Consider the following 111922-nt stretch of genomic DNA (forward strand, 5'->3'; position numbering starts at 1 on the left):
ATCAAGTCACGCACGGCGGTCACGAGGTGCGAGATGGGGTTGACCTCGACCCAGGCCTGAAGCCAGCCCGGCATCGTCGAGGGGTCCACGAAGATGTTGGAGCCGAACAGCAGCGGCATGAGCACGAAGCTCGCGACGCCCATGATGGACCCGGGCGTGCGCAGGATCATCGACAGGAACGTCCAGATCCACCCCAGCGAGAACGCGAAGATCAGCACCAGCCCGATGCCTGCCACGACGCCGACGAAGCCCCCGGCCGGGCGCCACCCGATCGCGAGGCACACGAGCGCAGTCACGGTCGATCCGACGGCGAACCGCACGCCGTCGCCCAGCAGCATGCCCACGAGCGCGGACGGACGCCAGATGGGCAGCGAGCGGAAGCGGTCGAAGACGCCACGGTCGATGTCTGTGCGCAGCGTGGTGCCGGTGTACATCGTGATGAACAGCACCGACTGCACGAGCACGCCGGGCGCGAGGAACGCGATGTAGTCCTGCACCGAGCCCGCGAGCGCACCACCGAACAGGTAGGTGAACAGCAGCGTCATCATCACGGGGAACACCGTGACGTCGAACAGCTGCTCAGGCACGTGCTTAATCTTGAGCAGGGCACGCCACCCGAACGTGAGCGACGTCGACATAGGCGACGGCCGTGCAGGCCGCTCTCCCGTAGTGAGGGCCTCGGCGATGGCCTTCGCCTGGGGCGCACTCTCCTTGACGCCCGACGCGGGTGCCGGCTCGGGAGCGGCAGCCTCGGTACGTGTCTCGGTGCTCATGCCGCGACCTCCTCATCGGTCGGCTGACCATCCGGGCTGTCGCCGCCGTCGGCCGTGTGCCCGGTGAGGGCGAGGAAGACCTCGTCGAGCGTGGGCTGCCCGAGCGCGAACTGCGCGAGCTCGAGCTTGGCCGCCTCGAGCGAGGACAGCGCGCGGGTCACGCCCGAGCGGTCCTCGAGCGCAGCGACGAGGCCGTGCGGGTCCGTGGTCGTCTCGACTTCGACGCCCAGCTCCCGCACCAGAATCTCGCGCACCGCGGCCAGGTCTGCGCGGTGCATCACGCGCACGTGCAGCGAACCGGAGCCGACGGAGGCCTTGAGCTCGCTCGAAGCACCCTCGGCGATGATGCGACCCTGGTCGATCACGGAGATGCGCCCCGCGAGCTGATCCGCCTCATCCAGGTACTGCGTGGTCAGCATCACGGTGGTGCCGTGGGCGACGAGCGCGCGCACGATGTCCCACACCTCGATGCGGCTGCGCGGGTCCAGGCCTGTGGTGGGCTCGTCGAGGAACAGCAGCTCGGGGGTGACGACGAGCGAGGCTGCGATGTCGATGCGGCGACGCATGCCGCCCGAGTACTTCTTCACCTGACGGTCTGCGGCGCCCTCGAGCCCGAAGGCGCCCAGTAGCTCGTCCGCCCGCCGCGTCGCGCCTGCTCCACGGAACCCGTACAGCTTCGCGAGCAGTCGCAGGTTCTCGCGCCCGCTCAGGTCCTCGTCGACCGAGGCGAACTGGCCCGTGAGCGCCACGCGCGAGCGCACCTCGTCGGACGCATGCACGATGTCGTGCCCGAGTACGCGAGCCGAGCCCGCGTCGGGCCTGATGAGGGTCGCGAGCATGCGGATGGTGGTCGTCTTACCCGCACCGTTGGGGCCGAGGAAGCCGTGCACGCCGCCGCGAGGGATCGCGAGGTCGATGCCGTCCACTGCGCGCGTGTCGCCGTAGATCTTGGTGAGACCCGAGGTCTCGATGGCGAGGTCGGTCACAGTACAGCCCCCTGTTCCACGCGCTCCGGGTGCGCGCGATGGGACCAGGGTAGGCGCGGCCACCGACATCCCGCGAGGGATGGGTCTGCGGCTCTACGCAGCGGACGCCGAGGGGCCGCCGCCGTCCTTGCGCGAGTAGATCGACTCGATCACGTCGGAGAAGTGCTCCATCACCTGGGCGCGACGCACCTTGAGCGATGCGGTCAGCTCCTCACGCGCCTCGGAGAACTCGCGCGGCAGGATGCGGAACTCGCGGATCGCCTCGGCGCGCGACACGTGCTCGTTCGCGGCGGCGATCGCGCGGCCGACGAGCTCGCGCACCCGCTCGTGGACCGACGCCTCCTCGAGCGTCATGTCGGGCAGCTCATGCGACTTGAGCCACGCGGGCAGCAGCACCGGGTCCAACGCGACGACCGCCGACACGAAGTGGCGCCCGTCGCCGACGACGACGGAATCCTGGATAGCAGGGTGCGAGCGGATCGAGTCCTCGAGCACCGCGGGCTGGATGTTCTTGCCCGAGGACAGCACCAAGATCTCCTTCTTGCGGCCCGTGATCGTGAGGCTCCCGTCGACGATCTCGCCGAGGTCACCGGTCGCGAACCAGCCGTCACGCATGACGGCAGCTGTCGCCTCAGGCGCGTTCCAGTAACCCGCGAAGAGGTTCACGCCCCGTGTCAGGATCTCGCCGTCCTCCGCCAGCGCCACCTCGCCACCCGCGATGGGGTGACCGACCGTGCCCATGTTCTGACCCTTGCTGGGAGTGCCCATGTGCGCTGCGGTGGTCTCGGTGAGGCCGTAGCCCTGCATCACCGTGACCCCCAGGCCGCGGAAGAAGTGGCCGATCTGCGGCGTGAGCTTGGCGCCGCCGGCGAGCACGTAGCCCAACTGCCCGCCGAGCAGGTGGCGGATCTTCTTGAGCACGAGCGCGTTCGCGATGGCGTACTGGAGCTTCAGGACGATGCCATGGCCGCCTGTCTCCTCGGCCTGCGACACCTTGCGCGCGACCCAGGCGGACCAGCGGAAGATCTTCTTCTTGATACCGGTCTGCGCAGCATCGGCGCGGTTGTAGATCGTCTCGAGCACGCGCGGCACGAGCGGAATCCAGGTGGGCCGGAACGAAGCGAGGTCCGCCGCGAGGGTCTTGTGGTTCGGGGTATAGCCGATGACCGCGCCCGACGACAGAGCGAGGACCATCGCGAGCCGCGCGAACACGTGCGCCAGCGGCAGGAACAGCAGCACGCGGGTCTCACCCTGCACGAATGCGCCGAAGCCGGGGTCGCGCTCGATGTTCGCGCAGTGGACGACGAGGTTGCCGTGGGTCAGCATCGCGCCCTTGGGACGGCCGGTGGTGCCGGAGGTGTAGATGATGCTGGCGAGGTCGTCGAGCACGACGTCGGCAGTGCGCGCGTCAAGGTCCTCGTCCGTGACGCCGGAGCCGGCCGCAGCCACCTCGTCGAGCCCCTCCGGAGTCAACGCGATGACAGCGAGCGAGGCCTCGAGGCCCGCGAGCATCGCACGCTGCTCCTCGGTCTGCGCGGCGATGATCGCGAGGCCGGCATCCTCGACGATCCATGAGCACTGCTTGGGCGAAGACGACGGGTAGATAGGCACCGAGACTCCGCCTGCGGCGAGCACGGCGAAGTCCATCACGGACCACTCGAGGCTGGTGTCTCCCATGATGCCGACGCGGTCGCCAGCGGCGACGCCCTGAGCGATCAGTCCCTTGGCGACGGCGCGCACGCGGGACTCGAACCCGCCGAGACTGACGGGACTCCACGCGCCCGCCTCGTCCTTGATCTCGGCGAAGGGAGCGGACGGGTTCGCGGCGGCGCGGTCGCGCAGCAGCGCCGTGAGGTTCAGCGAGTCGTCGACGGTGACGAGGCTGGGGGAGGACATCTGTGCTTCCATGGACCGATCTTAACTTACGCACGCGTAGGTTACGGAGCCGTAGGTCCTACGCGTGTCACGAAGTACCCGGCGCAACGCCTACCGCGAGTAGATCGCCACGATCCGCGCCTGCTCCACAACCGCTTCGGCATAATCCCGCAAGAACTCGTCCCTCGTCGGCTCCCCCACCACCCGACGGCCCAACGCGTAGACCCAGAAGAAATAGTGATGATCGCCATGCCCATACGGCGGGAACGGCCCCACGTAGCCGAAGCCATCGTCATCGTTCAGACCCGCGCGGCCCACCTCCGGCAGGATCTCCCCGTCGATCGCCGGCAGCCCGTACAGCGCCCAGTGCGTGAAGCCATGCGGCAGAGGCGCATCAGGGTCATGGCAGATGAGCGCGAGCTCGACCGCGTCGTCTGGCACACCTGCCACGATCAGCCTCGGCGTCTCAGCACCCACGTGACCTGCGAAGCGATCATCGATGCGCTCGCCCGCGAGGATGTCGGGACTGGTCAACGTGAGACTCTTCAGCGGCATGGCTCCTCCGATCGCGGCACCACTTCCATCCGGCGCCCGCGACCGGCACTGTGCACGCCGAATCCCGTACCTCACAGTGCTATGTATAGTGCTCCTAGGCAAGACCCGCACCTGGGAGGCAACCGTGAAAGTCAGCAAGGACCTGATGGCCGCCAGCTCCGCGCCACTCGTGCTCGCAATCCTCGCCGAAGGCGAGAGCTACGGCTACGCGATCGTGCGCCGCGTCCGCGAGCTCTCCGACGGCGAGATCGAATGGACCGACGGCCTGCTCTACCCGCTCCTGCACCGGCTCGAGGACGCGGGCCACGTCGAGTCACGCTGGGGGCAGTCCGATACCGGCCGACGCCGCCGCTACTACCGCCTCACCGCAGCCGGAACCGCCGAGATCACCGAGCAACGCCGCCAGTGGGCCGCCGTCGCCGCAGCGCTCGAGTCTGCGTGGGACGGGGTCCGCCAGGCCATCACACCACTCGCCCCGGGAGCGGCACCGTGAGCCCCCGCCACACACCCCACACGCCCGACGCCGGAGCCGCTCCCGCTGCCACGTCCAGCACCTCCGTGGAGGCCGAGATCGCACGGTGGCGCTCCTACGTCGTCGCCCGCAGCTCCGTCACGGCGGCCGACGCCGACGAGCTCGAGGACCACCTGCGCGGCCAGATCGACGACCTCACGGCAGCCGGACTCGCCCAGGACGAGGCCTTCCTGGTCGCCATCAAGCGCATGGGCAGCCAGGCCGACGTGGCACGGGAGTTCGCGCGCACCCACTCGCGACGCCTTTGGCGTCAGCTGGTGCTCGACGGCGGCGAGTCTCGGCCTCGCGGCACCGCCGGTCCGATGCTGGGGTTCGCCGTGGCGGCAGGGCTTGCCGTGAAGCTTCCGTGGCTCGCGATCGACCCTGAGCGCGCACCATTCGACTACCTTCTGACCGCCATGCCGCTGCTGCTGACCGTGCTCGCGGCGTTCCTGTGGTGGCGGCGCAGCGACTCGGCAGCCACGCTCGCGACCGTGGGCTCGGTGGCGGCGGGACTTATCGCGCTCGGCGTCGCGTACCCCTTCGACGACTCCTCCGACACGGCCACGCTCGCCCTGCTGCACGGCGCGATCGTGATGTGGCTCGGCGTCGGCATCGCCTACGCTGCGGGCGACTGGCGCTCGCGCAACGCCCGCATGGACTTCATCCGCTTCACCGGCGAGTGGCTCATCTACATGTTCCTCATCGCCACCGGCGGCGGAGTGCTGATGGGAGTCTCGCTCGCCGTGTTCGAGGGGCTCGGCCTTGACCCGATCGTCGCGATCACCGAGTGGGTGCTGCCCCTCGGCGTCGGCGGCGCGACTGTCGTCGCGGCCTGGCTCGTCGAGTCCAAGCAGGAGGTGCTGGAGTCGATCGCCCCGGCACTGACCCGCATCTTCGCTCCGGTCGCGACGCTCGCCCTGGTGGCGATGCTGGGCGGCGCGGCCGTCAGCGGCGGATTCCAGGACAGCCGCGACGTACTCATCGCCGTGGATCTGGTGCTCGTGGTGGTGCTGGGCCTCGTGCTGTATTCGATCTCGGCGATCGAACCGTCCTCGCCCGCGGGTTGGACCGACCGGCTGCAGCTCGCTCTCGTGGTCGCCGCGCTGGCTCTGGACGTGGTGGCGCTCGTCGCGATGGCCGACCGCACGTTCGACGGCGGTCTCACTCCGAATCGCGTGGCGACGCTCGGCATGAACCTCGTGCTGCTCGTGAACCTCACGGGGACGGCGTGGCTCTACCTGCAACGGCTGCTGCGCGGTACGGCGCTCACGGCCCTGCTGCGCTGGCAGACGGGCTACCTGCCGGTGTTCGGCGCTTGGGCGGCCGTTGTTGTCGTGGCCCTGCCACCCCTGTTCGCCTTCGCCTGAGCGCCATTGGCGCCGACAACCTCGTGGGCGCCAGCGGCGTCGCTGCCATGGTGACCGCCGTGGCCGGCCCCTCCCATGTGACCGCGCATCATGAAGAACATCATCAGCGGGCACGCGAGGAGCAGCGCGTATGGCACCGCAGTCCGCAGGTCCACGCCGGCGACGATCAGCACGACGAGCACCGCTCCGCCCGCGATGAGCATTCCTCTGACATGACTCTTCATGATTCTCCTTGGTGAGGTTCGGGGTCGGCGGCGCGGTTGTGCGAGCCGGGATGCCCGGTACGTGGGGAGCGCGGCCGACCCCGGCGCGGTGGCCGGCGACCCACGGGAAAGATGCGGCACACCACCCATGCGGATGCGCCGATCACCCCGGCCCACGCCACGAGGACCCACCACAGGTCGCCCGCCGCCACGGCGCCGTCCACGACACCCATCGCCACTCCTGTCACCGCAGGGACGCCCGCTGCGTCCGCTGCCCCTCAGGGTGGCGGGAGCCGATCAAGGTCCGGATGCCGCGCGATCAAGGTTCGCTCAAGATCGGGCGCCACCTACGGGCCTTGATCGGACCTTGATCGGACCTACACCGCCCCCATGGGACAGCACCGGCAGGATCGGCACGACCCACTCGGCTGAAAGGATCCCCGTGCTTCCCGTCCTCTTCTCGATCGGCGGCCTCGACGTGCAGTCGTACGGCGTGAGCAAGGCTCTCGCCGCGCTCGTCGCGGCGTACCTGCTCGGCCGCGCGTTCCGCACACGAGGCCTTGAGCCCGACGACGCTCACGCCATGGTGATGTGGGCGACCATCTGGGGCTTCGTGGGCGGCAAGATCTACTTTCTGCTCGAGCACGCCGACCAGCTCTCGTGGCATCACCTGGGAGGAGCAGGCTTCACCTGGTACGGCGGGCTGATCGGTGGCGTCGCAACGTTCCTCATCATGATCCGCCGCAGGCACCTGCCCGCCGCCACCGTGATCGATGCCGCCGCGATCCCCCTCGCTCTCGCCTACGGCATCGGCCGGCTCGGCTGCTGGCTCTCGGGCGATGGCACCTACGGCAAGCCCACTGACCTGCCCTGGGGCGAGACGTACCCCCAGGGAATGGTGCCCACCGAGGTCCCGGTGCACCCGACGCCGCTGTACGAGTCGCTCGCTGCGCTCGTCATCGTCGCCATCCTGTGGACCGTGCGCCGGCTCCCGCTGCGCCCCCTCCAGCTCTTCGGCGCCTACCTGATCCTCTCGGGGATCTCGCGCTTCCTCGTGGAGTTCCTGCGCATCAACGAGCCCGCGCTGCTGGGCCTCACGCAGCCCCAACTGTGGTCACTCGCGAGCGTCATCGGCGGCGCGGCGATCATCGTCGCAGCACAGCGGCGCGCGCCCGGCCCGGTGGACGCCCTGCCCGTCACGGAGCAGGCGGCAGCGTCACAGTGAAGGTGGCCCCGTGCCCGACGCCGGGGCTGGCTGCCTCGACAGCGCCGCCGTGGGCCTCGACGAGGGCCTTCACGATCGCGAGCCCGACGCCGGAGCCGCCGCGCGCCCTGTCCCTCGCCTCGTCGACGCGATAGAAGCGCTCGAATACGAACGGCAGGTGCGCGGCGTCGATGCCCACACCCGTATCGGCGACGGCGATCGCAATGCCCCGGCCCGAGCGTCGGGCATGGACCGTGACCCTGCCGCCCGCGGGCGTGTGCCGCAGCGCATTGTCGAGCAGGTTCCCCAGCACCTGCGCCAGACGCTCACCGTCGACGTCCACGCGCGGAAGTCCGGCCTCGGCGGACCCCTCCAACGCGACCTCCGCCTCCGCAAAGCGCTGCCGGGCGCGCGCGATCGCGTCCTCGACCAGGCCCGACGCCGTGCGCGCCTCGCGCGCAAGGCTCACCGCACCGCTCTCGGCCCGGGTGACCGCGGCAAGATCGTCGCTCAGCCGAGCGAGGCGAGCACCCTCGCCGCGCAGCATCGCCACCACATCAGGCGACAGCTCCTCGACCCCGTCCTCGAGGCTCTCCAGGTACGCGTTCATCGTGGCCACCGGCGTGCGGAGCTCATGCGCCACATCCGAGAGCAACCGCTGACGCAACTGCTCGCTCGCCTCGAGCCGCACCGCCATCTGATTGAAGGCGGCGGCGAGCTCCTCGAACTCGCCTCCCATCCGCGGGTCCGGCACGCGAGCCTCGAGAGAGCCCCCCGCGATGTCGTGCGCCGCGCGGGCCAGGTGCGCCAGCGAGGCGCCCAGCCGGCGCGCGATCAGGAAGCTCACCGCGAGCGCGGCGACCGCCCCCATGAGCATGCCGACCGCGAGCGCGCGGCCGCTGGCCTCCTCGAAGGCAAGCTCGGCGTGCGCGACTGCCTCCTCACCCGTGCGCGTGCCGCCATCCACGAGGTGATCGTGGAAGGCGCCGGGGCCGACGAGCCCTGCGACCAGCCACGTGGTGACGCCTGCAGCGACGAGCACCACAGCGATCGCGACGATCAGCCGCAGGCTGAGACCGGCTCTGCGCATGGCGCTCACTCCCCCGTGCCCATGCGATAGCCCACGCCGCGGACGGTCCTGATGTACTGCTGGCGCTCGGCCGTGTCCCCCAGCTTCTGGCGCACGTGAAGCACGTGCACGTCCACGAGGTGGTCATCGCCCACCCAGGACCCACCCCACAGATCGTCGAGCAGCTCGGCGCGCGTCATGACCCGCGAGGGTCGCTGGGCGAGCGCGGCAAGCACATCGAACTCCGTGCGCGTGAGGTGCACCGCCTCACCGGCGAGCGAGACTTCACGCGACTCGAGGTCGATCTCCAGAGATCCGAACTCCAGCACGCCGTCACGCGCGGCTCGCGCGACTGCGGACGGCCTGCGGGGCCGCCGCAGCATCGCACGCACCCGCGCCACCAGCTCGCGGGGGCTGAAGGGCTTGGTCATGTAGTCGTCGGCGCCCACCGACAGGCCCACGAGCTTGTCCACCTCATCGGCGCGCGCCGTGAGCATCACCACATAGCAGTCGGAGAACGTCCGGAGCTGGCGGCAGACCTCGACGCCGTCGACGCCGGGCAGGCCGAGGTCCAGCACCACCACGTCAGGATCGAGCTCGCGCGCGGTGCGCAGTGCGGCCTCACCGTCCGGCACCGACTCCGCCTCGAAGCCGTCGCGGACCAGGTAGTTGACCACGACGCGCGCAAGCGAGGCCTCGTCCTCGACGACGAGGGCGCGCAGCGGAGCGGGGGGCGGGATCGTCATGCGCCCATTGTCCACGCGCATGTCCCGCCGGGTCACGACCGTGCGGCCCTGTGCGTACGCGATCTTGATCGAACCTTGATGCAACCGCAGTCGATCGTGAATGCGCCGCTCCAAGACTGGAGCCACCGATCGATCACGGGCCCCGGCCCTGAGGAGGACGCGTTGACCCCGTCACGACCGCGGGCCCAGGTCACCCTGGTCACGAGCCCCGCCTGCCACTTCTGCGAGGACGCGAGCGCCGCACTGCGCGATCTCGCGCAGACCTATCCGCTCGAGATCACCACGGTGCCTCTCGGCTCGGGCGTCGGAGCCGCGCTGGTGGCCGAGCACCGTCCGGCGATGAACCCCTTGGTGCTGCTCGACGGCGAATTCTTCAGCTCAGGGCGGCTGCCGCGCAAGAAGCTGATCAAAGCGTTGGAGCGGCGCGACGCCGCAATCGTTGCGGGGGGTCGCTGACATGGGCTCCGAGCTTCTCGCCACGGGCAGCATCCTCGCCGCGTTCTTCGCAGGCGGCGTGGCCCTGTTCGCGCCGTGCTGCATCGTGTTCCTCGCACCCAGCTATCTCGCCGGCGCCGTCAAGAACAGCCGGTGGCGCCTGCTGCCGCTGACGTTCGTCTTCGCCGCCGGCCTGGCGGTAGTGCTCGTGCCGATCACGCTGGGCGTCAGCATGCTCGCCGGCGCGATCGCTCAGTACCACTTCGAGATCTACGTCGCCGGCGGCGTACTCATGTTCGTGCTCGCAGGCCTCGCGCTCTCGGGCCGCATGTGGGCGCTGCCCTCGTTCCTGCGCGCTCCCGACACACGCGGGGGCGACTCAGCGAGCTTCTTCGCGCTGGGCGTGTTCTCTGGCATCGCCTCCAGCTGCTGCGCTCCCGTGCTCGCGGGCGTGATGACGCTGTCCGTGCTCTCGGGCTCCGCCATCGGCGGCCTGACCCTTGGACTCGCATACGTCTTCGGCATGGTGTTCCCGCTGTTCGTCATGGCCCTGCTGTGGGACCGCGCGAAGCTGGGCGAGAAGCGCTGGCTGCAGGCGCGCCCCGTGCGCCTGTCCGTGATGGGTCGGTCATGGGTGACCAACACCCTCAACATCGCCGTCGCGATCGCCTTCGCCGCAATGGGCGTGGGCGTCATCGCGCTCGCAGGCTCGGCGGACATGACCGGCGGCACCGCCGCACAGGCGTGGGCGTCCGACCTCCTTACCGACATCTTCGCGCAGATCCAGCACTTCCTCAGCCCCGTGCCGGAGCCGATCCAGGCGATCGGCCTGCTCGCGGTGGCCGGCCTGTTCGTGTGGGCGACGCTCGTGGGCGCTCGCCGCTCGCGTCAGCCTGCTTCGGGCCACGGTGCACCGGTCGTCTCCCCCGACGCTTCGACGGGCTCCGACCCCACCGCTCCCGCAGACGCTCACACATGCTGCTCCACGCCGGGCGAGGACTCGCCGAGCGAACACGACAGCGACCACACCGCCATCAGGACCGTCCCGACCCAGACCGCGCCCCTCGAGAAGGAATGACCATGCCCTCAGGATCTGCCACCAGGCTCAAGCGGGAAGCCGAGCGCGCGCTCGACGCCGCCCAGCACGAGGTACGCGCCAAGCAGCGGCGCCGCTCGCTCATCGTCAACGCGATCTGGATCGTCGCGCTCGCAGGACTTGCGGTGCTCGTGACGGCCGCGCTGCTGTCCTCGCGTCCCGAGACCGGCTCAGGGATGTCACCCGCACGCGACTTCACCCTGCCCCTGAGCGACGGTTCCGAGGTCTCCCTCACCGACTATGCGGGCCAGCCGGTCCTCCTGTACTTCAACGAGGGCGCCGGCTGCGACTCGTGCCTCATGCAGATGGCCGCGATCGAGCAGACGCCCGGCTTCGACGAGGCTGGCATCGCCGTCCTGCCGATCGTCATGAACAGTGCCGAGCACATCAACGCCGAGCGCGACCGCCTCGGCGTCACGACCCCCTTCGCGCTCGATGACGGCACGGTGTCCGAGGCGTACGGCACCCTCGGAGCGGGCATGCACGAGGGCCTGCCCGGCCACGGCTTCGTACTGATCGACGCCTCGGGGAATCAGCTCTGGTACGGCAACTACCCGTCGATGTGGCTGGACCCCACGGAGCTGCTGGAGATCGTGAACTCGCAGCTCTGACCGCGGTCGCCCCCTGCCCCCCAGCGCGCGACCGCCGACGAGGGTGCCGACGCCATCTGCGCGTCGGCACCCTCTTCGCGCGCGAGGCGTCACCCGACCCGCGCGAGGCCCCGCGAGAGCCGGCGTTCGAGCATCGCCTGGCCGGCACCGAGCACGAGGCACACACCCCAGTAGACGAACGCCGCCTCGACGTACAGCACGAGGAACTCCTGGCTGAAAGCGGCGATCTGCTGAGCCTCGCGGAACAGTTCGGTGACGAGGATCAGGGAGGCGAGCGAGGTGTCCTTGACGAGCGAGATGAACGTGTTCGCCAGCGGAGGCACGGCGATGCGCGCGGACTGCGGCAGCACGACCTGCGTGAGCGCCTGCGTCCGCGTCAGGCCCACTGACGACGCTGCCTCCCATTGGCCGGTGGGGACGGCAAGGATCGCCGAGCGCACCACCTCGGCGCCGTAGCCTCCCACGTTGAGCGAGAACGCGATGATCGCCGACGGCCACGGATCGATCGTGAGACCGAGCGACGGCAGCCCGTAGAACACCACGAACAGCTGCACCAGCAGGGGTGTACCGCGGATCACCGAGACGTACACGGCCGCAATCGCGGACACGACGCGCCGCCGCGAGATGCGCATAAGCGCCACACCCACCGCGATGGCAAGACCGATGGCGAACGACGCAAGGGCGAGCGGGATCGTGCCTCGGATCGCCCCGCCCACGAGAGGGCCGAGCGATCCGAGGACGAGATCCCAGTCGATCTGCGTCACGCCGTGCCCGCAGTGGAGACGTCCGCGCCGAAGTAGCGCTCAGAGATCTCCGCGAGCGTGCCGTCCTCTTCGAGCACGGCCAGTGCGTCGCTGACCGCCTCCGCCAGCTCCTCGCTGCCGTCTGCGAAGGCGAATGCGCTGCGCGAGACGTCATCGGTCTCAGCGGCGATGCGCAGGTCGTCGGCACCCGTCTGCTGGACGTAGTCGAGGTAGGTGAGGCGATCGTTGATCGTCGCATCCACACGGCCCTGACGCACCAGAGACACGGCCTGCGCCCATCCCTCGATGGGCTCGATCTGCGCACCTACCGACTCGGCGAGCGTGTACCAGTTCGACGTGAGCGACTGTGCGGCCCGCAGACCGGCGAGATCGTCGAAAGAGGCAACCTCGGAGTCGAGCGAGGTCACGACCACGCCGGTCGAGTAGGTGTACGGGCTCGAGAACACGTACGCCTCCTCACGCTCAGGCGTGATTGAGACCTGGTTCGCGATCACATCGAACCGCCCCGCGTCGAGGCCAGCGAAGATGGCGTCCCACTGGGTCTCCTCGAAGGTCACGTCGACCCCGAGTTCAGCAGCCACCGCGCGGATCACGTCCACGTCGTAGCCCACGAGGTCGCCGGAACCGTCCTCGTGGTAGCTGAAGGGCCGGTACGTGCCCTCGGTTCCGACCACCAGCACGCCCGCCTCCTGAACGGCGGCGAGCGACTCGTCGGACTGCGGAGTGGCCGAGGCGTCGGCCTGGCTCTCCGCCGTGGAGCATGCCGCGAGAGTCAAAGCGGCCACGGCGATCAGGGGCAGTGCGAGACGGATTCTCATGGGGTGTTCCTTTCGTGAGCGCGCGACAGCACGGTGCTGACGCGCGGAGGTGCGCTGGGGCGCCTGTCAAGGTGCGCGCAGCGTCGGCGGCGCGCGGAAGCCGCCCTCACGGGGCGGTCGTCATGGGGGCGCGCAGTGCGCGCTGGCGGCCCTCAGCGAGCCGCTGCTGTCACGCGAGGCGACAGCTGCACGTGCACATTCGACAGCTCACGGACGCGGCGCGAGTGGCGGGCGTCGACGTGGCGAAAGCGGCGTGCATGGCGAAGACGCTAACACTTGGGAACCGAGCGCCGTGACCACGTCGCGTGGCCTCGTGCGTGAGACCGCGCGTTCTTGATCGAACGTTGATCCGGCCGCGGACGCCCTGGGAGGCGCTGCGTGCGCGGAACGGGCGGCAGAGCACTGGCTGACTCGCAGGACACGTCGCTCAGGCTGCGGGCGGAGTCACAGCGCGGGAAGAGTGACAGTGAACGTCGCCCCATGCCCGACGCCCGAGCTGGCGACCTCCACCGTCCCACCGTGCGCCTGCACCAGTGCGCGCACGATCGCCAGCCCGACGCCGGACCCGCCGCTCGCTCGATCCCGCGCCTCATCAGCCCGGTAGAAACGCTCGAACACGTACGGAAGGTGCTCCGCCGCGATCCCCGACCCCGTGTCCGCGACGCTCAACGCGACGCCCTCGCCCGAGCGTCGGGCGCTGAGAGCGACGGCGCCGCCCGCGGGCGTATGCCTCAACGCGTTGTCCACGAGGTTGCCCAGCACCTGCGCCATCCGCTCCAGATCGACTCGCACGCGCGGCAGGTCCCCCGGGGCGTCGAGCTCGAGCGCCACCTCCGCCGCTGCGGCACGTTCAACGCTCGCAGCGCGTGCGGTGGCCAGCAGCTCGGCGGGATCGTGCTCCACGAGGTCCAGCCGCACCTGTCCGGCCTCCGCACGCGACACGGCGGAGAGGTCCTCGCTGAGCCGGGTGAGCCGCGCCGCCTGTGCGCGGAGCATCGCCACGGTCTCAGGCGTCAGCTCGGCCACGCCGTCCTCGAGCCCCTCCAAGTAGCCGGCGATCGTCGCGACAGGAGTGCGCAGTTCGTGCGCCACGTCCCCGATCGCGCGCTGCCGCAACCGCTCGCTGTGCTCCAAACGCTCGGTCATGACGTTGATCGAGTCCGCGAGCTCATCGAACTCGCGACCCATGCCGGGCGACGGGACGCGCGCCCCGTATTCACCGTCGGCGACGCGATGCACCGCGCCACCCAGCGCACCCAGAGAGGCCCCCACGCGCCTCGCCACCAGCACGCTCACGAGTGCCGCTGCCGCCACCGCGACCACGAGCGCGATGGCGAGCGCCATCGCGCTCGACGACGCCGCAGCCCGCTGGGTCTCGAGCAGGTCGCTCATCATCCCGTGGCGCATCATGCCGCGCAGCCGCTGCTCAAGCACTCGCGGCGCGATCGCGCGATCCACGAACCACACCACGACGACGGTCACGACCACCACGGCACCGAACGCCATCACCAGCCGGGTCGCAAGCCCCCGCTCCTTGAGCCAGCCGTTCACGTGTCGGCTCCAGTCCCGATGCGATAGCCCACACCGCGCACCGTCCGCACGTACCGCTGCCGCTCCGCCGAGTCGCCGAGCTTCTGCCGCACGTGCCGCACGTGCACATCAACCAAATGCTCGTCGCCCACCCAGTCGCCACCCCACACTTCAACGAGGAGGTTCGCCCGCGTCAGGACGCGCGCGGGGTGCTCGGCGAGCACGGCGAGAATGTCGAACTCGGTGCGCGTCAGCGGCACCAGCTCTCCACCCAGACGTGCCTCACGCGCCGGCGCATCGATCTCGAGGTCGCCGACGGTGAGCGTCGGAGCTTCGGCCGATGCAGCGTCGGACGCATCCAAACGGGGCCTGCGCATCATCGCCCTGAGCCGGGCGACGAGCTCTCGCGGACTGAACGGCTTGGTCATGTAGTCGTCGGCGCCCACCGAGAGACCCACGAGAGTGTCGACCTCCTCGGCTCGCGCCGTCAGCATCACGACGTAGCAGTCGGAGAACGTCCTGAGACGCCTGCACACCTCGATGCCGTCGATGCCCGGCAGGCCGATGTCCAGCACCACCACGTCCGGGTCCAGCGTTCGCGCTCGCTCCACCGCGTCCTCGCCGTCGTGCGCAACCTCCACCTCGTAGCCGTCCTTCACGAGGTACCCCGCCACGAGGTCCGCCAGCGCAGACTCGTCCTCCACCACGAGAGCGCGAAGCGGGACAGCGGCCATACGTCCATTCTGGTGCGGCGCTGCCGCCGCAGCGACGCCACCATGCCCCGGGAGGACCGTCATGACGCCTCCACGACGCCCATCATGCCCAGGTCTTCGTGGTCCAGGATGTGGCAGTGATAGACCGTGGGGCCGGCAAAGCGGTCGAACGCGACGCGCACCCGCACCCGCTGACCCGCGGGCACATCGACCACGTCGCGTACCTCCACCTCGTCAGAGTCGATCAGCTGCATCGGCCAGACGTGAAGGTGGAACGGGTGGTCCATGCCCGTCGCGTTCACCAGCGTCCAGTCCTCGACGGCGCCCAACCGCACCGACTGATCCACCCGCTCGGGATCGAACTCGCGTCCGTCGATGAGGAACGACATCCCACCCATGCCGCCCATCCCCATGGTGAACGTGATCTCGCGCTCTCGCGCCACGGTGGCATCGCGCAGGTCGACGGGTGCCGAGGCGTCTCCGGGAGTCGCGGGGGACGCGGCCGACGCGTCGGGCACCAGGGTCAGGATCGTCGCGTCCGTACCCGAATCGGGGGCGCCCATCATGCCCATGCCGGCGCCTCGTGCGTAGGCGCGGGCGACGAGCGCGGTCGAGGACGCGGGCGCATCGACCTGCAGGTCGGCGCGGCCTCCGGGGGGCACCACGAGCGAGTCCGTGGACACCGGCCGCGCGAGGCCGCCGATGTCGACGCTCCTGACCGTCAGTGACGGTCCGCCGAGGCTCAGGTAGCGGCTGGTGCAGGCATTGACGAGCAGCAGCCTCTCGGTCGTGCCGGGCGCGACCGGCAGCTGCGGCGCGCGGGCGCCATTGGTCAGCAGCGTCTCGCCGACGCGCCCCATGCGGCGCTCCATCGCGGACACGTTCGCGACGGCGCCGCCCGAGAGCGTCACATCGGACACCACGACCACGCGGGGCGCGCCGTCGGACCAGTCGTCCTCGTCCACGACAAGCGCGCCGTAGAGCCCGCCGAAGACCTGATCGGCGACGTGCCCGTGATGATGCGGGTGGTACCACGCGACACCGTGTGGATGGTCGGCGGGGATGTCGATGAGATAGTCGAACGACTCCCCCGGCTCGACGCGCCTGAACGGGTTGTCGGAGGCGCCCGTCGCGGAGACCGCGAGCCCATGCGTGTGGAGGTTCGTCACCTCGCTGAGGCCGTTCACCAGCCTCACCCTCAAGGTGTCGCCGGGGCGCACGTGCAGCGTCGGGCCGGGCACCGTGCCGTTGTAGGTGAGCATGGTCGCGGTCGCGCCCGCGATAGCGACGGTGGTCTCCGCGACGGTCAGCTCAAGGTCGAGGACGCCCTCGGACGATTCGAGCACGGCCGGCTCTGTCCACTCCGCCGCGGTTCGTGTGCCCGAGGCGGCCCCTGTGGACGAATCACCGTCGGAGCCGCGGCTCGCCGCGACGACGGCACCCATGCCGACCATGCCGACGCCCGCGAGGCCCATGGCGAGGGCCTCGCGGCGCGTCGGGAAGTCGCCATCGCGGCGCGTCACATCAAGCCTCGTCAAGGGCCTTCACGCGGTCACGGAACTCCTCGGCGTCGATCTCGCCACGTGCGAGGCGGTCCTCGAGGATCTGACGGGCCGGCGTCGTCGCGGGCACCTCGGCCGCAGGGGTGGCTGCCGCGGGAGCGTCGGTCTTCGCCGGGCGGTTCGCGAGGCGCACCGCGAGATAGACGACGCCGCCGATCGCGAGGATGGCGAAGATCCACCACAGCCACATGAGGCCCGCGCCGCCACCGGACATCATCCAGGTGCCGCTGCCAGCACCCCAGCCGTCGCCCCACATGTGGCCGCCCGCGCCGCTGCCCGTGCCATCGCCCCAGTTGTGCATCATGATCGTTCTCCCTTTCCGCGCGCCACGGTGACGCGCTCACACGGGAATCGTCTCCAATGCGGCTCACAGGTTCCGGGGAGTTCCTATGAAGATTCGATGAAGAAGTGGACACGACAACGCCCGACGCGGAACCGCGGAAAGCGGCCCCGGCGTCGGGCGCGCGAAGTGGTCAGACCGCGTCGGCGACCTTCTTCACGATGGCGATGCTCACGGGCGTCTCGTGCGCGAGGTTGTCCGAGACCGGGCAGCGGTCTTCGGAGATGCGTGCGATCTCGTCGAGCTCAGCCTGGTCGGCGTCGCCCTCCACCTCGATCGACACGGTGATCGACTTGTATCCGGCGCGGGCGTCGTAGGACTTGCCCATGAATCGGGCCGGGTCCAGCTCGCCCGACGCCGTGGCCTCGAACGAGGTCAGCGTCACGCCCCGCTCCTTCGCCACGAGGTGCACGACGACGTTGAGGCAACCGAGCAGCGCACCCAGCACGTACTCGACGGGATTGGGGCCGAGATCGCCGCCGCCCAGAGCCTGTGGCTCATCGACGAGCCACTCGAACTCCCTGGCCGACACCGTCAGCCCGGTATCCGAGGTCGATACGGCGGTTGCTTCGAACGTGAGCATGTCCACTCCCTTGTGGTCGATGCGGGAGCGGTGGGACTCGCGTCGTGGCGGCTCCCGCGTCGTTCGACCGAGCGGGGACTCACTCTCACCGTAGAACTGCGATACAGGTGCCCAAGGGACGAAGGTCCCCACCGCGTCGGGCGTGCGAAGCGTCGGGTGCTAGGCGAGGATCTCCATCCAGCCGTACGCGTCCTCCGCACGGCCGTACTGGATGTCCGTCAGCGTCTTGCGGACCTTCATCGTGACCTCGCCAGGCTGGCCATCGCCCACCTGCAGATCGAAGTCCTTGGAGCCCATGTGCGAGACCGGGGTCACGACAGCGGCAGTGCCGCACGCGAACACCTCGGCGACCTCGCCCGACGCGACGCCCTCCTTCAGCTCGGTCAGCGTGATGTCGCGCTCCACCACCTTCAGGTCGTCATCGCTCAGCAGCTGGATGATCGACGAGCGCGTGACCCCCTCGAGCAGATTGCCCGTCAGGACCGGGGTCAGCACGGTGCCGTCCTTCAGCACGACGAACACGTTCATGCCGCCCAGCTCCTCGAGCACCTGACCCGACTTCGCGTCCAGGTACAGCACCTGCTCGTAGCCGCGCTCGCCCGCCTCGATCTGGGGGCGCAGCGACGACGCGTAGTTGCCGCCGCACTTGGCGGCGCCCGTGCCACCGGGCCCTGCGCGGTGATAGTCCTGCTCCACCCAGATGCTCACCGGCTTCACGCCGCCCGCGAAGTACGGGCCCGAGGGCGAGCCGATCACGAGGAACTCGGCCTTCTTCGGCTGGCGCAGACCCAGGAACACGTCCGTTGCGATGAGGAACGGGCGCAGATACAGCGACGAGTACTCCGCGGTCGGCGTCCAGTGGCCGTCGATCGCGACATAGGCGCGGATCGCCGCCATGAAGTCCTCGACCGGAAGCTCGGGCAGCGCCATGCGCCACGCGCTGCGCTGGAACCGCTTCGCATTCTCCTCGGGACGGAACGTACGGATCGTGCCGTCCTCCCAGCGGTATGCCTTGAGCCCCTCGAAGATCTCGGACGCATAGTGCAGCACCGACGACGCCGGATCCAGCTGCAGCGGCGCGTAGGGCTCGATGCGCGGGTCGTACCAGCCGCGGTCCATGTCCCAGCTCATGCGCGCCATGTGGTCGGAGAACACGACTCCGAACTTGGGGTTGGCGATCCGCTCGGCGCGCTCGGCATCCGTCGCGGGCGACTCGTGGCGGATGACTCGGAAGGCCTCCGCGGTCGATGCGACGGGAGTCGATGAGGTCGTGGTCATCGTGAGGGTCCTTCCTTGATCCGAGTCGCCCTGGGCGACATCTGAGAGTAGCGCCCGCGCATTGCCGGGCTGTGTCGGGCTGAGGCGGGCAGTCTGACCGCTAGTAGTCGATGGGCGCTGGTAGTCGATGAGCGCTGAGAACGGGCGAGTTCTCGACGCTCAGTGACTACTGGGACGCGCCCACCTTCAGCTGAGGCCCGCGGCGGGGTCTTGTGGACCCCGCCGCGCGAACACTCAGTCACCCGTCAGTTGCAGCCAATGCTGAGCATCGACTCTCACGGACGGGTGGAGCGGCTGGGTTCAGCCGCGGATGAGGGCGGCGAGCGCGTCGCCGACCTCGGAGGTGCTCCGTGATGCGGAGCCCTTGGCAGCCGCGTCGGACGCGACAGCCCCCTCGACCTTGACGGCGAGGTCGCCGTAGCCGAGGAAGTCGAGCAGCATGCCGACCGAGAGGACGGTCGCCGACGGGTCGGCGATGCCTTTCCCCGCGATGTCGGGCGCCGAGCCGTGCACGGGCTCGAACATCGACGGCGCGGTGCGGTCGGGGTTGACGTTGCCGGATGCCGCGAGACCGATGCCACCGGAGACGGCCGCCGCCTCGTCCGTGAGGATGTCGCCGAACAGGTTGTCGGTGACGATCACATCGAACGACGCGGGCTTGGTGACCATGGAGATGGTCGCGGCATCCACGTGCAGGTAGTCCCAGGTGACGTTCGGGAACTCGGGCGCCACGGCCTCGACCGTGCGGCGCCACAGGTGGCCTGCGTGCACCAGCACGTTGTGCTTGTGCACCAGGGTCACGTGCTTGCGGTCGCGCTTCGAGGCGACGTCGAACGCGTAGCGCACCACGCGCTCCACGCCGAACGCCGTGTTGACAGACACCTCGGTCGCGATCTCGTGGGGCGTGCCGACGCGCAGCGCGCCGCCGTTGCCCACGTACGGACCCTCGGTGCCCTCGCGCACCACAACGAAGTCGATGTCGCCAGGGTTCGCCAGCGGCGAGACCTCGCCCGGGTACAGCTTCGAGGGGCGCAGGTTCACGTACTGGTCGAGCGCGAACCTGAGCGGCAGCAGCACACCGCGTTCGAGCACTCCCGAAGGCACGGTCGGGTCACCGATCGCGCCCAGGAGGATCACGTCGTGACCCTTGATGGCCTCGAGGTCGGTCTCGGTGAGGGTCTCGCCGGTGGCGTGCCACCGGGCGGCGCCCAGGTCGAACTCGGTCGCGTCGAAGGCGATGTCGGTGCCCTCGATCGCGGCGGCGAGGCACTTGAGCCCCTCCGCCACGACCTCGGGTCCGATGCCGTCGCCTGCGACGATCGCGAGCTTGTAGACGGTGCCCGCGTCGGCGGCGCCGATGCGGGGGCTGTCGAGCAGCGTCACTGCGTTCCTCGTCTCAGTCAGCGAGGCTCAGCGAGCCGCAGAGCCGTCGACGTAGTCCTCGTCGGTCTTCGAGCCCGACCACGAGAACAGGGCGCGCAGCTCCTTGCCGGTGGTCTCGATCGGGTGCGACTCCTCCTTGGCGCGCAGCTCCTTGAACTCGACGGCGCCGTTGTCCTGGTCGTCGATGAAGCGCTTCGCGAACGCGCCGGACTGGATGTCTGCGAGCACGGCCTTCATGTTCTCCTTGACCTCAGGGGTGATGACGCGGGGGCCGGAGACGTAGTCGCCGTACTCGGCGGTGTCGGAGATCGACCAGCGCTGCTTGGCGATGCCGCCCTCCCACATGAGGTCCACGATCAGCTTGAGCTCGTGAAGCACCTCGAAGTAGGCGATCTCGGGCTGGTAGCCGGCCTCGGTGAGGACCTCGAAGCCGTACTGGACGAGGTGCGAGGTGCCGCCGCAGAGCACGGTCTGCTCGCCGAACAGGTCGGTCTCGGTCTCCTCGGTGAAGGTGGTCTTGATGATGCCCGCGCGGGTGCCGCCGATGCCCTTGGCGTACGACTTGGCGGTCTCCCACGCCGAGCCCGACGCGTCGACCTCGACCGCGATGATGTCCGGGATGCCACGGCCCGCGACGAACTCACGACGCACCGTGTGGCCAGGGGCCTTCGGGGCGATGAGGATCACGTCGACGCCCTCGGGTGCCTCGATGTAGCCGAAGCGGATGTTGAAGCCGTGCGCGAACGCGAGCGTCTTGCCGGGCGCGAGGTTCGGCTTGATCTCGTCGTTGTAGATCGTGCGCTGGTGCTGGTCCGGCGCGAGGATCATGATGAGGTCGGCCCACGCCGACGCGTCGGCGACGTTCATCACCGTGAAGCCGTCGTTCTCGGCCTTCGCGATCGACGCGGAGCCGTCGCGCAGCGCGACGCGCACGTCCACGCCCGAGTCGCGCAGGTTCTGCGCGTGCGCGTGTCCCTGCGAGCCGTAGCCGACGATGGCCACCTTCTTGCCCTGGACGATCGAGAGGTCGGCGTCCTTGTCGTAGAACATCTCAGCCATGCGGTCTTGCTCCTTCTAGTTGGGACTACACATTGCACGCCCGACGCGGTGGCCGGGCCTTGTCTTCTCAGGCGCCCGACGCGTCGGGCTGGCTTGTCACATGCCCGATGCCGGGGCGGGCCTCGTCGCCGAGGCGACCCGCGTGTCGGGCAGGCTTGTCAGGCGCTGACCCTCTCGAGGGCACGCTCAGTGATGGACCGGGAGCCGCGACCGATGGCCACGGTGCCGGACTGGACGATCTCGCGCACGTCGTGCGGAGCCAGGGCCGCGAGCAGCGCCTGGAGCTTCTCGGAGGTGCCGACGGCCTCGATGACGAGCGAGTCGGTCGAGACGTCCACGACGTGCGCGCGGAACAGGTCCACGATCTGCAGCACGTCGGCGCGCTGGCGGGCGTCCGCACGCACCTTGATGAGCAGCAGGTCGCGCTGCACCGAGCGGTCGCGCTCGAGCTCCACGATCTTCAGCACGTGCACCAGCTTGTTCAGCTGCTTGGTGACCTGCTCGAGCGGCAGCTCATCCACGTCCACGACGACCGTGATGCGCGAGATCTCCGGGTGCTCGGTCTGACCCACCGCGAGCGAGTGGATGTTGAAGGCGCGGCGGGAGAACAGGCCAGCGACGCGCGCGAGCACGCCCGGCTTGTTCTCGACCAGCACCGAGAGGGTGTGGGTGGTCATGCGTTCTCCTCACGCTCCCACGCGGGGGCGACGCCTCGCGCGTACTGGATCTCGTCGTTGCTGACGCCTGCGGCCACCATCGGCCACACCATCGCGTCGCGCGACACGGTGAAGTCCACGACCACAGGCTGGTCGTTGATCTCGTTGGCGCGCTTGATCGTCGCGTCCACGTCCGCGTCGGACTCGCAGCGCAGGCCCACGCAGCCCATCGCCTCCGCCAGCTTGACGAAGTCGGGGATGCGGCGCGTGCCGTGGCCCGTGTGCAGGTCAGTGTTCGAGTAGCGGCTCTCGTAGAACAGCGTCTGCCACTGGCGCACCATGCCCAGCGACGAGTTGTTCACGACCGCCACCTTGATGGGGATCTCGTTGATCGCGCAGGTGACCAGCTCCTGGTTGGTCATCTGGAAGCAGCCGTCGCCATCGATGGCCCACACCTGCTTATCGCGCATGCCCACCTGGGCGCCCATCGCGGCCGGGACCGAGAAGCCCATCGTGCCGAGTCCACCCGAGTTGATCCACGTATTCGGGTGCTCGTACTTGATGAACTGGCTGGCCCACATCTGATGCTGGCCCACGCCCGAGGTGTAGATCGTCTGCTCGGGATCGTTGAGCTCGCCCAGACGCTGGATCACGTGCTGCGGGCTCGAGAGGCCGTCCTCGGTCTTCTGGAAGCCCAGCGCATACGTGGTGCGCCAGTCGTCGAGCTGCTGCCACCACGCCTCGAGGTCCGGCTTGCCGTGACGCTCGTGCTCCACGGTCAGAGCGGGGACGAGCTCGGCGAACACGTCCTTGAGGTCGCCCACGATCGGGACGTCCACGGCACGGTTCTTGCCGATCTCCGCCGGGTCGATGTCCGCGTGCACGATGGTCGCGTGCGGGGCGAAGCTCGAGAGCTTGCCGGTGACGCGGTCGTCGAAGCGGGCGCCCAGGGCGACGATCAGGTCAGCCTTCTGCAGCGCAGCCACCGCGGCCACGGTGCCATGCATGCCGGGCATACCGAGGTTCTGCGGGTGGCTGTCGGGCAGCGCGCCGCGGGCCATCAGGGTCGTGACGACGGCCGCGCCCGAGAGGTCGGTCAGCTTGCGCAGACCGGCGCTCGCGCCAGAGCGGATCACTCCGCCGCCCACATACAGCACCGGACGCCGGGCGGTCGCGAGGAGGCGGGCAGCCTCCTGCACCGTCTTGGCGTGCGGCTTGGCGCCCGAGTTGAAGCCTGGCAGGTCGATGCGCCCCGGCCACTGGAACGTGGTGGTCGCCTGCTGCGCGGACTTGGCGATGTCCACGAGCACGGGGCCTGGACGGCCGTGGCTCGCGATGTAGAACGCCTCGGCGATCGCACGCGGGATCTCAGCCGGGTCCGTCACCAGCACGTTGTGCTTGGTGATGGGCGCCGTGATGCCGACGATGTCGGCCTCCTGGAACGCGTCCGTGCCGATGAGCGCGCTGCCCACCTGGCCCGTGATGGCGACCATGGGGATCGAGTCCATGTTCGCGTCGGCGATGGGCGTGACGAGGTTGGTCGCGCCGGGACCCGAGGTCGCGATGCAGACGCCCACCTTGCCCGTGGCGTGCGCGTAGCCCTGCGCAGCGTGGCCCGCGCCCTGCTCGTGGCGCACCAGGATGTGGTTGAGGCGCTGCGAGTCCATCAGCGGGTCGTACGTGGGGAGGATCGCGCCGCCGGGGAGACCGAAGACGTCCGTGGCGCCCGCCATCTCGAGCGACCGGATGATCGCCGCCGCGCCGGTCATCTCGACGCCGTTCAGCGCCGGATCCGGCTGCGCATACGGCGTGGGCATCGCGCCGACGGCCTGCGCTGTCGCGCCGGAACCCGGGCGCGGCGAGGTGGACGGGGTGGGCTTGGCCTTCACCTGTGCCATCTTCTCTCCTGCTCTGCTGGTCGCGTGGCGGTTCTCGCAGTCCGCCTCGCATGAAAAAACCCGGCCGCCTGGGTGGCTTCCGGGGGTGCGCGCGGACGATGCCTGGACGTGGACTAGAGGCCCGCGCGCCTGGTAACTCGTACGAGAATCGCCTGCATGCGACCACCATACGCCCGGGGTCGTGCGATCGACACCATCTGAGCCAACTTTCTCACATCGTGGTTCACAGTCTTACGTTCTGAGACGCACGGCGAGTCTCCAAGCACGCTCCCTCCCCGCGTTCACTCCGCGCCAGCCTCACTCCAGCCTGACACTCCGCACGGATTCCTGGGCGACATCCCGGCGCGAGGCGCCGCACGGGCTCGCAGCCCGGCGTGTCGCGCCCACATCCGTGCGGAGTGTCCGGGCGGGGAGGCGGGACTTCCGGCCCAATTGACAGAATGTCAATCGGGTCTAGCCTGAGCCGCATGGAGCAACGACGATCCGACGGCGAGCGCGAGACGGCGCACCCACGCGCCGCGCGCACCCCCCGCGTGGTCAAGGCTCCCGAGGAGCGCCGGGACGAGATCGTCGCCGCAGCGCGTCTGGTGTTCGCTCGCCAGGGAGTGCGCGCCACGACCTTCCAGCACATCGCCGACGAGGTGGGAGTCACCCGCGGTCTCGTCTATCACTACGCGGGCTCCATGGACCGCCTCATCGACCAGGTGCTCGACGCCTGCGTCGCCGATTTCGCCGCCGAACTCCGGGCGTGGGACGCGGCGCGCACGGAGGGCGACATCGACGGCGCCGTCGCCACGTACGTCCAGCTCTTCCGTCGCAACATGCCGCACCGCATCGACGGCGAGGCGCGCACCGCGCATCCCCTCCCCCGCTTCGACGACGCCGGACTCTACGTCCGCTACCTCGATCAGTCGGTCACGGCGCTGCTCGACGTGCTCGAGGAGACCACGATTCCTGCCTACGCTGCGCGCCACACGATCGAGATCACCCACGTGCGAGAGACCTTCGCGATGCTGCTGCACGGCATCATCGGCCTGATCCGCACCAACCCAGCGCTCGGCGACGACGTGCTCGCCGACCTGGTGCGCCAGACGCTTCGCCTGGCGCCCGCCCCCTCCCGGGGCCCCGACCGGGAACACACCCTGCGGACCGGACGGCCGGACCGCTGACACCTGCCCGGCCACAGCGTCGGGCGTTCTCAAGGAGAGAGCAATGTTCCTGTTCGAATCGATCACGCTGGCGCAAGGCGTCATGTGGTTCGTCGTGCTCGGAGCCCTGATCGGGCTCAACGAGCTGTCCCGCCGCGGCCCCTGGGCCGGCATGTTCTTCTTCATCGCCGTGCCGCTGGTCCTCACGATCTTCGTGTGGCCCACCACCGCCGGCGCGGATTCCTCGACCGGCACGTGGTTCCACTGGGTCAAGGTGTACTCGGCGCTCGCCGGCTGCCTGGGCTTCCTCGCGATCCGCTACATCCCTCGGCTGTCGCGCAACAAGTACGCGCTGATGTTCCCCGCCGCGATCCTCGCGATCAACATCCTCGAGGCGTGCATCCGCGACTTCCAGGTGGGCGCGATGGGCGCCGATGGCATGGTCGACGGCGTCTACATGCTGTCCGGCTCGTGGAACTACATGAACGGCATCGCCGGCCTCATCAACCTGCTCGCGATCACCGGCTGGATGGGCATCTACATCTCCCGCGACAAGACCAAGGACATGATCTACCCGGACATGATTTGGCCGTGGATCATCGCGTACGACCTGTGGAACTTCGCGTACGTCTACAACTGCGTGGGCGACCACTCGTTCTACGCCGGCGCCGCACTGCTCATCAGCTGCACCATCCCCGCGTTCTTCCTCCGCAAGGGCGCCTGGCTCCAGCACCGCGCACACACCCTGGCGTTCTGGATGATGTGGACCATGGCCGTGCCGGCCTTCGTGGGTGAGTCACAGTTCTCGGTCGACTCGTCGCACGACCCGGTCGCGCTGTTCACGGTCTCCGCGATCGCGTTGGCCGCGAATGTCGCACTCGCCGTCTACCAGATCATGAAGATGGTCAAGGGCCGCAAGAACCCGCTCAAGGTGGAGATCTACGACGACACCGACGCGTACCGGCGCGTGGTCTCGACGATCCCGGGGGCGTCCGACGCGCAGCTCGCCGCGGCGGGCGTGGAGAGGGAGAAGGTCCCGGCGTCGGTCTAGACGCGCCCGCGTCCTGGCAGTCGTCCAGTGCTGAGAACACGGCAGAGTTCAGCACTCAGTGACTGCCAGGACGCAAGAGAGGCGAACGCCCGACGCGGTGGTGACCACGGCGTCGGGCGTGTGCCGCAGGGCTAGTTGAGGACGGCACCCTTCGAGGCCGAGCCGACCAACTTCTGGTACTTGCCGAGCACGCCCTTGGTGAAGCGCGCGGGGATGGGCTCCCAGCCCACCTTGCGAGCCTCCATCTCCTCGTCGCTCACGTGGAGCTCGAGAGTGCCGTTGGCGACGTCGAGCGTGATCTTGTCGCCGTCCTTGACGAAGGCGATGGGACCGCCGTCCACAGCCTCGGGCGCCATGTGGCCCACGCACAGACCGGTGGTGCCTCCGGAGAAGCGGCCGTCGGTGACGAGCAGCACGTCCTTGCCCAGACCCGCGCCCTTGATGGCCGCTGTGATCGCGAGCATCTCGCGCATGCCGGGCCCGCCCTTGGGGCCCTCGTAGCGGATGACGACGCAGTCGCCTGCCTGGATGGTGCCGTCGGCGAGAGCGTCGAGGGCTGCGCGCTCGCGGTCGAACACGCGGGCGGTGGCCTCGAACACGTCGTTGTCGAAGCCAGCGGACTTCACGACGGCACCCTCGGGGGCGAGCGAGCCCTTGAGGATCGTGATGCCGCCGGACTTGTGGATCGGGTTGTTCAGCGCGCGCACCACGCGGCCATCGATGGCGGCGGGCTTGAGCTCGTCCATGTTCTCGGCGAGCGTCTTGCCGGTGACGGTCATGACATCGCCGTGCATGAGGCCAGCCTTGAGCAGCGTGTTCATGACGGCAGGGACGCCGCCCACACGGTCCACGTCGTTCATCACGAACTGACCGAACGGCTTGAGGTCGCCCAGGTGCGGGACGTCCTTGGCGATGCGCGCGAAGTCGTCGAGCGTGAGGTCCACGTCGGCTTCGTTCGCGATCGCGAGCAGGTGCAGCACGGCATTGGTGGAGCCGCCGAAGGCCATGACGACGGCGATGGCGTTCTCGAACGCCTCCTTGGTCATGATATCGCGCGCCGTGATCCCCTTGCGGAGCATGTTGACGACGGCCTCGCCGGACTTGTGCGCGTAGTAGTCGCGGCGGCGGTCAGGGCTGGGCGGGGAGGCCGAACCGGGGACCGACATGCCGAGTGCCTCGCCCACGGACGCCATGGTGTTGGCGGTGTACATGCCGCCGCACGCGCCCTCGCCGGGGCAGATCGCCTTCTCGATCGCGAGGCGGTCCTCCTCGGACATGAGTCCGCGCTGGCACGCGCCCACAGCCTCGAACGCGTCGATGATCGTGACGTCCTTCTCGGTGCCATCCGAGAGCTTCACGTGGCCGGGCATGATCGAGCCGGCGTAGAGGAACACCGACGCGAGGTCCAGCCGGGCGGCGGCCATGAGCATGCCGGGCAGCGACTTGTCGCAGCCGGCCAGCAGGACGGAGCCGTCGAGACGCTCGGCAAGCATCACGGTCTCGACCGAGTCGGCGATCAGGTCGCGCGATACGAGCGAGTAGTGCATGCCCTCGTGGCCCATCGAGATGCCGTCCGAGACGGAGATGGTGCCGAATTCGAGCGGGTAGCCGCCCGCGGCGTGCACGCCTTCCTTGGAGCCCTGCGCGAGGCGCTGGAGCGAGAGGTTGCAGGGCGTGATCTCGTTCCACGAGCTCGCGATGCCGATCTGGGGCTTCGCGAAGTCGTCGTCACCGAGTCCGACGGCACGGAGCATGCCGCGCGCCGCGGTCGCCTCGAGTCCGTCGGTGACCTGCCGTGAACGGGGCTTGATGTCGGGCGTCTCAGTCATGGGGCCGAGTCTAGGACTGCGACGCGAGGCGCTCTCCCCGACACGGGAAATCGCCGCTTGCGCTTGACGCTACGTCAACTTCTACGCTGTCCCCATGACCACGACAGACGAGACCTGGGACATCGCCCAGGTGGCGCGCATGAGCGGCATCACGAGCCGCACCCTGCGCCACTACGACGAGCGCGGCCTCCTCACGCCCTCGCACACGGGCCACGACGGGCGCCGCCACTACAGCCGCGACGAGCTGCTGCGGCTGCAGCACATTCTGGTGCTGCGCGAGCTCGGCACCGGGCTGGACCGCATCGCGCAGATCGTCGACGCCGACGACCCCGCGACGGTCACGGCGCTGCTGCGCGACCACCTCAGCGGCCTGACCGCCGAGCGCGACCGCTACGCGCGCCTCGCAGCGACGGTCGCGAGCACGATCGACTCACTCGAGAAGGGACAGCCCATGACCACCGACGAGATCTTCTACGGCTTCGACCACAAGCGCCACGAGCCCGAGGCCCGCGAGCGCTGGGGGGACGACGCCGTCGACCGCTCCAACGCGAAGTGGGAGTCGCTCGGCAAGGACGGCCAGCAGCGCCACCTGGATACGCACCGCGAGGTCGTGGAGGCGCTGGGTGCCGCGATCCGCGTGGGCTTCACCGCTGACAGCCCGGAGGTGCAGGAGATCGTCGCGCAGCACTACGCATGGGTCTCGCTGTTCTGGACGCCCAACCAGGAGACCTATACGGGACTGACGCAGATGTATGTGGACGACGAGCGCTTCCGCCGCAACTATGACGAGGTCGCCCCCGGCGCGGCCGCACTGCTGCGCGATGGCGCGGCGATCTGGGCCGAGGCGAACCTCTAGGGCCAACCGGCCCCGGCGTCGGGCATGGCAGTTCGCCCGCCCGACGCTGGGGTAGGGCGAGCGCGCGGGTTTCCTGCGTTCTTCGACACGTGGGAATGTTCCGGCCCGCGCGGACGCTGGCTGTGGTGACACACCGGACGTGGCGCGCAGCGAACTGCGACGCCGCCCCGCATGGGTCGCGCCTCAGGCGCGAGAGGGAGGGATGTCTTGGCCAGGTTCGGACTGATGATCGGGCCGCTGACTGAGTCGCGCACCACGCGCCGGCTCGCGACGCTGGTGCACCGCCTCATGCCTGCGGGGCACGAGCTCGTGGAGCTCATGTACGGCGACCTGCCGCACCACTCCCCCTACTCGGATGTCCCCGCGCCGTCCGATGGGCTGGCGTGGCGCAGGAGCGTCGCCGAGTTGGACGCACTCATCGTGATCACGTCGAGCCACACGCGCTCGATCCCCGGCACTCTCAAGAACGCGCTCGACTGGGCGGGAGCCGACGGCTCGTCGCGCGAGCTCGACGGCAAGCCCGTCGCGATCGCGGGCGCGGCGATCGATGAGCCCGGCGCATTCGCCTCGCTCACGCACCTGCGCACGGTCCTCAGCGACGCCGGCGCGCGACTGATGGGCCAGCCCGAGCATATGTTCACCGTGCTCGACGGCAGCCTCGACGACGACGGCACGTGCACGGATCCCGTGCTGTTCGGTGCCGCCGAGGAGTTTCTCGCGGGCGCCGTGGGCCATGCAGTCCATCAGCTGCGCGCGTCGGGCAGCCTGCCCGTGGTGTCGGCGCCGGAATCGCCCGCCGTGGGGATCCCGTTGGCCGCGGCGCCGGCCGCCGCACCCGAGCCCGCCTGAGGCCGCCGGAGGCCACCTCAGGCCGCGCTACCTTGCGCTCCGGAATCCATACCTGCGCATTTGTTGAATCCTCAACATCGTGGAATAGTACGAGCGACGGCAATTGTTGACGGTTCAGCAATCCCAACCCGGGACGCCGCGCGGCGTGGACGCCGCACCCCACTCACCTGATCCAGGAGGCACTGTCATGCGCATCGGCATCATCGTCGGCTCCATCGCCGCCAGCTCCATCAACCGCAAGGTCGCGAACGTCGTCGCGTCGCTACTGCCCGAGGACGCCGAGGTCTCGTTCCTCGACTTCTCCGAGCTCCCCTTCTACAACTACGAGCTCGACGGCGACTTCCCGCAGGTCGGCCGCGACTGGAAGGACTCGATCGAGGCCCAGGACGGCATCATCATCCTCACCCCGGAGTACTCGCGCTCGATCCCCGGCGTGCTCAAGAACGCGCTCGACTGGTCGGCCCGCCCCTGGGGCCAGGGCTCCTTCAACGGCAAGGCCGTCGCCGTCATGGGCGCCTCGATCGGCGCATCGGGCACCGCGATGGCGCAGCAGCACCTGCGCAACATCCTCGCCCACTTCAACGCGAACGTCATGGGCCAGCCCGAGACGTTCTTCCACTTCAACCCCGACGCGTTCGGCGCCGACGGCTCGCTCCAGGACGAGGTTTCGCTCGCCGTGCTGACGAACTTCGCGAACGCGTCCGCCGCGCACTTCTCCGCCCACGCGAAGGTCGCCGCGAGCGCGTAGCATCCCTCCCAGAGGCATCCTCCCCCCATCGAGATGCCTCCGAGCCGACCGGCCGCCCCCCTTCGTGCCGGTAGGGCCCACGAGGCCCGTCGGGAATCTCCGACGGGCCTCGTGCCTTGTCTGGGGCATGGAACTCTGGTGGGCGCGCCGTGACCTGCGGCTCCACGACAACCCCGCGTTGCTCGCGGCGCAGGCCGACGGCTCGGCGGCCGCAGTGTTCGCGTGGACGCCCGCGCTCCACTTCTGGTCGGGCAGGCGCCGCGCGCATCTCGCTCGCGTGCTGTGGAGCCTGTGTGAGGACTCCGGCGGCGCGCTCGCCGTGCGCAAGGGATCGGCGCCCGACGCGGTGGTCACCGCCGCGCGCCAGGCCGACGCGTCTGTCGTGTGGGCCTCGCAGGAGTACAGTCCCGCAGGAGTGAGCGAGCAGGACGCGGTGCGCGCCGCCCTGGAAGCCGACGGGCGAGAGCTGCGCTTCGTGGGCAGCCCCTACGCCGTCGCGCCCGGCCGTGTCACCAAGTCGGACGGCAGCGAGTACAAGGTGTTCACGCCGTACTCGCACGCGTGGCGTGACCACGGGTGGCGGGCACCCGCGCAGTGCGCCGACCCGGATCTGCTCCGCCCCCTCCCGCCCGCCGGGCCCACGGGGTCCGACGCCGCAGCATCGGACGTTTCGCTGGACCTGCAGGCCGCCCACGGCGACGCCGAGGATCCCCTCGCCATGCGCCACGAGTTCCGCGAGAGCCAGGTGCTCGAGGACCTTCGCGCGTACGTGGACGGCGACCTCGCCCGCTACGCGGTTGAACGGGACCGGCCCGACTTGGACAGCACCTCGCACCTGTCCGTCCCGCTCGCGTTCGGGCAGATCCACCCACGCACGATCCTCGCCGCGACCGGCGCGGTCCGCTCCGACGCGGCGCGCGTGCTCGAATCCGAGCTCGCCTGGCGCGAATTCCACGCCGATGTGCTGTGGCACCACCCCCGCGCGCAGCGCGAGTCCCTCACGCCCGTGATGGCGGACGGCGCATGGCTCACCGGACGCGAGGCCGACGAGGCGTTCCGTGCCTGGCGGCTCGGCGAGACCGGCTTCCCTCTCGTGGACGCAGGCATGCGGCAGCTGGCCGCCACGGGCACCATGCACAACCGGGTCCGGATGGTCGTCGCGAGCTTCCTCGTGAAGGACCTGCACCTGCCCTGGCAGCGCGGAGCCGACCACTTCCGCCGCGCGCTGCTGGATTACGACCACGCACAGAACCAGCTCAACTGGCAGTGGGTCGCGGGCACCGGGCGCGATGCCGCGCCGTTCTTCCGCATCTTCAACCCCACCGCACAGGCGGAGCGGTTCGACCCCGAGCGCCGCTACGTGCAGCGCTGGATCCCCGAACTGGACACGCCCGGCTACCCGCTGCCGATGCTCGACCACAAGGCCGAGCGGGAGGTCGCCCTCGCCGCACACCGCGCGGCACGCGGCGAGCGCAGCGGTACGCGCTCGCAGAAGTGACGGCTCAACTGCACACGCATGTGCTCGCCACGCAGTTCTGCGGCGCCTGACCGTCACTTGCGCGCGGGGGGCCTAGCGGCGCGCTCATCCACCCGGCGCGTCGCGGACATTTCAGGGCAATCGCCGCCGAAGTGTGGCGTGCGTCACACTTCCGGCGAGTTTTTCGTTACTTTGGTGTCATGGCGACGAACGAGGTGGATACCTGGATGGCCAGGTACGACAACCCGATGCGCGACGTCGTCCAGCGCGTGCGCCTCATCATCCTCGCGAGCGATGACCGCCTCGACGAGTGCATCAAGTGGAAGACCCCGACCTTCACGTACAAGGGCAACCTGGCGAGCTTCTTCCCCAACTCGACCGTGCACGCGACACTCATGTTCCACCACGGCGCACTCATTCCAGGCCGCTACCCGCACCTCGAAGGCTCCGGCAAGGAGGCGCGCGTGATGCGCATCGCCTCGATCGCTGAGGCCGAGCACTACCGTGACGAGCTCGGCGCCATCGTGCACAGCTGGATCACGTGGCGCGACATGATCGAGAAGACCGCCTGAGCGCTCGTCACGCACCCGGAGCGACGGCACCCGTCATCACGGCGTTCACTGGCTGCTCACCTGCGCGCAGCGCCGCGATTTGCCGGTGCACCAGATCCGTGTAGCGACGATTCGTCAGCACCTCGAAGCCTGCGATGTGCGGAAGCACGAGACAGTGCGGGGCGGACCACAGCGGGTGACCCTCAGGCAGCGGCTCGGGATCAGTCACGTCGAGCGCGGCGTGCAGGCGGCCCGACTCGAGCTCGGCCAGCAGGGCGTCCGTGTCCACGACGCGACCGCGGCCCACATTGATCAGGAGCGCACCGTCGGGCATCGCCGCAAGAAACCGTGCATCGACGAGGCGGTCGGTCGACTCGTCGTGGGGCGTGACGATGATGACCAGGTCGAATCCGGGCAGCAGCCCGAGCAAGTCGCGCGACGCGTGCACGGTCGTACCGTCGGGGGCCGTGCGCGCGGACCGTGCCACACCCTCCACGTGAACCTCGCACGCGCGCAGCCGCTGGGCGATCGCCTGCCCGATCGAGCCGTAACCCACGATCAGCGCCCGCGAGTCAGCGAGCGGCGGAGCCCACGGGTCCTTCTCCCACACGCCGCGCCGCTGCGCGTCGATGAACTGCGGCAGGCGCCGGCGCGACGCGAGAGCCATGGCAAGGGTCATCTCCGCCACGCGCGTGTCGTGCACGCCGCGCGCGTTCGCGAGGGTCACGCCTTCGGGCACCAGGTGGGCGACGTGCTCGAAGCCCGCTGAGGGGATCTGGATGACCTTGAGCGAGGAGCACTGCGCGAGCCGTCCGTACGCCTTGCGACCGCCGACCAGATGCGCGAGGCACGCCAGCTCGATGCGCTCGCGCTCCTCCTCGGGGACCTCCTCGAGCGCAGGGTCCCACAGGACCACGCGCACGTCGTCGCCCACCTCCCCCAGCGCATCCGCGACGGCCTGGTCGGGTACGGCGACGGTGATCATGCGGCCAGTCTGGCACGCCCTCTCCGCGGGCCGCGAGCACCGTTCTGCCAGCCGTGTGGCGCCGCCAGCGGGCTACGCGGCGGACCGCAGATCGGCGATGAGCGCGCCGAACGCCGCCGGCCGGCGCAGGAGCGGTAGGAAGCACACCTCGGCCGCGCCGATGAGCTGCGCCCGGGCCCCGAGAGTGGCCCGCGCGATGCGCATGCCCTGGGTCACCTCGGCGAATGAGTCAGCCTCGACCGCCGCGTCGAGGATCTCGGGAGCGAGCGAATACAGCGAACCGAGGAAGCCCCCCAGCACCACGAGGTCGGGATTGAACACCGACGCGAGGTCGCTGATGGTCGAGGCGACAGCCGTGAGCTGCCGCCTCACCTCGGCCCGCACGCGCGGCACCTCGGAGTGGTGATCGAGTACTCGGTCCAGGTCGGCGAGCGCGACCGAGCGCTCTCCCGTCGCCGCGACGAGCCGTGCGAGGTTCACCTCGGTCTCGAGGCAACCGATGCGACCGCAGTGGCACGCCTTCGAGGCCCCGGGCAGGCGCGTGTGCCCGAACTCGGCCGCGAACCCGTCGCGGCCCCGCAGCATCGCACCGCCCACGACCGCGCCGCCGCCGATGCCCGACGCGTTTCCGTGCAGATACACCAGGTTGCGCTCCCCGCGCCCGACGCCGAAGACAGTCTCCGCGACAGTCGCCACGCGCGCGTCGTTGCGCACTTCGACAGGCAGATCGAGCGCCGCGTGCAGCTCGTCTCCGAGCGCGCGATTCGACCAGTCGAGGTGGGGCGCGCGCACCACGACTCCGCCCTCGGCGCGCACGAGCGCCGGCACCGCCACGCCTGCGCCCACGACGACGGTCCCGCGCGGCACCACGGTGCGCGCCTCGTCGAGCATCTCGCGCGAGAGCTCGACCGTGTCGGCGATGCTCGGGGCGCGCGACAGGTCCCGCCTCACCGACGTCTTGACGGACCCACCGAGGCCTACGAGCGCGAGCGTGATGCCATCGAGGTCGGGGTGGATCGCCGCCGCCACGATGTCGTCCTTGGGGTAGACGAGCGGGCTCGGACGGCCGCGCCCCGTGTGCTCGGACGGCAGCACCTCGTACAGCAGGCCGCTCGCCTCCAGCTCGGCCACCACGGACAGGACCGTCGAACGGTTCAGACCCGACGAGCGGGTCAGTTCCGCGCGTGACGATCCCGGCCCGTGGTGCACCGAGGTGAGGATGGTCGCGAGATTGTGCCGACGCGTCGCGTCGAGCCCGCTTCCCTTGCCTGCGGCGAGGGACTGCGACGTGGCCCTGCGCGATCCGCTCGATCGGTGCGCATCCGCCACGTCGATCAGCCCCTTCCTGCCATCAGCGAGAACCGGCCCGCTGACGGTTGATGATGTCGAAGGCTACCGCTGCGAGCAGCACCAGACCCTTCAGCACCTGCTGCCACGCCGAGTCGACGCTCATGATCGACAGACCCTGGTTCAGGACGCCCATGATGAGCGCACCGATGACGGTGCCGGAGATCCGCCCGACGCCTCCCTGGACGGCCGCACCGCCGATGAACACGGCGGCGATCGCGTCGAGCTCATAGAAGTTGCCTGCGGACGAGACTGCAGAGCCGGCACGCGACGTCGTCACGATCGCCGCGATCGACGCGAGCACGCCGATGTTGACGAAGATGAAGAAGTCGACCCACCGGGTCTTCACGCCGGACATCATGGCCGCGAAGCGGTTGCCGCCCATGGCGTACACGTGGCGACCGAAGACCGTACGGTTGAGCACGAACGAGAACACCAGCACGAGCACGCCCAGGAGCAGCAGCACGTAGGGCGTGCCGTTGTACGAGGCGAGCAGGTACGCGAAGTAGAGCATCGCCGCGACCACGGCGACGGACTTGCCGATGAAGACGGCGCGGGGCTCGCGCGTGAGGCCGCGCGCCTTGCGCTTCGCACGCGCACGCGTCTGGGACAGCACGAAGCCGACTCCGGCCAGCACGCCGAGCAGCATCGTGAGGATGTCGACGCTGCCCATGGAGCCCAGGAACCCGGGCACCCAGCGCGAGCCGATGGCCACGAACGACGAGGGCAGACCGCCGATGGTGCCACCGGTCAGCAGGATGATCGCCAGGCCGCGGAAGATGAGCATTCCCGCCAGCGTGACGATGAACGCCGGCACTTTGACGAATGCCACCCAGAAGCCCTGCCACGCCCCCACGAGGGCTCCGACGAGGAGCGCGATGAGGATCGCAGCCCATACGGGCATGCCCCATTGGTCCATCGCGAGCGCGACGATCGCACCGATCATTGCTACCAGCGAGCCGACCGACAGGTCGATGTGCCCGGCGATGATGACCATCACCATGCCGATCGCGAGGATCACCACGTACGCGTTCTGGCTGATGAGGTTGTTCGGGTTGCCACCGGACAGCAGTCGGCCGCCCGTGAGCACCTGGAAGATCAACACGATGGCGATGAACGCTCCCAGCAGTCCATAGTCACGCGCGTTGATGTTGAGACCGCGCATGCGGTCCTTGAGCGACTTCGTCGCCACGTCGGCAGCCATCAGTTCTCTCCCACAGTCATGAGTTGCATCAGTCGTTCCTGAGTCGCGTCCTCGCGGAGCACATCGCCGGTGATGCGCCCCTCCGCGATGGTGTAGATGCGATCGCACATCCCGAGCAGCTCAGGCAGCTCGGAGGAGATCATCACGACGGCCTTGCCCTGGGCGGCGAGGTCGTTGATGATCCCGTAGATCTCGTACTTGGCGCCCACATCGACGCCACGGGTCGGCTCATCGAGGATGAGCACGTCGGGCGAGGTGTGGAGCCACTTCGAGAGGACCACCTTCTGCTGGTTGCCTCCCGAGAGGGTGCCGACCACGCGCGACACGGTGTCCGTCTTGATGTTGAGCGCGGTACGGAAGCGCTCGGCCACGTCGTTCTCGTCATGAAGGTCGATGACCCCGTACTTGGATACGGCGTGCAGGTTCGCGCCGGTGATGTTCGCCGCCACCGACGCGATGAGGTTGAGGCCGTAGCGCTTGCGGTCCTCGGTCACGTAGGCGATGCCGTTCCCGATCGCCTCCTCGACGGTGCGCGTGGACACGGGCTTGCCGTGATGGAACACCGACCCGGAGATGTGCTTGCCGTACTGGCGCCCGAAGAGGCTCATGGCGAGCTCGGTGCGACCGGCTCCCATGAGCCCGGCGAAGCCCACGATCTCGCCCGCGCGCACGGTGAAGGAGGCGCCGTCGACGACCTTGCGGCTCGTATCGACCGGGTGATACGCGGTCCAGTCCTCGACTCGGAAGACCTCGTCCCCGATGTGCGGCTCGCGCGGCGGGTAGAGGTTGTCGAGCGGGCGCCCCACCATGGAGCGGATCATCCGCTGCTCGGTGTTGTCCTTGTCCGTCATGCGGAAGTCGTCGACCGTCTCGCCGTCACGGATGACCGTGATGGAGTCCGAGATCGAGCGGATCTCGGACAGCTTGTGGGAGATGATGATGCTCGTGATGCCGTGCTCGCGCAGGCCGCGCAGCAGGTCGAGCAGGTGCGCCGAGTCGTCGTCGTTGAGCGCGGCGGTCGGCTCGTCGAGGATGAGCAGCTTCACATCCTTGGAGAGTGCCTTGGCGATCTCGACGAGCTGCTGCTTGCCGACGCCCAGATGCATGATGGGGGTGTCGGCGTCGTCCTTGAGTCCCACGCGGTCGAGCAGTGCCTGGGCCTGCTCGTGGGTGTCGTGCCAGTCGATCACGCCGCGGCTGGCGCGCTCGTTGCCGAGGAAGATGTTCTCCGCGATCGACAGGTAGGGCGAGAGCGCCAGCTCCTGGTGGATGATCACGATGCCCGCGTCCTCGGAGTCGTTGATGGAGCGGAACTCCACCGGCGACCCGTCGAACTCGATGCTGCCCTCGAAGGTGCCGTGGGGGTAGACGCCCGAGAGAACCTTCATCAGGGTGGACTTGCCTGCGCCGTTCTCGCCGCAGATCCCGTGCACCTCGCCGCGCCGGACCTCGAGCGAGACGCCGTCCAGCGCCCTGACCCCGGAGAACTCCTTCACGATGTCGCGCATCGTGAGGATCACGTCCGTCATCGCATTCCTTTCTCGAATGAGTGGAGGATCCGCACGACCGTGCCGTGGCGCTGCGGTGGTGACCGCGAGGGCGGTCACCACCGCAGCGGTGATCAGCGGATCAGTCGGATGTGCTTAGAGACCGACGTCCTCGGGCTTGAGGAAGCCGGAGTCGATCAGCTTCGACTGGACGGTGTCAGCGGTGACGACCTCCGGGGTGATGAGGTACGACGGCACGACCTTCACGCCGTTGTCGTAGGTCTCCGTGTCGTTGACCTCGGGCTCGTCGCCGGCGATGATCGACTGGATCATCATCTGGACGCGCTCACCCAGCAGGCGGGTGTCCTTCCAGACCGTCATGGACTGCTCGCCCGCAAGGATCTGCGAGACCGCGGCCTTGTCGCCGTCCTGGCCCGTGAGGACCGGGAAGTCGTCGGCGGTGTAGCCGGTGGTGCGCAGCGCCTGGGCGATGCCGACCGCGAGCGAGTCGTTCGGCGACAGCACCACATCGACCTTCTCGCCGCCCGTGTAGAACGAGCTGAGGCGGTTTTCCATCTCGGCCTGGGCGTCGTCCGAGCCCCAGCCGAGGATGCCGATGGACTGCCAGTCGTCGACCGAGGCCGGAGCCTTGCCCGACGGCGTGACGAGCTGACCCGAGTCGACGTACTGGCTCAGCACGTCCCACGCGCCCGCGAAGAAGAACTTCGCGTTGTTGTCGTCGGGGCTGCCGGCGAAGGGCTCGAAGTTGTACGGGCCCTCGCCGTCGGCGAGACCGAGCTGGTCCTCGATGAACTCGCCCTGCAGGGTGCCGACCGAGTAGTTGTCGAAGGTCGCGTAGTAGTCGACGTTCGGCGAGCCGTTGATGAGGCGGTCGTACGCGATGACGGTGGCGTCGGCGGCCGCGGCCTCCTCGAGCACCGGACCCAGCGTCGTGCCATCGATCGAGGCGATGACCAGGATGTTGGCGCCGTTGGCGACCATGTTCTGGATCTGCGAGATCTGCTGGTCGGTCTCGTTGTCGGCGTACTGCAGGTCGACGGTGCAGCCGTCGCCCTCGAGCAGCGCCTTGAGGCCCTCGCCGTCGTTGATCCAACGCTCGAGGCTGCGGGTCGGCATCGCGATGCCGACGTTGCAGTCGGCGCTGGCCGCTGGCGTGTCACCGGTCGGGGTGGCGCTGCCGTCGTCGGCCGGATCGCTCGAGCAGGCGGCGAGCGAGACGGTCAGGGCGCTGATGCCCACCGTCGCCGCGAGAAGGTGTCGCATGTTCATGCGGGTGGTGTCCTTTCCTTGCGTGCCCTCAGGCACTTCACTCGGTTGCGCGACCCCCGGGCGCGGCGGGTTCTCCTGTGAACCCGGCGTGGCGTGAGCCGCCGTGTGTGAAGTCGGACCTGTTGGTGGAGGTTGTGCAGGCCGGGCGCCGCTGCGTTGCGACGCCGTACCCCCTGGCCTCACCTCATTGTCAGGCTTCTGTTGTTCCCACCGTCAACAACTAAGTTGACATTGGGAACTTATCGCCAGTGCGTTGAGCCTGCACAAGGCCTTCGGCCCATCGTTACCCAATCGTGACACCGGTTTCTAAGCACGCGACAAGCAGTTGCCTCTCCGTTTGACACGCGTGCATCGCATGCTTAAGTTTGCGCTATCAACTATTGATCAAAGAGGATCGGAGCATCACCATGAGCGTCACCCCCACTCGTGAGGACCACTTCACCTTCGGGCTGTGGACCATCGGCTGGAACGCGCAGGACCCCTTCGGAAGCGCCACCCGCGGCCCGCTCGACGCCGTCGAGGCGATCCACAAGCTGAGCGAGCTCGGCGCGTACGGCATGACCTTCCACGACGACGACCTGTTCCCGTTCGGCTCGTCCGACGCGGACCGCCGCGCCGCGATCGACGCGCTCAAGAAGGCGTGCGACGAGACGGGCATGGTGATCCCGATGATCACCACGAACACCTTCTCGCACCCCGTCTTCAAGGACGGCGGCGTCACCTCGAACGACCGCGCGGTGCGCCGCTTCACCATGCGCAAGATCCTTCGCAACATCGACCTCGCCGCTGAGCTCGGCGCGAAGACCTTCGTCATGTGGGGCGGCCGCGAGGGCGCGGAGTACGACTTCAGCAAGGACATCCGCGTCGCGCTCGAGCGCTACCGCGAGGCCGCGAACGTGTTCGGCCAGTACGTGATCGACAAGGGCTACGACATCAAGTTCGCTATCGAGCCGAAGCCGAACGAGCCCCGCGGCGACATCCTGCTGCCCACGGTCGGACACGCGATGGCCTTCATCAACACGCTCGACCACCCCGAGCTCGTGGGCCTCAACCCAGAGGTGGGCCACGAGCAGATGGCCGGCCTGAACTTCACCGCCGGCATCGCGCAGGCGCTGGACCACGGCAAGCTGTTCCACATCGACCTCAACGGCCAGCGCGGCATCAAGTACGACCAGGACCTCGTGTTCGGCCACGGCGACCTGTACAACGCGTTCTCGCTGGTCGACCTGCTCGAGAACGGCGGCGCGAACGGGACCCCCGCCTACACGGGCCCCCGTCACTTCGACTACAAGCCCTCGCGCACCGAGGACTTCGACGGCGTCTGGGAGTCGGCCAAGGCCAACATGCGCATGTACCTGCTGCTCAAGGAGCGCGCCGCGGCCTTCCGCGCCGACCCCGAGGTGCAGGAGGCCATCGCCGCGACCAAGCAGGGCGAGCTCGCGCAGACCACCCTCGGCGAGGGCGAGACGGTCGACGCTCTCCTCGCGGACACCTCGGCGTACGAGGACTTCGCGCCTGATGCCTACTTCAACGGCAACGGCTTCGGGTTCGTCCGTCTCCAGCAGCTGGCAGCCGAGCACCTGATGGGCGCTCGCGGCTAGTCAGCCTCCTCGCGGGGCGCGCGTCCTCCTTCTAGGCGCGCTCCGTGACGGGTCCGGCCCCGACTCCTCTCCAGTCGGGGCCGGACCCACACCCTCGTCCGGGTCTCCCACCCGAGACCCCCGGGCAACCAGGGCGCCCACGCCTCTGGCACCGCACCATCAGCCCACATCCAGGGCGCTCACGCTTCCTCCCCCGTCCGAAAGGATTCGCGATGACCCTCGTCGCCGGAGTCGATTCCTCCACTCAGAGCTGCAAGGTGGTCGTCCGCGACCTCGAGACCGGCGAGATCGTCCGCACGGGCAGGGCCTCCCACCCGGACGGCACCTCCGTGGACCCTGCCGCATGGTGGGACGCCCTCGTCTCCGCGATCGCAGACGCGGGAGGCCTCGCGGACGTGGCCGCGATCTCGATCGGCGGCCAGCAGCACGGCATGGTCGCGCTCGACGCCGAGGGCCGCGTGGTCCGCGACGCTCTCCTGTGGAACGACACGCGCTCGGCGGGCGCCGCTGCGGACCTGATCGCCGAGTTCGGCGCGCAGACGCTCACCGAGCGCACCGGCCTGGTGCCCGTCGCATCGTTCACGTCTACCAAGCTGCGCTGGCTGCGCGACGCCGAGCCGGAGAACGCCGCACGCGTCGCCGCCGTCGCGCTCCCCCACGACTGGCTGACCTGGCGCCTGCGCGGCTACGGCCCCCAGGACGCCTCGCCCCTGGGCCCCGTGCTGGACGAGCTCACCACCGACCGCTCCGATGTCTCGGGCACCGGCTACTGGAACCCGGCGACCGGCGAGTACGACCGCGACCTACTCGTAGCCGCCCTCGGCCACGACGCCGTCCTTCCGCGCGTACTCGGTCCGGGCGAGCGCGCCGGCACGGGCGTCGTCGACACCTCGAGCCTGCCCGACGCTCCAGCCTCCTCCGCTTCGCTCCTGCCCGACGTGGTGGTCGGCCCTGGCGCGGGCGACAACGCCGCCGCGGGGCTCGGCCTGGGCGCGGAGGCGGGAGACGTGGTCGTCTCGCTCGGCACCTCGGGAACCGTGTTCGCCGTCACCGAGGCCACGAGCGCCGACCCGACGGGCATCGTCGCCGGCTTCGCCTCCGCGTCGGGCGACTACCTGCCCCTCGTGTGCACCCTCAACGCCTCGCGCGTGCTGGACGCCTTCGCCCGCGTGCTCGGCTGCTCGTACGACGAGCTCGGCGCGCTGGCGCTCGAGGCAGAGCCCGGCGCGGGCGGCCTCACGCTCGTGCCGTACTTCGAGGGCGAGCGCACCCCGAACCTGCCCGACGCGACCGCGACCCTCTCGGGGATGACCCTCGCCAACATGACCCGCGCCAACGTCGCGCGTGCGGCGATCGAGGGCATGCTGGCCGCGCAGGCGGTGGGCATGGACGCGATCCTCTCGGCGGGAGTGGGCGCAAAGCGGGCTCTGCTCGTCGGAGGCTCGGCCCAGAACACCGCGGTGCAGGCCATCGCGGCGCAGGTCTTCGACGTCCCCGTCGAGGTTCCCGAGCCTGGCGAGTACGTCGCCGCGGGCGCGGCCGTGCAGGCCGCATGGGCGCTCACGGGCGAGCGACCCGCGTGGTCGATCGCCGTCGTGGCCTCGCCCGCGAAGGACACCCGTCCGCAGATCATGGAGGCGTACGCGGCCGCCGCTGCGAGCTACCTGGACTGAACCCGTCAGGGTCGACCCTCAGGGAAACCCCGCACACGGGGGATCGCAGAACGGTCCTCGCGGGGGATGCGCACGCACACGCGCTCGCGGGAGGCTCTTCTCATCATCAGTGAGAAGGGGGCAGCCATGGCGCACAGGACGCTCATCGAGCAGCATGTGACCGTCGCAGAAGACGCCTGGACGTCGTCGGTGGCACCAGCCGTCGAGCTCGACCGCATCGGCCCGGCCCTGGGGATCGGCGACCCCGACGAGCCAGCGTCGGGCATGCGAGGCGCGCTGCGCCGCACGGGCCGAGCGCTCGTGTTCACTCTCCGCGCGATCGGGGCCATCCTCGGAATCCTCGTCGCCGGCCTCATGGTCGCGATCCTCGCCGCTGCCCAGCGTCTGCTGCACCTCGGGTAGCCGCGCCCCCGGCGTCGGTGGCGGTAGGTTCGGTCATCGGCGCGTTCGTCTGAGCGCGCGCACCTGACGAAAGGCAGCATCACCATGACCTCGTCCGACGTCGCGGCGACCGTCCGCTCGCTCATGCCGCAGGTGATCGCGGACCTCGAGGAGCTCATCGCCATCCCTTCGGTGGCGTTCCCTGGCTACCCCGAGGAGCCGGTGCACCGCATGGCCGAGCGCACGCTCGCGCTGTTCCGGGAGGCCGGCTTCGCCGAGGCGCGACTCATGGACGTCCCGACGGGATATCCGCCGATCTACGGCGAGATCCCCGGCCCTCCCGGCGCCCCCACCGTGGTGCTATACGCCCACTACGACGTGCAGCCGGCGCCCGAGTCGCAGGGCTGGACGAGCGACCCGTGGACGCCGACGCGCAAGGCCGACGGCCGTATCTACGGTCGCGGCGCGGCCGACGACAAGAGCGGCCTCGCCACGCATCTGGGCATGCTGCGCGCGTTCGACGGCAAGCCGCCCGTGACGCTACGCCTCATTCTCGAGGGCATGGAGGAGACCGAGAGCAACCTCGAAGCGTTCGTCGAGGCGAACCCGGACCTGTTCCAGTGCGATCTGTTCGTCATCTGCGACATGGGCAACGTGCGCGTCGGCGAGCCCGTGCTCACGACCGCGCTCCGGGGAGACGTCTCATGCACCGTGACGGTGCGCACGCTCGAGCACCCGCTCCATTCCGGTGTGTTCGGCGGGGCCGCGCCCGACGCGATGATGGCCCTCGCGCGCCTCCTCACCTCCCTGCATGACGACAACGGCGACGTGGCCGTCGACGGCGTCACCCAGGGCGCCTGGGAGGGGGCCGACCTCAGCGAGGACGACTTCCGCTCCATGGCGGACACGCTCCCCGGCATCTCGCTGCCGGGCACGGGGTCCGTGACCGACAGGCTGTGGGCCAAGCCCTCCGTCAACGCGATCGGCATCGACACGACAAGCATCGCCGAGTCGTCCAACGTGATCCACCCCGTCGCGAGCGCGAAGATCTCGATGCGCATCGTGCCGGGCTCGGACCCCGAGCAGGAGCTCGCGGCCTTGGTGCGGCACCTCGAGACGCACGCCCCGTGGGGCGCGCAGGTGGAGGTCACGCCGGTGAAGGCCGCTCCCCCGTACCGCGTGCGCACCGATGGTCCGGGCTATGCGGCCGCACGCGAGGCGATGGCGGAGGCGTTCGGGGCTCCCGTGGGCGAGGCCGCTTCGGGCGGGTCCATCCCGCTCCTGCAGACTCTTGAGGACGCTTCGCCCGGCACAGAGTTCGTGCTGTGGGGGCCCGAGGACATGGCCCAGACGCGCATCCACGCCTCGGACGAGTCCGTCGATCCGGACGAGATCGAGCGCATGATCGTCGCGCAGGTGCTGTTGCTTCAGCGTCTCGCGGCAAGCTGACCCCCGGAGACCTCGACAGTCCGCACGGAATCTGCGGCGACACACCGGGGCGACGGCCTTCGCCGGGCACGGTGCCCAGGGTGTCTGATCAGATTCCGTGCGGAGTGACGGGGACGGGTCAAGCGGCGACGTCGTCGGGGGCGAGGTTCACGCGACGGAGCAGCTGGGCGTTGGCGGCCACGATGATGGTGGACAGACTCATGGCGATCGCTGCTGCGGCCGGCGGCATAACGATGCCGATCGGCGCGAGCGCACCTGCAGCGAGCGGGATCGCGACCACGTTGTAGCCGGTCGCCCACGCGAGGTTCTGCCGCATCTTGCGATACGACGCGCGCGAGAGCCTGATCGCGCTCAGCACACCGCGCGGATCCGACGAGGCGAGCACGATGCCCGCCGCCTCCATCGCCACGTCCGTGCCTGCGCCGATCGCGATGCCCACATCCGCCCTCGCGAGAGCCGGCGCGTCGTTCACTCCGTCACCCACCATCGCGACCTTCCGGCCCTTGCTCTGCAGGTCTGCGACCGCCTCGTCCTTGTCGTCCGGGAGCACCTCGGCGTAGACCTCGTCGATCCCCAGCTCGCGCGCCACCGCGTCGGCCACGGCCTGCGAGTCCCCCGTGATGAGGGCCACGGACACTCCCTGATCATGGAGCGCGGTCACCGTAGCGCGGGATTCCTCGCGCACGGGGTCGGCCGTGGTGAACGCGCCGACCACCTCGCCGTCGACGACGACGTGCAGCACCGCGCCGCCACGCTCCCGCCACTCCTGGGCGGACCCGGCAATGGCGTCGGGCATGTCGACGCCGAGCTCGTCGAGGAGCGCCGGACCGCCGACGGCGACGTCCTTGCCGTCGACCGTGGCCCGCACGCCGCGCCCCGGCAGGGTCTCGACGCTCTCCCCGGCAGGTATCGAGACCTCGGCCTCCTCCGCGGCCATCACCACGGCCCGTCCGATGGGGTGCTCCGAATCGCGCTCGACCGCCGCCGCGACGGCGAGCAGCTTCTCGTCGTCCCAGCCCTCGATCGCGGTGGTGTCGGTGACGCGGTGCTCACCGCGGGTCAGGGTGCCGGTCTTGTCGAACAGGACCGCGTCCACCGTCCGCATCTGCTCGAGCGCGGACGCGTCCTTGATGAGGATGCCGCGCCTGGCCGAGGATGAGGTGGAGATCGCGATGACCAGCGGGATCGCGAGGCCGAGCGCATGCGGGCAGGCGACGACGAGCACCGAGATCGCACGCACCATGCCGGTGCCCGGCTCACCGAGCGCGAGGTGCACCAGGAACGTCGCCGCCGCGGCTGCGAGAGCGATGTAGAACAGCCAGGCCGCCGCACGGTCCGCGAGGCGCCTCGTCCCGGAGCGCGACTCCTGTGCCTGCGTCACCATGCGCTGGATTCCCGCAAGTGCAGTGTCGTCCCCGATCGCGGTGACGGTGACGCGCAGCGAGCCGTCGGTCGCGACGGTGCCTGCGACGACGTGCTCGCCCTCCGTGCGTCGGACAGGTGCCGACTCCCCCGTGATCATCGACTCATCCATGCTCGCCTCGCCCGAGGCGATGTCGCCATCCGCGGGAACGCGCCCTCCCGGGCGCACCACCACGGTGTCGCCAGTCACGAGGTCGGCGATGCTCACATGCTCCGTGCCGTCGTCGGTCACGCGCTCGGCGTCGTCAGGCAACAGCTCCGCGAGCGCCTGCAACGCACCGCGGGCCTGACCGACCGCCTTCATCTCCTGCCAATGGCCCAGCAGCATGATGACGATGAGGCCCGCGAGCTCCCACCAGAAGTCGAGATCGCCGAAGCCGAGCGTGGACGCCAGCGACGCGCCGAACGCGACGGTGATGGCGAGCGAGATGAGCGTCATCATGCCGGGCGCGCGGTCCTGGATCTCGTCGCGCCAGGCCATGCTCAGGAACGGCCAGCCTCCCCACGCGAAGATCACCGTGCCGAGGATCGGCGGGATCCAGCCGCTCAGGGGCAAGTCGTACCCGAACCAGCCCTCGACCATCTCGGAGAACGCGAGCACCGGGATCGCGAGGAGCAGATTCCACCAGAACAGCCTGCGGAACATCTCCGCGTGGCCGCTGTGGTCCGTATGGCCGCCGTGGTCGCTGTTGCCGCCGTGTCCAGCGTGCCCCGCGTGCACGTCGTGGTGCGGCGGCTGCGCCTTGTGCTCTGCATGCTCCGTCTGGTGCGACATGAAGACCTCCCGCTTCGTCCAACGCCACCAGGATGCACATTCCATCCCGCTGGAAGGTCAAGTCCGTCTCGCGCAAGGTCACGAGAACGACACGGGTGTCGAAACGGTTTGACCGCCCCAGGCGTCCGTCCGAGACTCAGGGTGGCCCTCACGTCGACGACGACCGGAAGGACAGCCGTGACGCACGACTCCTCGTCCCACCCCCAGCAGACCGCGCCGCGCCCCGGCGACGCGCTCGCACACCGCCGAGGCAGCGCCTCGATCCTCATCCAAGGACGCGACGGCGCACCGCTCGCGCACTCCGAGGTCACCGTCGCGCAGCGCCGCCACGCATTCGGATTCGGCAACATCGGATTCGACCTCATCGGGCTGGCCAACGGCGACCACGAGGACCGAGGCGCCGTATACGGGGGCGCGAGCCTCGACTCCGCCCGCCGCCTCGCCGATCTCTACCTCGACCTGTACAACGCCACGACGCTGCCGTTCTACTGGCGCGGATACGAGCCCGAGCGAGGCCACCCCCAGACGGATCGCATGCTGGCCGCCGCGCGGTGGTTCGTCGACAGGGGCGTCGAGGTCAAGGGACACCCACTCCTGTGGCACACGCTCGCACCCGAGTGGCTGCTCGACCTCCCGCTCGACGAGGCCGAGCAGGCGATGCGCACCCGCGCGGCGCGCGAGACCAGAGACTTCGCAGGAGTCATCGACCTGTGGGACGCCATCAACGAGGCCGTGATCCTCCCCGTGTTCACCGCGGAGGACAACGCCGTCACTCGCCTCGCGCAGATCAAGGGCCGCGTCGAGATGGTGCGGCTCGCAGTCGAGAGCGCGCGCGAGGGCAACCCCGCGGCCCGGCTCGTGCTCAACGACTTCGACCTCTCGGTCGACTACGAACACCTCATCGAGGAGTGCCTCGCGGCAGGCATCGAGCTGGACGCGATCGGCGTCCAGACACACATGCATCAGGGCTTCCGCGGCGAGGACGAGATCTACGGCATCCTCGAGCGCTTCGGCAGGTTCGGCCTGCCGGTGCAGATGACGGAGACGACACTCGTCTCGGGTCACCTCATGCCGCCTGAGATCGTGGACCTCAACGACTACCAGATCGAGTCATGGCCCTCCACGCCCGAGGGCGAGGAACGCCAGGCGGACGAGATCGTGCGGCACTACCGCACGGTCGTGTCGCATCCTGCCGTCGAGTCCCTCACGTACTGGGGGCTCACGGACGAGGGCTCCTGGCTGGGCGCCCCCGCCGGGCTCGTGCGCGCGGACGGGACGCCGAAGCCCTCCTACGACGCCCTGCACGCGCTCCTCAAGGACGAGTGGTGGATGTCGCCCACCCCGATGCGGACCGACGATGAGGGACGCGTCCTGGTCGAGGGCTTCGCCGGCGAGTACGAGGTCACCGTCGACGACGCCTCGGCGACGGTCGAGGTCGCGCGCGGCGAACACACGGAATCGGCGGTCGATCCCGCCTGAACGGCTGGCGCTCCTCTGCGGACTGCCTTTGGTCCCGTCAGCGCGCGCCGCGCGGGAGTGTGAAGCTCCACCCCTCGGCGAGCCTCTCGTCGACCACGCGTAGCAGCGCCTCGACCGTTCCCGCGCGCGACCCGCCGCCGTCGTGCACCAGCACCAGCTCGCCCGGCCGGATGGCCTCGCGCAGTCGCACGGCGAGCACCTCGACGTCCTGGGTCACCCAGTCCTCGATCGCGTTGACGACCGCGAGCGGCTGCATGCCCAGCTCCACGGCGACCTCAGCCGTGACGCCCCACGAGCCGTTCGGCGCGCGCCAGTACGGTACCGACGCGTCGGGGTCGCCCAGGGCTTCTCGGATGATCGCGAGGTTGGCGACCATGTCGGCACGGACTTCCTCGCGCGACCACTCCCCCATGTCAGCGAAGGACGTCGAGTGATTGCACAGCACATGCCCCTCGGCCACGATCCGCCGCAACAGCACGGCCCCTCCCGGGGCGAGGATCTGCTCGCCGATGACCGCGAACACCGCGCGGATGCCCCGCGCGGCGAGCGCGTCGAGCAGCGCCTCGGTGTCGGCGCCGTTCGGCCCGTCGTCCACGGTGAGGGCGCAGACGAACCCCTCGCCTTCGGCGAAGGCGAGGGGCTCGGCCGTGAGCGTCATCAGGGTCGGATCAGCCCTCGACCCCAGCGCGCCGGAGGATGATCTCCCGCACGCGACCCGCGTCGGCCTGGCCGCGCGTGGCCTTCATGACCGCGCCGACGATCGCGCCGGCCGCCTGCACCTTGCCGTCCTGGATCTTGGCGAGCACGTCGGGCTGCGCGGCGAGCGCGTCGTCGACGGCCTTCTCGAGCGCCGAGTCGTCGGAGACGATCTCGAGCCCGCGCGCCTCGACGACGGCGGTCGGCGAGCCCTCGCCCGCAAGGACGCCCGCGAGCGCCTGGCGCGCGAGCTTGTCGTTGAGGCGTCCCGAGTCGACGAGACCCTGAAGCTCAGCGACGTCCACCGGGGTCACCGCGAGCGAGTCGAGCGCGACTCCCTGCTCGTTGGCCGTGCGGGCGAGCTCACCCATCCACCACTTGCGCGCCGACTGCGGCGAGGCGCCTGCCCCGACGGTCGCGACCAGCAGCGGCACGGCGTCGGCGGCGACGACGTCGCGCATCTCGAGGTCGGAGAATCCCCACTCGTCCTTGAGGCGCGCGCGCATCTTGGCCGGGTGCTCGGGGATGGTGGCGCGCAGCTCCTCGACCCACTCGCGGGAGGGCTCGACGGGCAGCAGGTCGGGCTCGGGGAAGTACCTGTAGTCCTCGGCCTCCTCCTTGGAGCGGCCGGGGGTCGTCTCCTCGGTGTCCTCGTGCCAGTGGCGGGTCTCCTGCACCACGGGCTGGCCCGCGGACAGCAGCGCGGCCTGGCGGCCGGCTTCGAAGTGGATCGCCTTCTCGATGGCGCGCAGCGAGTTGACGTTCTTGGTCTCGGAGCGCTTGCCGAACGGCACCGCGTCCTGATCCTCGCCCGCCGGAGCCTTGGGGCGCAGCGACAGGTTCACGTCGGCGCGCACGGAGCCCTGGTCCATGCGGCCGTCGGAGATGCCGAGCCCGCGCACGATATCGCGGATCGTGGCCACGTACGCGCGCGCCACCTCAGCCGTCCGCGCTCCCATGCCGGTGATGGGCTTGGTGACGATCTCCACGAGCGGCACGCCGCCGCGGTTGTAGTCCACGAGCGAGTGCGAGGCGCCCTGGATGCCGCCGGAGCCGCCGACGTGGGTGTTCTTGCCCGCGTCCTCCTCCATGTGCGCACGCTCGATGCCCACCTCGACGACGGTCCCGTCGTCCAGCACGACCTCGAGAGACCCTTCGTAGCAGGTCGGCTCGTCGTACTGCGAGATCTGGTAGTCCTTCGCGAGGTCCGGGTAGAAGTAGTTCTTGCGTGCGAAGCGCGAGGACTCGCGGATCGAGCAGCCGAGCGCCAGTCCCAGCCGGATGGCCGACTCGACGGCCTTCTCGTTCGTCACCGGCATCGATCCGGGAAGCCCCAGGCACACGGGGCAGACCTGCGTGTTCGGCTCGGCGCCGAACTCGTTCGCGCAGCCGCAGAACATCTTGGTCTTCGTGTTGAGCTCCACGTGGACCTCGATGCCGAACACCGGGTCGAAGTCCTGCATGGCCTCGTCATAGCTGACGCGCGTCGCGGTCACTTGGCCACCTCCGCGGTGTTGATGGGCAGAGTGGGGGCCTGCGCGGTCAACGCGCCACCCCACTCCTCGGTCAGCGAAGCCTCGAGGGCGGCGCCGACGCGGTACAGGCGGGCGTCCTCGTGCGCGGGCGCGAGGATCTGGAAGCCCGCGGGAAGACCGTCCTCGGGCGCGACGCCTGACGGCAGCGACATGCCGGGGATCCCCGCGAGGTTCGCCGGGATCGTGGCGACGTCGTTAAGGTACATCGCCAGCGGATCGTCGATGCGCTCGCCGAGCTTGAACGGCGTGGTGGGCGTCGTGGGCGAGACGAGCACGTCGGCCTTCTCGAAGGCTGCGGCGAAATCGCGCTGGATGAGCGTGCGCACCTTCTGCGCCGAGCCGTAGTAGGCGTCGTAGTAGCCGGCCGAGAGGGCGTAGGTGCCGAGGATGATGCGGCGCTTCACCTCGTCGCCGAAGCCTTCGGCGCGCGTCGCGAGCATGGTCTTCTCGACCGTGTCCTTCTCGACTCGCATCCCGAATCGCACCGAGTCGAACTTCGCGAGGTTCGACGACGCCTCGGACGGGAGGATCAGGTAGTACGCCGCGAGCGCGTACTCGAACGACGGGCACGAGACCTCGACGATCTCCGCACCCATCGCCTTGAGACGCTCGAGCGACTCCTCGAACCGCTGCTCGACGCCGGGCTGGTAGCCCTCCCCCGAGAGTTCCTTGATGACGCCGACGCGCACGCCGGTGAGGTCCTTCGTCGCGCCCTGCATCGCGGCCTCGACGCACGCGGGAACGGGCTCGTCGAGGCTGGTCGCGTCCTTGGGGTCATGGCCGCCCATGACCTCGTGCAGCATCGCGGTGTCGAGCACGGTGCGCCCGCAGGGGCCCAGCTGGTCGAGCGACGAGGCGAGCGCGATCGCGCCGTAGCGGGACACGCCGCCGTACGTGGGCTTGACGCCGACGGTGCCGGTGACGGACGCGGGCTGGCGGATCGAGCCACCCGTGTCCGAGCCGATCGCGAGCGGGGCCTCGAAGGCCGCGAGCGCCGCGGCCGAGCCGCCGCCCGAGCCACCGGGGATGCGCTCGAGGTCCCACGGGTTGTGCGTGGGACCGTAGCCCGAGTGCTCCGTGGAGGATCCCATGGCGAACTCGTCCATGTTGGTCTTGCCGAGGATCGGCATGCGCGAGGCCTTGAGCTTGGCTGAGACGGTCGAGTCGTACGGCGGCACCCAGCCCTCGAGAATGCGCGAGCCGGCCGTGGTGGGCAGGCCCTCGGTCACGAGGACGTCCTTGACAGCGACGGGCACGCCTGCGAGCACGGGGAGCTCGACGCCTGCGGCGCGATCCTCGTCCACCTTGCGGGCGGTCTCGAGCGCGCCCTCTGGGTCGAGGTGCAGGAACGCATGGACGGGTCCGTCCACTGCGGCGATCCGGTCCAGGTGCGCCTGCGTCAGCTCGACGCTCGTGACCTCGCCGGCGTTGAGCGCGGCGGCCATCTCGGCAGCGGTCTTCCGGGTCCAGTCGGTGCTCGGCTCCACGGCGGTCATGCTTCCTCCCCCAGGATCTGGGGCACGCGGAAGCGCCCGTCCTCCGCCTCGGGCGCACCGGAGAGCGCCCGCTCCTGCGGGAGCGACGGCAGCACCTCGTCGGCGCGGTGCACGTTGGACATCGGGATCGGGTGGGAGGTCGCGGGCACGTCGGAGCCGGCCACCTCGGCGACCTTGGCCACGGCGTCGACGATGGCGGAGAGCTGGCCCGAGAGTCGGTCCAGGTCCTCGTCCGTCATGTCGATGCGCGCGAGCGCGGCCAGGCGCGCCACGTCGGAGCGATCGAGGGAAGACATGGCCGCAAGTCTAGTGCGGGCGGGAGACGCCGGTCACGGGCCCGACGCGCGGGTCACGGCTCCCAGGAGTAGCCGAGCAGTCGTACGGCTGGCAGGGGGCGGGACGGGTCGTCGGCCATGCGCTCTGCCTGCTCGGGCGTGATGCGGGAGACGGTGCCGTCCTCGTTGTCGGCGACGAGCCAGTCGAGGTCGGGCCTGCGCGTGAAGCCGAGGCTCTCGTACAGGCGGTGCGCGGCATGCATGGTGTCCATGGTCGACAGGACGATGCGCTCGGCGCCCCTCTCGACCGCGAGGTCCATGGCCTGGCGAGTGAGCTCACGCCCGATGCCGCGGCCGCGCTCGAGCGGCGACACCGCCAGCATGCGCAGCTCATACTCGTCGCCGGTCGCGAGCTCGATGAACGGACTGCCGGGCGGCACGACCGTGATGGTGCCGACTGCGGCGCCTTCGCCGTTCTCGCCGTCGCTGAGCATGAGCAGGATGGCCTGCTCGGCGCGCGCCTGCGCATCCCGCAGCTGGGGGACGTAGGGGTGCGACTGGTCGACCAGGCCGTCGGAGAGGTACGCGAGCGCGGTGAGCGCTCCGATCTCTGCGAGCCGGGACGCCTCGTCGGGCTGAACGGGACGGACGGACGACGTCATCGGTTCCTCTCCTTCGGTCCGCCTGCGCTGGCGGCCGGCTCGTGCGATGTGCTGCGTGCCCCTCGTGAGGGCTCCCTCGGCCAGGGCACGATGCCCTGCGGTCAGTGTACGGACCCCGCCGTCAGGAGTCTCGACGGCGAGGCTTCCTGCGCTTCGCAGGAGCCGTCGGGGCTGCGGTGTCGGCACCGTCCGCAGGCGTCTCGGCCTCGACTGAGCTCCCCGTCGGGGCCTCGGGGGCAGGCTCAGGCTCGGTCGCCTGCGTCGTCTTCAGTTGGCTGCGCCCGCCGGGCACGCGCAGCGGCTCGACGACGGGCATGAACGTCTGATGCGTGTCGACATGCTGCTCCGGAGGCGCCTCGCCGAGCGGCCGATGCTCCTCGGCAGCCTCCTCGACCTGCGCTGGGTCCTCTGCCTGCACGACGCGGGTGACGCCATGCGAGTCGGTCAGCTGACCCTGCGAGAGCTGGGCGAGCGCGTGGAACGCTGCGGCATCCTTCTCGAGCAGCTCGCGCTCCTCCTCAGAGAGGTCGGCCCCGCGCAACGCGACCACGGCAGCCTCGGGCGTCTTGGGCTCGACGCCCTCGTCCTCCGTCGCGGGGTCGTTCGGCTGCGCCTCGTCGTCGGGCTCGCCCGCGCCGTCCACTCCGGGGTCGTCGTCTTCGGCGTCGTCAGCGGTCTCGGCGTCGGCTCTCTCGGCCTCCGCGATCTCCTCCTCCGCCTGCTGCGCGAGCGACGCGTCGGGGTCGGGCGCCCCAGCATCGGGCGTGTCCTCAGCGACGGTGTACCGGCGCAGGAAGTAGCCGATGACCACGCCGAGCACGAAGGCGAGCAGCAGCCACAGCCAGGCCTCACGCAGTGCAGGTCCCATGGGTCATCCCTCCGTGATCGTGATCTCGACGCGACGGTTGGCCTCGCGGCCCGACGCGGTGGCGTTGCTGGCGCGCGGATCCTCCTCGCCGCGGCCCGAGGGTTCGAGGATGGACCTCGGAATCCCTTGCTGCACGAGGTAGTCGGCGACGTTGCGTGCGCGCGCCTCGCTGAGCGCGAGGTTGGCCTCGGCGGTGCCGATCGAGTCGGTGTAGCCGATGATCGTGACCGTGATCGCTCCATGCGTCTCGAGCGTGTCGAGGAGCACGCCGGCCACCTCGTCGAGCTCGGCGCGAGCGGCGGGCGTCAGATCGGGCGACGTCGTGTCGAAGATGATGGGGTCGATCGTGGGCAGCGGCCCCGCGTCGGTCTCCGAGGGTGATGGCGTCGGCGTGGGCTCGGCGGTCGCTGTGGGCTCCGCGGTCGCGCTGGGCGACGTGGTCGGCTCGGGCTGCGGCTCCTCGCCGAAGCCGTCGTACAGGGCGGAGGTGATGAGAGCGTCTCCTGCGACGGCTGCGAGAGCGGCATCCTCGTCACCGACCGGACCCACGAGGGTCACCTCGCGATAGTCGGCGCTGCCCACCCACACGTCGGTCAGCCCGGCGCCCTCGATCGCAGCACGCGCATGCTCTTCGACGGCGTCTTCGACGGTCTCCGCGAAGCCCCACACGAGCGCGGTCAAGGTGAGTGCCGCGCCCAGTGGCAGGAGCCACCACCGGAGCTTGCCCGGCCGGTACCGGGTGGAGGCGCGAGTCGCCCCGCCGACGCCCTCAGCCATCGACCCTCCTGACTCCCCAGTCGTGCGCGCGGCCATCGTGGCCCGTGAGTCACACCTTAGCGGGACCGCCTCGGAGCAGGGCGTCGAAGCCCGCCTCGTCGAGCACGGGGATGCCGAGCTCCTCCGCCTTGGCCGCCTTCGAGCCCGCGTTGGCGCCGACGACGACGTAGTCGGTGTGCTTCGAGACTGATGACGCTGCCTTGCCGCCGTGCGTGATGATCGCGTCCTTGATGCCGTCGCGGCTGTACCCCTCGAGCGATCCGGTCGCGACGATGGTGAGCCCCTCGAGCGTCTGCGGGATCGACTCGTCGCGCTCTTCCTCCATGCGCACGCCTGCGGCGGTCCAGCGCTCGACGATCTCGCGGTGCCAGTCGACCTCGAACCAGTCGAGCACCGACTGCGCGATGACCCCGCCGACGCCCTCGACGGCAGCGAGCTCGTCGAGCGTCGCTCCGCGGATCGCGTCCATCGAGCCGAACTCGGTTGCGAGCGCGCGGCTCGCCACCGGGCCCACGTGCCTGATGTTGAGCGAGACGAGCACGCGCCACAGCTCCTTGGACTTGGCGCGTTCGAGCTCCTCAAGGAGTGTGGTCGCCTGCGCCGACGGCAGCACGCGCCGGTGGTTCTTGGTGATGCCAGCCTTGCGCCGCTCGGCGGGCGTCAGGCCCTCCGCCTCCGGCGGGTACACGAACTCGACCTTCTGGAAGGGCGCTCGGCGCACCTGCTCGCCGTCGTCGTCGACCTTGGGAAGACCGGTCTCCGCGTCACGCACCACGACCTCGATGGGCATGAGGTCGTCGAGCGTGAGGTCGAACAGACCCGCCTCGGTCGTGAGCGGCGGGCGTGCGGGCTCGAGCGGCTGGGTGAGCGCCGCGGCGGTGACCTCGCCGAGCGCCTCGACGTCGAGTCCGCCGCGCGAGCCGATGTGCTCCACGCGGCCGCGCACCTGCGCGGGGCATGACTCGGCGTTGGGGCAACGCATGTCGACGTCGCCCTCCTTCATGGGGCGAAGCTCGGTGCCGCACTCGGGGCAGTGGACGGGCATGACGAAGTCCTCGCGCGGGTACCCGTCGTCGGCGAGCGCCGCCACGGGCCCGACGATCTCGGGGATCACGTCGCCTGCCTTGCGCAGCACGACGACGTCTCCGATGCGCACACCCTTCGCCTTCACGACGTCCTGGTTGTGCAGGGTCGCCTGCCGCACCGTGCTGCCGGCGACCGTCACGGGCTCCATCACGGCGTAGGGCGTCGCGCGCCCGGTCCGGCCCACGCCGATGCGGATCTCGGTGAGGCGCGTGTGTACCTCTTCGGGCGGGAACTTGTAGGCGATCGCCCACCGGGGCGCGCGACTCGTGGAGCCGAGCTCGGCCTGCACGGCTCGGTCGTCCACCTTGAGAACCGCGCCGTCAATCTCGTGCACCAGGCTGTGGCGGCTCGACTCGAGGCTCTTGAGCGCGCGCTCGATCGCCTCGGTGCCTCGCAGCACGGATGCGTGCTCGCTCACCGGCAGCCCCCAGTCGGCCAGCACCTCGTAGATGCCGTGCTGGAGCTCGAGCCGCGCGTCGGGTTCGGCGTCGCCCCAGTCGAGCGCGCCGAGCGCGTAGGTGGTCACCGCCAGCGGGCGCGTGGCCGTCACCGCGGGATCCTTCTGCCGCAGCGACCCTGCCGCCGTGTTGCGGGGGTTCGCGTAGGGAGCCTTGCCCTGCGCGACGAGCCCCTCGTTGAGCGCCTCGAAGTCCGCCACGGGCAGGTACACCTCGCCACGCACCTCGACGAGTGCCGGCACCCGGGCGCCTCCGGCGTCGGGCCCGCGCAGCGAGTGCGGCAGGCCGCGGATCGTCAGGACGTTCGCGGTGACGTCCTCACCCGTGGTGCCGTCGCCGCGCGTGACCCCGCGCACGAGCTCGCCGCGCTCATAGGTCAGCGAGATCGACAGCCCGTCGATCTTCGGCTCGCACACGATCGCCTGATCGCCCGCCTCGCGTCCCACGCGCGCGAGCCACGCCTCGACATCCTCGAGCGAGAACGCGTTGTCGAGGCTCATCATGCGCTCGCGGTGACGCACCGAGGCGAAGCCCGTGGCCTCGCGCGCAGCGCCAACGACCTGCGTGGGGCTGTCCTCGGTCACCAGTTCCGGATGCAGGGCCTCAAGCTCACGCAGCTCGCGCTCGAGCGCGTCGTATTCGGCATCCGAGACGGTCGGCGCATCGTCCGCGTAGTAGGCGTGGCGATGCGCCTCGATCTCCTGGACGAGCTGCTGGTGGCGGGCGCGGGGATCGTTCACGGTCCTATCCCACCACGACCCACCGACACCGGCGATGCGCAGGCATCAGCAGCGCTCCCTGACCTCCGAGTCCAGCGCGAGCGCGTCCTCCTGGATCGACGCGGGGAAGTTCTTGAAGTCCTGCGAGTCGGGGTCCGCGGGGCTCACGGCGGTGTCGTAGTGCGCCTCGAGCGACGCGATGACGTCCTCGAGCTCCTCGGGGGCCACCTCGGCGAGTGCCGTGAACTGCACCACATGCTCGTCCGAGCCGATGAACTCCCGCTCGACCGGCACCAGCATGGGCGCGGCGGCCTCGCAGAACGCCGCGAGGTCGAACTCGTCTCCCGGCGCCTCGGGGGCGTCGGAGGCCTCGACGGGAGCCGATACCGGGGCGACGGGCGTGGCGTCCCGCGTCCCCTCGGCGGGGGCGTCGGCTGGCGAGCACGCGGCGAGCAGCAGAGCCGACGCCAGGGCGAGCACGGGCAGGGCGGAGCGTGAGGACTTGGGGATCATGCCGCACGACCCTAGCGACCGGCCGCAGGACCGCAGAGGCCCTCGTCCGGCGCGTCGGGCGCGAGTAGGCTTGACCGACGGCCAGGGCGGCCGTGGGAGGGAGGCCGCTCATGGCCGGATTGACGCTCATCGAGGGCGGCCACGTCGTCACCATGGACGCTGCGGGCGCCGAGCTCGCACGCGGCCACGTCGCGATCCGCGGCGGACGCATCGTGGCCGTCGGGCCAGGGCCCGCCCCCTCGGACATGCGCGACGCCGCCGCCCGCCGCTACGACGCGACCGGCACTCTCGTGACCCCCGGCCTCATCAACACTCACCACCACCTGTATCAGTGGCTCACGCGCGGCTGGGCGCAGGACTCGATCCTGTTCGACTGGCTCGTTGCCCTCTATCCCACATGGTCGCGCATCACCGCAGACACGGTGGGCGCGGGCGCTGCGGGCGCGATGGCGACGCTCGCACGCTCGGGCTGCACCACCGTGGGCGACCACCATTACATCTTCCCCGCGGGCTCGGGCGACATCCTCGGCTCGATCGTCCACGAGGCGGGCGAGCTGGGCCTGCGCCTCCACGCGACGCGCGGATCGATGGACCTGGGCGCCAGCCAGGGCGGGCTCCCCCCGGACTTCGCGGTCGAGACCACGGCCGACGCACTGCAGGCCTCCGAGGACGCCGTACGCGCGTTCCACGACCCGTCGTTCGACGCGATGGTGCGCGTCGCCATAGCCCCGTGCTCACCGTTCTCGGTCACCACAGATCTGCTGCGCGAGTCCGCACCTCTCGCGCGCGAGCTCGGCGTGCGCCTGCACACGCACGGCTCAGAGACGGTCGAGGAGGCCGCATTCTGCGCCGAGCGCTTCGGGATGGGCCCCACCGAGTACCTCGAGTCCGTCGGTTGGCTCGGCGACGACGTGTGGATGGCGCACTGCGTGCACCTCTCCGATGCTGACATCGCCAAGTTCGCGGCCACCGGCACGGGCGTCGCGCACTGCCCGTCGTCGAATGCGCGCCTCGCCGCCGGCATCGCTCCGCTGCGCCCGATGCTCGACGCAGGGGTACCCGTCGGCCTCGGCGTGGACGGCGCCGCCTCCAACGAGGACGGCACGCTCGGCTCGGAGATCCGCCAGGCGGCTCTGATGTCGCGCCTGAGGGACGGCGCCACCGCGATGCCCGTGCGCGACGCGCTGCGCGTCGCCACCATGGGCGGCGCGAAGGTGCTGGGCCGTGAGGACGAGATCGGGTCGCTCGAGGCGGGCAAGCTCGCGGACCTGGTCCTGTGGGACCTCACCGCAGTGGAGCACGCGGGCATCGCGGACCCCGTCGCAGCCCTGGGTCTCGGCTCGCTGCCGACCGTGAAGCTCATGCTGGTGCAGGGCGAGGAGGTCGTCACCGACGGGCGGCTCGCGCGCGCGGACGAGCAAGTCATCGCTGGTCGGGTGGGGGACGCGGCTGCACGTCTCGCGGAGGCGTGAATCGCCTGGTTGCGCGCGTGGCGCCGGCGTGGGAGGCGTGAGTCGCCTGGCTGGGAGCCCGCCCGACGCTCGGGGCGGGCATGCCTGCGCAGGCCGCCCCCGCGTCGGGCTTGCTACCGACCCGCCTGCTGCTTGACCGCGAGGAGCCTGACCGGACCGCCGGCGCACCACCAGCGATGCAGCACGCCCCCGGAGTAGTAGGTCGAGTCACCCGGCCCCAGGAGCGTCTCGACGCCGTCGAGCTCCAGACGAAGCGAGCCGTCGAGGACCATGATCCACTCGTCCTCGGCGTGGGTGAAGGTCTCCCCCGGCTCGGTGCGGCTGCACTCGATCGTCATGGGCAGGAACGGCCGCGAGCCGTGGGCGAGCGGCAGGGCGGGGTCCTGCGCGAAGTCGGACATGGGCTCAGCTGAGTCGCCCGCGTGGTACGTCTCGACGCGCGGCGGCGGGGCGGTCCCGTCGGCTGCCTCGGCTGCGGCGATCAGCTCCACGGGACTGGTCTCAAGCGCCACCGCGATCCTGCGCAGCGACGGCAGCGAGAAGTTGGCAAGCCCGCGCTCCACCTGGGACAGGAACGGGTGCGACAGTCCAGTCGCGCTCGCGAGCTGCACGAGAGTCAGCCCGCGAGCGCGCCTCAGCGCCCTCACATGCGCGCCCAGTCGGGCGCCCGAGGGGTCGTTGTCCTGCAGGGGACTGACGGCGGTCATCGCTGCTCTCAGAGACGCTTGGTGGGGTGCATCCCCATGCGGGCGAGCACCGTGTTCTCCAGGATAGCGACGAGGTTGTAGAGCACGAGGGAGGTGAGCGTGACGAGCACGACGGACGCCCACAGCTCATCGAACTTGGCGGACGTGGCGTAGCCGTTGATGACGCCGCCGATGCCCGAACCGGTGGCGAGCCACTCCGCGAGCAGCGCACCGGTGATCGCACCGGGAACTGACACGCGCACGGCGGCGAAGAACGCCGGGAGGGACGCAGGCAGGGCCACCTTGGTGAGCTGCTTGATGGGCCCTCCGCCGTAGACCTGCACCACCTCGAGCGTCTGCTGCGACGACTGCTGCAGACCGAACGCGATGTTCACGAGCGCCGGGAACAGCACCACGATGCCTCCCATGACTGCCACGGTCAGGAACTCGCGGCCGAAGATCATGATGATGATCGGCGCGAACGCCACCAGCGGCACCGAGCGCAGCAGCAGCGCGATGGGCATCATCGCCTGCTCGAAGCCGCGCGACAGGCGGAAGCCGATCGCGCCCAGGAGCGCGAGCAGCAATCCCGCGGCGAAGCCGATGACGGCGTCTCCGAGCGTGACGGCGAGGTTGCCCGCGATCTCGGCGCGGTTGGCGGCAGCCTCCTCCTCGACGAAGAAGAAGTTCCAGACGTCGACGGGGCCCTTGGCCACGTACGGCGAGAGGTCCGAGAACCACAGGGCGAGCTGCCACAGGACCGTCACGCCCACGAGCGTGAGCAGGAACGTGAGCAGCGAGGCGCCGAGCGCCTTGCGGGTCGCGGCGCGCGCCTGCTTGCGGACGAGCGCGGCGGGATCGGCGATCGGCGGGTTGGCGGCGGTGGCGGTGGCGGTCATGAGGCCGCTCCCTTCGACCAGGGCGTGGCGAGGCGGGTGAGCACGCCCACGCCGAGGTAGAGCACGAGGGCGATGAGGCCGGAGACGAGCGCGATGCCCCACACGCGCGGCGAGTTCAACGCCTGCTGCGCGATGACCATCGCGACGCCGATGCCGGTCTCGACCTTGCCGAAGTACTCGCCGAGCACGGCGCCGAGGAACGCGGCAGGCACCGCGATCTGGAGCGCGGTCAGCACGGCGGGCAGCGCGGCCACGACGCGCACCTTGCGCAGCTGGGTCCACGAGTTGCCGCCATAGACGGAGACGAGATCGAGGCTCGCCTTATCGGCCGCGTGCAGGCCCAGCAGCGAACCCACGACAGTCGTGAAGAACACGCTCAGGCCCGCCATGAACACGGCAGTGCCGGACGGCTCGCCCTTGGACGGCACCTCGAAGATGAGCACGAGCAGCGGGCCGATCGCGACGATCGGGATGCAGTACGTGATGACGGCCAGCTGCGACACGACGCCCTCGAGCCGAGGCACGACCATCACGAGCGCGGCGAGCGCGAGCGCGAGTCCGTTGCCCCACAGGTAGCCGAGCGCAGCCTCGTGGAGCGTGACGGAGAAGTGCGTCCAGTAGAAGTGAAAGCCGATCTCGCCGAAGTCCTGGATCACCTGCACCGGCGTCGGAATCGCCTTCGTGTTGCCCGAGCCGACGTTGGCGAAGACCGTGACAGACGTGATCCACCACGCGGCGATGAGGCCGACGGCGCTCATCACGGCCGTCGCCCAGGACGGAAGCCTGCGCATCAGTCGTCCTCGGTCGCTGCGCCGCCCTCGCCGAACAGCAGGTCCGATGCGCGGTCCACGTAGGCGTGGAACTCGGGGCTGCGCTGGATGTCCGGGGTGCGGGGACGCGGCAGGTTGATCTCCATGACCTCCTTGACCCGGCCGGGGCGCGGGCTCATGACCGCTACCTGGTCGGCGAGGAAGATCGCTTCGGTGATGCCGTGGGTGACGAGCAGGGTCGTGGCCGGCTTGGCCGCGAGGATGCGCATGAGCTCCAGGTTGAGGCGCTGGCGCGTCATGTCGTCGAGCGCGCCGAACGGCTCGTCGAGCAGCAGCACCGAGGGCTTGAGCACGAGCGCGCGCGCGATGGACACGCGCTGACGCATGCCGCCGGAGAGGTGCGCGGGCTTGGCCTTCTCGAAGCCCTTCAGACCGACGAGCTCGATGAGCTCCTCGATGTAGTCGTGGTCCACGCTCTTGCCTGCGACCTCGAACGGCAGCTTGATGTTGCCGTACACCGAGCGCCATGGGAGCAGCGCGGAGTCCTGGAAGGCGATGCCGAGCTCGTTGTAGGCGCGCAGGTCGGCGGGCGTGCGCCCGTCCACGCGGGTGGAGCCACTCGTGGGCTCCTCGAGTCCGGCGAGGATGCGCAGGATGGTCGACTTTCCGCAGCCGGACGGCCCGAGCAGGGCGAGGAACGAGCCCTGGTCGGTGTGCAGCGTGGCGTCCTGCAGCGCGGTCGTGGTCTTGCCACGCGAGTGGAAGACCTTGGTCAGGTCGGAGATCTGCAGTCCGGTGCCCGGGGCGGTCTCGCCCCGGGCACCGGACTGGGTCACGTCAGTCACGTGAGAATCCCTCGTGAGACTCAGCCTGCGTAGGCGATGAGCTCGGGGTACTCCTCGTAGACCTCGGCGAGGAGGCTCATGTCGAAGAGGTCCTCGGCGGTCACCTCGATGCCGGCGCCGGCGAGCGAGGCGATGGTCTCCTCCATCAGGGTGTCCGAGATGGTGAAGAGGCCGTTGGCGACGGTCTCGTCGGAGACGACAAGGTCCTCGGCCTGGACGATCGCACCCTGAGCCGACACCTCGGCGTTCAGGCCGAGGTCAGCGCCGTAGACCTCGACTGCGAGGCGCGAGCCCTCCTCGGGGTCGTTGACCGCGTCGGTCCAGCCCTTGATCTCGGCGACCAGGAAGGCCTTGAGCATCTCGCGGTTGGAGTCGATCGTCTCCTGCGTGGTGGTGATCGTCTCGGCGACGAACGGCAGACCGTTGTCCGCGAAGGGCAGGTTCACGGTGTCGTAGCCCTCGTGCGCGAGGATCAGCGACTCGTTGGTGAGGTAGGCGATGAAGCCGTCGACCTCGCCGTTCGTCAGCGGCGCGGGGTCGTACTGGACGGGCACGATCTCGAGCTCGTCCTCGGAGATGCCGTTGGCGGCGAGCAGCGCGAGGAACAGCGACGTGTTGGAGTCCTGGACGCCGATCTTCTTGCCGATCATGTCCTGGGGCGTGGCGATGTTGCCACCGTCGGCCAGCGACAGCACCGTGAAGGGGTTCTTCTGGTACGTCGTGCCGATGATCTTCAGCGGTGCACCCTCGGACGCGACTGCTGAACCGATCGAGACCGCGTCGGACAGCGCCACGTCCGCGGTGCCCGACAGGAGCTCTGCCGCGCCGGTCGACGGGCCGGGCACCATGTCGACGGAGCTGAAGCCCACCTCGGTGTAGTAACCGTTCGAGTCCGCGAAGAACTCGCCCGCGAACTCCTCGTTCTTGATCCACGAGAGCTGGAGCGTGATGTCGCCGTAGTCGGCGGCCTCCATCGGCTCCTCGGTGCCGTCTCCGGTCGCGGTGTCGGTGGGCTCGGCGTCTCCGCCGGACGAGCAGGCCGCGAGCGTGAGCGCGGCGACGGCGACCGTCGCTGCGACGGCGGTGCGCTTGATGCTGAATGACATGAGGTCTCTCTCCCTGTGTTCGAGTGCCACCGTGGGGACGCCGTCGGGGACGGTCGGTGGAGCGCTCCGCGCCCCCATCCAGCCGGGCGCAAGAGCACCCCGAACGAGGCACACTCGCAACGTAGGGACTGTAGATTTCATCAACATGACCACTTGTGTTTCGGGGTCGTAAATTCCGGCCGCCGTGACACAAACGTGACATCCGCGCATGTTTGACTGATCAACATTCCCGACGCCGCGGCTGGCTTCCCGACGCCCTCGCCCCCGCGTCGGGCATCGTCACCGATGCACCGAAGCCCCTGGAAGGAGGCGAGATGGACCTCACCGCCGTCGCCGCCTACCGTCGCGCGACCACACGCCAAGACCTTGCCCTCTCCCCCGGCGAGCGCTTCCTGGCGGGCGGCACGTGGCTGTTCTCAGAACCCAACCGCGACATCACGGGGCTCGTGGACCTCAGCACGATGCCGTGGGCGCCGCTCGAGGTGAGCCAGGACGGACTGCGCATCGGCGCGACCTGCACGATCGCCCAACTGCTCGAGCTCCCCGCGCACCTCGGCTGGCGCGCGCAGCCGCTGTTCGAGGACGCCGCGAACGCGCTCCTCGCGAGCTTCAAGATCTGGAACGAGGCCACGGTCGTGGGCAACGTGTGCCGCGCGTACGCGGCCGCCGCGATGCTCGCCGCGTGCGCGACGCTCGACGGCGTCGCCGAGATCTGGGAGCCCGGCGGCGGCACGCGCCACGAGCCCGTCGCCTCGCTCCCCACGGGCAATGGCACCACGTCGCTCGCCCACGGCGAGGCGGTACGCGCGATCGACATCCCCTCCCGCGCACTCGAGGGTCGAACCGCGCTGCGCAAGATCGCCCTGGCCGAGCTCGGCCGCTCTGGAGCCGTCGTCACGGGCCGGGCCGACGCCGACGGCTCGTTCACGATCGTCGTCACCGCCGCCACGCTCAAGCCGACGGTGCTGCGGTACCCGATCCCACCCTCGCCCGCGCGCGTCGCCGACGACGTGCGTGCTTCGGACGGCTTCTACACCGACGCGCTGGGCTCCGAGGACTGGCGCCGCCACGTCGCCGGAGTGCTCGCCGCCGAGATCGTCGAGGAGCTCTCATGACCTTCGACCTCAACGGCTCCCCCGTCGCCGCCGAGCCGGCGCCCGGCCAGTGCCTGCGCACGTTCCTGCGCGAACACGGCGCCACGGACGTGAAGAAGGGCTGCGACGCCGGGGACTGCGGCGCCTGCGCCGTGCTCGTGGACGGCGAGCCCGTGCACTCGTGCCTCTACCCCGCCGTCCGCGCCTCCGGCAAGGCGGTGACCACTGCGTCGGGCCTCGCCCCAGGCGACGACCTCGCGCCCGTCCAGGAGGAGTTCGCTGACCGCTTCGCGTTCCAGTGCGGCTTCTGCACGCCCGGCATGGTCGTGACGGCCTCCACGCTCACCGAAGACGACCTGCCCGACCTGGACCGACGGCTCAAGGGCTCGCTGTGCCGCTGCACGGGCTACCGGCCCATCCGCGAGGCCGTCGAGCACGCGGTGCGCGGAGGCTGCGGCGGCACGTGCGAGGGGATCTGCGGCACGCCCGACGCTGCGGCCGGGTCCGGCGCCGTCGGAGCCTCCGCGCGACCGCCGGCTGCCACGCGCGTGGTGCAGGGCCGCGAGCCGTACACGTTCGACGAGCTGCCCGAGGGCACGCTGCACCTCAAGGTGCTCGGCTCGCCCCACGCCCATGCTCGCATCGTGTCGATCGACGCAAGCGCGGCACTCGCGATGGACGGCGTCCACGCGGTGCTCACGCACGAGGATGCTCCGGCCACCCGCTTCTCCACGGCGCGGCACGAGAACAGGCTCGACGACCCGCGCGACACCCGCATCCTCGATGAGGTGGTGCGCTTCAAGGGCCAGCGGGTCGCGGCCGTGATCGCGGACACCCCGGCCATCGCCGACGCGGCTCGCGAGGCCATCGTCGTCGCCTACGACCTGCTGCCCGCGGTCTTCGACCCTGAGGAGGCGCGCTCCGGCTCGGCCCCCGTGATCCATCCGGACCGCACGCCCGACGACGGCGTGCTGGACGCCGCCCGCAACACCGTCGCCTCCTGGAAGGGCGGCTACGGGGACGTCGACGGCGGGCTGGCCGCAGCGTCGGCCGTGGCCACCGGCACCTGGAGCACCGGGCGCGTGAGCCACGCGCAGCTCGAGACGCACGGCTCGATCGGCTGGATCGACGACTTGGGACGTCTCACCGTGCGCACCAGCTCGCAGGTGCCGTTCCTGGTGCGCGACGAGCTCGCGCTGATCCTGGATCGCGCGCCGGAGTCAGTGCGCGTCTTCACAGCGCGCGTGGGCGGAGGATTCGGCGGCAAGCAGGAGATCTTCACCGAGGACCTCGTCGCACTCGCGGTCCTCAAGACCGGCCGTCCCGTGGCGTACGAGATGACGCGTGAAGAGGAGTTCATCCGCACCGCGACGCGCCACCCGTTCCGCGTCAAGGCGACGCTCGGCGCATCCGCCGAGGGGCTGCTCACCGCCATGGACATCGAGGTGCTCAGCAATACCGGCGCATACGGCAACCACGCGATCGGTGTGATGTTCCACGGCTGCGCCGAGTCGCTCGAGGCGTACCGCTCCCCCGCCAAGCGCCTCGACGCCGAGGTGGTCTACACGAATCAGACTCCCGCAGGAGCGTTCCGCGGCTACGGGCTGGGACAGGTGATCTTCGCGGTCGAGTCCGCGATGGACGACCTCGCGCTCCAGCTCGGGATCGATCCCTATGAGATGCGGCGCCTCAACGCAGTCAAGGAGGGCGACCCGCTCGGCGTCACCGAGCGCAAGCACCAGGACGGCCTCATCTTCGGCTCGTACGGTCTCGATCAGTGCCTCGACCTCGCTGAGGCCGCCATACGACGCGGCAACGGTGTGGCGGCCCCCGAGGGCTGGTCCGTCGGCGAGGGCATGGCGCTCAGCATGATCGCGACGATCCCGCCGCGCGGGCACCGTGCGACCGCGTCCGTGACGGCCCTGCCCGATGGCACGTTCGTGATCGCCGCCGGCACCGCCGAGTTCGGCAACGGCACCCACACCGTGCTCACACAGATCGCCGCGGAAGCGCTGGGGGTCTTGCCAGGCGCGGTCGCGCTGCGCGCCTCAGACACCGACGCGACTACCTACGACACGGGCGCGTTCGGCTCGACCGGCATCACCGTCGCAGGCAAGGCCGTGCACGCGGCCGCCGTCGCCCTGCGCGCGCGCCTCAACGCGGGCGAGTCGATCCCGGCCGAGGGGCTCACCGGCGAAGGCTCGACCGACGGCATGATCCGCTCGCTCGCGTTCAACGTGCAGGGCTTCCGGGTCGCAGTGAACCCCTCCACGGGGTCCGTGAAGATCCTCCAGAGCGTGCAGGCTGCCGACGCCGGCGTGGTCCTCAACCCCGCGCAGTGCCGCGGCCAGGTCGAGGGCGGCGTCGCTCAGGGCATCGGCTCGGCGCTGTACGAAGAGGTGCTCATCGGCGACGAGGGCGCTCCCACGAACCCTGCGTTCCGCGTCTACCGCGTGCCGCAGATCGCGGACGTGCCCGTCACCGAGGTCTACTTCGCCGAGACTTCCGACGCGCTGGGTCCGTTCGGCGCCAAGTCCATGTCCGAGTCGCCGTACAACCCCGTCGCACCCGCGCTCGCCAATGCGATCCGGCGTGCGATCGGAGCGCGACCCTACGAACTGCCGATGACGCGCGACCGCGTCTGGCGCCTCGCTCAGTCCACCTCCCCCGCGGTCCCGACTTCACCCCACCACCGAGACTCTCAGCCAGGCGCCTCATGACTCCCGTCAGCGCGTCAGACGCTCACCCAGGGCCCTCACGCCTCCCGCGCGCGGTGAATCGGCCCGCGCCGCTCGCTCAGCCGCGCGCCACTCGCCCCCGAGCGCTCCACGAGGATCTCCGCGACGATGGCGACTGCGGTCTCCGCGGGCGTCGATCCGCCAAGGTCCAGACCGATCGGCGACCTCATCCTCGCGAGCTCGCTCTCGCTGAGCCCCGCCTCGCGCAGCAGCCCGATGCGACGCTCGTGCGTACGCCGCGAACCCATCGCGCCGACGTAGCCGGCCTCCGAACGCAGGGCGAGCGCGAGCGTCGGGATGTCGAAGCGTTCCTCGTGCGTGAGCACACACACCACGTCGTTCGCGCTCAGCGTCTGCGAGCGGAGGTACCGATCGGGCCACATGGCGACCACCTCGTCGGCCTGCGGGAAGCGTGCCTCGGTCGCGAAGACCGGCCGCGCATCCACGACGGTAACGCGGTAGCCGAGCGCCTTCGCGGCGCTCGCGAGCGCGCCCGAGAAGTCGACGGCACCCACGATGATCATGCGCGGCGCCGCAGCACGCCTCAACGTGAAGACGCCCGACGCTCTGGCCGGGTCGCGCGGCACGTCCAGTTTGACATCGGCGCTGGTATCAAGGCTGTCGCGCAGCGCCTTGATGACCTCGGAGTCGCCCAGCTCGACACGCATCGCGACCACGCCGAGCGACCCTCCGCAGGCCAGCCCGGCGGCGTAGAGGTCGCCCTCGCCGCCCAGATCCACATCGATCAGACCGTCTTCGACGAGCACACGCTGGGCGAGGTCGTAGGCCTCGCCCTCGACGCAGCCGCCGCTGATGGACCCGATCGCACGCCCGTCGCGCGTGACCGCCATCGCGGAGCCCACTGCGCGCGGCGCCGAACCGTGCACGGCCGTCACGACGACCACGCCCAGCGCATCGCCGGCATCCAGCTCGGCCAGCATCTCGCGGGCGATCTCGAACACGTGCATCCCTCCTCAGTCGCCGCCAGTGTAGGCGCGGCGGCGCACCCGCCCAGCCCCAGCGTCGGGCATGCCCCGCCGCGTGCGACCCCGAGACCGTCCCCGCTCCGGAGGCCCATTCATGACTAATATCGACCTGGTGATCCGCGCCCCGCGCGCGGTCGTCGACGGCGCGGAGACTGCGGCCTCGGTCGCGATCTCGGGCGGCACGATCGTGGGGCTGGGCCCCGTGGACGCGCCGTGGCATGCCGCCGCCGAGCGCGTCCTGGCCGACGACGAGGTGCTGATCCCCGGCATCGTGGACACGCACGTGCACGTCAACGAGCCCGGGCGCACCGAGTGGGAGGGCTTCGCGTCCGCGACCGCCGCTGCCGCCGCCGGAGGCGTCACGACGATCATCGACATGCCGCTGAACTCGATCCCGCCCACGACCACGCTCGACGCGCTCGAACTCAAGCGCTCGGTGGCTGCTCCCAAGGCGCGCGTCGATGTGGGCTTCTGGGGCGGCGCCATCCCGTCGTCGCTCGGGCATCTCCGCGATCTTCACGAGGCGGGGGTCTTCGGCTTCAAGTGCTTCCTCGCCCCCTCGGGCGTGGACGAGTTCCCCGAGCTCGACGCGGTCCAGCTGCGGTCCGCGATGGAGGAGATCGCCTCGTTCGGGGGGAGGCTCATCGTGCACGCGGAGGACCCGCGCCACCTGCACGAAGATGCACCCGGCACTGACCCCGTCGCGTTCGCCGGGACGCGGCCCGACGCGGCAGAGGTAGATGCGATCGGCGCCGTCATCGAGGGCGTCCGCGCCACGGGCGTGCGGGCGCACATCCTGCACCTCTCATCCGCAGCGGCGCTGCCTGCGATCCGCGCGGCGAAGGCCGAGGGCCTGCCCCTGACGGTCGAGACCTGCCCCCACTACCTGACGTTCGACGCCGCCCACATCCCTGCCGGCGGCACGCAGTACAAGTGCTGCCCACCGATCCGCGACGAGGCGAATCGCGAGGCCCTGTGGGAGGCGCTGTTCGACGGCACCATCGACATCGTCGCCTCGGACCACTCCCCCGCGACTGCGGATCTCAAGCTCGCGGGTGACGGCGACTTCGCGCTCGCATGGGGAGGCATCGCAGGACTCGAGGTGAGCCTCAGCGCGATCTGGACCGGGGCGTCGGCGCGGGGCCGTACGCTCGCCGACGTCGTCGGGTGGATGTCCACGGGAACAGCGACCTGGGCCGGGCTTGAGGCCAAGGGCGGCATCGCCGTGGGCAAGGATGCGGACCTCGTGGCCTTCGCGCCGGACGCCGAGCGCGTCATCCACGCGGGCGAACTGCACCACAAGAACCCTGTGACCGCATTCGACGGGCACGCCTTGCGCGGCGTCGCACGCACCACCTGGCTGCGCGGCACCGCGGTGCACGGCGAGGGCGCGGCGGGCAATTCCGAGGGCCGCCTGCTACTGCTTGGTACCTAGTTCGGCACCCGCGTGGCGTCCCACACGGCGGCTCCGAGAGCCCGAGGCGGTCGGGCTACCGGACGGCTCGACGCACGCGACGAGTACCCCAGAGAATCAACTCAACCAACGACGTCGCAGCTACTGCGGCGAAGACTCCCGCGAGGAAGAGTCTCGCAGGCTCACCGCGGACTTGGGTGGTGTTGATCCCAACGAGAGTGTGCCGAGGCAAGAACCCGTGCGTCTCTTCGGCAAGCAATGCATAGGTTACGACGACGTCGCCACCCACAGTCACGATCGGATCCAATTCGCCTGACCAGTCGTAGAACACTGGAAGTGACGGGTCAGCGTAGCCAGCAACGACGTGCGCCCCCTCGGCGATCGGAGTGTCGTAGCCGACGACGAGCGTAGGGACCGCCGCAACGCACTCGCGTTCGGAGCACTCGAGCCCGGGCAGGTACCAATGGCTGCGCTCGTCGGCGGAGACCGAAGGCGCACCGCCGAGGGAGACCACGCCAGTCACGACGGCACCATCAGGGGTGCCCGTCCATTCCGACACCACTGAGACCCTGCTTCTCACCAGCGACTGGCCCTGTGCTACTTCCGTGGATACAGCGCAGTTGTCTGGTTCACAAACAACATCGCTTGCAGAGAGCACACGCTCCAAGAACACGAGCTCAATCTGAGCCTCGGTCCCCACAGCAGTCGACTCTCCAGTCCATGCGGTGACCGCAATATCGACTGGGTCTTCGAGCCCGAGCGCCAAGTCGGTACCGCCAACAAGTACAAGCGCGTCCGCAACGCTCGCATCGCTGTTCACCGCGGCAAGCAAAGGTGCACGCGGCTCAACTGCCTCAGCCGCTGGGAAGAGTCCCCAAGCGAGGAGCGATGACCCGACGAGAAGCATGAGCGCCACGGCCGGGCGGGAAACCAAGATCCTCACGACCGCATGTAGCCGATGAGCTGTTCGCACAGGCGAGATGCTACGCGACCCCTCACCGGGAGGGCTCGGTCTCGGTACCCGAAGACGGGAGCAGCGATGGCACGCACCTCGATGGACGCGTGCACTGCACGCTTTCGCCAGGGAACCGACCGCGGGTACGAACCAGTTCGAAGGCGGCACGGCTACGGCGCACGCGTGATCCGCGTCACGTGGCTGCGCGGCACCGTGGTCAATGGCGAGGGCCCGGCCGAGCAGCCAACGGGCTCGTTGCTGGAACGAACCTAGGCATCGACGCGGCTACGCGCCTGCACCAGGAGCGCAACGCCGAGGAGAACCAGCACGAGCGAGGCGCCGACACCGAACATCGAGGTGAGGGTCAGCGTCGGCAGTTCGGCTCCCTGGAACGCGCCATCCGACTCGGGCCGGTCGGCCACCACTCCCAGGATGTACCCGTGGGCGATCCACGCTGCGCCGGTCAGCGCGCCCAGCACGACACAGATGACGCCTGCTATACGGTTCATTCCTGCAGTGTGGCACGCGGGCTCGCGATCACTTCGCGGCCGCTGCGCGCTGGTAGCCATTCAGCGCTGCTGAGGAGGCAGTTTCCAACGCTCAGTGACTACCAGGAGACAGCGGGGTGCGCGGGCGCGGGCGGAGGGCGCGGGGCTACGTGCACGCAGGCACGCGGGCGTGCGGATCAGGCGCCGGACGCACCGAGGGCCCCGGCGCTTGCGCGCTGGGGCCCTCGGCTGCTGATGGACTCGCTAGGGCTCAGAAGTCCCAGTCGTCATCCGTCGTCTCCTCGTGCTTGCCGATCACGTACGACGAGCCGGAGCCCGAGAAGAAGTCGTGGTTCTCGTCTGCGTTGGGCGACAGCGCCGAGAGGATCGCGGGGCTGACATCGCAGATGTTGGACGGGAACAGTGCCTCGTAGCCCAGGTTCATGAGGGCCTTGTTGGCGTTGTAGTGCAGGAACTTCTTGACGTCCTCGGTCATGCCGAGCGGGTCGTAGAGGTCCTGCGTGTACTGCACCTCGTTGTCGTAGAGGTCGTAGAGCAGGTTGAAGGTGTAGTCCTTGAGCTCCTCGCGGCGCTCAGGGGTCTCCTTCTCGAGGCCCTTCTGGAACTTGTAGCCGATGTAGTAGCCGTGGACGGCCTCGTCACGGATGATGAGGCGAATCATGTCAGCGGTGTTCGTCAGCGTGGCACGGCTGGACCAATACATGGGCAGGTAGAAGCCCGAGTAGAACAGGAACGACTCGAGCAGGGTCGAGGCGACCTTCCTCTTCAGCGGGTCGTCACCGTGGTAGTAGTCCAGCACGATCTGCGCCTTGCGCTGCAGATTCTGATTCTCGGTGGACCAGCGGAACGCCTCGTCGATCTCGCGCGTGGAGCACAGGGTCGAGAAGATCGACGAGTAGCTCTTGGCGTGCACCGACTCCATGAACGCGATGTTCGTGTACACGGCCTCCTCGTGCGGCGTCAGCGCGTCGGGGATGAGCGAGACGGCGCCCACGGTGCCCTGGATCGTGTCCAGGAGCGTGAGGCCGGTGAACACACGCATCGTCAGCGTCTGCTCCTCCGGCGTGAGGGTCGCCCAGGACTGGACGTCGCCGGAGATCGGCACCTTCTCAGGCAGCCAGAAGTTCGCGGTGAGGCGGTTCCAGACCTCGACGTCCTTCTCGTCCTCGATGCGGTTCCAGTTGATCGCGTCAACGTGGCTGATGAGGGTCAGCTTCTCTGTCATGTCGTTCCTTCTTCGAATCTCGACGGGGGCGTCACAGCATGCAGCTGACGCAGCCCTCGACCTCGGTGCCCTCGAGCGCCATCTGGCGGATGCGGATGTAGTAGATCGTCTTGATGCCCTTGCGCCATGCGTAGATCTGGGCGCGATTGATGTCGCGGGTGGTCGCGGTGTCCTTGAAGAACAGCGTCAACGACAGTCCCTGGTCCACGTGCTGCGTCGCGGCAGCATAGGTGTCGATGATCTTCTCGGGACCGATGTCGTACGCGTCCTGGAAGTACTCCAGGTTGTCGTTGTCCATGAACGGCGCCGGGTAGTACACGCGACCCAGTTTGCCTTCCTTGCGGATCTCGATGCGCGACGCGATCGGGTGGATCGACGAGGTCGAGTTGTTGATGTAGCTGATCGATCCCGTCGGGGGCACGGCCTGCAGGTTCTGGTTGAAGATGCCGTGCTCCTGCACGGAGGACTTCAGCGCGCGCCAGTCGTCCTGGGTGGGGATGGCGATGCCCGCCTCGGCGAACAGCTCGGCGACGCGCGACGTCGCCGGCGCCCACTCCTGCTCGGTGTACTTGTCGAAGAACTCGCCGCTCGCGTACTTCGAGTCCTCGAAGCCCTCGAACGCGGTCCCCTGCTCCTTGGCGATCTTGTTCGAGGCCGCGATCGCGTGGAACAGCACCGTGTAGAAGTAGATGTTGGTGAAGTCGATGCCCTCCTCGGATCCGTAGTGGATCCGCTCGCGGCCCAGGTAGCCGTGGAGGTTCATCTGGCCCAGGCCGATCGCGTGGGCGCGGTCGTTGCCGTACTTGATGGAAGGCACCGAGTCGATCGAGGACTGCGTGGAGACCGCAGTGAGGCCGCGCACGGCGATCTCGACGGTCTGCGCGAGGTTGCCGCCATCCATCGCGGTCGCGATGTTCATGGAGCCGAGGTTGCAGGAGATGTCCTTGCCGATCTCGTCGTACGAGAGGTCGTCATTGAACACCGAGGGGGTGTTGACCTGCAGGATCTCCGAGCACAGGTTGGACATGTTGATGCGGCCCTTGACCGGGTTGGCCTTGTTCACCGTGTCCTCGAACACGATGTACGGGTAGCCGGACTCGAACTGCAGCTCGGCGACGGTCTGGAAGAAGTGGCGGGCGGAGATCTTGGTCTTGCGGATCCGCGCGTCGTCCACCATCTCGTGGTACTTCTCGGTGATCGAGATGTCGCCGAACGGCACGCCGTAGACGCGCTCCACGTCGTAGGGGCTGAAGAGGTACATCTCCTCGTTGTTGCGGGCGAGCTCGAACGTGATATCCGGCACGACGATGCCGAGCGACAGCGTCTTGATGCGGATCTTCTCGTCGGCGTTCTCGCGCTTGGTGTCGAGGAACTTCATGATGTCGGGGTGGTGCGCCGAGAGGTAGACGGCGCCCGCGCCCTGACGCGCACCGAGCTGGTTCGCGTAGGTGAAGGAGTCCTCGAGGAGCTTCATCACGGGGATGATGCCGGAGCTCTGGTTCTCGATGTGCTTGATCGGCGCACCGGACTCGCGGATGTTCGAGAGCGAGAGCGCCACGCCGCCGCCGCGCTTGGACAGCTGCAGGGCGGAGTTGATGGAGCGGCCGATGGACTCCATGTTGTCCTCGATGCGCAGCAGGAAGCACGAGACGAACTCGCCGCGCTGCGCCTTGCCTGCGTTGAGGAACGTGGGCGTCGCGGGCTGGAAGCGGCCGGTGACGATCTCGTCGACGAGCTTGGTCGCGAGCTCGGTGTCGCCCGCGGCGAGCGTAAGGGAGACCATGACGACGCGGTCCTCGTAGCGCTCCAGGTAGCGCTGCCCGTCGAACGTCTTCAGCGTGTAGGACGTGTAGTACTTGAAGGCACCCAGGAAGGTCGGGAAGCGGAACTTGTAGGAGTACGCGCGCTCGGTGAGCTGCTGGATGAACGCGAAGTCGTACTGCGCGAGCACCTCGGGCTCGTAGTACTCCTTCTCCACCAGGTAGTCCAGGCGTTCCTTGAGCGAGTGGAAGAAGACCGTGTTCTGGTTGACGTGCTGCAGGAAGTACTCGCGCGCAGCCTCACGGTCCTTGTCGAACTGGATGTGTCCCTCATCGTCGTAGAGGTTGAGCATCGCGTTGAGCGAGTGGTAGTCCATGCCCGTGCGGGGCTTCTCGATCACTGTTGCTTCCACAGCACATCCAATCCATTGCGGACGGCTTCCACGTCGTCCTGTGTTCCGAAGAGTTCGAACTTGTACAGGTGCGGCACCTTGCACTTGGCGGCGACGATGTCGCCGGCGATGCAGTACGCCTCACCGAAGTTGGTGTTGCCCGCGGTGATCACTCCCCTGATGAGCGAGCGGTTGTGCTCGTCGTTCAGGAATTTGATGACCTGCTTGGGCACTGCGCCCTTGTCGTTGCCGCCGCCGTAGGTGGGGACGACGAGCACGTAGGGCTCGTCCACCTTGAGCGGAGCGTCGGTCGGGTAGAGCGGGATGCGCTCGGCGGGGACCCCGAGCTTCTCGACGAACCTCTTGGTGTTGCCCGAGGTCGAGGAGAAGTAGACGAGGGAGGCCACGGGAGGTTCCGTCAGGAGGCGACCCGCTCGGCCAGCGCGGCGATGCGGTCGGGCTGGAAGCCTGACCAGTGCTCGTCGCCCGCGATGACCACGGGGGCCTGGAGGTAGCCGAGCTCCATGACGGTGTTGTAGGCGTCCTGGTCCTCGGTGACGTCGAAGATCTCGAACTCGATCTCGGCGCGCTCAAGCGCCCTCTTGGTGGCGGTGCACTGCACGCAGGCGGGCTTCGAGTAGACCGAGATCGTCATGAGGCTTCCTTTCGAGGTGTCGTCCCTGGCGGGGCGAGCAACACTATATATGGGGTGTTGGCGCGTCAACCGGCACTAGATGGTGTGTCACTAGGAAAACAGTGCCAGAGGGGTCTGACATTGCCCTCGCCCCGCACGGAGCGCCTGCGACACGCCGCACGCGACACGCCCGACACGCCGCCCGGCGACACGCCGAGCCGCTCCCCACCACCCGACAGATTGCGGTCAGCGACGCTTCGAACGCCGACTGGCGCGACAGATTGCACCGAGCGCCGGAGACCCACCCGACCCCAGCGTCGGGCATGCGCCGCGCTGCCGACACCGCCCGAAATGTAGATGTAATCAACACGATCTACCGTGAGACTGCGCGTTTCGGGCGCGTGAATTCTCCCGAGCGCCCCTGGAACCGCACGGGGCCGCCCGCCAGGATGGTGGACGGCCCCATGCGACCCCGGGGCCCGCAGCAAGAAAGGCCACAGTCATGGCGATCGTCCTCGGTGACCACCAGTACGGCAAGGCGGAGAACCGCGTGGTGCGGATCGTCCGCGACTCCCCCCGCCACGAGATTCGCGACATCAACGTGTCCTCGTGCCTGCGCGGCCGCTTCGATGACGCGCACCTCACCGGCGACCAGGCCACGGTGCTGCCCACGGACACCCAGAAGCAGACCATCTACGCGTACGCCAAGACCGTGGGGCTCACGAGCCTCGAGCGCTACGCCTACGCGCTCGCGACCCACTTCGTCGATGACGTGGAGCCCGTGGACCAGGCGCGCCTCGAGCTCGAGGAGTTCGCGTGGGACCGTGTCTCGGTCGAGGGATCCGAGCATGACTTCACGTGGGTGCGCGACGGCCAGGAGGTACGCCTGGTCTCCGTCACCACGGAGGGCACGCCCGACGCTCGGCGCACCTGGATCACCGGCGGCCTCAAGGACCTGACGATCCTGAAGTCGTCCGGCTCCGAGTTCCACGGCTTCCTCGAGGACGAGTACACGGTGCTCGAGCCGACGAGCGACCGCATCATGGCGACCTCGCTCGAGGCCCGCTGGCGGTTCGGCGACGTGGACGTCGTGACCTTCGACTTCGACGCCGCGTACGCCGCGATCAAGACCGCGCTCGTGGAGACCTTCGCGTCTCACCACTCGCTCGCGCTCCAGCAGACGCTGTTCGAGATGGGCAAGGCCGCACTCGAGGCCGTGCCGGAGCTCGTCGAGGTGCGCCTCATCGCCCCCAACAAGCACCACTTCGCCTACGACCTCGCGCGCTTCGGCATCGACAACGCCAACGAGGTCTTCCACGCTGACGACCGCCCCTACGGCCTCATCCAGGCCTCGGTCACCCGTGACGACGCGCCCGACGCCGGCCCCGCCTGGCAGCAGTACTCCGGCCTGGTCTGAGGTGAGCACCGCCTACCGCCGGGTTCCGCTGGCACCTGGCCTTCCAGTCGGGCCTGCGGATCCGGGCGGGACGCGCGTGTACCGCGCCCACATCTTCCACATCGCAGGCTCCCCCGCGCAGGAGACTGTCGCCGCGCACCTCGTGTCCCTGCCCGACGGTGCGCTCGCCGTAGACGCCGACGGTCGGGTCGCGTGGGTGGGGCCGTTCGACGCGCTGCCCGCGGACTACGCCGACGCGCCGGTCACCCGGGCGGACTACCTGATCCCCGGCTTCGTCGACGGGCACGTGCACTACCCCCAGTCGTACGCGACCGCGGCGCACGGCGGCGGCCAACTGCTCGAGTGGCTGGACCACTGCATCTTCCCCACCGAGGGGCAGTTCGCCGACCCCGACTTCGCGCATCAGGCCGCGAGGTACTTCATCCGACGCCGCATCGCCGCCGGCACCACCTCGGCGATGGTCTTCGGCTCCGCCTTCCCGGTCGCCCAGGACGCGCTGTACGAGGGGACGTTGCGCTCTGGTCTGAGGACTGTGTCCGGTCGCGGCGTGCAGACCGTGGGGCCGTCCGCCGCCGCGGCGCTCATCACCGGCGAGCGCGAGGCGATCGACCTGGTCGCGGACGAGATCGACCGTTGGCACGCCGTCGACACCGGCGACCCGCGCACCGCGCGCGTGCAGGTGGGCATCGTGCCGCGCTTCTCGCTGTCGGTGACGCGCCGCACGCTCGCCGCCATGGGCGAGCTCTACGACGGCGTGCGCGACCGCGGCGTGTACTTTCACTCGCACCTCAACGAGAACAACCGCAAGGGCGACGGTGAGATCGCCGCGGTGCTCGGCGCGTACGGGACCGAGTCCTACCTGGACACCTACGACGGCCGCTTCGAGGAGGGTTCACGCGTAGGCGGCTCGTCGTTGTTGGGCCGACGCTCCACGCTCGCGCATGCGGTGCACTGCCAGCCCTCCGAACTGGAGCGCATGGCCGAGACCGGCACCTCGATCGCCCACTGCCCCACGTCGCAACTGTTCTTGGGCTCCGGGACCATGCCCTGGCGTCGGACTGTTGCCGCGGGAGTGAACATCGGGCTCGGCACGGACATCGGCGCGGGCGACGAGTGGCTCATCTCCCGCGTGGCGGGCGACGCGTACAAGGTCCACATCTCCGAGGACGGCGATGCGGGCACCGCGCTGCACCCCGCCGAGCTGCTGTTCGCCGCGACCCTCGCGGGCGCCCGGGCGCTCGACATGGAGCACGCCTACGGCAATTTCGACGTGGGCAAGGACGCGGACTTCCTGCTGATCGAGAAGGAACGCTGGGAGCCGCTGCACGGCATGCTCACCATGGGCATCCGCTCGGACGACGAGGAACAGGCCACGGAGGAGGAGCTGTTCACCCTGCTCATGGGATTGCGCCAGCCGGCCATCGCGGGCGTCTATGTGCAGGGTCGCCAGGTCGTGGCGCCCGAGCTCTAGCGGTCAGTCGAGGTCGAACGACGCCCCGGTCGCGGCCTCCGTGACCTCGAGAAGCCGCCTCCGCTGCTCCTCGTCCCTGGCGAAGCGCGGCAGGGCGCACGGCGCGCCCGACTCGTCGACATAGGCCGACGCTGGGGCCGCCCCCGTGGCGAGCGCGACGTAGGTCTGGGCCACCGCGTCGGGCTCGGCCGCTGCGCGATTCTTGGGCGCGTACAGCCACCGCTGGAGCCGTGGCTGGGCGGCCAGCTTCTCCGCGTCGAGCCGCACTGCGGGCACGCGCAGCGCCGTGACGTGCACCCGTGGGGACCACTGCTGCGCGAGGGACTCCGCGAGCATCACCTGGGCGAGCTTGGCGTGATAGTACGCCTTGGTAGGCGTGTACCAGGTGGTCGCATCCACGTCGTCCCAGCGGATGCGAATGCGCGGCATCGCCACGAGGCCCTTGGAGGCGATGAAGATGAGCCTCCCATCGTCCGATGCGGCGAGGGCGGGGCCGAGCTTCGCCGCGAGCGCTGCGGCGCCCAGGTGGTTCGTCGCCCACACGTACTCGTCGCCTGCGGCGGTCGTCTGGCGCTGCTTCATGCCAAGGTCGAAGGTCGCGGCGTTGTTGATCAGCACGTCCACGCCGGCGTCAGCGACCTGCGCGGCCGCGCGCTCGATCGACGCGAGGTCGTCCATGTGCGTCTCGATCACGTCGACGGCTGGCCCGAGTGCCGCCCGGGCGCGATCGACAGAGCGACACAGGGCGAGCACGCGATGCCCCGCGTCCATGAGCTGCCTCGCGGCTCTCAGTCCGATGCCGGAGTTCGCTCCAGTGATCGCCACAGTTGACATGTGCACTCCTCGTCGCGCCATCCGCCCTTCGGATTGAACGCATGTTTAAACTATAGATCATGCGTTCAATCTCCGAGCAGTCGACCCCCGCGCGCATCCGCGACGCCGCCATCCGCGCGTTCGCCCGCGACGGATACCAGGCGACCATCCGCGCCATCGCCGCAGAGGCCGGCGTCGCCCCCGGCCTCGTCATCCACCACTTCGGATCCAAGGACGATCTCCGCGAGCTGTGCGACGCGCACGTCACCACGCTCCTGCTGGACGAGAAGACCCAGGGCGCGGCCACCATCGCATCGATCGCGGATCACTTCGTGGGCGAGGACTCACCGCCGCTCATCGACTACGTGCGGCGGATGCTCAACTCAGACAGCCCTGCCGCGACCGCGCTCTTCGACAGACTCACCGAAGCGACACGACGCATGCTCCGCGACCAGCAGGCGGCCGGGCGCATTCGTGAGGATGTCGATGTGGAGGCACTCGCACCCTTGCTCACTCTGTATGGACTCGCGCCGGTCGCGATGCCGGCGTTGCTCGCCCGCGCCACCGGGCGCGAGACCGTCGACGCCACGGCGCTCGAAGCCGCATCGGCGGCAATGCTGCCGCTGCTCAGCGGCGGGCTGTACGGCGACACAAGCCAATAGGGGGTTGACCCAAGCTGGCTTCGCGACTCACCCGTGCCCTACGGGTGCATCGGCGCTGATCGGTGGCCACAAGCCAGCCCATACTGCAACGCCGACTACACCGACCACCTAGTGAACAGCACCATCGGAAGCACCCCAAAGAACAGCGCAATGTCTGCGCCGGCATGCGCGATGATCGAAGCGACGATGCCCCATCGGCGGTGCACCAAAAGAAAGAGCAGGGAGGCGATTCCAGTGAGGAGCACCCCCTTCCAGAGCCCCGGGATTCCATGCCAGTGTGCAGCGCCGAACGATACGACCTGGATTGCGTAGACCGCCGCGGTGCGCGCACCGCGTGACTCGGTGAGGAGCGCGCCTCTCCACACGAGCTCTTCGCCTGCCGCATTCGCGAGCGCCATCGCGACGACACCCAGCGCGATGACGAGCGCGCTGGGCCGCACGAGATCGAACACCACAGGAGATTCTGACAGTTGCCCCCTAGTTGGCACGGAAGCCATTACGCCCGCTGCCGCGCCAACACAGAGCAACAACACACCGCCACGCCACCCGACTGCACGAGCACTCGACGCGACGACTTGCCATGCCGATTTGCCGTGTTAGACGACGAGCCACACCACTCCAACCATGAGCGGTGCCGCGATCCACGGAACTCCTGCGGCCATCACGAATCCGAGGAGCCCGATCGCGACCCGCGTGGATACACGTGTCGCCGCGAAGACCCCTGCCAGCGCTGCCGTAGCCACAATCCACAGGGCGTCTGACCTCGCAAGCACGAGACCTGTCGCGGAAACTGCGACGACCGCCGCGCGGATCTCAGTCGTCAGAGGGCGCAGCGTCATCGCTTGCGGATGCGCGCACGAGCGGAACAGTCGAGAGCGACCCAAGCGGTACTGAGACGCCGCCGCCTGCCCAGACAGGGCCGGAGTTGCCTGCTGCGGGCTGAAGGAGACACACGAAGTCACCTTCAGAGTCAGCGAGCTCCGGCCACCCATGACCGAGCTCATCCATCGCCCACTCACTCGCGATATCTGCGATCGAGACCGCGCTAGGTGTGCCTTCCGCATCCGTATCGAGCAGCGTCTGCAGCCCGCGAAGCACCATGACGAAACCACTTCGAGGGAAGCCATCTGCTACGGCCGACGGCTTCCCGGCGATCCACTCATCACGAGCGAGGTCAAGCACCCCCGCATCGAAGTCGAGGCCAACCAGTGCCAGATCTGCGGCGATCGCACCAAGCACGTCGTGCAGCGAGATGTGTTGCTGGCCCATGGCTACATGATCCTGCACTGCATGGAGAACTCAAGCACGACTTGCTTGCCGTATGTGACGTAGCCGGAGACGTTCATGATCTTGCCGGAGTTCTTGGCGGCAGTCGCGGCCGAGACGCTGCCATGCGGCGCATAGGTCTGCGACTTAGCGTCATAGCGCTTGCCGTTGACGTAGACGTCGACGACGTAGAGCGTTCCCGAGTAGGACGCGTTCGGATATGCCCCCCACTGGATCGCACGCCCGGTGGCCGCCTGCTGGATTGTGAAAGAACCGTACGAAGACGGCGCCTTGTAGCTATGGCAGCTACTGATCGGTGGCGACACCTCAACTGAAGCGCACCCGCCAAGCGTCATCGTGGCGAGCAACGCGCCTACGATCACCGCCGCTACTCGCCGGACTGCCGACACTGTATTCACTTTTCCCCCTTGAATCGGCGCACGCCCGTACACGCGCAGCGTGCGATTTTCCCCCATTACCAGGCACGCTACGGATCACTGGCGCCAGGTGCCAGAAGCCACTTATGGGGGCGGAAGCGGCCGAAGCTGACCATTGCTTCCAGCTCGACGACCCATGTCGCTGCTGTTGCCCCCGACTCAGTAGCGTTCGTAAGGTGCGTTTAGGGGGATCGCGTCCCTTCCAGCGCGAACACGCACTCAGGGGGACCTTTGACGGCAGTCAGACGCATCACGAGCGCCGCGTTCGTGGTGTCAGCGGCTACGTGGCTCGCGGGATGCACCGCCAGCTCTGACGCCCAGGTGCCCGACGAATCGGACGTGGCGACTCTCGTGGAGCAGGCGTACAACTCACGCGACGACATGGCCACCCTGTGCGGCTTGGCGTCCTCACGAGGAATCTGCGAAGCGATGTTCCAAGGCGCTGGCGCCGCACCCACAGCCCAGCCGGAGGTTGTGTGCACTCAACCGTACGAGGGCCACGGGGACTACACGTCCGGACTGCTCGTGCGAACCGTGACGAAGGACAGCGCTGGCGCCGACATCGTGTTCGACACGCTCGCAGTTGACACCGATCAGGGCGCGAGGCTCATGAACGTCATCTACTGGGTGCCGCTTCGGGTCTCATACGGAGACACAACAGAGGACCTGGTCGACCTCACCTGTTGACCACGGGCGGGGCCGTCTCCGTCGACGTCGAGATCGGCAGTATGGGAGTGTGGAGACCAGGGACGACGCAGGGGGGCGACCATGGCCAACTCGATCGACGACCTCGCAGCGCAGCGCGAGTCGCGCCCGGCGCGCGAGAGGCCTCGATGGGGTGCTGGCATCGGCTTCGGGGCGGCGGCCGTCTTCATCGCTGCTCTGCTCCACACGTTCTCTCCGGGTTACACCCTGATCACCCACGGCGGCGCATTCATCGACGGACTGCACGCTCTTCTCGCGGCGATGTGGGGGCTTCTCTTCGCCGCCCTCTTCGCGGGCGTCATCGTGCTGGCAGCCCGCAACACCGATGCCGCACTCGTGGCAGCCGGAACCGTGCTCGTACTCCAAGTGCTTGCGACCATCGTCGGAGTGTTGCTCGCGTACGACTACATCCCCGGCCTCGAAGCCGCGCAGGAGAACTCGATCGCGGAGGCTGCACTGAGGATGCAGTTCTCCACAAGCACCTCGCTCCTCATCACCTCACTCGCTGGAGCATTCGTCGGCGGATGGCTCGTCGCGCGCCGGGATGCCGTCAATGAGCAGGGCAATCAGGCGAGACCTTAGGGCACTGCCCGCGCGCGGTCACCGCCTCGACCGCGAGCGCAGCGCGTAGCCAATCCTCACTCTGGGGTCACGTCCCTGAAACACCCCTCTCCTACTGTCGAAGGAACGACGAACGATGGGGAGGACCATGCTCGAGGACTGGATCACGTTCGGGGTCGCCGTGGCGATCAGCGTGGGCGCCGCCTTGCTTGCGGCGCTGGTGGTGGAGCTGGCGATGCGCGTGGTGGCGCGTCGGAACGACTGGGCGCGGTCCCTGATCAACCACACGCGCAAGCCCTTCTGGTCCCTAGCGCTGCTCGGCGGACTGTGGGCGGGCGTGGGCGCGGCCTTCCCCGCATCCTCGTGGCGCCCGATGCTGCTGCAGCTGTTCACGATCCTCGCTGTCGGCGTGATCGCCTGGCTTCTGATCGCGTTCGTGCAGTTCGTCACGGATCTCACGCTCGTGCACACGCGGATCGACATCCCTGACAATCGGGTGGCGCGCAAGCTGCGCACCCAGACGTTGATCATGCGGCGCCTCGCGATCGCGCTGATCGTGATCATCGCCGTGGGCGCCGCGTTGTTCACGTTCGACGAGGTGCGCGCGCTGGGGGCGAGCATCCTCGCCTCGGCCGGCATCGCATCGATCGTCGCGGGTCTCGCGGCACAGTCAGTGCTGGGCAACATCTTCGCGGGAATCCAGCTTGTGTTCTCCGACGCGCTGCGCGTGGACGACGTCATCGTCGCCGAGGGCGAGTGGGGTCGCGTGGGCGAGATCACGCTCACGTACGTGGTGCTGGACCTGTGGGATGACCGGCGCCTGGTGCTCCCCTGCACGTACTTCACGACCACGCCCTATCAGAACTGGACCCGGCAGGGTTCAGAGTTGCTCGGCTCCGTAGAGTTCGACCTGGACTGGCGCGTCTCGCCGCAGAAGATGCGCGAGCACCTCGAGCAAGTTCTCGCTGACGCGCCGCTCTACGACGGCCGCGCGAACGTGTTGCAAGTCACCGAGGCCACGTCGGGCTACGTCCGCGTCCGCATCCTCGTCACCGCCAAGGACGCGCCGACGCTGTACGACCTCAGGTGCTTTGTGCGCGAGGCGATGGTGCTGTGGATCCAGAGCGTCATGCCCGACGCGGCGCCCGCCCAGCGCGTGCTGGTCGCCGAGAACACACCCGCCAAGCCCACCCGACGCGGGAAGGCGCCGCAGAGCGAGCAGGCGGGCGAGAGCGGGCTGTTCACTGGCAGCGCCGAGGCGGAGGAGCGCGCCAGCCACTTCACCCACGGGGAGGCACGCGAGCGCCGTGACGACGACGTTCCGACGCCGATCGAGGAAAAGGTCACGGGTGAGGCGACGCGGCCCTGAGGATCAGTCCAGGGCGTAGGGCGACACGTAGGCGCGCAGCGCGTCGGGCATGATCGTGGCGCTGCCGAGCGTGACGTACGCCGTTCCGCCCTTACCCATGCCGAAGTCGCCGAGCATCGGTTGCAGCTCGGCGAAGTCCACGCCGACGGGCTCGCCCTCCTCGTACCGCGAGGCCGAGAAGAAGAAGTTGTAGTTGACCGTGCCTCCGAGCACGTCGCGCGCGATCACGAGGACCTCGTCGACCACCCGCGCCTGCTCGGCGGGCGTGAGCCCCTCGGCGAGGATGATCTGCGACGAGTACTGCACGTTGATTGGCAAGCCCGGCCGGGCGGAGGAGACGAAGCCATCCACCACGCCGTCCACCTCGAGGACGAGAGCCTCGGCCTCGTCGGCCACGACCTCGCCACCCGTCCACTGGGGCCACGCGCGTCCGATCGCGACGGCTGCGGTGACAAGCAGCACTACGACTACTACGCCCGACGCTATCCAGAGCACGCGGCGTGGCGTGCGTGTGCGCGGCGAGACAGTCTCAGTCACGTTGCTCCTCCCCCTTGCGTGGCAGGCTAACCGATCCTGCTGAGCGGGCGGCACTGGATCAACACCCACGAGAACCCATCCTGGCCATCTGTTGCTCTGTACGTGATTTCCAGGCGCGCATTCTCGAAGAAGATCTCGCTACCGAACCCCTGGGCGTGCATCGAGTAGTGAAGCCACACCCGGCAAGCTGAGTTCTCCGTCACGGCTTCGCCGATTCCCTCCGGATCGTCCCAAACCACGACAGTCGCCGCATCGTGCAGAACGTCGTCGCCATTCGTCATCACAGAAGCCTCACCTTGGCGGCAACGAGCAGGAATCCCTGGGCGAATGTGTTGTCCACCCTCGCCTGGAAGTTGAAGGTATCTGAGAAGTCGAATGGGATGGGACGCTGAGACGCCCAGCATGCGAGAATCGCGCCCATGCCCGTGGTCAGCAAGCGTATCGCCGAACGCATTGCCGACGACTTCGGCACCTCCGCGCCTCAGGTGATGAGCGCGCTCGAACGGCTGGACCTCAGCCACGAGGCAGACCCCGAGCGCGTGCACGCCGCGGTGACGCTCGTGGCGAAGGGCAACCGGGTGATGTTCGATGACGCGCTCGAGCACGCCCGCGAGGACTGGCGCGACCTGCTCACGCGCGCTCGCCTCGAGACCGACGGCTGGCGCGCGAAGCTCGACTACGAGCTCGGCCTCGACGAGCACTGAGCGGCACAGGACACTCAGCCCCGGCGTCGGGCGTGTCCCCCACCCAAGCCCACGGTCCCGGTGACGCGTCCTCTCAACGGCACTAGCCTGGAGGGCGTGAACGCACCCATCGATTGCACCGCTACGTCCGCCTGGGCCGAGCTCGAGGCCCACAAGTCCGCCTTCACCCCCGATCTGCGCGGCTGGTTCGCCGCCGACGCGGGCCGTGTGGAGCGCTTCAGCCTTCCGCTGGCCGACCTGCACGTGGACCTGTCCAAGAACCTCGTGACCGACGAGATCCTCGCCAGCCTCGTGAAGCTCGCCGAGGAGACCGGCGTCGCCGACCGCTACGCCGCGATGCTCGCGGGCGAGCACATCAACACCACCGAGGACCGCGCCGTGCTGCACACCGCGCTGCGCCGTCCTGCCGGCGCGGAGCCGCAGCTCGTCGTCGACGGCCAGAACGTGGACGAGGACGTGCACGAGGTCCTGAGCGCCATGTCCGAGTTCGCCGAGCGCGTCCGCTCCGGCGAATGGTTGGGCATCACCGGCAAGAAGGTCGAGACGGTCGTCAACATCGGCATCGGCGGCTCCGACCTGGGCCCCGTCATGGTCTACGAGGCACTCGAGCCCTACGCGACCGCCGGCATCGAGGCACGCTTCGTCTCGAACATCGACCCCACGGACATGGGTCAGAAGGTCAAGGGCCTCGACCCCGAGACCACGCTGTTCATCGTCGCCTCGAAGACCTTCACCACGCTCGAGACCCTCACCAACGCGCGCCTCGCACGCGACTGGCTGTGGACCGCGCTGGCCGAGGCCGGCGTCTCCGTCGCCACCGACGAGGAGAAGTCCGACGCCGTGGCCCATCACTTCGTCGCCGTCTCCACCGCACTCGACAAGGTCGCGGCCTTCGGCATCGACCCGACCAACGCGTTCGGCTTCTGGGATTGGGTGGGCGGCCGCTACAGCGTCGACTCGGCCATCGGCCTGTCGCTGTCCATCTCGCTCGGCCCCGACGTCTTCGGCGACCTGCTCGAGGGCTTCCACGCCGTCGACCGCCACGTGGCCGAGACCCCGCTCGAGAAGAACGTGCCCGTCCTCATGGGCCTTCTCAACGTCTGGTACGTGAACTTCCTGGGCGCGCAGTCGCACGCCGTGCTGCCCTACGCCCAGCAGTTGCACCGCTTCGCGGCGTACCTGCAGCAGCTCACCATGGAGTCCAACGGGAAGTCGGTCCGCTGGGACGGCTCCCCCGTCACCACGGAGACCGGCGAGATCTTCTGGGGCGAGCCCGGCACCAACGGCCAGCACGCGTTCTACCAGCTGATCCACCAGGGCACGAAGCTCATCCCGGCTGACTTCATCGCCGTGGTCAACCCCGCTTACCCGCTTGAGGACGGCGGCCAGGACGTGCACGCGCTGTTCCTCGCCAACTTCCTCGCGCAGACCAAGGCGCTGGCGTTCGGCAAGACGGCCGACGAGGTGCGTGCCGAAGGCACCGAGGGCCCCCTCGTGGCCGCGCGCACGTTCGCAGGCAACCGACCGACCACGTCGATCTTCGCGCCCTCGCTGACGCCGCAGGTGCTCGGCCAGCTCATCGCACTGTACGAGCACATCACCTTCACGCAGGGCGTGATCTGGGGCATCAACTCGTTCGACCAGTGGGGCGTGGAGCTGGGCAAGAAGCTCGCGCTCGAGATCGCGCCGGCGATCGAGGGCGACGACGAGGCCCTCGCTTCGCAGGACGCCTCGACGCAGGCGCTCATCGCGTACTACCGGGCGAACCGCAAGTAGTCAGCGCCCGGCGCACACCGCGCCCGCTGACAGTGTGAACCACTCTCAGATCCGACACCCCGCGATCCCGACCAGCATCGGTCGAGATCGCGGGGTGTCGCGCGTCGGCTCGGTTCGCACTGTTGGGGTACTCAGGCCCATTGGCCGGCTTGACCTGGAGCGCGCTCCAGGGTCTTCACTGGCGGCATGGACACCACCTTCACAGGACAGATCGCGCTCGGCGCGATGTACTTCGGCACCCGGCAGAGCCGGGACGAATCGTTCGCGATCCTCGATCGTTTCGCCGAGCTCGGCGGACGCTGGCTCGACACCTCCGACAACTACAGCTTCTGGGAGAGCGAGACCGGCCACGGCGGAGCGAGCGAGCGCATGCTCGGAGACTGGTTCGCCGCCAACCCCGGCGCCCGGGAGCGCATGTGGATCTCCACCAAGCTGGGCGCCGAACCGCTCGTCGCAGGCCGCTGGCCCGAAACGATGGAAGGACTCTCGCGGGACGCGGTCGAGCGGGCGCTCGCCGGATCGCTGGAACGCCTCGGCACCGACCACGTCGACCTGCTGTGGGCGCACGTCGAGGACCGCGCGACGCCGCTGGACGAACAGGTCGAGGCGCTCGGCGCGACCGTCGCGGACGGGCGCGTGGGCCGGCTCGGCGCCTCCAACCACGCGACCTGGCGCGTCGAACGCGCCCGTGCCATCGCATCGGGCATGGGCCTCGCCGGCTACAGCGCGCTGCAGCTCCGTCACACCTACCTGCAGCCGGTGCCGTTCGTGCCGCTCGTGGAAGGCGGGCACGTGACGGCCTCGCCAGAGGCCCTCGACTATGCGCGAGTGGAGGAGCTGGGCCTGTGGGCGTACAGCACCCTCCTCAGCGGCGCCTACGCCCGCGACGATAGGCCACTCCAGGAGGCCTACGTGCACGGGGACACGACGAGGCGCCTCGCCGCGCTCGACGCGGTCGCCAGAGATGTGGGAGCCACGCGCAACCAGGTGGTGCTGGCCTGGCTGCTCCAGAACGATCCCGCTGTCACGCCCATCGTCGGGGTCTCCTCCATCGCCCAGTTGGACGAGATGATGGCATCCCGCGAACTGACCCTCGACGACGATGCCCGAGCCATGCTGGACTTGGCCTCATGACAGTCATCCAGGGCAGCAGCATCGGCGAGGCCGCCGACGCCACCGGGCTCACCGAGGACGCGCTGCGCTACTACGAGCGAGAGGGGCTCGTGGGTCCGATCGCGCGGGACGCCTTCGGACACCGGCGCTACACGGAGCAGGACCTCGCGTGGATCGGCATCGTCACGTGCTTGCGCGACGCCGGGCTCGGCATCGCCGACCTCCGCAGGTTCACGACGCTGCTCCATGCGGACGGCGAACCGACCGAGCGTGCGACCTTCCTGCTCCGCCGGCGAGCGGAACTCGTGCGACAGCGCGAGTCGCTGGACGCGGCCATCACAGTGCTCGACGGCAAGATCGCCTACTACGGCGCCGACGGTGCCTAGCCCTGCCGCCTGGGGAGTCCCGCGCGAGGCGAACAGGTTGCCCCTCACAGCACCGTTCACCGTCGAACGCTGAGGAGGCACCGTGGACACGGCACTGGCACGACTGAGGCCCTTCAACCTGATCGCAGGCCTGCTGCACCTGGCGTCTTTCGTCGGGATCCTGATCCTCGCCAACGACGCCTCGCTCCCCGTACGCGCGACCTACCTCAACGGGCCGCCCGGCTCGGACGCCTTCGGGGACCCGGTCACCCTGTTCTCGATCAACATCGCACACGCCGTCGCAGGCTTCCTGCTGCTGTCCGCGATCTTCCACTTCTTGGTGATCTCGCCGGTGTTCTTCCCCCGCTACACCGCGGGTCTCAAGCAGAACCGCAACACGTTCCGCTGGGTCGAGTACTCGCTGTCGTCGTCGATCATGATCGTGCTGATCCTGCAGCTGAACGGCATCGCCGACTACGCCGCTCTCGCGGGACTGTTCGCCGTGAACGCCAGCATGATCCTGTTCGGCTGGCTGCAGGAGCGCTACGCGACGCCCGGAGACGGCGACCTGCTGCCGTTCATCTTCGGCAGCATGGTCGGGATCGTGCCGTGGCTGATCATCGCGATCAACCTCATCGGCCCCGGCAATACGAGCGACGTGACGGTGCCCGGCTTCGTGTGGGGCATCATCGTGTCGCTGTTCGTCTTCTTCAACGCTTTCGCGGTGGTCCAATGGCTGCAGTACCGCGCCAAGGGCAAGTGGGCCGACTATCTACGCGGCGAGCGCGCCTACATCGTGCTCAGTCTCGTCGCCAAGACCGCCCTCGCATGGCAGGTCTTCTCGGGAGCGCTCGCCGCGTAGCGGCACACCGCCGTCAGGCGCGCGTCAGCGCTCCGAGAGCGACGGAGACCATGCCTGCGAACGTCTTCTCGCGATCGTCGGCGTCGAGGAACTCGCCGCGCACCACGTGGTCGGACACGGTGCCGATCATGAGCGCCTCGACACCCTCGGCTGCTGCCACGGCGTAGAGCCCCGCGGCCTCCATCTCCACCGCGAGGGTGCCGTAGGCCGCGAGGCGCGGCACGAGCGTCTCGTCGGGCTGGTAGAACGCATCGGACGTGAGCACAGGGCCCACGCGCAGAGGCGTGCCCGAAGCGTCGGCATGCTCGGCGGCCGCACGCAGCAGCGCGAACGACGGCGCATGCGAGTAGTGCACTCCCGGAAGACGGTGCGCGGTCATCGCTGAGTCGGTGTGCGCCGCAGAGGCTGCGACCACGTCGCCCAGCTGCAGGTCCTCGTGGATGCCACCCACCGTTCCCACGCGCACGAGCCGCTTCACGCCGTAGTGGCGGATCAGCTCTGTCGTGTAGATGGTGGCGGACGGCATGCCCATCCCCGTTGCCATGACGGACATCGGCCGGCCCTGGTAGGTGCCGGTGTACCCGAGGATGCCGCGCACCTCTGTCACGAGTTCGGCGCCGTCAAGGAACGTCTCGGCGATGCGGGTGGCGCGGCGCGGGTCGCCGGGAAGCAGGACGTCGGGGGCGAAGGCGCCGTCAGGCGCGGAGATGTGCGGAGTAGGCATGGCCCGAGCCTACGTCCCGCAGATGACGCTCAGATGTCGGATCAGGCCTCGAGCACCGCAGCCTCGGCGTGCTCCTTGGAGCGCTGCAGCGCGGTCTCGAACACCTCGGTGGGTTGCGCACCGGAGACGGCGAAGGCCCGGTCGAACACGAAGAACGGCACACCACTCGCACCGAGTGCGGCCGCCTCGTCGATGTCGGCCTGGACCGCAGCGTCGTACTCGTCGGTGGCAAGCATCGCCCGCACCGCCTCGGCGTCAAGCCCCACCTCGGCCGCGAGGGAAGCGAGCACGGAGGCGTCGTCCACGACGGCACCCTCGGTGAACTGCGCGCGGAGCAGTCGATCCTTCATCGCGTCGCCGAGACCGTGCCCCTGTGCCATGTGCAGCACACGGTGCGCGTCGCGCGTGTTCGCCTGGATGTAGGAATCGAAGTTGTACTCGAGCCCCTCCTCGGCGCCCAGGTCGATGAGCCGCTGGTTCATCTGCTGGATCTGCTCGGGCGGGGCGTTGAACTTCTTCGCGAGCGCCTCTGCGTGGGGAGTGTGCTCGCCGTGCGGGATCGACGGGTCGAGCTGGAAGCTCTTCCACGTGATGGACACCGCGCCGTCGAAGCCGTCGATCGCGTTCTCGAGGCGACGCTTGCCCAGGTAGCACCACGGGCACGCGACATCGGACCAGACTTCGACAGAGATCATGGGGTTCCTTCCAGGATGCGGGGCGCGCACGGGGCGGCTCTCGCCAGGCCGACGCGCGTCACGCTGATCACGAGGATCGTGCAATGAAAGAGGATTCGCCCGGGGACTGGCGAACCCTCTTTCGCCACCAACGAACCTTCCCACCGGGGTATTCCCGCGCGCTCAGAGAAGTCAGAGGAGATCCCGACGCGGCGGCTGCTCACCTTCCTGCACCTCGAATGCGGGATGGCGCCGCTGCTCTGGTTGCGCCGCTGGCGGCTCGGAGTCAGGCAGGGCATGCGGGCCGACGGCACTCACCACAAGCCGGTACGCGAGCGCGAGCAGCCCGATGCTGACCATCGCTCGGAACACGAAGATGAACGCGAAAGCGTTGCGCGCCTCGGGGATGTCCTCGGTGGCGTAGCTCACGACGAAGTTGATCCACCACAGCACCACGGCTGCCACGATCACGCCTGCCCAGATCACGCGGCGCCGGGCGCGCGGCTCGGACGGCATGCGCCACCGCACTCGCCAGTCGCGGTCCACGCGCATGTCAGCTCCCGCGATACGTCGAGTACGCGAACGGGCTGAGGAGCAGCGGCACGTGATAGTGGTCGTCGCCGGTGACCTCGAACGCGATCTCCACCTCGGGGTAGAACGTGGGGACGCTGCGTCGCGCGAAGTAGACGCCGGTGTCGAAGCGCACCTGGTAGACGCCGGGCTCGAGCCGCTCGGGCCCCAGGTCCTTGACGCGCCCGTCGGCGTCCGTCAGACCCTGAGCGACGGCTTCCCAGCCCTCGGCGCCTCGGCGCGACAGGGTCACGGCAATGCCCGACGCTGGGGTTCCGGCGACGGCGTCGAGCACGTGGGTGGTCACATGGCTCACCATCAGAACTTCTCCTCGTACGTCGCGCGGAGCCGCAACAGGGCGATGCCGCGCAGCTGGTCCGCGACCTCGGCGAGCTCGGCCTTCGCGGGGTTCCCGAGCCGGCGTTCGAGCTCGGCGACGATCTCCGCACGCGAGCGCCCGGCGGCGCGGATCAGGAACACGCGCCCGAACCTGCGCTCGTACAGCGCGTTGAGGTCGGCAAGGTGCGCGGCGAGCACCTCGTCCTCGTCGGCGGAGGCGGCCTGCTCGGAGGCGGAGAACGCGGCCTCGGCGCCAGAACCGGTGGCCTTCTCCCCGATGCGCGGGTGGGCGGCGAGCGCCTCCTCGATCTCCGCTTCGCTGAGCGGGGTCGCGATGGAGACGGCGGTGCGCTCCATCTCGAGCATCGAGTCGAAGTCCTGCTCCGCCATCGCATCGGCCCAGCGTGCTACCCGCAGGCAGGCGAGCAACTCCTCACGATTCGGCGTCACGGTCACGGCATCTCCCCTGGTTCGGCGGCTGGCACGCGGCAAGCCTTGCGTACTGTGTCCAGTATGACAACGCACGTGGCCGGAGTAGTGCTCGCGGCGGGCGACGGCAGCCGCGCGGGGGGTCCCAAGGCTCTGCGGCATGCGCCCGACGGGCGGGCGTGGCTCACGCTCGCAGCCGAGGCTCTGCGGACCGCTGGCTGCTCTCCGGTGTTCGTGGTGCTGGGGGCCGAGGCGCAGAGGGCGTTGGCCCTGGTGCCGCAGTGGGCCATGCCGGTGGTCGCCCGCGACTGGATGGAGGGACAGTCAGCGTCGCTTCGGGCGGCACTGCGGGCGGCAGGAACGACTCCTGCCGACGCGCTCCTCATCACCCTCGTGGACCTTCCCGAGCAGACGCCCGACGCTGCACGCCGAGTGCTCGCCGCCGCGCAGGGCACCGCTTCGCTCGCCCGGGCGACGTTCGACGGCGCGCCCGGGCATCCCGTACTGATCGGCCGGGATCACTGGGCGCCGCTGCGCGAGACCCTGACTGGAGACGAGGGCGCGCGCGCCTACCTGGCCGACCACGGCGTCGGGCTGGTGGACTGCACTGACCTGGGCGGCGGGGCGGACGTCGACGACTGACCCGGCCACGTCGTCGGGCCGTCTCCTACGTGGTCTGCCGCACGGGAATGGCTCGCACCGCGAGGCCCATCAGCCACCGCGGCAACGGGCGGCGGCCACGTCCGCGATCCAGCCCCGCGATGGAGGCCATCTCCTCATCGCTGAGCGCGAAGTCGAAGATCGCGATGTTCTCGGCGATGTGACCGGCGCTAGTGGACTTGGGGATCGCGACGTAGCCGGACTGCACCTGCCAGCGCAGGATGACCTGCGCCACGCTCTTGCCGTACTTGTCCGCGAGTGCGACGAGGACGGGATCGCGAAGGAGCTCGGGCGAGGCCTTGCCGATCGGCTCCCACGCCTCGGGCACGGTGCCGTCGGCGGCGTGCGCGGCATCGAGTTCCGGGCGCTGTATGTAGGGGTGACGCTCCACCTGATTCACGGCCGGCGGGACCGAGGCGAAGGAGCGCAGCCGCTCCAGGTCGGACGGGATGAAGTTGCTGACGCCGATGGCGCGTGCGCGGCCCGCGGCCACCTCCGGCTCGAGCGCACGCCACGCGGCAGGCCAGTCGCCGTACGGCTGGTGGAGGAGCATGAGGTCCACGTAGTCGGTGCCGAGGCGCTCAAGCGACTCACTGAAGGCCACAGGCGTACGCGTTGCCCCGAAGTCACGCACCCAGATCTTGGTGGTGAGGAAGATCTCCTCGCGAGGCACTCCCGACTCGGCGATCGCGCGACCCACCGCACTCTCGTTTCCGTACACCGCGGCGGTGTCGATGAGGCGGTAGCCGGCATCGAGCGCCGTGCGGACGGCACGGATGCAGTCCTCGGCCCGGGTGACGCGATAGACGCCGAGGCCCAGCATCGGCATCTCGACGCCGTTGTTCAGCGTGACGGTCTCCATGTGTTCTCTCCTCGTGGCTGGCGGGCCGGGCGCGCGAACTCAGCGCCCCACGTTGTCAGCAACGATGGGCTGCGCGCCAAAATTCGGCAGCGGCTCGTCGGGGCACGTGTCGAGCACATCGAGCATCGCGTCGAGCTCGGCCTGCGTGACCCACACGTCGTACTTGGTCTTCACCGCCACCTGGCGCGCGACGTACTCGCAGCGATAGGTGCGGTCCGGCGGGAGCCACGTCGCAGCGTCGGAGTCTCCCTTGGCGCGGTTCTCTGCGGCGGAGACGGGCTCGAGGTTGAGAGGGTCGTTCGCGAACGCGACGCGCTGGGCGTACTCCCACTGCGCGGCGCCCTTCTGCCAGGCATCCGAGAGCGCGACCAGGTGGTCGATGTCCACCTCGCTCGCGCCCCCGCGCTCGAACACGATCAGCTCGCCCGTGAACGGGTCGTCGAGCGTGCCGCTGAGGACGACGCAGTCCCCGTCCATCACGAGCGCGGTCAGCCGCAGCGCGAGCTCGTCGTTGCGGGTGTCGCAGCCGTTGCGGTCCACATCCACCCAGCCCGAACCGAACTCGTCGCGCTCGTAGCCGGTCTTCGCCGCACGGCCCTTGACGGTCAGGTCCAGAGCCGCCGCATGTGCCGTGCCGTAGGCCGTGGGAGGCTTGGGTTCTGACTGCTCGGCATTGCGCGTCCACGCCTGGATCGACCCCAATACCAGGACTATCGCGATCACCGGCAGCGCGATCGCCCTGACGTTGCCTCCCGGGCCGCGCGCCATGCGCCGTCGTGCCACGCTCGCCTCCCGGGGTCAGTATCGGCATCGCATGTCCGACGCTCGGGCCCGATTCTCCCCCGCGCCGCCTCACGCTCGGGGAGGGCACGCCGCCTTGATCCCCAGTCCCGCGCCTTGCGATGACGGCGCGGGTAGGCTCGCCCGCATCGGCGTCACCGTGGACGCCCCTGCGAGTGGAGGTCGCGATGGCGAAGTGGAGCACCGGCGAGAAGGGCATCGCATGGCTGGGGGTCGGCATCGCGCTCATCGTCGTCGCACCCGTGGGCTTCGACGGCGCGTGGACCGGCGTCGCGGTCGTGCTCGGCGCGATCGCTCTCGCCTATGGCGGCTGGCTCGCGTGGACCGGAATGCGCAAGGACAAGGACGACGCACCCGGCTCCGACGACGAGCCGACGACGCCGGAGAGCTAGACCGAGATCGTCCCGCTGATCGCCACGTCGGAGGCGCCGCCCACCCAGATCTGCCCCTCGCCGTCCTGCGTGAGGAACACGCGGCCGTCGCGGCCCAGCGCGGTCCCCTGACGCGCGGTGTACGGCGCGGCGACATGACCGGACTCGGTGAGCCATTGTGCGAGCGACGCATTGAGGCTGCCGGTGACGGGGTCCTCGCGCAGCGGCCCGGCGTCGTGGCCGAAGAAGGCGCGCACTTCCACGTCGGCGGGCCCGTCGGAGGCGTGCAGCCCTGCGACGCCGATGTCCCAACGGCCTTCGCTGGACGAGCCGGGGGCGAGCGAGGGCTCGAGGGCGAGCACCGCGTCGGCGTCGCGCAGCAGCAAGCCCACCCAGCCCGGACCGTTGTCGACCCACGCGGAGTCGACCACGGCGTCAGGCTCGATGCCAAGCACCGCGCACACCTCGGCGAGGTACTGGTCGGAGACCGCGCCGGTGCGCACGCGCGGTGGCGCGGCGAAGGCCAGAGTGTCGTCCTCGATCCTGACCGGCACCAGGCCGGCACCGCACTCCTGGATGACCACACCGTCGGACGCGGGCACTCCCCCGGCATCGAGCCACGCGCGCGCGGTGCCGAGCGTCGGGTGTCCCGCGAAGGGCAGTTCAGTGGAGAGCGAGAAGATGCGGACGCGGTAGTCGGCCTCGGGCGTGGTGGGCGGAAGCACGAACGTGCACTCCGAGAGGTTCGTCCACTCGGAGATCGCGACCATCTGCTCGGTGGTGAGGCCCTCGGCGTCCAGCAACACGGCGAGGGGGTTGCCGGAGAAGGGGCCGGAGCCGAAGACGTCGAGCTGGCGGAATGGGTGCGTCGTCATACGCCCGACGCTACGGCCAGCACGCAGGGCAGGTCGCCTTCGACTGGCACCGGTTGAGCAGCGGTGGTGTACCCGGAGTTGGAGTCAGAAGGTGCGGGCGAGGTCCAGGACCGCCGCCTCGAAGGCGTCGAGCGCGAGCGCCACATCAGCTTCGATCACCGACTCGTCCTTGTGATGCGAGATCCCGCCACCGCAGCGAATGAACAGCATCGCGTAGTCCGTGAGCGACGCGATGGCCATCGCATCGTGACCAGCCTTGGACAACAGCTCCAGCGGAGCGGTGTCACCGGTCGCGGCGATGCCTGCGCGGATCGCCTCGGCGAGCCGCTCCCCCACCACGGTCGCCTCGGCGTCATGGCGTTCGACGGCCTGGAAGTCGAGGTTCCTCGCGGCCGCGACCTTCGCAGCCTGCTCCTGGATGAGATCCCAGACGCGGTCGCGCAGTTCGTCGGTCTCCGCGCGCAGGTCAAGCGAGAACTCGGCGCGGCCGGGAATGACGTTGGCCGCGCCCGGATACGCCTGCATGCGTCCGACGGTGCCGATCGCCCCGTGATCGCGGGCGAGGGTCTCTATCACGGTGACCACCTCGGACGCACCGAGCAGCGCGTCGCGTCGACGGCCATACGGCATGCCGCCCGCGTGGCCAGCCTCCCCCACCATGGTGAGGTCGAAGCGGCGCGCGCCCATGATGCCGGTGACGACGCCGAGCGCTCGGTCGGCATCCTCGAGCAGCGGGCCCTGCTCGATGTGTGCCTCGAGGTAGCCGAGGACCCGCTCACGCGGCAGCGCCGCCTCCTCGATGCGCGCCGGGTCGAGGCCGAATGCCTCGAAGGCGGTGCGCAGCGAAATGCCTTGCGCGTCGCGCAGTTCCCACCACGAGTCCTGCCATGCGCCCGCGACCGCGCACGAGCCGAGCAGAGTGCGGCCGAAGCGAGTGCCCTCCTCGTCCGCGAAGCCGAGCACCTCGATGCCGAACGGGAGGCGCACGCCCTTGGCCTCCAGTCGCCCCACGACCGCGATGGCCATGAGAGTGCCAAGGATGCCGTCGTAGCGACCGGCTCCCGGCACGGTGTCCAGGTGGGATCCGAGCAGCAGCACAGGCGAGTCGTCCCGCGGGCCCGCGAGTGTGCCGCGCTGATTGCCTGCCGCGTCCTGCCACGGCTCGAGTCCGGCCTGCGCCATCCACTCGCCCACGGTCCAGTTGGTGCGCGCGTGCTCCGCGGTCAGGTACGACCGCTCGATCGCGCCCACGCGCGAGCTGTGCGTGGCGAGGATGTCGCAGCGCTCCAGGATCTCGGCGGCTGAGAACGGCACATCGCCGTCCTTGTCGTCGCCGTTCAGCCACTCGGGAAGGCTCACGCGTCGACCTCCGCGTAGACGCGGTAGGCCTCGTCGACGCCGCCGCCGGCCGGCAGGCCGAAGCCGTGGCGTCGCAGCACCGCCTCAAGGGCCGCCAAGGTGGTCAGCACCGCGTCCTGGCGGGCGTTGTAGCCCATGGTGCCGATGCGCCACACCTTGCCCTGCAGCGGGCCGAAGCTCGTGCCGATCTCGATGCCGAAGTCGAGCAGCATCGCGGATCGCACCGCCTCGCCCTCGACGCCCTCAGGAATCACGACGCCGACGATGTTTGACATCTTGTGCTCCAGGTCACCGAAGACCTCGAGACCCAGCCCCTGCACGCCGGCCATCATCGCGCGGCCGTGCAGCGCGTGGCGGGCCTGGAAGCGACTGAGCCCCTCCTCGAGCACAATGCGGGCGCACTCGCGCGCGCCGTAGAGCATGGTCGTGGCCTCAGTGTGGTGGTTGAGGCGTCGCTCGGACCAGTAGTCGAAGACCATCGACATGTCGAAGTAGTTGGAGCGAATGGGGTGGGCCGCGACGGCATCGCCTTCGGTACGGATGCCCGCTTCGATGCTCTTGCGGGAGTTGATGACTCCCTCGGCACGAGGGCTGAAGGTCGCGGGCGCCGAACCGGAGGGCCCACCGAGGCACTTCTGCAGGCCACCGGTCGCGATGTCCACGCCCCACTCGTCGGTGAGGAACTCATTGCCGCCGATCGATGCGGTCACGTCTGCGTACAGCAGCGTGCCGTACTTCGCGCACAGCTCCGCGAGTCCGTCGAACGGCTGCACCACCGTGGTCGAGGTGTCGCCGTGCACCACCGCGAGGAGCTTGGGCTGGACCTTCGCCATCGCCTCCGCGATCAGCTCGTACGGCGCCACCTGGCCCCAGGGGATGTCCACAGTGTGCACCTCGGCGTCGCAGCGTCGGGCGATCTCGACGAGCAGGTGGCCGAAGCGACCCATGACGGGGACCAGCACCTTGTCGCCCGGCTCGAGCACCGAGACGAGGGCGGCCTCGATCGCGCCGCGCGAGGTCGAGTCCACGAGCAGCGTCTGCTCATGCGAAGTGACGAAGACTCGGCGGTAGAGCTCCATGACCTCGTTCATCGCGTGGGTCATGAACGGGTCGTACTGACCCACCAGCTGGGCCGACATTGCACGCAGCACGCGCGGGTCGGCCGTGATGGGGCCGGGCCCCATGAGCAGGCGCGCCGGCGGGTTGATCGGCCCGGGCAGGGTCATCGCTCCTCCAGGAATGTTGATGTGACCTACATAGTGTGCCGTGTCGAGGTTTCGTGAGCGTTTCGCAGCGCCTTCTGCCACCGAAGCCCCAGCTCGATGAGCGCCAGATCCGAGTTCCGGGGCCCCACGAGGCACACTCCGACGGGCCCGCTCAGCGTCGACATCAGCGGCACCGTGAGGGCAGGTCTTCCCGTGAAACCAGCGATGGCCGTCATGGACAGGGTCGCCTCGCGCACACGCTGCAGGTCCTCGGCAGCGGCGTCCAGTCGGGGCGCGGCCGACGCGGCGGCGGGCAGCACCAGCACCGCGCCTCCGAGCGCCTCGTTGATCTCCTCTGCGAGGGCCGCAACCTCCAACAGGCCCTCGGCCTCCTGCTCCGGCGTCACCGACGCCGCGAACGCGAACCGCTCAGCCACGTCGGGCGCGACCGCGCCCGGGTGCGCGGTGATCCACTCGCCGTCCGAGCGCCAGGCCTCGGCGGACTGCGTCACACGGAAGCCGTCGTAGAGGCGCCGCAGCTCCGGGAGCTCGACCGTCTCGAGATCCACGTGCACCTGCAGGTGCTCCAGGAGCTCGTGGAACGCCTGCCGCACCTCCGGCTCGACGACCACGCCCACCTGCGGCGAGGCCAGCACCACGTCTGAGGGCTCGACATGGGGGTCGCCCGAGAAGCTCGCGCGCGCAGCCGCCAGCAGCGTCTCGCCGTCGCGCGTCATCCAGCCGACAGTGTCGTAGCGCGGCGCGAGCGGCGCGACGCCCTCAAGGCTGACCGCCCCGTGCGTCGTGCGCAGTCCCCACAGCCCCTGGTAGGAGGCCGGAACGCGGATCGAACCCGCCGTGTCCGTGCCGAGCCCGATGCTCGCCTGGCCCAGAGCGACGGCCGACGCCGGTCCCGACGACGAGCCCCCAGGAATCGCCCCCGGCACCGCCCCGTTGGGGGGCGTCCCGTAGTCGGGATTGAGGCCCGCGATCGAGTACGCGAACTGATCGGTCTGCGCGATGCCCAGCACGTCCGCGCCCGCATCGAGCAGCGACTGCACCGACGGCGCGGTACGCTCCTCGATCGGCGCGTCGGCCAGGTACGCACGCACGCCGACGCCGATCCGCTGGCCTGCGATCGCGTACAGGTCCTTCACCGCGACCGTGTGACCCGCGAGCGGACCCTCGCCCGCGCCGCGCACAAGGGGTGCGCCGAGGAGGCGCCAGATACGGGAGTCCATCGCCTTGGCGGGCGCCGTGACGTGCGCGGCGCAGATGACCCAGCCCTTGCCGGGGCCGGCCGACAAGCCATCATGCGACCACAGCTGCGTGACGAGGCCCTTGCCCCCAGCGTCGGGCGCATTGACCGAGACGGCGAGCCAGGCGTCGCCCGCAGGGACCAGGCGCAGCTCGCGCACCGTGCGCGCGCCGATGCCACCACGCCCGCCCCGGAACGACGTGATCGCCTCATGCCCCACGAGCAGGCCGTTCGCGTCGCCGCGCAGCGTCTCGTCGCCGGGCGCGAAGAAGCCCGCGAGCGCGTCCAGGTCATCCGCCACCAGCGCCGCCTCGTAGGCCAGCACCGCCTCGATCAGACCCTCGGGAGCCTCGCCCCCTCCGGCCACGTGCACCAGGGTCATGCGGTCTCTCCTTCCCACGCGTCGCGCGGCGCGAAGTCTGACTTCCTGATCATCGCGTGGCTGCCGCACACCAGATCCACCACCTGCGAGATGCGCAGGTCTGTCGCGGCGCTCAGGTACGCGTACGCGAGGTGCGGCTCCATGCCGTAGCGCGCTGCAAGGATCGCGATCGCCGCGCGCGTGGCCTTGCGCATCGCCTCGTCGAGGTCGGCGTCGATGCCCGTCGGCATCAGGAACTCTGCGGTCTCGCCGAGCGGACCCGCCAACTCGCCGAACGTCCGCGCGGCCTCGCGTGCGGGGATGAGGTCCAGGCGGATCGTCACTCGCAGCGACGCCTCGAGCGCGGTGAGCGCGACCTCGCCGTCACCTTGGGCGAAGTGCGGATCGCCCACATACGCGAGCGCACCTGCGACCTGCACGGGCAGGTACAGCGTGGAGCCCACGACGAGCTCCTTGATGTCGATGTTGCCGCCGTGGGGCCCGGGGGGCACCGAATGGGCCCGCTCGTCGGTGTCCGTCGCGACGCCCATGATCCCCAGGAACGGCGCCAGCGGGAAAGCGACATCGCGCGGCCCACCCTCGCGGCGCGGCAACCAGCCCTTCCACACGCCCGACGCATCGGGCGCGATGGGCGCGAACACGGACACCGCGTCGGCCCCGTTCGCCGGCATCTCGCCAGGCAGCGCCCCGCGACCGTGACGGTTGGAGATGACGCCGTACGGCACGCGCGGCGTGGCGTCCAGCAGCGTGATCGCGAGCACGTCGCCAGGCGTCGCGCCCGCGACCTCAATGGGGCCCGTGACCACGTGCGGGCCATCGGCCTGCGAGTCGCGTCGCCCCGACCGGGACAGCGCGACCGCCTCGGCGAGTACCGCGTCGGGCGCCACCCCCTGTGCGGTGAAGTACGCGAGCGCGTCCGAGCCCTGGTCCGGCAGCAGGCCCTCGTGGCTGAGCGTGTCGACCACGACCTCGGTGCCCGGTGCGACCGTGAGGGCCGGCGCGTCTGCCCGGCTCGGCAGGCGGCCCCACAGAACCGCGTCGGACTCCGCGGGGAGGTAGACCGCCGCGTCGGGCACGCGCTCACCGCTACGCAGGACGCCGTCGAAATCTGCCATGCCATGCCCTCCAGCGCGGACCGCGAGACGTGCGGGCCGGGGTGCCCGCACCCCGCCGTGCCCTACTCTGGCTCCGAGACTACCGCCGCCCGCGCCGCGCGCCTCGTCCCCGTGAGGCAGCGCGCCGGGCCCGTCCCCGGAGGAATCGATGCTCGACCGCATGCGCGCCAACCCCGCTGGCAGCTACCTGGGGCTGATGCTCGCCCTGACATTCTCCACAGGCATCATCGACGCCGTCGGCTACCTGGGCCTGGACCGCGTCTTCACGGGCAACATGACCGGCAACGTGGTCATTCTTGGCATGGGTCTCGCGGGCGCCGACGACCTGCCGGTGCTGGGCCCCGCGATCGCGCTCGCGGCGTTCATGCTTGGCGCGGCACTGGGCGGGCGCGTGCTGCGCGGCTCGCGCGACGGGTGGACGGGCAAGCACACGGCGCTGTTCGGTGCGGTCGCAGGGGTGCTCGTGGTCGGCGCGCTGACCGTGTTCTTCGTCGAGGTGGTGCAGGGCTCGGTGCTCGCCTACTCCGCGACGGCGGCGCTGGGACTCGCGATGGGATGCCAGGCGGCGACCGCGCGCCACATCGCGGTCAAGGACGTGACGACAGTGGTGGTGACCTCGACGATCACGGGGTTGGCCTCGGACTCGACGCTCGGCAAGGGCGGCGGCCAGCCGTGGCGCCGCCGCGCGGGAGCCGTGGTGCTCATCGGCGCTGGCGCCGCGACGGGAGCGCTGCTGCTGAACCTGCACCTGGGCGCCGGCATGCTGCTCTCGGCGCTCATCACGGTCGTGGTGCTCGCCCTGGGCCACATCACGCGACCGGGACGTGGGCCGCGCGTGCCCTACGACGGCGCGGTCAGCCAGTAGCCCCACCCCACCTCTTCGACGCTCCGCACGGATTCTGCGGCGACGCGCCGCTGAACCCGCTCACGAGGCGCGCGCCACCGGCGTGTCGCGCGGACTTCCGTGCGGACTGTCAGCGCGTCAGGCGTTGAGGTACTCGAAGACGTCGAAGATCAGGAAGGCCGGCCACACGAGCGCCTGGAACAGCGCACCCACGTGCTCCCAGAAGCCCTCGGCCTGCTGCCAGAACCACACGGCCGAGCCGATCATGGCGAGGAAGTAGCCTCCACCCCATCCGGCTGCCGCGCCGCTGCTCGAACTGCTCATGTCACACCCCCGGTCGGCGCGCGCATCGCGCCACGTTTCCAGGTCTACCAGGCACAGGGACGCGCTGCAGGGTGGGCGTCCCACTGCGACTGATCGCCGTCCCACTGCCCCGCCGCAGCCCTCGCCCGCCCCCGGAACAGTGCGAACCAAAGACGCTCTCGACACCCCGGCAGGCTCGCGCGAGAAGCAGTTGACGCCGGAGTGTCGTTCCAGGATTGGTTCGGAGTGTCCAAGGGCGAGGCGCGAAAGGCCTGCTCTGCCAGGGACGACGCCTCGCCGATCACCGCTCACGCTCGACTTGAGCGAACATCGCTCAACTTTGACTTGAGCGGATGCCGCTCAAGTCTTATAGTCGGAAGTGAGCGACGGGCCCGCGGGGGTCACCAGCAGGGACCGGCCGACCGGGTCCGCCGCCCTCCGCGGGCGACCGCCCGCGGACACAGACCACACGACCTACACATCCCAGGAGGTTCACGATGATGGCTCGAGAGATCACTCGCCACACGGTTCCGGCGACGTCCGCTTCCCTGTGGCAGGACGATCTGAACAGGGTCTTCCGCCAGTTCTTCGGCGACGCCGACGCCCCGCTCGCCGGCGCCTTCTCCCCCGCGCTCGACGTCAAGGAGACTGACGACGCCTTCACGCTCCACGTCGAGCTGCCGGGCATGTCCGCCGAGGACGTCGACCTCTCGCTCGAGGACAACGTGCTCACCGTCTCGGGCGAGCGCAACTTCTACGACGAGTCCGACGCCGAGGGCTTCCGCCGCATCGAGCGACGCTTCGGCAAGTTCCACCGCGCGGTGCGCCTGCCGGACCGCGTCTCGCCCGACAAGGTCGAGGCCTCGTACAAGGACGGCATCCTTACGGTCGTGGTTCCCAAGGCCGAGGAGGCCAAGCCGCGCAAGATCGCTGTGAGCTCGGGCGCGTAACGCACCGAGCAGTCCGCGGGGTCACCGATCCCGCGTCCCGTCGCGCCGCCCGTTCTCCCCCTCGCGGCGGCGCAGACGACAGGACCCCCGGAGGCCACGCCTCCGGGGGTCCTCGCTTGAGCGGCATCCGGCATCGCGTCAATGCCCGACGCGGCGCTCAGTAGGTGCGGTGCGTCACCCGACCCGCGCTCACCGTGAGCGCCACATACATGCCCCGCAGCGTCGGCATGTCAGCGGTGCGCGGGTCATCGTCGAGCACCGCGATATCGGCGGGCCCGCCCTCGACGAGCGCCGGAGAGCCCCACGAGGCGGCAAGCGCCTGCTCGATGGAGACGGCGTTGGCGGGCTCCCACGGCTCGCGCAGATCCCGCGTCCGATGCACCGCCGCCGAGATCGCGAACCACGGGTCCAGCGGCGCGACGGGCGCGTCGGACCCGAACTGCAGAGCCGCCCCGGCATCCGCGAGCGCGCCGTAGGGGAAGGCGCGGCTCTTGCGGTCGGCCCATAGGCTGTCGGTCACGTCCCTGTCGTCGAGCGCGTGCTCGGGGTGGACCGAGGCACCCACGCCGAGTTCGGCGAAGCGCGGCAGATCCCCCGGCGCGACGAGCTGCGCGTGCTCGACCGTGCCGCGTGCACCTGAGGCCTCGAACGCATCGAGCGCGCGCTGCACTGCCAGGTCGCCGATGGCGTGCAGCGCCACCGAGAAGCCCTTCGCATGAGCGTCCGCCATCACTGCCTCGAGCTCCCCCTCCCCGTACACGGCATGACCGCGCCCCCCGCCGGGGTACGGCTCGTGACACAGCGCGGTGCGGGAGTTCAGCGCTCCATCCGCGAAGAGCTTGAGGGAGCCGACCGTCACCAGGCCTTCCGTGTCCGGCACCACCGTGCCGGTGCGCTCGCGGCGTGCCACCGAGAGCGCGAGATGCTCCGGATAGACGTTCGCCGTCACGCGCACGGCATCCAGCCCTCGCCTGATGCGCCCTGCCCACACGCTCGGGTTGTCCGCCATCTCCAAGTCGGTGATCGCGGTGACGCCGCGCGCGGCGGCTGCGGCAAGCGCCGCGCCGACGAGCTCGTCCTCGCCCTCGCCCGCCTCACGGTCGACCGCCTGCTCCACCGCGAACGCGGCGTCCTCGCGCAGGACGCCGGCACGGGGCGCACCGAAGCGCTGCGCCGCCGCTTCGTTCAGCCACACCGTGTGCAGATCGTGCGAGACGACAACGATCGCGCGACCGTCCTGCCCCGCCGCCAGGGCCGCACCGTCCAGCAGCGCGCCCGTGGGCTCGTGACTCCACAGCGCGTCCTGGAACCCCCGCGCCACGAACGCCGTGTGCTCGACGACGTGCTCGCTCGCGAGCGCGACGCGGATCGCCTCGGCGGCGTCCTCGGGCTCACGCGCCGCGGAGACATCGAGACGGGACAGGTGCTTGGCCCACATCGTGAAGTGCACGTGGTGATCCGCGTAGCCCGGAGTCGCCCACCGGCCCTCGAGTTCCACGACCTGCGCGTCGGCGCCGGGACTCAGCTCCCCGCTGGGAGCGATGCGCGCGATGCGGTCACCCTCGATCGCCAGGTCCACCGGGGCGTCGGGGCCATCCAGCAGCCTCACGCCTCTCACGAGCAGCGTCACCGTGCCTCCTCCTGCACCTGGGGTTCAGGCCGACGCTACACCTGACGCGTTCAGGCCGAGACGCGCTCGACGAGGCTGATCGGCATGATCGACGACCGCGGGCGGTCGTCGTTCCCGGCGAGCACGTCGATCAGGATGTCCGCCATCATGCGCCCCATCTCCTCCGAGGGCTGGCGCACGGTCGTGAGCGGGACCGGGCACGCGAGCGCGGCAGGGCTGTCGTCGTAGCCGACGATCGCGACGTCCTCCGGGACGCGCTTGCCTGCATCGAGCAGCACCGGCATCGCGCCCGACGCCATGAGGTCGGAGGCGACGAACACGCCGTCCATCTCGGGGTACGTCTCGAGCAGCCGCCGCGCGGCACGCGCGCCACCCATCATCGAGAAGTCACCGTCAACCTCGGGGCCCGGCTCGAGGCCTGCGTCCACGAGCACCCGGCGCCATCCGTCGGTGCGCTCGAGTGCGGACTGCATGTCCGTGGGTCCCGTGATGGTCGCAATGTGCTTGCAGCCTCGCTCGACGAGGCGACGCGCGGCAACAGCGCCGCCCTCCTCGTTGTCGACGTCGACGACCCATGTGTCGATGCCTGCAAGGCCAGGGCGACCGCCGAACACCAGGGGGATCGTGTCCGCGATGCGCTCAAGGAAGTGGTCCGCCGTGTGGTGCGAGACCACGACCGCACCATCCACGGCGCCACCCGTCAGGTAACGCATGGTCTTCGCACCCTCGGACTGAGTCGCGACCATGAGGTTCAGTGCGTAGTCAGTCTGCTCGAGGCGTGCGTTGATGCCCGCGACGATCGAAGCGAAGAACACGTCGCCGAAGAACCTCGTGACGTCCTCAGGGACGATCAGCGCGATCGCGTGGCTCTGGGCGCTCGCGAGCGACCTCGCGGCCCGGTTGGGCACATAGCCGAGCTCATCGATCGCCGCCTGCACCAGCTTGACGCTGCTGGGATTGACCTTGTCCGAGCCGTTGACGACCCTCGAGACGGTCGCACGCGACACCCCCGCGCGCGCCGCGACCATCTCGAGGGTGGGCGCCGCATGGCGCACCAGGCTCATCTCTGCGTCTCCATCCACCGGGGGCATGCGGTCATCCTTGCAGATGCAACCTCATGCCCCACGGCGGGCGGAAGAGAGATGAGCACGGTCGTCAGCCCTTGACCGCACCCGCCATGATGCCGGAGACCAGCTGGCGGCCGGCGAACATGAACAGCAGCATCAGCGGCACGGTCGCCAGCAGCACGCCCGCGAGCACGAGCGAGTAGTCGACGAAGTAGTTCGCCTGCAGGATCGACAGCGACACGGGCAGCGTCGGGTTCTGCGGGTCCAGCACGATGTACGGCCACATGAAGTTGTTCCACTGCGTCACGAACGTGAACAGGAACAGCATCGCAGCGGCCGGTCGCGCGGCGGGCAGACCTACATGCCAGAACGTGCGGATCATCGAGCAGCCGTCCACGCGCGCAGCCTCGATGAGCTCCGTGGGCAGCGCCTGCGAGATGTACTGCGTCATCCAGAACACACCGAACGCGGTCACCAGGACCGGCAGGATCACGGCGCCGATGCTGCCGGTCCAGCCGAACTTCTGCATGAGGATGTAGAGCGGCACGATGCCGAGCTGGACGGGCACGGCCATGGTCGCGATGACGCCAACCAGCAGCGGACCGGAGCCCTTGAAGCGCAGCTTGGCGAACGCGTAGCCCGCCAGGGTGGACAGCACGACCGTGGAGATACCCGAGACCGTCGAGACGACGATCGAGTTCCACAGCGCCTTCCAGAAGTTCACGGCCGGGTTGTTGATGACCGTCGCCGCATTCTCGAGGAAGTTGCCGCCCGGCCACCACGACAGGTTCGGGTCGTTGATGGTGAAGCGGTCGCCCGAGGCGATCAGGAAGGACCAGTAGAACGGGAACACCGAGGCGATCAGGAACACCGCCAGCACCGCGTACACCGTCCAGTGGGGACGCATCGTGCTCACCGCTGCCGCGTACTTGGGACGGCGCTTGAGGGGGTTGGAGATGGCGGTCACTTGGTCACCTTCTTCAGGTTCTTCGACTTCTTGGCCATGGTGTCCGTGGCGATGAGTCTCTGCGTCACGGCGAAGTTGAGCAGGCCGATGGCGACGATGATGATGAACAGGAGCCAGGCGACTGCCGCGGCCCTGCCGAAGTTGAACTCGCCCCAACCCGTCTTGTACAGGTAGAGCGTGATGGTCTCCCATTGATGGTTGGAGCCGCCCTGGCCGTTCGTGTCGTACATGCGCGGCTCGTCGAAGATCTGCAGGCCACCGATGGTCGAGGTGATGATGACGAAGATCATCGTGGGGCGGATCTGCGGCAGCGTCACAGAGAAGAAGCGACGCCACGTGCCCGCGCCGTCGATCGCGGCGGCCTCGTACAGGTCGCGCGGGATCGCCTGCATCGCGGCGAGGAGGATCAGCGCGTTGTAGCCGGTCCAGCGGAAGTTCACCATCGTGGCGATCGCGATGTGGCTGGGGATGATGTCGACGTGCCACGCGATGGGGTCGATGCCGAAGTCTCCGAGCACGGAGTTCACGAGGCCGTAGCGGTCGCCGAACATGTTGGAGAAGATCAGCGCGACGGCGACGGGCGCCACCACGTACGGGAGCAGCACTCCCATGCGCCAGAAGGTCTTGGAGCGGATGTTCTTATCGAGCATCGCGGCGATGACCGTGGCGACGATCACCTGCGGCACAGACGAGAGCAGGAAGATGGAGAAGGTGTTGCGCAGCGAGAACCAGAACTCACGGTCCTGAAGCACGAAGGCGAAGTTGTCCCAGCCGGTGAACTCACCCGTGTTGCGCACGAGGTCCCAGTCCTGGAAAGCGATGACGGCCGTGTAGATGATCGGGAACAGGCCCACGAGGGCGAACACGATCCAGAACGGCGCGATGTAGAGGTAGGGCGACAGCTTGACGTCGAGGCGTCCGAGTCGCTGCCTGAACGTCGGCGGCGCGGGCTTGCGAGGCTCGGACGCGGGGGTGTCGACGCCAGGGGGCTGCGTGATGGTCATGCGAAGGGTCTCCTAGGTGAGGAGGAGGTGGTCGAGGATGGGGGACGTTCAGTGCGGCCAGCGGCCGGGCCGTCGGCCGGTGCGGGCCGCCTCCACGAAGGAGACGGCCCGCACCGCCAGCGGTGTGTGACTAGCTGATCGCCTGGACGTCAGCCTCGAACTGCGCCCACGACTCGTCGGCGGACATGACACCCTCGTCCACGCGGCGGAGCGCGTTGACCATGGCGTCGTTCACCTGGAAGTACAGGGCACCCTTGTACGGGGCGACCTCGACAGCGGCGGCACGCTCGGCGAAGATCTCACCGATCGGAGCGTCGTTGAAGAACGCGTTGGTGGCCTCCTGGACCTCGGTCGACGCAGCGGCGTCGATCTGGCTCGGGAAGGCACCGACGTTCGCGAAGGCCTTGGCCTGCTGCTCGGGGGCGGTCAGCCACGCGGCGAGCTCGGTGGCAGCCTCGACGTTGGCGCCGGAGGCCGGAACGGTCAGGTACGAACCGCCCCAGTTGCCGCCGCCACCCGGGAAGGCGTTGGCGATGTCCCAGTTGCCGTCAGGCGCGTTGCCGTTGATGACACCGAGCATCCAGGACGGGCAGGGCATCACGGCGAAGTCACCGTTGGCCATACCGGCGGCCCAGTCGTCGCCCCACTGCGAGAGGCCCGCAGAGAGACCCGCAGCCGAAGCGGCGGTGAGCTGGTCGTAGATGGCCTTGACCTCGGGGTTGTCGAGGGCGATGATCTCGCCGGTCGACTGGTCCTCGTAAGGCACGGCGACCTGGCCGATCATGGCCTGGAGCACGGCAGCGTTCTCCTCGTAGAAGCCCTTGCCGGTCGCGTCGGTGTACTGCTGGCCGAGCGCGAAGAAGTTGTCCCAGTCACCGTCGATGGCGGCGGTCATGGCCTCACGCGAGGCGTCCATGCCGGCGGCCTCGATGGCGTCCACGTTGTAGCAGATCGCCTCGGGGCCGATGTCGGTGCCGTAGCCGATGAGGCGGCCGTCAGCGTCGGTCGCCGCAGCGGTCTTCCAGTCGAGCCAGCGGCCGTCGAGCTCAGGGTTCGAGAGGTCCGCGAGGAGGTCCGAGTACTGCAGCGCCTCGGCGAGCCAGTCCACCTCGATGGCCTCGATGTCGGCGAGACCGCCGGGGCCGAGCTTGGTGAAGAAGTTCTCGCGAGCGGTGTTGGAGGTGTCCGCAACGTTGTAGACGATGTCCACGTTGGGGTGCGCCTCCTCGTACTCCGCGATGAGGTCGTACATGTAGTCGCCGCCCTCGGACTCGCCCGAGTAGCCGAACTGGTTGAACGTGGCGAGAGTCAGGGTGACCGGCTCGTCGCTGGAACCCGTGTCCGACGTGGTCGGGTCGTCCGTGGTGTCACCGCCCGAGCAGGCGGCGAGGGTGAGGGTCAGGACGGCCGCTCCTGCGGCGATCCCGAGGTGCGTACTGCGTCGTGAGAGGCTCACGTTCACTCCCTTGTGAAGTAGGTGTCGGTCCGACTCTTGAGAGCGCTCTCCTCTTTCGTGAAAGCGCTCTCACGAATCGCCTTCAAACTAGGCCCGACCAAGGTTCCGGTCAAACCTTGCAAGCGCTTGCATACCGTTCCGATACCCATTCGTTACCAACATGTGTCGCGCAACCGGTTCGCAGCGTGAGAGCGCGTTCACGTGCTTGCGAGAGCGCTCTCACGCGAGCGCAGTCGATGCGAGCGCAGCGAATCGGACACATCGCCTCCAAGCCCCCTCCCGGGCCGGGTACACCACCGTCGCGCCCGCCCTAGGGGTACACCAACGGCGCTTCGCGGGCGCGACCGCGCGTCAGAGGTACGTCAGCGCCGCAGACTCGCGCCAGGCCCGCGATACTCGCGTCAGAGCGTGCCCTCGCGCGCGCCCTTCCACAGATCCACGCCCGCGTCGCCGGTCAGCGAGTCGATCGCCGCGAGCTCCTCGTCGGAGAAGGCGAGGTTCGCCACCGCACCCACGGAGTCCTCGAGCTGCGACACCGACGACGCGCCGATCACGAGCGACGTCACGCGCTCATCGCGCAGCGCCCACGCGAGCGCCATCTGCGCGAGAGACTGCCCGCGAGCCGCCGCGGTCTCGTTCAGCGCGCGCAGATTGCCGAGCAACTCCTCCGTGAGCCACGAGCGATCGAAAGACCCGCCGCCCGCAGCGCGCGAACCCTCGGGCACGCCGTTCAAGTACTTCGACGTGAGCAGCCCCTGCGCGAGCGCGGTGAACCCGATCACCCCGAAGCCCTCGTCCGCGGCCGCATCCAGCAGACCTTCGGTCTCGATCCAGCGGTTGAGCATGTTGTAGCTGGGCTGGTGGATCAGCAGCGGAGTGCCGAGGTCGCGTAGCAGGGCCGCCATCTCGCTCGAGTGCGCGGCGTCGTACGACGAGATGCCCACGTACTGCGCACGGCCGGAGCGCACCGCATGGTCCAGCGCGGCGGCGGTCTCCTCGAGCGGCGTCGTGGGGTCGTAGCGGTGGTGGTAGAAGATGTCGACGTAGTCGAGCCCCATGCGCGTCAGCGACTGGTCCAGGCTCGCGAGCATGTACTTGCGGCTGCCGCCACCCTGGCCGTACGGGCCGGGCCACATGTCCCAGCCGGCCTTGGACGAGACGACGATCTCGTCGCGGTACGGCTTGAGATCGGTGGCGAGCGCGCGCCCGACGTTGATCTCGGCAGCGCCGTACGGCGGCCCGTAGTTGTTGGCGAGGTCGAAGTGGGTGACCCCCACATCGAACGCGCGCGTCAGAATCTGGCGCTGCGTCTCGAACGGGCGGTCGTCGCCAAAGTTCTGCCACAGCCCCAGGCTGAGTACGGGAAGATCCAGGCCGGAGCGGCCGGTGCGTCGGTAGAGCATCGAGCCGTCGTAGCGGGCGGGGTCGGCGACGTAGGTCATGGCGGAGCTCCTTCGATCAGCGGTGGCCGGGGATGACACCAGCCTGCCACTTCGCGGGGCACATGCCCGACGCGCGGGTCACCTCGTCAGCGTCGCCTGGCCCAGCACTCGCGAGCCCGCGTAGACCACGAGCGACTGGCCCGCGGCGATGCCCCTGATCGGCGCATCGAGCTCGACGATCAGACGGTCCCCATCACGGCGCACCGCGCCCGGGGCGGGCTCGCCATGCGCGCGCACCTGTGCCTCGCAGCGCACGGGCTCGTCAGCGGAGACGTCCGGTGCCAGCCACACGGCCTTCTCCCCCACCAGCGTGGACACGGACAGCAGGGTCTCCGGTCCCACCGTCACCACGTTGCGCACCGTGTCGACCTCGGTGACGTAGCGGGGCCGTCCGTCCGGTGCAGGACGACCGAGACCCAGACCCTTGCGCTGACCCACCGTGTACGCATACGCGCCCGTGTGCGCGCCCACCACGGCTCCGGAGTCGTCGACGATGTCGCCCGGCCGCTCCCCGAGCTCGCGTTCGAGGAAGCCCTTGGTGTCGCCGTCGGCGACGAAGCAGATGTCATAGCTGTCGGGCTTGTTCGAGACGCCCAACCCACGCGCGGCGGCCTCGGCGCGCACCTGAGACTTCGAGGTGGTGATGCCGAGCGGGAACATCGAGCGCGCAAGCTTGTCGGGGCCCATCACGGCGAGCACGTACGACTGATCCTTCGCAGCGTCGGCGGCACGGTGCAGCTCCCGCACGCCATCGTCCCGAACGTCGATCCTGGCGTAGTGGCCCGTGACGACTGCATCGAAGCCGAGCGCCGAAGCACGCTCGAGCAGAGTCTCGAACTTGATGTGCTCGTTGCAGCGCACGCACGGGTTGGGCGTGCGACCCGCCTCGTACTCCGAGAGGAAGTCCGCCACCACAGTGTCGTGGAACTCGTCGCTCAGGTCCCACACGTAGTACGGGATGCCCAAGTTGTCGGCCGCGCGGCGCGCATCGTTCGCGTCCTCGATGGAGCAGCAGCCACGCGAGCCGTTGCGGTGCAGGTCGCGGTTGCGGCTGAGCGCCATGTGAACGCCCGTGACATCGTGGCCCGCCTCGACGGCACGGGCCGCGGCGACGGCCGAGTCGACCCCCCCGGAGAGGGCGGCGAGCACGCGCATGACCCTCCTTCACGGGCCGGGGACAGGACTCCACAAGTGTAGGCGAGAGTCCGCACGACCGATTCTGTCCGCGCGCTCGCGAACCTGGCCGAGAGAAGGTGGGACGCGCTGCCCCGCTGCCTACTCGACGAACACGCCCTCAGGATGCTCCTTGCAGGCGGTGCCACGCAGGCGGCGACCACCCTGTTCATCTCCGCGGGCGCGACCACTGTCGACGGGATTCGGCACCTGCTCGCCATGAAGCGGCCGTCCGCCGGGGCGCAGACTTCGACCGCATCGTCTGTGAACGTTGACCGGCACACCGCAGGTCGCGACCGAATTGGACGCATAGTGACCGAATCGGTTACAGTGCCGATATGAGCCTCACCGAATCCTCCGTCACAGCCAAGACCGTCCACGACCACCGCAACGGATTGTCCGCGCGGCTTCGCAGTGCCCCACGCGAAGTTGCCGGCGCAGCATTGTGGGCGTTCGTCGTGCAGTACTTCGTGATGCTGCTGGTAGTTCAGGCGGCCTGGCGTGAGCCGTACAGCATCGTTGCGCACACGATCAGCGACCTCGGGGCGGTCGACTGCGGCGTCTTCGAAGGGCGCAGCGTGTGTTCGCCATGGCATGCCGCGGCGAACACCTCGTGGGTAGTGGCCGGAGCCAGCATCGCATTGGGCGGCGTCCTCCTGTGGCGTACGCTCGCGCGCACCGTGGCAAGTCGGGTAGGCATGGCGTTGCTCGTGCTCGCAGGCCTGGCAGAACTTGCCGTGGGACTGAACCCCGAGGACGCCAGCTCCTGGCACATTCCTGCTGCAGCCGTCGCAATCATCAGCGGACTCGCCGGCATCACCACGCTGGGCGCCTCGCTGTCGCGCATCCCTGCGCTGCGATGGCTCGGACGTACGGGCATCGGCCTCGGCGCGCTCGGCATCACGTCCCTCCTCACCGCCTTCCTGATCGCACCTGAGCGACTGTTCGGACTGTTCGAGCGCCTCGCCGTCTACCCGATCCTGGTGTGGGTCATCCTCGCCGGGTCGTCGGTCCTGGCGGGAGTCCACACGCCGCGCAGCCAGGGGGACCGTCGATGAGCGGCCGTACCGTGCGGCCGACGAGCGCACAGATCGACGCCCAGATGCTCGACCTCACCGCAGGGCTGCTCGCACAGCACGGGGTGCAAGCCATGAGCGTCAGCATGGTCGCCACAGCGAGCGGCTACTCCAAGGCCGGGGTCTTCCGCCGCTTCG

The 111922-nt window shown here is 69.3% G+C and carries 114 protein-coding genes (2 of these 114 cut by a window edge); 39 read left to right on the forward strand and 75 right to left on the reverse strand.

The features are described 5' to 3' along the window. The 4 genes from B7K21_RS03305 to B7K21_RS03320 form a co-directional block, all read right to left on the reverse strand. Positions 1-773, reverse strand: partial view of an ABC transporter permease gene (locus tag B7K21_RS03305; protein ID WP_084073799.1) — the 5' portion only. 109 nt of this gene lie to the left of the window's left edge; 773 of the gene's 882 nt are visible here — the first part of the coding sequence; the start codon lies at positions 771-773; its stop codon lies beyond the left edge, outside the window. Then, a complete protein-coding gene (locus B7K21_RS03310; RefSeq protein WP_234989157.1) occupies positions 770-1759 on the reverse strand; it encodes an ATP-binding cassette domain-containing protein in 990 nt (329 codons plus the stop codon). The genes B7K21_RS03305 and B7K21_RS03310 overlap by 4 nt, the downstream gene beginning before the upstream one ends. Positions 1760-1852: 93 nt before the next feature. After that, the gene (locus tag B7K21_RS03315; protein WP_084073801.1) at positions 1853-3667 is read right to left on the reverse strand and encodes a long-chain fatty acid--CoA ligase; all 1815 of its coding nucleotides are present in this window, start codon (positions 3665-3667) and stop codon (positions 1853-1855) included. 78 nt (positions 3668-3745) lie between these two features. Continuing rightward, positions 3746-4189: a YbhB/YbcL family Raf kinase inhibitor-like protein gene (locus B7K21_RS03320; RefSeq protein ID WP_084073802.1), complete on the reverse strand. Its 444-nt coding sequence runs from the start codon at positions 4187-4189 to the stop codon at positions 3746-3748. Between the two features lie 124 nt (positions 4190-4313). On the opposite strand from B7K21_RS03320, the gene B7K21_RS03325 reads away from it, so the two are divergent. Together B7K21_RS03325 and B7K21_RS03330 are read left to right on the forward strand one after the other, a co-directional pair. Continuing rightward, entirely contained in the window at positions 4314-4682 is a 369-nt protein-coding gene (locus B7K21_RS03325; protein WP_084073803.1) for a PadR family transcriptional regulator, read from the forward strand. Next, a complete protein-coding gene (locus B7K21_RS03330; protein WP_234989158.1) occupies positions 4679-6070 on the forward strand; it encodes a permease prefix domain 1-containing protein in 1392 nt (463 codons plus the stop codon). The genes B7K21_RS03325 and B7K21_RS03330 overlap by 4 nt, the downstream gene beginning before the upstream one ends. Here the strand turns inward: B7K21_RS03330 and B7K21_RS12910 are convergent. Beyond that, positions 5998-6423, reverse strand: a complete 426-nt coding sequence (locus tag B7K21_RS12910; RefSeq protein WP_084073805.1) for a DUF2933 domain-containing protein — start codon at positions 6421-6423, stop codon at positions 5998-6000. The genes B7K21_RS03330 and B7K21_RS12910 overlap by 73 nt on opposite strands. A 292-nt stretch (positions 6424-6715) precedes the next feature. On the opposite strand from B7K21_RS12910, the gene B7K21_RS03340 reads away from it, so the two are divergent. Next, positions 6716-7498 (forward strand): prolipoprotein diacylglyceryl transferase, encoded by a 783-nt coding sequence (locus B7K21_RS03340; RefSeq protein WP_084073806.1) that lies wholly within the window; start codon positions 6716-6718, stop codon positions 7496-7498. Here the strand turns inward: B7K21_RS03340 and B7K21_RS03345 are convergent. Continuing rightward, on the reverse strand, positions 7470-8567 hold the full coding sequence (locus B7K21_RS03345; RefSeq protein ID WP_084073807.1) for a cell wall metabolism sensor histidine kinase WalK: 1098 nt from the start codon (positions 8565-8567) through the stop codon (positions 7470-7472). The genes B7K21_RS03340 and B7K21_RS03345 overlap by 29 nt on opposite strands. Before the next feature lie 5 nt (positions 8568-8572). Then, positions 8573-9292 (reverse strand): response regulator transcription factor, encoded by a 720-nt coding sequence (locus B7K21_RS03350; protein ID WP_084074782.1) that lies wholly within the window; start codon positions 9290-9292, stop codon positions 8573-8575. A gap of 162 nt (positions 9293-9454) precedes the next feature. Between B7K21_RS03350 and B7K21_RS03355 the strand changes: the two genes are divergently transcribed. The 3 genes from B7K21_RS03355 to B7K21_RS03365 are packed head-to-tail and all read left to right on the forward strand — an operon-like array spanning position 9455 to position 11434. Next, positions 9455-9748 (forward strand): glutaredoxin, encoded by a 294-nt coding sequence (locus B7K21_RS03355; RefSeq protein WP_084074783.1) that lies wholly within the window; start codon positions 9455-9457, stop codon positions 9746-9748. A gap of 1 nt (position 9749) precedes the next feature. Beyond that, positions 9750-10805 (forward strand): cytochrome c biogenesis CcdA family protein, encoded by a 1056-nt coding sequence (locus B7K21_RS03360; protein WP_084073808.1) that lies wholly within the window; start codon positions 9750-9752, stop codon positions 10803-10805. A gap of 2 nt (positions 10806-10807) precedes the next feature. Beyond that, a complete protein-coding gene (locus B7K21_RS03365; protein ID WP_084073809.1) occupies positions 10808-11434 on the forward strand; it encodes a peroxiredoxin in 627 nt (208 codons plus the stop codon). Between the two features lie 89 nt (positions 11435-11523). Here the strand turns inward: B7K21_RS03365 and B7K21_RS03370 are convergent, their stop codons facing one another. From B7K21_RS03370 to B7K21_RS03425, 12 genes are all read right to left on the reverse strand, one after another. After that, positions 11524-12189 (reverse strand): amino acid ABC transporter permease, encoded by a 666-nt coding sequence (locus B7K21_RS03370; protein ID WP_084074784.1) that lies wholly within the window; start codon positions 12187-12189, stop codon positions 11524-11526. Between the two features lie 5 nt (positions 12190-12194). Beyond that, positions 12195-13016: an amino acid ABC transporter substrate-binding protein gene (locus tag B7K21_RS03375; protein WP_084073810.1), complete on the reverse strand. Its 822-nt coding sequence runs from the start codon at positions 13014-13016 to the stop codon at positions 12195-12197. Between the two features lie 444 nt (positions 13017-13460). Then, positions 13461-14567, reverse strand: a complete 1107-nt coding sequence (locus tag B7K21_RS03380; RefSeq protein WP_234989159.1) for a cell wall metabolism sensor histidine kinase WalK — start codon at positions 14565-14567, stop codon at positions 13461-13463. Next, positions 14564-15280 carry a response regulator transcription factor gene (locus B7K21_RS03385; protein WP_084073811.1) on the reverse strand — a complete coding sequence of 239 codons (717 nt, stop codon included), beginning with the start codon at positions 15278-15280 and terminating at the stop codon, positions 14564-14566. Before B7K21_RS03385 ends, B7K21_RS03380 begins: the two co-directional genes overlap by 4 nt. 59 nt (positions 15281-15339) lie before the next feature. Then, positions 15340-16782, reverse strand: a complete 1443-nt coding sequence (locus B7K21_RS03390) for a multicopper oxidase family protein (protein WP_234989160.1) — start codon at positions 16780-16782, stop codon at positions 15340-15342. Between the two features lies 1 nt (position 16783). After that, complete coding sequence (locus B7K21_RS03395; RefSeq protein WP_234989161.1) at positions 16784-17125, reverse strand: SHOCT domain-containing protein; 342 nt, start codon at positions 17123-17125, stop codon at positions 16784-16786. A gap of 169 nt (positions 17126-17294) precedes the next feature. Further along, the gene (locus B7K21_RS03400; protein WP_084073812.1) at positions 17295-17744 is read right to left on the reverse strand and encodes an OsmC family protein; all 450 of its coding nucleotides are present in this window, start codon (positions 17742-17744) and stop codon (positions 17295-17297) included. A 159-nt stretch (positions 17745-17903) separates the two neighbouring features. Continuing rightward, entirely contained in the window at positions 17904-19022 is a 1119-nt protein-coding gene (locus tag B7K21_RS03405; protein WP_084073813.1) for a branched-chain amino acid aminotransferase, read from the reverse strand. 300 nt (positions 19023-19322) lie between these two features. Beyond that, positions 19323-20399 (reverse strand): 3-isopropylmalate dehydrogenase, encoded by a 1077-nt coding sequence (locus B7K21_RS03410; protein WP_234989223.1) that lies wholly within the window; start codon positions 20397-20399, stop codon positions 19323-19325. A gap of 33 nt (positions 20400-20432) precedes the next feature. Continuing rightward, on the reverse strand, positions 20433-21464 hold the full coding sequence (gene ilvC / locus B7K21_RS03415; RefSeq protein ID WP_084073814.1) for a ketol-acid reductoisomerase: 1032 nt from the start codon (positions 21462-21464) through the stop codon (positions 20433-20435). Positions 21465-21622: 158 nt separating this feature from the next. Then, positions 21623-22141: an acetolactate synthase small subunit gene (ilvN, locus tag B7K21_RS03420; protein ID WP_084073815.1), complete on the reverse strand. Its 519-nt coding sequence runs from the start codon at positions 22139-22141 to the stop codon at positions 21623-21625. Further along, positions 22138-23937, reverse strand: a complete 1800-nt coding sequence (locus B7K21_RS03425) for an acetolactate synthase large subunit (RefSeq protein ID WP_234989224.1) — start codon at positions 23935-23937, stop codon at positions 22138-22140. Before B7K21_RS03425 ends, ilvN begins: the two co-directional genes overlap by 4 nt. Before the next feature lie 548 nt (positions 23938-24485). Here B7K21_RS03425 and B7K21_RS03430 point away from each other — a divergent pair. After that, positions 24486-25187: a TetR/AcrR family transcriptional regulator gene (locus B7K21_RS03430; RefSeq protein ID WP_159448399.1), complete on the forward strand. Its 702-nt coding sequence runs from the start codon at positions 24486-24488 to the stop codon at positions 25185-25187. Between the two features lie 43 nt (positions 25188-25230). Further along, positions 25231-26217 (forward strand): DUF5692 family protein, encoded by a 987-nt coding sequence (locus tag B7K21_RS03435; RefSeq protein WP_084073818.1) that lies wholly within the window; start codon positions 25231-25233, stop codon positions 26215-26217. Positions 26218-26348: 131 nt separating this feature from the next. On the opposite strand, the gene ilvD is transcribed toward B7K21_RS03435, so the two are convergent. Then, positions 26349-28046 (reverse strand): dihydroxy-acid dehydratase, encoded by a 1698-nt coding sequence (ilvD, locus tag B7K21_RS03440; RefSeq protein WP_084073819.1) that lies wholly within the window; start codon positions 28044-28046, stop codon positions 26349-26351. 94 nt (positions 28047-28140) lie between these two features. Between ilvD and B7K21_RS03445 the strand changes: the two genes are divergently transcribed. From B7K21_RS03445 to B7K21_RS03465, 5 genes are all read left to right on the forward strand, one after another. Beyond that, a complete protein-coding gene (locus B7K21_RS03445; RefSeq protein WP_084073820.1) occupies positions 28141-28902 on the forward strand; it encodes a MerR family transcriptional regulator in 762 nt (253 codons plus the stop codon). Positions 28903-29109: 207 nt separating this feature from the next. Continuing rightward, the gene (locus B7K21_RS03450; protein ID WP_159448400.1) at positions 29110-29751 is read left to right on the forward strand and encodes an NADPH-dependent FMN reductase; all 642 of its coding nucleotides are present in this window, start codon (positions 29110-29112) and stop codon (positions 29749-29751) included. A gap of 187 nt (positions 29752-29938) precedes the next feature. Further along, a complete protein-coding gene (locus B7K21_RS03455) occupies positions 29939-30499 on the forward strand; it encodes an NADPH-dependent FMN reductase (RefSeq protein WP_084073822.1) in 561 nt (186 codons plus the stop codon). A 127-nt stretch (positions 30500-30626) separates the two neighbouring features. Beyond that, entirely contained in the window at positions 30627-31997 is a 1371-nt protein-coding gene (locus tag B7K21_RS03460) for a deoxyribodipyrimidine photo-lyase (protein ID WP_084073823.1), read from the forward strand. A 179-nt stretch (positions 31998-32176) separates the two neighbouring features. Then, the gene (locus B7K21_RS03465) at positions 32177-32548 is read left to right on the forward strand and encodes a DUF1801 domain-containing protein (RefSeq protein WP_084073824.1); all 372 of its coding nucleotides are present in this window, start codon (positions 32177-32179) and stop codon (positions 32546-32548) included. A 7-nt stretch (positions 32549-32555) separates the two neighbouring features. On the opposite strand, the gene B7K21_RS03470 is transcribed toward B7K21_RS03465, so the two are convergent. From B7K21_RS03470 to chvE, 5 genes are all read right to left on the reverse strand, one after another. Beyond that, a complete protein-coding gene (locus tag B7K21_RS03470; RefSeq protein ID WP_084073825.1) occupies positions 32556-33512 on the reverse strand; it encodes an NAD(P)-dependent oxidoreductase in 957 nt (318 codons plus the stop codon). A gap of 72 nt (positions 33513-33584) precedes the next feature. After that, on the reverse strand, positions 33585-34841 hold the full coding sequence (locus B7K21_RS03475; protein WP_084073826.1) for an ROK family transcriptional regulator: 1257 nt from the start codon (positions 34839-34841) through the stop codon (positions 33585-33587). A 22-nt stretch (positions 34842-34863) separates the two neighbouring features. Next, the gene (gene mmsB, locus B7K21_RS03480; protein WP_084073827.1) at positions 34864-36063 is read right to left on the reverse strand and encodes a multiple monosaccharide ABC transporter permease; all 1200 of its coding nucleotides are present in this window, start codon (positions 36061-36063) and stop codon (positions 34864-34866) included. After that, positions 36063-37592 (reverse strand): multiple monosaccharide ABC transporter ATP-binding protein, encoded by a 1530-nt coding sequence (gene mmsA / locus B7K21_RS03485; RefSeq protein ID WP_084073828.1) that lies wholly within the window; start codon positions 37590-37592, stop codon positions 36063-36065. Before mmsA ends, mmsB begins: the two co-directional genes overlap by 1 nt. Positions 37593-37706: 114 nt before the next feature. Beyond that, entirely contained in the window at positions 37707-38840 is a 1134-nt protein-coding gene (chvE, locus tag B7K21_RS03490; RefSeq protein ID WP_084073829.1) for a multiple monosaccharide ABC transporter substrate-binding protein, read from the reverse strand. Positions 38841-39247: 407 nt separating this feature from the next. Here chvE and xylA point away from each other — a divergent pair, with 407 nt between their 5' ends. The 4 genes from xylA (at position 39248) to B7K21_RS03510 (ending at position 43944) form a co-directional block, all read left to right on the forward strand. Then, a complete protein-coding gene (gene xylA / locus B7K21_RS03495; protein ID WP_084073830.1) occupies positions 39248-40441 on the forward strand; it encodes a xylose isomerase in 1194 nt (397 codons plus the stop codon). A 212-nt stretch (positions 40442-40653) separates the two neighbouring features. Next, positions 40654-42114, forward strand: a complete 1461-nt coding sequence (gene xylB, locus B7K21_RS03500) for a xylulokinase (RefSeq protein WP_084073831.1) — start codon at positions 40654-40656, stop codon at positions 42112-42114. Positions 42115-42240: 126 nt separating this feature from the next. After that, positions 42241-42516, forward strand: coding sequence for a hypothetical protein (locus B7K21_RS03505; RefSeq protein WP_144016043.1), 276 nt, complete (start codon positions 42241-42243; stop codon positions 42514-42516). 84 nt (positions 42517-42600) lie between these two features. Beyond that, positions 42601-43944: a M20/M25/M40 family metallo-hydrolase gene (locus B7K21_RS03510; protein ID WP_084073833.1), complete on the forward strand. Its 1344-nt coding sequence runs from the start codon at positions 42601-42603 to the stop codon at positions 43942-43944. 118 nt (positions 43945-44062) lie between these two features. Here B7K21_RS03510 and B7K21_RS03515 read toward each other — a convergent pair whose 3' ends face one another. After that, positions 44063-46141 (reverse strand): heavy metal translocating P-type ATPase, encoded by a 2079-nt coding sequence (locus tag B7K21_RS03515; protein WP_084073834.1) that lies wholly within the window; start codon positions 46139-46141, stop codon positions 44063-44065. Between the two features lie 177 nt (positions 46142-46318). On the opposite strand from B7K21_RS03515, the gene B7K21_RS03520 reads away from it, so the two are divergent. Next, on the forward strand, positions 46319-47620 hold the full coding sequence (locus B7K21_RS03520; RefSeq protein ID WP_234989162.1) for an endo-1,4-beta-xylanase: 1302 nt from the start codon (positions 46319-46321) through the stop codon (positions 47618-47620). 37 nt (positions 47621-47657) lie between these two features. Here the strand turns inward: B7K21_RS03520 and B7K21_RS03525 are convergent, their stop codons facing one another. The 9 genes from B7K21_RS03525 to B7K21_RS03565 form a co-directional block, all read right to left on the reverse strand. Continuing rightward, complete coding sequence (locus tag B7K21_RS03525) at positions 47658-48278, reverse strand: polysaccharide deacetylase family protein (protein WP_084073836.1); 621 nt, start codon at positions 48276-48278, stop codon at positions 47658-47660. Between the two features lie 10 nt (positions 48279-48288). Then, entirely contained in the window at positions 48289-49779 is a 1491-nt protein-coding gene (gatB, locus tag B7K21_RS03530; RefSeq protein WP_234989225.1) for an Asp-tRNA(Asn)/Glu-tRNA(Gln) amidotransferase subunit GatB, read from the reverse strand. Positions 49780-49808: 29 nt separating this feature from the next. Next, positions 49809-51347 (reverse strand): Asp-tRNA(Asn)/Glu-tRNA(Gln) amidotransferase subunit GatA, encoded by a 1539-nt coding sequence (gene gatA, locus B7K21_RS03535; RefSeq protein WP_084073838.1) that lies wholly within the window; start codon positions 51345-51347, stop codon positions 49809-49811. Next, positions 51344-51643 (reverse strand): Asp-tRNA(Asn)/Glu-tRNA(Gln) amidotransferase subunit GatC, encoded by a 300-nt coding sequence (gatC, locus tag B7K21_RS03540; RefSeq protein ID WP_084073839.1) that lies wholly within the window; start codon positions 51641-51643, stop codon positions 51344-51346. The genes gatA and gatC overlap by 4 nt, the downstream gene beginning before the upstream one ends. A 53-nt stretch (positions 51644-51696) precedes the next feature. After that, positions 51697-52284, reverse strand: a complete 588-nt coding sequence (locus B7K21_RS03545; protein WP_084073840.1) for a GNAT family N-acetyltransferase — start codon at positions 52282-52284, stop codon at positions 51697-51699. Positions 52285-52405: 121 nt separating this feature from the next. Then, positions 52406-53152, reverse strand: coding sequence for a hypothetical protein (locus tag B7K21_RS03550; RefSeq protein ID WP_084073841.1), 747 nt, complete (start codon positions 53150-53152; stop codon positions 52406-52408). Positions 53153-53155: 3 nt separating this feature from the next. Further along, on the reverse strand, positions 53156-53929 hold the full coding sequence (locus B7K21_RS12720; RefSeq protein WP_234989163.1) for an OmpA family protein: 774 nt from the start codon (positions 53927-53929) through the stop codon (positions 53156-53158). A gap of 49 nt (positions 53930-53978) precedes the next feature. Further along, positions 53979-56213 carry an NAD-dependent DNA ligase LigA gene (gene ligA, locus B7K21_RS03560; protein ID WP_234989164.1) on the reverse strand — a complete coding sequence of 745 codons (2235 nt, stop codon included), beginning with the start codon at positions 56211-56213 and terminating at the stop codon, positions 53979-53981. Between the two features lie 45 nt (positions 56214-56258). Continuing rightward, positions 56259-56705, reverse strand: a complete 447-nt coding sequence (locus B7K21_RS03565; RefSeq protein ID WP_084073844.1) for a hypothetical protein — start codon at positions 56703-56705, stop codon at positions 56259-56261. Positions 56706-56815: 110 nt separating this feature from the next. Between B7K21_RS03565 and B7K21_RS03570 the strand changes: the two genes are divergently transcribed. Continuing rightward, positions 56816-58177 carry an 8-oxoguanine deaminase gene (locus tag B7K21_RS03570; protein WP_084073845.1) on the forward strand — a complete coding sequence of 454 codons (1362 nt, stop codon included), beginning with the start codon at positions 56816-56818 and terminating at the stop codon, positions 58175-58177. 113 nt (positions 58178-58290) lie between these two features. On the opposite strand, the gene B7K21_RS03575 is transcribed toward B7K21_RS03570, so the two are convergent. Genes B7K21_RS03575 through B7K21_RS03595 form a run of 5 tightly spaced genes read right to left on the reverse strand, consistent with a single transcriptional unit; the run spans position 58291 to position 62483 of the window. After that, on the reverse strand, positions 58291-58884 hold the full coding sequence (locus B7K21_RS03575) for a helix-turn-helix domain-containing protein (protein WP_084073846.1): 594 nt from the start codon (positions 58882-58884) through the stop codon (positions 58291-58293). Between the two features lie 8 nt (positions 58885-58892). Beyond that, positions 58893-59762: an ABC transporter permease gene (locus B7K21_RS03580; RefSeq protein WP_084073847.1), complete on the reverse strand. Its 870-nt coding sequence runs from the start codon at positions 59760-59762 to the stop codon at positions 58893-58895. Further along, positions 59759-60553 (reverse strand): ABC transporter permease, encoded by a 795-nt coding sequence (locus B7K21_RS03585; RefSeq protein ID WP_084073848.1) that lies wholly within the window; start codon positions 60551-60553, stop codon positions 59759-59761. Before B7K21_RS03585 ends, B7K21_RS03580 begins: the two co-directional genes overlap by 4 nt. Further along, positions 60553-61377 (reverse strand): ABC transporter ATP-binding protein, encoded by an 825-nt coding sequence (locus B7K21_RS03590; RefSeq protein ID WP_084073849.1) that lies wholly within the window; start codon positions 61375-61377, stop codon positions 60553-60555. Before B7K21_RS03590 ends, B7K21_RS03585 begins: the two co-directional genes overlap by 1 nt. A 20-nt stretch (positions 61378-61397) precedes the next feature. After that, a complete protein-coding gene (locus B7K21_RS03595) occupies positions 61398-62483 on the reverse strand; it encodes an ABC transporter substrate-binding protein (RefSeq protein WP_144016044.1) in 1086 nt (361 codons plus the stop codon). Between the two features lie 212 nt (positions 62484-62695). Between B7K21_RS03595 and B7K21_RS03600 the strand changes: the two genes are divergently transcribed. Beyond that, positions 62696-63598 carry an FAD binding domain-containing protein gene (locus B7K21_RS03600; RefSeq protein WP_234989165.1) on the forward strand — a complete coding sequence of 301 codons (903 nt, stop codon included), beginning with the start codon at positions 62696-62698 and terminating at the stop codon, positions 63596-63598. Then, complete coding sequence (locus B7K21_RS03605) at positions 63595-66297, forward strand: molybdopterin-dependent oxidoreductase (protein WP_084073852.1); 2703 nt, start codon at positions 63595-63597, stop codon at positions 66295-66297. Before B7K21_RS03600 ends, B7K21_RS03605 begins: the two co-directional genes overlap by 4 nt. 35 nt (positions 66298-66332) lie before the next feature. On the opposite strand, the gene B7K21_RS03610 is transcribed toward B7K21_RS03605, so the two are convergent. Next, positions 66333-67277, reverse strand: coding sequence for an XdhC family protein (locus tag B7K21_RS03610; protein ID WP_084074789.1), 945 nt, complete (start codon positions 67275-67277; stop codon positions 66333-66335). Positions 67278-67395: 118 nt separating this feature from the next. Between B7K21_RS03610 and allB the strand changes: the two genes are divergently transcribed. Further along, complete coding sequence (gene allB / locus B7K21_RS03615) at positions 67396-68736, forward strand: allantoinase AllB (protein WP_084073853.1); 1341 nt, start codon at positions 67396-67398, stop codon at positions 68734-68736. Between the two features lie 55 nt (positions 68737-68791). On the opposite strand, the gene B7K21_RS12430 is transcribed toward allB, so the two are convergent. The 6 genes from B7K21_RS12430 to nrdH all read right to left on the reverse strand — a co-directional run bounded on the left by B7K21_RS12430 (position 68792) and on the right by nrdH (position 74211). Further along, complete coding sequence (locus B7K21_RS12430) at positions 68792-69631, reverse strand: hypothetical protein (RefSeq protein WP_144016045.1); 840 nt, start codon at positions 69629-69631, stop codon at positions 68792-68794. 308 nt (positions 69632-69939) lie between these two features. Further along, positions 69940-70179, reverse strand: coding sequence for a hypothetical protein (locus tag B7K21_RS03630; protein ID WP_144016046.1), 240 nt, complete (start codon positions 70177-70179; stop codon positions 69940-69942). Between the two features lie 250 nt (positions 70180-70429). After that, a complete protein-coding gene (gene nrdF, locus B7K21_RS03635; RefSeq protein ID WP_084073857.1) occupies positions 70430-71404 on the reverse strand; it encodes a class 1b ribonucleoside-diphosphate reductase subunit beta in 975 nt (324 codons plus the stop codon). 31 nt (positions 71405-71435) lie between these two features. After that, positions 71436-73541, reverse strand: a complete 2106-nt coding sequence (gene nrdE / locus B7K21_RS03640) for a class 1b ribonucleoside-diphosphate reductase subunit alpha (RefSeq protein ID WP_084074790.1) — start codon at positions 73539-73541, stop codon at positions 71436-71438. 20 nt (positions 73542-73561) lie between these two features. Further along, positions 73562-73963 carry a class Ib ribonucleoside-diphosphate reductase assembly flavoprotein NrdI gene (nrdI, locus tag B7K21_RS03645; protein ID WP_084073858.1) on the reverse strand — a complete coding sequence of 134 codons (402 nt, stop codon included), beginning with the start codon at positions 73961-73963 and terminating at the stop codon, positions 73562-73564. A gap of 11 nt (positions 73964-73974) precedes the next feature. After that, complete coding sequence (gene nrdH, locus B7K21_RS03650; RefSeq protein WP_084073859.1) at positions 73975-74211, reverse strand: glutaredoxin-like protein NrdH; 237 nt, start codon at positions 74209-74211, stop codon at positions 73975-73977. Positions 74212-74692: 481 nt separating this feature from the next. Between nrdH and pucL the strand changes: the two genes are divergently transcribed. Together pucL and B7K21_RS03660 are read left to right on the forward strand one after the other, a co-directional pair. Beyond that, complete coding sequence (gene pucL, locus B7K21_RS03655) at positions 74693-75607, forward strand: factor-independent urate hydroxylase (RefSeq protein ID WP_084073860.1); 915 nt, start codon at positions 74693-74695, stop codon at positions 75605-75607. Positions 75608-75683: 76 nt separating this feature from the next. Continuing rightward, positions 75684-77078, forward strand: coding sequence for an amidohydrolase family protein (locus tag B7K21_RS03660; protein ID WP_234989166.1), 1395 nt, complete (start codon positions 75684-75686; stop codon positions 77076-77078). A 3-nt stretch (positions 77079-77081) separates the two neighbouring features. Here B7K21_RS03660 and B7K21_RS03665 read toward each other — a convergent pair whose 3' ends face one another. Continuing rightward, a complete protein-coding gene (locus B7K21_RS03665; RefSeq protein WP_084073861.1) occupies positions 77082-77912 on the reverse strand; it encodes an SDR family NAD(P)-dependent oxidoreductase in 831 nt (276 codons plus the stop codon). A gap of 59 nt (positions 77913-77971) precedes the next feature. Between B7K21_RS03665 and B7K21_RS03670 the strand changes: the two genes are divergently transcribed. Further along, a complete protein-coding gene (locus tag B7K21_RS03670) occupies positions 77972-78553 on the forward strand; it encodes a TetR/AcrR family transcriptional regulator (protein WP_084073862.1) in 582 nt (193 codons plus the stop codon). Between the two features lie 95 nt (positions 78554-78648). On the opposite strand, the gene B7K21_RS03675 is transcribed toward B7K21_RS03670, so the two are convergent. From B7K21_RS03675 to B7K21_RS03690, 4 genes are all read right to left on the reverse strand, one after another. Then, the gene (locus tag B7K21_RS03675; protein ID WP_159448401.1) at positions 78649-79005 is read right to left on the reverse strand and encodes a CPBP family intramembrane glutamic endopeptidase; all 357 of its coding nucleotides are present in this window, start codon (positions 79003-79005) and stop codon (positions 78649-78651) included. A gap of 144 nt (positions 79006-79149) precedes the next feature. Further along, the gene (locus B7K21_RS03680) at positions 79150-79392 is read right to left on the reverse strand and encodes a hypothetical protein (protein WP_084073864.1); all 243 of its coding nucleotides are present in this window, start codon (positions 79390-79392) and stop codon (positions 79150-79152) included. Beyond that, positions 79367-79822, reverse strand: a complete 456-nt coding sequence (locus tag B7K21_RS03685) for a hypothetical protein (RefSeq protein WP_084073865.1) — start codon at positions 79820-79822, stop codon at positions 79367-79369. Before B7K21_RS03685 ends, B7K21_RS03680 begins: the two co-directional genes overlap by 26 nt. 2 nt (positions 79823-79824) lie before the next feature. After that, positions 79825-80295: a hypothetical protein gene (locus B7K21_RS03690; protein WP_144016047.1), complete on the reverse strand. Its 471-nt coding sequence runs from the start codon at positions 80293-80295 to the stop codon at positions 79825-79827. Positions 80296-80487: 192 nt separating this feature from the next. Between B7K21_RS03690 and B7K21_RS03695 the strand changes: the two genes are divergently transcribed. The 3 genes from B7K21_RS03695 to B7K21_RS03705 all read left to right on the forward strand — a co-directional run bounded on the left by B7K21_RS03695 (position 80488) and on the right by B7K21_RS03705 (position 82891). After that, positions 80488-80943: a hypothetical protein gene (locus tag B7K21_RS03695; RefSeq protein ID WP_084073867.1), complete on the forward strand. Its 456-nt coding sequence runs from the start codon at positions 80488-80490 to the stop codon at positions 80941-80943. Between the two features lie 81 nt (positions 80944-81024). Beyond that, entirely contained in the window at positions 81025-81543 is a 519-nt protein-coding gene (locus tag B7K21_RS03700) for a hypothetical protein (RefSeq protein ID WP_084073868.1), read from the forward strand. A 115-nt stretch (positions 81544-81658) separates the two neighbouring features. After that, complete coding sequence (locus B7K21_RS03705) at positions 81659-82891, forward strand: mechanosensitive ion channel family protein (RefSeq protein ID WP_234989167.1); 1233 nt, start codon at positions 81659-81661, stop codon at positions 82889-82891. A gap of 3 nt (positions 82892-82894) precedes the next feature. On the opposite strand, the gene B7K21_RS03710 is transcribed toward B7K21_RS03705, so the two are convergent. The 3 genes from B7K21_RS03710 to B7K21_RS12560 are packed head-to-tail and all read right to left on the reverse strand — an operon-like array spanning position 82895 to position 83849. Next, entirely contained in the window at positions 82895-83428 is a 534-nt protein-coding gene (locus tag B7K21_RS03710) for a hypothetical protein (protein ID WP_144016048.1), read from the reverse strand. 26 nt (positions 83429-83454) lie between these two features. After that, the gene (locus B7K21_RS03715; protein WP_084073871.1) at positions 83455-83709 is read right to left on the reverse strand and encodes a hypothetical protein; all 255 of its coding nucleotides are present in this window, start codon (positions 83707-83709) and stop codon (positions 83455-83457) included. Further along, on the reverse strand, positions 83709-83849 hold the full coding sequence (locus B7K21_RS12560; protein WP_159448402.1) for a hypothetical protein: 141 nt from the start codon (positions 83847-83849) through the stop codon (positions 83709-83711). The genes B7K21_RS03715 and B7K21_RS12560 overlap by 1 nt, the downstream gene beginning before the upstream one ends. On the opposite strand from B7K21_RS12560, the gene B7K21_RS03720 reads away from it, so the two are divergent. The 5 genes from B7K21_RS03720 (at position 83848) to heR (ending at position 88248) form a co-directional block, all read left to right on the forward strand. After that, positions 83848-84132: a hypothetical protein gene (locus tag B7K21_RS03720; RefSeq protein ID WP_084073872.1), complete on the forward strand. Its 285-nt coding sequence runs from the start codon at positions 83848-83850 to the stop codon at positions 84130-84132. The two genes, B7K21_RS12560 and B7K21_RS03720, sit on opposite strands and share 2 nt — an antisense overlap. A 96-nt stretch (positions 84133-84228) precedes the next feature. Further along, positions 84229-85908, forward strand: coding sequence for a glucose-6-phosphate isomerase (gene pgi, locus B7K21_RS03725; protein WP_084073873.1), 1680 nt, complete (start codon positions 84229-84231; stop codon positions 85906-85908). Between the two features lie 186 nt (positions 85909-86094). Continuing rightward, on the forward strand, positions 86095-87042 hold the full coding sequence (locus B7K21_RS03730; protein ID WP_084073874.1) for an aldo/keto reductase: 948 nt from the start codon (positions 86095-86097) through the stop codon (positions 87040-87042). Next, positions 87039-87407 carry a MerR family transcriptional regulator gene (locus B7K21_RS03735; protein ID WP_084073875.1) on the forward strand — a complete coding sequence of 123 codons (369 nt, stop codon included), beginning with the start codon at positions 87039-87041 and terminating at the stop codon, positions 87405-87407. Before B7K21_RS03730 ends, B7K21_RS03735 begins: the two co-directional genes overlap by 4 nt. Before the next feature lie 82 nt (positions 87408-87489). Then, positions 87490-88248: a heliorhodopsin HeR gene (gene heR, locus B7K21_RS03740; RefSeq protein WP_084073876.1), complete on the forward strand. Its 759-nt coding sequence runs from the start codon at positions 87490-87492 to the stop codon at positions 88246-88248. A 13-nt stretch (positions 88249-88261) separates the two neighbouring features. On the opposite strand, the gene deoD is transcribed toward heR, so the two are convergent. The 5 genes from deoD to B7K21_RS03765 form a co-directional block, all read right to left on the reverse strand. Next, complete coding sequence (gene deoD / locus B7K21_RS03745) at positions 88262-88972, reverse strand: purine-nucleoside phosphorylase (RefSeq protein ID WP_084073877.1); 711 nt, start codon at positions 88970-88972, stop codon at positions 88262-88264. Between the two features lie 41 nt (positions 88973-89013). Then, positions 89014-89667, reverse strand: a complete 654-nt coding sequence (locus B7K21_RS03750; RefSeq protein ID WP_200806233.1) for a DsbA family oxidoreductase — start codon at positions 89665-89667, stop codon at positions 89014-89016. Positions 89668-89838: 171 nt separating this feature from the next. Further along, positions 89839-90198, reverse strand: coding sequence for a hypothetical protein (locus B7K21_RS03755; protein WP_084073878.1), 360 nt, complete (start codon positions 90196-90198; stop codon positions 89839-89841). A 1-nt stretch (position 90199) separates the two neighbouring features. Then, positions 90200-90538 (reverse strand): hydroxyisourate hydrolase, encoded by a 339-nt coding sequence (uraH, locus tag B7K21_RS03760; RefSeq protein WP_084073879.1) that lies wholly within the window; start codon positions 90536-90538, stop codon positions 90200-90202. Next, a complete protein-coding gene (locus B7K21_RS03765; protein ID WP_234989168.1) occupies positions 90535-91011 on the reverse strand; it encodes a 2-oxo-4-hydroxy-4-carboxy-5-ureidoimidazoline decarboxylase in 477 nt (158 codons plus the stop codon). Before B7K21_RS03765 ends, uraH begins: the two co-directional genes overlap by 4 nt. A gap of 57 nt (positions 91012-91068) precedes the next feature. On the opposite strand from B7K21_RS03765, the gene B7K21_RS03770 reads away from it, so the two are divergent. Beyond that, complete coding sequence (locus tag B7K21_RS03770) at positions 91069-91626, forward strand: NTP transferase domain-containing protein (RefSeq protein ID WP_084074793.1); 558 nt, start codon at positions 91069-91071, stop codon at positions 91624-91626. Between the two features lie 25 nt (positions 91627-91651). Here the strand turns inward: B7K21_RS03770 and B7K21_RS03775 are convergent, their stop codons facing one another. Together B7K21_RS03775 and B7K21_RS03780 are read right to left on the reverse strand one after the other, a co-directional pair. After that, positions 91652-92506: an aldo/keto reductase gene (locus B7K21_RS03775; RefSeq protein ID WP_084073881.1), complete on the reverse strand. Its 855-nt coding sequence runs from the start codon at positions 92504-92506 to the stop codon at positions 91652-91654. Positions 92507-92545: 39 nt separating this feature from the next. Continuing rightward, a complete protein-coding gene (locus B7K21_RS03780; RefSeq protein ID WP_234989169.1) occupies positions 92546-93289 on the reverse strand; it encodes an HNH endonuclease family protein in 744 nt (247 codons plus the stop codon). 185 nt (positions 93290-93474) lie between these two features. On the opposite strand from B7K21_RS03780, the gene B7K21_RS03785 reads away from it, so the two are divergent. Beyond that, complete coding sequence (locus B7K21_RS03785) at positions 93475-93699, forward strand: hypothetical protein (protein WP_084073883.1); 225 nt, start codon at positions 93475-93477, stop codon at positions 93697-93699. Here B7K21_RS03785 and B7K21_RS03790 read toward each other — a convergent pair. The 5 genes from B7K21_RS03790 to B7K21_RS03810 all read right to left on the reverse strand — a co-directional run bounded on the left by B7K21_RS03790 (position 93696) and on the right by B7K21_RS03810 (position 99872). Continuing rightward, complete coding sequence (locus B7K21_RS03790) at positions 93696-94553, reverse strand: PhzF family phenazine biosynthesis protein (protein WP_084073884.1); 858 nt, start codon at positions 94551-94553, stop codon at positions 93696-93698. The two genes, B7K21_RS03785 and B7K21_RS03790, sit on opposite strands and share 4 nt — an antisense overlap. 84 nt (positions 94554-94637) lie before the next feature. Next, the gene (locus tag B7K21_RS03795; RefSeq protein ID WP_084073885.1) at positions 94638-95912 is read right to left on the reverse strand and encodes an allantoate amidohydrolase; all 1275 of its coding nucleotides are present in this window, start codon (positions 95910-95912) and stop codon (positions 94638-94640) included. Then, entirely contained in the window at positions 95909-97138 is a 1230-nt protein-coding gene (locus B7K21_RS03800; protein ID WP_234989170.1) for an alanine--glyoxylate aminotransferase family protein, read from the reverse strand. The genes B7K21_RS03795 and B7K21_RS03800 overlap by 4 nt, the downstream gene beginning before the upstream one ends. 26 nt (positions 97139-97164) lie before the next feature. Continuing rightward, complete coding sequence (locus B7K21_RS03805) at positions 97165-98757, reverse strand: AtzH-like domain-containing protein (protein ID WP_084073886.1); 1593 nt, start codon at positions 98755-98757, stop codon at positions 97165-97167. Further along, positions 98754-99872, reverse strand: coding sequence for an acetamidase/formamidase family protein (locus B7K21_RS03810; RefSeq protein WP_084073887.1), 1119 nt, complete (start codon positions 99870-99872; stop codon positions 98754-98756). Before B7K21_RS03810 ends, B7K21_RS03805 begins: the two co-directional genes overlap by 4 nt. Before the next feature lie 148 nt (positions 99873-100020). Here B7K21_RS03810 and B7K21_RS03815 point away from each other — a divergent pair, with 148 nt between their 5' ends. Further along, positions 100021-100737, forward strand: a complete 717-nt coding sequence (locus B7K21_RS03815; RefSeq protein WP_084073888.1) for a YoaK family protein — start codon at positions 100021-100023, stop codon at positions 100735-100737. A gap of 117 nt (positions 100738-100854) precedes the next feature. Here the strand turns inward: B7K21_RS03815 and B7K21_RS03820 are convergent, their stop codons facing one another. Further along, a complete protein-coding gene (locus tag B7K21_RS03820) occupies positions 100855-101040 on the reverse strand; it encodes a hypothetical protein (RefSeq protein WP_084073889.1) in 186 nt (61 codons plus the stop codon). Between the two features lie 476 nt (positions 101041-101516). Here B7K21_RS03820 and B7K21_RS03825 point away from each other — a divergent pair, with 476 nt between their 5' ends. Next, positions 101517-101969, forward strand: coding sequence for an Hsp20/alpha crystallin family protein (locus B7K21_RS03825; protein WP_084073890.1), 453 nt, complete (start codon positions 101517-101519; stop codon positions 101967-101969). A 157-nt stretch (positions 101970-102126) separates the two neighbouring features. Here B7K21_RS03825 and B7K21_RS03830 read toward each other — a convergent pair whose 3' ends face one another. The 7 genes from B7K21_RS03830 to mnmA all read right to left on the reverse strand — a co-directional run bounded on the left by B7K21_RS03830 (position 102127) and on the right by mnmA (position 110690). After that, entirely contained in the window at positions 102127-103599 is a 1473-nt protein-coding gene (locus tag B7K21_RS03830; RefSeq protein ID WP_084073891.1) for an amidohydrolase, read from the reverse strand. A 50-nt stretch (positions 103600-103649) separates the two neighbouring features. Continuing rightward, the gene (locus B7K21_RS03835; protein WP_234989171.1) at positions 103650-104690 is read right to left on the reverse strand and encodes a LacI family DNA-binding transcriptional regulator; all 1041 of its coding nucleotides are present in this window, start codon (positions 104688-104690) and stop codon (positions 103650-103652) included. A 64-nt stretch (positions 104691-104754) separates the two neighbouring features. After that, positions 104755-105573, reverse strand: coding sequence for a carbohydrate ABC transporter permease (locus B7K21_RS03840; protein ID WP_084074796.1), 819 nt, complete (start codon positions 105571-105573; stop codon positions 104755-104757). Positions 105574-105629: 56 nt separating this feature from the next. After that, positions 105630-106637: a carbohydrate ABC transporter permease gene (locus B7K21_RS03845; RefSeq protein WP_084073892.1), complete on the reverse strand. Its 1008-nt coding sequence runs from the start codon at positions 106635-106637 to the stop codon at positions 105630-105632. A 130-nt stretch (positions 106638-106767) separates the two neighbouring features. Then, the gene (locus B7K21_RS03850; RefSeq protein ID WP_144016049.1) at positions 106768-108093 is read right to left on the reverse strand and encodes an ABC transporter substrate-binding protein; all 1326 of its coding nucleotides are present in this window, start codon (positions 108091-108093) and stop codon (positions 106768-106770) included. 401 nt (positions 108094-108494) lie between these two features. Continuing rightward, the gene (mgrA, locus tag B7K21_RS03855) at positions 108495-109535 is read right to left on the reverse strand and encodes an L-glyceraldehyde 3-phosphate reductase (protein ID WP_084073894.1); all 1041 of its coding nucleotides are present in this window, start codon (positions 109533-109535) and stop codon (positions 108495-108497) included. 78 nt (positions 109536-109613) lie between these two features. Then, positions 109614-110690 (reverse strand): tRNA 2-thiouridine(34) synthase MnmA, encoded by a 1077-nt coding sequence (gene mnmA / locus B7K21_RS03860; RefSeq protein WP_084073895.1) that lies wholly within the window; start codon positions 110688-110690, stop codon positions 109614-109616. Between the two features lie 356 nt (positions 110691-111046). On the opposite strand from mnmA, the gene B7K21_RS03865 reads away from it, so the two are divergent. Then, positions 111047-111766 carry a DUF998 domain-containing protein gene (locus B7K21_RS03865; protein WP_084073896.1) on the forward strand — a complete coding sequence of 240 codons (720 nt, stop codon included), beginning with the start codon at positions 111047-111049 and terminating at the stop codon, positions 111764-111766. After that, positions 111763-111922, forward strand: partial view of a TetR/AcrR family transcriptional regulator gene (locus B7K21_RS03870; RefSeq protein WP_084073897.1) — the start only. 434 nt of this gene lie beyond the right edge of the window; the window shows 160 of its 594 coding nt (coding positions 1-160); it begins with the start codon at positions 111763-111765; the stop codon falls past the right edge of the window. Before B7K21_RS03865 ends, B7K21_RS03870 begins: the two co-directional genes overlap by 4 nt.

Source organism: Demequina sp. NBRC 110052, assembly GCF_002090075.1.
GTDB lineage: Bacteria > Actinomycetota > Actinomycetes > Actinomycetales > Demequinaceae > Demequina.

Bases quoted from the DNA above. Each gene is read 5' to 3' on its own strand.
- B7K21_RS03385 (WP_084073811.1), bottom strand. From the start codon at position 15,280: ATGGCCGCTGTCCCGCTTCGCGCTCTCGTGGTGGAGGACGAGTCTGCG.
- B7K21_RS03550 (WP_084073841.1), bottom strand. From the start codon at position 53,152: ATGGGACCTGCACTGCGTGAGGCCTGGCTGTGGCTGCTGCTCGCCTTC.
- B7K21_RS03455 (WP_084073822.1), top strand. From the start codon at position 29,939: ATGCGCATCGGCATCATCGTCGGCTCCATCGCCGCCAGCTCCATCAAC.
- B7K21_RS03835 (WP_234989171.1), bottom strand. From the start codon at position 104,690: ATGCCCCCGGTGGATGGAGACGCAGAGATGAGCCTGGTGCGCCATGCG.
- B7K21_RS03735 (WP_084073875.1), top strand. From the start codon at position 87,039: ATGACAGTCATCCAGGGCAGCAGCATCGGCGAGGCCGCCGACGCCACC.
- B7K21_RS03395 (WP_234989161.1), bottom strand. From the start codon at position 17,125: ATGATGCACAACTGGGGCGATGGCACGGGCAGCGGCGCGGGCGGCCAC.
- B7K21_RS12560 (WP_159448402.1), bottom strand. From the start codon at position 83,849: ATGGGCGCGATTCTCGCATGCTGGGCGTCTCAGCGTCCCATCCCATTC.
- ilvC (WP_084073814.1), bottom strand. From the start codon at position 21,464: ATGGCTGAGATGTTCTACGACAAGGACGCCGACCTCTCGATCGTCCAG.
- nrdF (WP_084073857.1), bottom strand. From the start codon at position 71,404: ATGACAGAGAAGCTGACCCTCATCAGCCACGTTGACGCGATCAACTGG.
- B7K21_RS03425 (WP_234989224.1), bottom strand. From the start codon at position 23,937: ATGCCCACGCCGTATGCGCAGCCGGATCCGGCGCTGAACGGCGTCGAG.
- xylA (WP_084073830.1), top strand. From the start codon at position 39,248: ATGAGCGTCACCCCCACTCGTGAGGACCACTTCACCTTCGGGCTGTGG.
- B7K21_RS03755 (WP_084073878.1), bottom strand. From the start codon at position 90,198: ATGCGCGTGGACCGCGACTGGCGAGTGCGGTGGCGCATGCCGTCCGAG.
- deoD (WP_084073877.1), bottom strand. From the start codon at position 88,972: ATGCCTACTCCGCACATCTCCGCGCCTGACGGCGCCTTCGCCCCCGAC.
- B7K21_RS03770 (WP_084074793.1), top strand. From the start codon at position 91,069: ATGACAACGCACGTGGCCGGAGTAGTGCTCGCGGCGGGCGACGGCAGC.
- B7K21_RS03685 (WP_084073865.1), bottom strand. From the start codon at position 79,822: ATGGGCCAGCAACACATCTCGCTGCACGACGTGCTTGGTGCGATCGCC.
- mgrA (WP_084073894.1), bottom strand. From the start codon at position 109,535: ATGACCTACGTCGCCGACCCCGCCCGCTACGACGGCTCGATGCTCTAC.
- B7K21_RS03700 (WP_084073868.1), top strand. From the start codon at position 81,025: ATGGCCAACTCGATCGACGACCTCGCAGCGCAGCGCGAGTCGCGCCCG.
- B7K21_RS03570 (WP_084073845.1), top strand. From the start codon at position 56,816: ATGGCCGGATTGACGCTCATCGAGGGCGGCCACGTCGTCACCATGGAC.
- gatB (WP_234989225.1), bottom strand. From the start codon at position 49,779: ATGCAGGACTTCGACCCGGTGTTCGGCATCGAGGTCCACGTGGAGCTC.
- allB (WP_084073853.1), top strand. From the start codon at position 67,396: ATGACTAATATCGACCTGGTGATCCGCGCCCCGCGCGCGGTCGTCGAC.
- B7K21_RS03365 (WP_084073809.1), top strand. From the start codon at position 10,808: ATGCCCTCAGGATCTGCCACCAGGCTCAAGCGGGAAGCCGAGCGCGCG.
- B7K21_RS03465 (WP_084073824.1), top strand. From the start codon at position 32,177: ATGGCGACGAACGAGGTGGATACCTGGATGGCCAGGTACGACAACCCG.
- B7K21_RS03790 (WP_084073884.1), bottom strand. From the start codon at position 94,553: ATGACGACGCACCCATTCCGCCAGCTCGACGTCTTCGGCTCCGGCCCC.
- B7K21_RS03525 (WP_084073836.1), bottom strand. From the start codon at position 48,278: ATGACGCTCACGGCCGAGCCCCTCGCCTTCGCCGAAGGCGAGGGGTTC.
- B7K21_RS03565 (WP_084073844.1), bottom strand. From the start codon at position 56,705: ATGATCCCCAAGTCCTCACGCTCCGCCCTGCCCGTGCTCGCCCTGGCG.
- chvE (WP_084073829.1), bottom strand. From the start codon at position 38,840: ATGAACATGCGACACCTTCTCGCGGCGACGGTGGGCATCAGCGCCCTG.
- B7K21_RS03435 (WP_084073818.1), top strand. From the start codon at position 25,231: ATGTTCCTGTTCGAATCGATCACGCTGGCGCAAGGCGTCATGTGGTTC.
- B7K21_RS03580 (WP_084073847.1), bottom strand. From the start codon at position 59,762: ATGACCGCCACCGCCACCGCCGCCAACCCGCCGATCGCCGATCCCGCC.
- B7K21_RS03845 (WP_084073892.1), bottom strand. From the start codon at position 106,637: ATGACCATCACGCAGCCCCCTGGCGTCGACACCCCCGCGTCCGAGCCT.
- B7K21_RS03825 (WP_084073890.1), top strand. From the start codon at position 101,517: ATGATGGCTCGAGAGATCACTCGCCACACGGTTCCGGCGACGTCCGCT.
- B7K21_RS03585 (WP_084073848.1), bottom strand. From the start codon at position 60,553: ATGCGCAGGCTTCCGTCCTGGGCGACGGCCGTGATGAGCGCCGTCGGC.
- xylB (WP_084073831.1), top strand. From the start codon at position 40,654: ATGACCCTCGTCGCCGGAGTCGATTCCTCCACTCAGAGCTGCAAGGTG.
- B7K21_RS03470 (WP_084073825.1), bottom strand. From the start codon at position 33,512: ATGATCACCGTCGCCGTACCCGACCAGGCCGTCGCGGATGCGCTGGGG.
- B7K21_RS03445 (WP_084073820.1), top strand. From the start codon at position 28,141: ATGACCACGACAGACGAGACCTGGGACATCGCCCAGGTGGCGCGCATG.
- B7K21_RS03315 (WP_084073801.1), bottom strand. From the start codon at position 3,667: ATGGAAGCACAGATGTCCTCCCCCAGCCTCGTCACCGTCGACGACTCG.
- B7K21_RS03690 (WP_144016047.1), bottom strand. From the start codon at position 80,295: ATGGGGGAAAATCGCACGCTGCGCGTGTACGGGCGTGCGCCGATTCAA.
- B7K21_RS03630 (WP_144016046.1), bottom strand. From the start codon at position 70,179: ATGAACCGTATAGCAGGCGTCATCTGTGTCGTGCTGGGCGCGCTGACC.
- B7K21_RS03345 (WP_084073807.1), bottom strand. From the start codon at position 8,567: ATGCGCAGAGCCGGTCTCAGCCTGCGGCTGATCGTCGCGATCGCTGTG.
- ilvN (WP_084073815.1), bottom strand. From the start codon at position 22,141: ATGACCACCCACACCCTCTCGGTGCTGGTCGAGAACAAGCCGGGCGTG.
- B7K21_RS03595 (WP_144016044.1), bottom strand. From the start codon at position 62,483: ATGTCATTCAGCATCAAGCGCACCGCCGTCGCAGCGACGGTCGCCGTC.
- B7K21_RS03715 (WP_084073871.1), bottom strand. From the start codon at position 83,709: ATGACGAATGGCGACGACGTTCTGCACGATGCGGCGACTGTCGTGGTT.
- mmsA (WP_084073828.1), bottom strand. From the start codon at position 37,592: ATGACGGACGTGATCCTCACGATGCGCGACATCGTGAAGGAGTTCTCC.
- B7K21_RS03400 (WP_084073812.1), bottom strand. From the start codon at position 17,744: ATGCTCACGTTCGAAGCAACCGCCGTATCGACCTCGGATACCGGGCTG.
- B7K21_RS03785 (WP_084073883.1), top strand. From the start codon at position 93,475: ATGGCGAAGTGGAGCACCGGCGAGAAGGGCATCGCATGGCTGGGGGTC.
- B7K21_RS03545 (WP_084073840.1), bottom strand. From the start codon at position 52,284: ATGACGTCGTCCGTCCGTCCCGTTCAGCCCGACGAGGCGTCCCGGCTC.
- B7K21_RS03805 (WP_084073886.1), bottom strand. From the start codon at position 98,757: ATGACCCTGGTGCACGTGGCCGGAGGGGGCGAGGCTCCCGAGGGTCTG.
- B7K21_RS03815 (WP_084073888.1), top strand. From the start codon at position 100,021: ATGCTCGACCGCATGCGCGCCAACCCCGCTGGCAGCTACCTGGGGCTG.
- nrdH (WP_084073859.1), bottom strand. From the start codon at position 74,211: ATGACGATCTCGGTCTACTCGAAGCCCGCCTGCGTGCAGTGCACCGCC.
- B7K21_RS03865 (WP_084073896.1), top strand. From the start codon at position 111,047: ATGAGCCTCACCGAATCCTCCGTCACAGCCAAGACCGTCCACGACCAC.
- B7K21_RS03575 (WP_084073846.1), bottom strand. From the start codon at position 58,884: ATGACCGCCGTCAGTCCCCTGCAGGACAACGACCCCTCGGGCGCCCGA.
- ilvD (WP_084073819.1), bottom strand. From the start codon at position 28,046: ATGACTGAGACGCCCGACATCAAGCCCCGTTCACGGCAGGTCACCGAC.
- B7K21_RS03670 (WP_084073862.1), top strand. From the start codon at position 77,972: ATGCGTTCAATCTCCGAGCAGTCGACCCCCGCGCGCATCCGCGACGCC.
- B7K21_RS03840 (WP_084074796.1), bottom strand. From the start codon at position 105,573: ATGCGTCCCCACTGGACGGTGTACGCGGTGCTGGCGGTGTTCCTGATC.
- B7K21_RS03730 (WP_084073874.1), top strand. From the start codon at position 86,095: ATGGACACCACCTTCACAGGACAGATCGCGCTCGGCGCGATGTACTTC.
- B7K21_RS03665 (WP_084073861.1), bottom strand. From the start codon at position 77,912: ATGTCAACTGTGGCGATCACTGGAGCGAACTCCGGCATCGGACTGAGA.
- B7K21_RS03775 (WP_084073881.1), bottom strand. From the start codon at position 92,506: ATGGAGACCGTCACGCTGAACAACGGCGTCGAGATGCCGATGCTGGGC.
- B7K21_RS03720 (WP_084073872.1), top strand. From the start codon at position 83,848: ATGCCCGTGGTCAGCAAGCGTATCGCCGAACGCATTGCCGACGACTTC.
- B7K21_RS03375 (WP_084073810.1), bottom strand. From the start codon at position 13,016: ATGAGAATCCGTCTCGCACTGCCCCTGATCGCCGTGGCCGCTTTGACT.
- B7K21_RS03505 (WP_144016043.1), top strand. From the start codon at position 42,241: ATGGCGCACAGGACGCTCATCGAGCAGCATGTGACCGTCGCAGAAGAC.
- B7K21_RS12720 (WP_234989163.1), bottom strand. From the start codon at position 53,929: ATGGCTGAGGGCGTCGGCGGGGCGACTCGCGCCTCCACCCGGTACCGG.
- B7K21_RS03705 (WP_234989167.1), top strand. From the start codon at position 81,659: ATGGGGAGGACCATGCTCGAGGACTGGATCACGTTCGGGGTCGCCGTG.
- pucL (WP_084073860.1), top strand. From the start codon at position 74,693: ATGGCGATCGTCCTCGGTGACCACCAGTACGGCAAGGCGGAGAACCGC.
- gatA (WP_084073838.1), bottom strand. From the start codon at position 51,347: ATGACCGCCGTGGAGCCGAGCACCGACTGGACCCGGAAGACCGCTGCC.
- B7K21_RS03350 (WP_084074782.1), bottom strand. From the start codon at position 9,292: ATGACGATCCCGCCCCCCGCTCCGCTGCGCGCCCTCGTCGTCGAGGAC.
- B7K21_RS03810 (WP_084073887.1), bottom strand. From the start codon at position 99,872: ATGGCAGATTTCGACGGCGTCCTGCGTAGCGGTGAGCGCGTGCCCGAC.
- B7K21_RS03460 (WP_084073823.1), top strand. From the start codon at position 30,627: ATGGAACTCTGGTGGGCGCGCCGTGACCTGCGGCTCCACGACAACCCC.
- nrdE (WP_084074790.1), bottom strand. From the start codon at position 73,541: ATGGACTACCACTCGCTCAACGCGATGCTCAACCTCTACGACGATGAG.
- B7K21_RS12910 (WP_084073805.1), bottom strand. From the start codon at position 6,423: ATGGGTGGTGTGCCGCATCTTTCCCGTGGGTCGCCGGCCACCGCGCCG.
- B7K21_RS03800 (WP_234989170.1), bottom strand. From the start codon at position 97,138: ATGACCCTGCCCGGGCCGATCAACCCGCCGGCGCGCCTGCTCATGGGG.
- mnmA (WP_084073895.1), bottom strand. From the start codon at position 110,690: ATGCGCGTGCTCGCCGCCCTCTCCGGGGGGGTCGACTCGGCCGTCGCC.
- B7K21_RS03515 (WP_084073834.1), bottom strand. From the start codon at position 46,141: ATGTCGCACCAGACGGAGCATGCAGAGCACAAGGCGCAGCCGCCGCAC.
- B7K21_RS03320 (WP_084073802.1), bottom strand. From the start codon at position 4,189: ATGCCGCTGAAGAGTCTCACGTTGACCAGTCCCGACATCCTCGCGGGC.
- gatC (WP_084073839.1), bottom strand. From the start codon at position 51,643: ATGTCTTCCCTCGATCGCTCCGACGTGGCGCGCCTGGCCGCGCTCGCG.
- B7K21_RS03510 (WP_084073833.1), top strand. From the start codon at position 42,601: ATGACCTCGTCCGACGTCGCGGCGACCGTCCGCTCGCTCATGCCGCAG.
- B7K21_RS03605 (WP_084073852.1), top strand. From the start codon at position 63,595: ATGACCTTCGACCTCAACGGCTCCCCCGTCGCCGCCGAGCCGGCGCCC.
- B7K21_RS03405 (WP_084073813.1), bottom strand. From the start codon at position 19,022: ATGACCACGACCTCATCGACTCCCGTCGCATCGACCGCGGAGGCCTTC.
- B7K21_RS03680 (WP_084073864.1), bottom strand. From the start codon at position 79,392: ATGACGCTGCGCCCTCTGACGACTGAGATCCGCGCGGCGGTCGTCGCA.
- B7K21_RS03820 (WP_084073889.1), bottom strand. From the start codon at position 101,040: ATGAGCAGTTCGAGCAGCGGCGCGGCAGCCGGATGGGGTGGAGGCTAC.
- B7K21_RS03360 (WP_084073808.1), top strand. From the start codon at position 9,750: ATGGGCTCCGAGCTTCTCGCCACGGGCAGCATCCTCGCCGCGTTCTTC.
- mmsB (WP_084073827.1), bottom strand. From the start codon at position 36,063: ATGGCTGCCGACGTGGCGACGAAGTCGCTCAAGGACCGCATGCGCGGT.
- B7K21_RS03430 (WP_159448399.1), top strand. From the start codon at position 24,486: ATGGAGCAACGACGATCCGACGGCGAGCGCGAGACGGCGCACCCACGC.
- B7K21_RS03750 (WP_200806233.1), bottom strand. From the start codon at position 89,667: ATGATCTCTGTCGAAGTCTGGTCCGATGTCGCGTGCCCGTGGTGCTAC.